The sequence below is a fragment of the Archangium lipolyticum genome, from assembly GCF_024623785.1.
Taxonomy (GTDB): domain Bacteria; phylum Myxococcota; class Myxococcia; order Myxococcales; family Myxococcaceae; genus Archangium; species Archangium lipolyticum.
Window position 1 is genome coordinate 1 of sequence record NZ_JANKBZ010000011.1, and the last position, 115343, is coordinate 115343.

General features: G+C 66.7%; 81 protein-coding genes, 1 tRNA gene and 4 pseudogenes (1 of these 86 running past the window's edge). 30 read left to right on the forward strand and 56 right to left on the reverse strand.

The window, feature by feature from the left end:
* Nucleotides 1–320: 320 nt before the first annotated feature.
* The 4 genes from NR810_RS23420 to NR810_RS23435 form a co-directional block, all read right to left on the reverse strand.
* Nucleotides 321–1220, reverse strand: a complete 900-nt coding sequence (locus tag NR810_RS23420) for an ATP-binding protein (protein WP_257455525.1) — start codon at nt 1218–1220, stop codon at nt 321–323.
* Nucleotides 1220–1711 carry an HORMA-1 domain-containing protein gene (locus NR810_RS23425; RefSeq protein WP_257455527.1) on the reverse strand — a complete coding sequence of 164 codons (492 nt, stop codon included), beginning with the start codon at nt 1709–1711 and terminating at the stop codon, nt 1220–1222. Before NR810_RS23425 ends, NR810_RS23420 begins: the two co-directional genes overlap by 1 nt.
* The gene (locus NR810_RS23430; protein ID WP_257455528.1) at nt 1708–2736 is read right to left on the reverse strand and encodes a CBASS oligonucleotide cyclase; all 1029 of its coding nucleotides are present in this window, start codon (nt 2734–2736) and stop codon (nt 1708–1710) included. The genes NR810_RS23425 and NR810_RS23430 overlap by 4 nt, the downstream gene beginning before the upstream one ends.
* Before the next feature lie 71 nt (nt 2737–2807).
* Nucleotides 2808–4850 (reverse strand): CHAT domain-containing protein, encoded by a 2043-nt coding sequence (locus NR810_RS23435; protein ID WP_257455530.1) that lies wholly within the window; start codon nt 4848–4850, stop codon nt 2808–2810.
* 204 nt (nt 4851–5054) lie between these two features.
* Here NR810_RS23435 and NR810_RS23440 point away from each other — a divergent pair, with 204 nt between their 5' ends.
* The gene (locus tag NR810_RS23440; protein WP_257455532.1) at nt 5055–5936 is read left to right on the forward strand and encodes a hypothetical protein; all 882 of its coding nucleotides are present in this window, start codon (nt 5055–5057) and stop codon (nt 5934–5936) included.
* Between the two features lie 3 nt (nt 5937–5939).
* The gene (locus NR810_RS23445; protein WP_257455534.1) at nt 5940–7067 is read left to right on the forward strand and encodes an oxygenase MpaB family protein; all 1128 of its coding nucleotides are present in this window, start codon (nt 5940–5942) and stop codon (nt 7065–7067) included.
* 10 nt (nt 7068–7077) lie between these two features.
* Here NR810_RS23445 and NR810_RS23450 read toward each other — a convergent pair whose 3' ends face one another.
* From NR810_RS23450 to NR810_RS23465, 4 genes and pseudogenes are all read right to left on the reverse strand, one after another.
* The gene (locus NR810_RS23450) at nt 7078–8094 is read right to left on the reverse strand and encodes a helix-turn-helix transcriptional regulator (RefSeq protein ID WP_257455536.1); all 1017 of its coding nucleotides are present in this window, start codon (nt 8092–8094) and stop codon (nt 7078–7080) included.
* An 87-nt stretch (nt 8095–8181) separates the two neighbouring features.
* A pseudogene (locus NR810_RS52845) lies at nt 8182–10008 on the reverse strand (sensor histidine kinase).
* Nucleotides 10009–10172: 164 nt separating this feature from the next.
* Complete coding sequence (locus NR810_RS23460) at nt 10173–11309, reverse strand: hypothetical protein (protein ID WP_257455538.1); 1137 nt, start codon at nt 11307–11309, stop codon at nt 10173–10175.
* Nucleotides 11310–11393: 84 nt separating this feature from the next.
* Nucleotides 11394–12191 carry a phytanoyl-CoA dioxygenase family protein gene (locus NR810_RS23465; protein ID WP_257455540.1) on the reverse strand — a complete coding sequence of 266 codons (798 nt, stop codon included), beginning with the start codon at nt 12189–12191 and terminating at the stop codon, nt 11394–11396.
* Between the two features lie 171 nt (nt 12192–12362).
* Between NR810_RS23465 and NR810_RS23470 the strand changes: the two genes are divergently transcribed.
* From NR810_RS23470 to NR810_RS23485, 4 genes are all read left to right on the forward strand, one after another.
* Nucleotides 12363–19463, forward strand: a complete 7101-nt coding sequence (locus NR810_RS23470; protein WP_257455542.1) for a CARDB domain-containing protein — start codon at nt 12363–12365, stop codon at nt 19461–19463.
* A gap of 171 nt (nt 19464–19634) precedes the next feature.
* Nucleotides 19635–20150, forward strand: coding sequence for a peptidylprolyl isomerase (locus NR810_RS23475; protein ID WP_257455544.1), 516 nt, complete (start codon nt 19635–19637; stop codon nt 20148–20150).
* Nucleotides 20151–20587: 437 nt separating this feature from the next.
* Entirely contained in the window at nt 20588–21328 is a 741-nt protein-coding gene (locus NR810_RS23480) for a hypothetical protein (RefSeq protein ID WP_257455546.1), read from the forward strand.
* Nucleotides 21329–21415: 87 nt separating this feature from the next.
* Entirely contained in the window at nt 21416–22216 is an 801-nt protein-coding gene (locus NR810_RS23485; RefSeq protein WP_257455548.1) for a hypothetical protein, read from the forward strand.
* 45 nt (nt 22217–22261) lie between these two features.
* On the opposite strand, the gene NR810_RS23490 is transcribed toward NR810_RS23485, so the two are convergent.
* Together NR810_RS23490 and NR810_RS23495 are read right to left on the reverse strand one after the other, a co-directional pair.
* Nucleotides 22262–22702, reverse strand: coding sequence for a GFA family protein (locus NR810_RS23490; protein ID WP_257455550.1), 441 nt, complete (start codon nt 22700–22702; stop codon nt 22262–22264).
* A gap of 35 nt (nt 22703–22737) precedes the next feature.
* Entirely contained in the window at nt 22738–23256 is a 519-nt protein-coding gene (locus NR810_RS23495) for a GNAT family N-acetyltransferase (protein ID WP_257455551.1), read from the reverse strand.
* A gap of 20 nt (nt 23257–23276) precedes the next feature.
* Here NR810_RS23495 and NR810_RS23500 point away from each other — a divergent pair, with 20 nt between their 5' ends.
* Nucleotides 23277–23753, forward strand: coding sequence for an MmcQ/YjbR family DNA-binding protein (locus NR810_RS23500; protein ID WP_257455553.1), 477 nt, complete (start codon nt 23277–23279; stop codon nt 23751–23753).
* Nucleotides 23754–23797: 44 nt separating this feature from the next.
* Here the strand turns inward: NR810_RS23500 and NR810_RS23505 are convergent, their stop codons facing one another.
* Nucleotides 23798–24271, reverse strand: a complete 474-nt coding sequence (locus NR810_RS23505) for a DoxX family protein (protein WP_257455556.1) — start codon at nt 24269–24271, stop codon at nt 23798–23800.
* A 197-nt stretch (nt 24272–24468) separates the two neighbouring features.
* Here NR810_RS23505 and NR810_RS23510 point away from each other — a divergent pair, with 197 nt between their 5' ends.
* Complete coding sequence (locus NR810_RS23510; protein WP_257455557.1) at nt 24469–27336, forward strand: hypothetical protein; 2868 nt, start codon at nt 24469–24471, stop codon at nt 27334–27336.
* Nucleotides 27337–27363: 27 nt separating this feature from the next.
* On the opposite strand, the gene NR810_RS23515 is transcribed toward NR810_RS23510, so the two are convergent.
* Together NR810_RS23515 and NR810_RS23520 are read right to left on the reverse strand one after the other, a co-directional pair.
* On the reverse strand, nt 27364–27876 hold the full coding sequence (locus NR810_RS23515; protein ID WP_257455559.1) for a GNAT family N-acetyltransferase: 513 nt from the start codon (nt 27874–27876) through the stop codon (nt 27364–27366).
* 50 nt (nt 27877–27926) lie between these two features.
* Nucleotides 27927–29774, reverse strand: a complete 1848-nt coding sequence (locus NR810_RS23520; RefSeq protein WP_257455560.1) for an ATP-binding protein — start codon at nt 29772–29774, stop codon at nt 27927–27929.
* A 188-nt stretch (nt 29775–29962) separates the two neighbouring features.
* Between NR810_RS23520 and NR810_RS23525 the strand changes: the two genes are divergently transcribed.
* Nucleotides 29963–30886, forward strand: a complete 924-nt coding sequence (locus NR810_RS23525; RefSeq protein WP_257455561.1) for a hypothetical protein — start codon at nt 29963–29965, stop codon at nt 30884–30886.
* Nucleotides 30887–30918: 32 nt separating this feature from the next.
* Here NR810_RS23525 and NR810_RS23530 read toward each other — a convergent pair whose 3' ends face one another.
* Nucleotides 30919–32340 (reverse strand): GspE/PulE/PilB domain-containing protein, encoded by a 1422-nt coding sequence (locus tag NR810_RS23530; RefSeq protein ID WP_257455562.1) that lies wholly within the window; start codon nt 32338–32340, stop codon nt 30919–30921.
* A 78-nt stretch (nt 32341–32418) separates the two neighbouring features.
* The gene (locus tag NR810_RS23535) at nt 32419–32805 is read right to left on the reverse strand and encodes a VOC family protein (protein WP_257455563.1); all 387 of its coding nucleotides are present in this window, start codon (nt 32803–32805) and stop codon (nt 32419–32421) included.
* 29 nt (nt 32806–32834) lie between these two features.
* Between NR810_RS23535 and NR810_RS23540 the strand changes: the two genes are divergently transcribed.
* A complete protein-coding gene (locus tag NR810_RS23540; protein ID WP_257455564.1) occupies nt 32835–34787 on the forward strand; it encodes a response regulator in 1953 nt (650 codons plus the stop codon).
* A 12-nt stretch (nt 34788–34799) separates the two neighbouring features.
* Here NR810_RS23540 and NR810_RS23545 read toward each other — a convergent pair whose 3' ends face one another.
* From NR810_RS23545 to NR810_RS23575, 9 genes and pseudogenes are all read right to left on the reverse strand, one after another.
* On the reverse strand, nt 34800–37976 hold the full coding sequence (locus NR810_RS23545; RefSeq protein WP_257455565.1) for an MYXO-CTERM sorting domain-containing protein: 3177 nt from the start codon (nt 37974–37976) through the stop codon (nt 34800–34802).
* Nucleotides 37977–37995: 19 nt separating this feature from the next.
* Complete coding sequence (locus tag NR810_RS23550) at nt 37996–41595, reverse strand: flagellar motor protein (protein ID WP_257455566.1); 3600 nt, start codon at nt 41593–41595, stop codon at nt 37996–37998.
* Nucleotides 41592–43496, reverse strand: coding sequence for a hypothetical protein (locus NR810_RS23555; protein WP_407653827.1), 1905 nt, complete (start codon nt 43494–43496; stop codon nt 41592–41594). Before NR810_RS23555 ends, NR810_RS23550 begins: the two co-directional genes overlap by 4 nt.
* 62 nt (nt 43497–43558) lie before the next feature.
* Nucleotides 43559–45295: a TolB-like translocation protein gene (locus NR810_RS23560; protein ID WP_257455568.1), complete on the reverse strand. Its 1737-nt coding sequence runs from the start codon at nt 45293–45295 to the stop codon at nt 43559–43561.
* 168 nt (nt 45296–45463) lie between these two features.
* Entirely contained in the window at nt 45464–46441 is a 978-nt protein-coding gene (locus NR810_RS23565) for a FecR domain-containing protein (protein ID WP_257455569.1), read from the reverse strand.
* Nucleotides 46442–46476: 35 nt separating this feature from the next.
* The gene (locus tag NR810_RS23570; RefSeq protein WP_257455570.1) at nt 46477–48315 is read right to left on the reverse strand and encodes a sensor histidine kinase; all 1839 of its coding nucleotides are present in this window, start codon (nt 48313–48315) and stop codon (nt 46477–46479) included.
* A complete protein-coding gene (locus tag NR810_RS52850; protein ID WP_407653828.1) occupies nt 48312–48830 on the reverse strand; it encodes a diguanylate cyclase domain-containing protein in 519 nt (172 codons plus the stop codon). The genes NR810_RS23570 and NR810_RS52850 overlap by 4 nt, the downstream gene beginning before the upstream one ends.
* Nucleotides 48831–48887: 57 nt before the next feature.
* Nucleotides 48888–49328 (reverse strand): annotated as a pseudogene (locus NR810_RS52855) (response regulator); the annotation flags it as partial.
* A pseudogene (locus NR810_RS23575) lies at nt 49305–51575 on the reverse strand (response regulator); the annotation flags it as partial. The pseudogenes NR810_RS52855 and NR810_RS23575, both read right to left, overlap by 24 nt.
* Nucleotides 51576–51826: 251 nt before the next feature.
* Here NR810_RS23575 and lexA point away from each other — a divergent pair.
* Nucleotides 51827–52489 carry a transcriptional repressor LexA gene (gene lexA, locus NR810_RS23580; protein WP_204227695.1) on the forward strand — a complete coding sequence of 221 codons (663 nt, stop codon included), beginning with the start codon at nt 51827–51829 and terminating at the stop codon, nt 52487–52489.
* A 47-nt stretch (nt 52490–52536) separates the two neighbouring features.
* Here lexA and NR810_RS23585 read toward each other — a convergent pair whose 3' ends face one another.
* The 5 genes from NR810_RS23585 to eno form a co-directional block, all read right to left on the reverse strand.
* Nucleotides 52537–53673 carry a tetratricopeptide repeat protein gene (locus tag NR810_RS23585; RefSeq protein WP_257455576.1) on the reverse strand — a complete coding sequence of 379 codons (1137 nt, stop codon included), beginning with the start codon at nt 53671–53673 and terminating at the stop codon, nt 52537–52539.
* A 17-nt stretch (nt 53674–53690) separates the two neighbouring features.
* Nucleotides 53691–54731, reverse strand: a complete 1041-nt coding sequence (locus NR810_RS23590; RefSeq protein ID WP_257455577.1) for a hypothetical protein — start codon at nt 54729–54731, stop codon at nt 53691–53693.
* A gap of 1074 nt (nt 54732–55805) precedes the next feature.
* Nucleotides 55806–56708, reverse strand: a complete 903-nt coding sequence (locus NR810_RS23595) for a peptidoglycan DD-metalloendopeptidase family protein (protein WP_306818464.1) — start codon at nt 56706–56708, stop codon at nt 55806–55808.
* A 2-nt stretch (nt 56709–56710) separates the two neighbouring features.
* A complete protein-coding gene (surE, locus tag NR810_RS23600; protein WP_257455578.1) occupies nt 56711–57505 on the reverse strand; it encodes a 5'/3'-nucleotidase SurE in 795 nt (264 codons plus the stop codon).
* Nucleotides 57506–57526: 21 nt separating this feature from the next.
* Nucleotides 57527–58822 (reverse strand): phosphopyruvate hydratase, encoded by a 1296-nt coding sequence (eno, locus tag NR810_RS23605; RefSeq protein ID WP_257455580.1) that lies wholly within the window; start codon nt 58820–58822, stop codon nt 57527–57529.
* 97 nt (nt 58823–58919) lie between these two features.
* Here eno and NR810_RS23610 point away from each other — a divergent pair, with 97 nt between their 5' ends.
* Nucleotides 58920–59987, forward strand: coding sequence for an ADP-ribosylglycohydrolase family protein (locus tag NR810_RS23610; protein WP_257455582.1), 1068 nt, complete (start codon nt 58920–58922; stop codon nt 59985–59987).
* A gap of 94 nt (nt 59988–60081) precedes the next feature.
* On the opposite strand, the gene NR810_RS23615 is transcribed toward NR810_RS23610, so the two are convergent.
* The 4 genes from NR810_RS23615 to NR810_RS23630 form a co-directional block, all read right to left on the reverse strand.
* Nucleotides 60082–60261, reverse strand: a complete 180-nt coding sequence (locus NR810_RS23615) for a hypothetical protein (protein ID WP_257455583.1) — start codon at nt 60259–60261, stop codon at nt 60082–60084.
* A 393-nt stretch (nt 60262–60654) separates the two neighbouring features.
* Nucleotides 60655–61080: a type II toxin-antitoxin system RatA family toxin gene (locus NR810_RS23620; protein ID WP_257455584.1), complete on the reverse strand. Its 426-nt coding sequence runs from the start codon at nt 61078–61080 to the stop codon at nt 60655–60657.
* Between the two features lie 27 nt (nt 61081–61107).
* A complete protein-coding gene (gene glpX / locus NR810_RS23625; protein ID WP_257455586.1) occupies nt 61108–62073 on the reverse strand; it encodes a class II fructose-bisphosphatase in 966 nt (321 codons plus the stop codon).
* A 40-nt stretch (nt 62074–62113) separates the two neighbouring features.
* Nucleotides 62114–62515, reverse strand: a complete 402-nt coding sequence (locus tag NR810_RS23630; protein WP_204227686.1) for an acyl-CoA thioesterase — start codon at nt 62513–62515, stop codon at nt 62114–62116.
* A gap of 95 nt (nt 62516–62610) precedes the next feature.
* Here NR810_RS23630 and NR810_RS23635 point away from each other — a divergent pair, with 95 nt between their 5' ends.
* Nucleotides 62611–64230 (forward strand): alkaline phosphatase family protein, encoded by a 1620-nt coding sequence (locus NR810_RS23635; protein WP_257455589.1) that lies wholly within the window; start codon nt 62611–62613, stop codon nt 64228–64230.
* Between the two features lie 13 nt (nt 64231–64243).
* Here NR810_RS23635 and nadC read toward each other — a convergent pair whose 3' ends face one another.
* From nadC to NR810_RS23655, 4 genes are all read right to left on the reverse strand, one after another.
* Nucleotides 64244–65083: a carboxylating nicotinate-nucleotide diphosphorylase gene (nadC, locus tag NR810_RS23640; RefSeq protein ID WP_257455591.1), complete on the reverse strand. Its 840-nt coding sequence runs from the start codon at nt 65081–65083 to the stop codon at nt 64244–64246.
* A 23-nt stretch (nt 65084–65106) separates the two neighbouring features.
* Entirely contained in the window at nt 65107–68562 is a 3456-nt protein-coding gene (locus tag NR810_RS23645; protein WP_257455592.1) for a valine--tRNA ligase, read from the reverse strand.
* Between the two features lie 94 nt (nt 68563–68656).
* Nucleotides 68657–69997: a response regulator gene (locus NR810_RS23650; protein ID WP_257455593.1), complete on the reverse strand. Its 1341-nt coding sequence runs from the start codon at nt 69995–69997 to the stop codon at nt 68657–68659.
* 125 nt (nt 69998–70122) lie between these two features.
* Nucleotides 70123–70935, reverse strand: coding sequence for a chemotaxis protein CheW (locus tag NR810_RS23655; protein ID WP_257455595.1), 813 nt, complete (start codon nt 70933–70935; stop codon nt 70123–70125).
* 46 nt (nt 70936–70981) lie between these two features.
* Between NR810_RS23655 and NR810_RS23660 the strand changes: the two genes are divergently transcribed.
* Nucleotides 70982–72355 carry a GGDEF domain-containing response regulator gene (locus NR810_RS23660; protein WP_257455596.1) on the forward strand — a complete coding sequence of 458 codons (1374 nt, stop codon included), beginning with the start codon at nt 70982–70984 and terminating at the stop codon, nt 72353–72355.
* A gap of 9 nt (nt 72356–72364) precedes the next feature.
* On the opposite strand, the gene NR810_RS23665 is transcribed toward NR810_RS23660, so the two are convergent.
* Entirely contained in the window at nt 72365–72760 is a 396-nt protein-coding gene (locus NR810_RS23665; RefSeq protein WP_257455597.1) for a demethoxyubiquinone hydroxylase family protein, read from the reverse strand.
* A gap of 141 nt (nt 72761–72901) precedes the next feature.
* Here NR810_RS23665 and sinK point away from each other — a divergent pair, with 141 nt between their 5' ends.
* The gene (sinK, locus tag NR810_RS23670) at nt 72902–74482 is read left to right on the forward strand and encodes a hybrid histidine protein kinase/response regulator SinK (protein ID WP_257455598.1); all 1581 of its coding nucleotides are present in this window, start codon (nt 72902–72904) and stop codon (nt 74480–74482) included.
* Nucleotides 74483–74584: 102 nt separating this feature from the next.
* On the opposite strand, the gene groL is transcribed toward sinK, so the two are convergent.
* Nucleotides 74585–76225: a chaperonin GroEL gene (groL, locus tag NR810_RS23675; protein ID WP_257455599.1), complete on the reverse strand. Its 1641-nt coding sequence runs from the start codon at nt 76223–76225 to the stop codon at nt 74585–74587.
* 157 nt (nt 76226–76382) lie between these two features.
* Nucleotides 76383–76739, reverse strand: coding sequence for a response regulator (locus NR810_RS23680; protein WP_204227676.1), 357 nt, complete (start codon nt 76737–76739; stop codon nt 76383–76385).
* Nucleotides 76740–76831: 92 nt separating this feature from the next.
* Here NR810_RS23680 and NR810_RS23685 point away from each other — a divergent pair, with 92 nt between their 5' ends.
* The 4 genes from NR810_RS23685 (at nt 76832) to NR810_RS23700 (ending at nt 80976) form a co-directional block, all read left to right on the forward strand.
* On the forward strand, nt 76832–77908 hold the full coding sequence (locus tag NR810_RS23685) for a metallopeptidase family protein (RefSeq protein WP_257455600.1): 1077 nt from the start codon (nt 76832–76834) through the stop codon (nt 77906–77908).
* 46 nt (nt 77909–77954) lie between these two features.
* Nucleotides 77955–78051 (forward strand) — tRNA-Sec (locus NR810_RS23690).
* Between the two features lie 502 nt (nt 78052–78553).
* On the forward strand, nt 78554–80548 hold the full coding sequence (locus NR810_RS23695) for a hypothetical protein (protein ID WP_257455601.1): 1995 nt from the start codon (nt 78554–78556) through the stop codon (nt 80546–80548).
* 17 nt (nt 80549–80565) lie between these two features.
* Nucleotides 80566–80976, forward strand: a complete 411-nt coding sequence (locus tag NR810_RS23700) for a hypothetical protein (RefSeq protein ID WP_257455602.1) — start codon at nt 80566–80568, stop codon at nt 80974–80976.
* A gap of 234 nt (nt 80977–81210) precedes the next feature.
* On the opposite strand, the gene NR810_RS23705 is transcribed toward NR810_RS23700, so the two are convergent.
* Nucleotides 81211–82101 (reverse strand): hypothetical protein, encoded by an 891-nt coding sequence (locus NR810_RS23705; RefSeq protein ID WP_257455603.1) that lies wholly within the window; start codon nt 82099–82101, stop codon nt 81211–81213.
* Nucleotides 82102–82310: 209 nt separating this feature from the next.
* Here NR810_RS23705 and NR810_RS23710 point away from each other — a divergent pair, with 209 nt between their 5' ends.
* On the forward strand, nt 82311–82865 hold the full coding sequence (locus NR810_RS23710) for a hypothetical protein (RefSeq protein ID WP_257455605.1): 555 nt from the start codon (nt 82311–82313) through the stop codon (nt 82863–82865).
* A gap of 223 nt (nt 82866–83088) precedes the next feature.
* Here the strand turns inward: NR810_RS23710 and NR810_RS23715 are convergent, their stop codons facing one another.
* Both NR810_RS23715 and NR810_RS23720 read right to left on the reverse strand, forming a co-directional pair.
* On the reverse strand, nt 83089–88113 hold the full coding sequence (locus NR810_RS23715; protein WP_257455606.1) for an RHS repeat domain-containing protein: 5025 nt from the start codon (nt 88111–88113) through the stop codon (nt 83089–83091).
* Nucleotides 88114–88251: 138 nt separating this feature from the next.
* Nucleotides 88252–89094, reverse strand: coding sequence for a hypothetical protein (locus NR810_RS23720; protein ID WP_257455607.1), 843 nt, complete (start codon nt 89092–89094; stop codon nt 88252–88254).
* 169 nt (nt 89095–89263) lie between these two features.
* Here NR810_RS23720 and NR810_RS23725 point away from each other — a divergent pair, with 169 nt between their 5' ends.
* Nucleotides 89264–89641 carry a helix-turn-helix transcriptional regulator gene (locus tag NR810_RS23725; RefSeq protein ID WP_257455608.1) on the forward strand — a complete coding sequence of 126 codons (378 nt, stop codon included), beginning with the start codon at nt 89264–89266 and terminating at the stop codon, nt 89639–89641.
* Here the strand turns inward: NR810_RS23725 and NR810_RS23730 are convergent.
* The 4 genes from NR810_RS23730 to NR810_RS23745 form a co-directional block, all read right to left on the reverse strand.
* Nucleotides 89638–90030, reverse strand: a complete 393-nt coding sequence (locus tag NR810_RS23730) for a helix-turn-helix transcriptional regulator (protein ID WP_257455609.1) — start codon at nt 90028–90030, stop codon at nt 89638–89640. The genes NR810_RS23725 and NR810_RS23730 overlap by 4 nt on opposite strands.
* A gap of 5 nt (nt 90031–90035) precedes the next feature.
* On the reverse strand, nt 90036–91211 hold the full coding sequence (locus tag NR810_RS23735) for a serine/threonine protein kinase (protein WP_257455610.1): 1176 nt from the start codon (nt 91209–91211) through the stop codon (nt 90036–90038).
* 140 nt (nt 91212–91351) lie between these two features.
* Entirely contained in the window at nt 91352–92278 is a 927-nt protein-coding gene (locus NR810_RS23740) for a DUF2381 family protein (RefSeq protein ID WP_257455612.1), read from the reverse strand.
* 107 nt (nt 92279–92385) lie between these two features.
* Nucleotides 92386–94350: a serine/threonine protein kinase gene (locus NR810_RS23745; protein ID WP_257455613.1), complete on the reverse strand. Its 1965-nt coding sequence runs from the start codon at nt 94348–94350 to the stop codon at nt 92386–92388.
* Between the two features lie 454 nt (nt 94351–94804).
* Between NR810_RS23745 and NR810_RS23750 the strand changes: the two genes are divergently transcribed.
* Nucleotides 94805–95779 carry a DUF932 domain-containing protein gene (locus NR810_RS23750; protein WP_257455615.1) on the forward strand — a complete coding sequence of 325 codons (975 nt, stop codon included), beginning with the start codon at nt 94805–94807 and terminating at the stop codon, nt 95777–95779.
* Between the two features lie 356 nt (nt 95780–96135).
* On the opposite strand, the gene NR810_RS23755 is transcribed toward NR810_RS23750, so the two are convergent.
* The 6 genes from NR810_RS23755 to NR810_RS23780 form a co-directional block, all read right to left on the reverse strand.
* The gene (locus tag NR810_RS23755) at nt 96136–97056 is read right to left on the reverse strand and encodes a DUF4365 domain-containing protein (RefSeq protein ID WP_257455617.1); all 921 of its coding nucleotides are present in this window, start codon (nt 97054–97056) and stop codon (nt 96136–96138) included.
* A 325-nt stretch (nt 97057–97381) separates the two neighbouring features.
* Complete coding sequence (locus tag NR810_RS23760; protein ID WP_257455619.1) at nt 97382–97771, reverse strand: hypothetical protein; 390 nt, start codon at nt 97769–97771, stop codon at nt 97382–97384.
* Nucleotides 97772–97776: 5 nt separating this feature from the next.
* Nucleotides 97777–98247, reverse strand: coding sequence for a hypothetical protein (locus NR810_RS23765; protein ID WP_257455620.1), 471 nt, complete (start codon nt 98245–98247; stop codon nt 97777–97779).
* 1130 nt (nt 98248–99377) lie between these two features.
* Nucleotides 99378–102485, reverse strand: a complete 3108-nt coding sequence (locus NR810_RS23770) for a hypothetical protein (RefSeq protein WP_257455621.1) — start codon at nt 102483–102485, stop codon at nt 99378–99380.
* 102 nt (nt 102486–102587) lie between these two features.
* Entirely contained in the window at nt 102588–102749 is a 162-nt protein-coding gene (locus NR810_RS23775) for a hypothetical protein (protein WP_257455622.1), read from the reverse strand.
* Between the two features lie 281 nt (nt 102750–103030).
* Entirely contained in the window at nt 103031–105112 is a 2082-nt protein-coding gene (locus tag NR810_RS23780; RefSeq protein WP_257455624.1) for a spore photoproduct lyase family protein, read from the reverse strand.
* A gap of 104 nt (nt 105113–105216) precedes the next feature.
* Between NR810_RS23780 and tnpC the strand changes: the two genes are divergently transcribed.
* A complete protein-coding gene (gene tnpC, locus NR810_RS23785) occupies nt 105217–106698 on the forward strand; it encodes an IS66 family transposase (RefSeq protein ID WP_257455625.1) in 1482 nt (493 codons plus the stop codon).
* On the opposite strand, the gene NR810_RS23790 is transcribed toward tnpC, so the two are convergent.
* Nucleotides 106688–106972, reverse strand: coding sequence for a hypothetical protein (locus NR810_RS23790; protein WP_257455626.1), 285 nt, complete (start codon nt 106970–106972; stop codon nt 106688–106690). The two genes, tnpC and NR810_RS23790, sit on opposite strands and share 11 nt — an antisense overlap.
* A 626-nt stretch (nt 106973–107598) precedes the next feature.
* Here NR810_RS23790 and NR810_RS23795 point away from each other — a divergent pair.
* The 3 genes from NR810_RS23795 (at nt 107599) to NR810_RS23805 (ending at nt 109046) form a co-directional block, all read left to right on the forward strand.
* Complete coding sequence (locus NR810_RS23795; RefSeq protein ID WP_257455628.1) at nt 107599–108030, forward strand: hypothetical protein; 432 nt, start codon at nt 107599–107601, stop codon at nt 108028–108030.
* A gap of 89 nt (nt 108031–108119) precedes the next feature.
* Nucleotides 108120–108296: a hypothetical protein gene (locus NR810_RS23800; RefSeq protein ID WP_257455630.1), complete on the forward strand. Its 177-nt coding sequence runs from the start codon at nt 108120–108122 to the stop codon at nt 108294–108296.
* Nucleotides 108297–108650: 354 nt separating this feature from the next.
* Nucleotides 108651–109046, forward strand: a complete 396-nt coding sequence (locus NR810_RS23805; RefSeq protein WP_257455631.1) for a helix-turn-helix domain-containing protein — start codon at nt 108651–108653, stop codon at nt 109044–109046.
* Here the strand turns inward: NR810_RS23805 and NR810_RS23810 are convergent.
* Nucleotides 109023–110150, reverse strand: a complete 1128-nt coding sequence (locus tag NR810_RS23810; RefSeq protein ID WP_257455632.1) for a tyrosine-type recombinase/integrase — start codon at nt 110148–110150, stop codon at nt 109023–109025. The two genes, NR810_RS23805 and NR810_RS23810, sit on opposite strands and share 24 nt — an antisense overlap.
* 465 nt (nt 110151–110615) lie before the next feature.
* Between NR810_RS23810 and NR810_RS23815 the strand changes: the two genes are divergently transcribed.
* Nucleotides 110616–110999, forward strand: coding sequence for a DUF1837 domain-containing protein (locus NR810_RS23815; protein WP_257455633.1), 384 nt, complete (start codon nt 110616–110618; stop codon nt 110997–110999).
* 133 nt (nt 111000–111132) lie between these two features.
* Here the strand turns inward: NR810_RS23815 and NR810_RS23820 are convergent, their stop codons facing one another.
* Nucleotides 111133–112284 (reverse strand): IS4 family transposase, encoded by a 1152-nt coding sequence (locus NR810_RS23820; RefSeq protein WP_257455875.1) that lies wholly within the window; start codon nt 112282–112284, stop codon nt 111133–111135.
* A 113-nt stretch (nt 112285–112397) separates the two neighbouring features.
* On the opposite strand from NR810_RS23820, the gene NR810_RS23825 reads away from it, so the two are divergent.
* The 3 genes and pseudogenes from NR810_RS23825 to NR810_RS53025 form a co-directional block, all read left to right on the forward strand.
* Nucleotides 112398–113807, forward strand: coding sequence for a TIGR02269 family lipoprotein (locus NR810_RS23825; protein WP_257455634.1), 1410 nt, complete (start codon nt 112398–112400; stop codon nt 113805–113807).
* Nucleotides 113804–114274, forward strand: a complete 471-nt coding sequence (locus tag NR810_RS23830; protein WP_257455635.1) for an NUDIX hydrolase — start codon at nt 113804–113806, stop codon at nt 114272–114274. The genes NR810_RS23825 and NR810_RS23830 overlap by 4 nt, the downstream gene beginning before the upstream one ends.
* A gap of 307 nt (nt 114275–114581) precedes the next feature.
* A pseudogene (locus NR810_RS53025) lies at nt 114582–115343 on the forward strand (DUF2380 domain-containing protein) (it continues 644 nt past the right edge of the window).

Below are 115343 nucleotides of genomic sequence, written 5' to 3' on the forward strand. Positions count from 1 at the left end.
CGTCTCGGGGGTCCACCTCGGCCATGCTTCTGCTACACCACGTCTGCCGTCCCCTTGTCCAGCACCACTTCTCCGGTCACCTCCCCTCTGCCTCCTCATCAACCGAGCCTGGGCGGTGAACGGTTACAACCATTGAAGTACCTCGTCCCCGAAGGGGGACAGTTAGAAGGGATGAAGCGGCTCCGCGTGGCGGGCCATCCAGAGGGGGGCCTGCTACGCTGGCTCACCAACTCAGGCAGCACGCCGAACCTGGTTGTGCTTGATGTTCCAGCGCAGCCGGTCAGAGGGGGGCTGGTACAGCTGGCCCGACCTACCCTCGATTAGTCCCTCCGGCGGGAACCCGCGCCCTCTTCAATGAGAGGCGAGGGTTCCACATCCGCCATCACGGCGGCCAGACTCTCGGGCTTCAACGGTGCGTCCCGCCGCCAGGATTCCAGCAACGCGGCGCGCGCCACCCGCTGGAAGAGATCTGAATACGAATAGGGAACGGGCCGCTCGCTCTGCTTCACCAGCCGGTTGATGTCGGCCACCGTGTGTGGGCACCCCGTGAGGAGTTGCTCGAATATAGCCCGGCGCTCGGTGGCTCCCGGGCGGGAGAACTCGAGTACGAGCGCGGCGCGGCGTCGGACCGCAGGATCCAGCGCACCGATCCGGTTGGTGATCATCACGACCCCGAGCCGATGGTCCTCCCGCTGCAGCAGGTCGAGCTGCTTGATGAGCACGTTGAGGCCCGCCCGATCCTCGTGGTGCGCCTGGAGCTCCGCGCGACTGAGCGCGAGATCGTCAGCCTCGTCAATGACGAGAAGCCCGTAGTCCTTGCGAACCTTCGCCTTCGCCTGGGCGAAGGCGTCGGTGATACGAGCCGAGAGCTCGCCCACCATGCCGGTCCCACGGATGTCGGAGGGCGTTTCGAGCACCACCACCTTCGACTCCAGCTCTTTCGCCACTGGCGTGCCGACCGAGGTGGCGAGCGCGGTCTTCCCACAGCCCACCTCACCGCTCAAGATCACGAGCGGCGTTGAGCGCCGGGCCAACTCCGCCAGGGGCAGTCCGTCCGGATGGTGGCGCTTCAACCACTGCTCGAGCCGCTCCGGTGCGAGCAGGAGCAGTAGCTCGTCCCGCAACTGCTGCTTCTGCATGTCGATGCCGAGGAGTCCATCGAAACGCTCCTGCGCCTGCTTCGAGGGATGCACCGATTCCAACAGGTTCAATGGAGCCATTACCAATCCCCCACGCGATTGCGAATAACGCCATACCCGTCGCACGAATAGGCGCGGTCCCGCGTCTTCTCCCCCTTCAGGTAGGCGGCGGGAGAGGTCCAGTTCCGCGCCTTGATCTCCGCCTCGATCTCGTCCGGCAGCGGGCGCTTGAACAACACGACAAGTGAGGCCCTGGTGCCATCCGGGAACTCATAGAGCTGCATCCCTCCCGACCGTCCCGCCTCCTGGAGTGAGCCGTCATTGCTAACGTCGTAGTGGAACCCGCGGGGGCGCTGGCCCGGCGCCTCAAGCTGGAGCTCGAAACTGGAGGTCACCTCGTTGGACAACATCCAGATGAGATCATCCCGCCACTTCGTGGCGCTCTCGTGGGATGTGAATCCGCGCATCTCGAGCCCCGTGATGTCCGCGAAGATGTGCTTCATCACTTCGCGGACCCGGGCCTCGGTGGCCGTGGAGCTCATCGAAGCCGTCCGCGTTTGCGTGTACGTCATGAATTCTCCTCGCAGTAATGCTTGAAGGGATTGCCAAACAATTCGACGAGCGACTCCAGGCTCTCGCTGTCGTCATCCCGGTGGTCCGCCGCGATGGCACGGTTGATGGCGTCGAAGCCCTCCTCAAGCCAATCTCCGAGCTCCTCAATCTGGAACGAGTTCCACTGCGAGACGATGTTGTTTTCGGCGTTGACGGGGTCGAGCACCGTCCAGAGCGCGTCGGGCGACGCCCGGGGCTTGGGGCCGAAGTCGGTGAAGGCCACCAACTCCCTCCGTCGCACCGTGCCAGCGAGCAGATCAAACCAGCGCGCGAGGGTGCCCGCGTAGGTCTCCTCGACCTCGCAGCGGTTGTACGCATGCGCGCACAGCAGGTCGAGCAGGATGGACGGCACGTACTCGATGACACGGGAGTGGGCCTGACGGAACTCCCGCCACCACTTCAGCAAGCGGACGCACTCGTTGAAGCGGACGCGGCCCGGCAGCTCATTGCTCGTGCGGTTGTGTCGGGTAACGAACTCGATGTGCTTCTGCACGGAGGTTCGGCGCCTCTCGCCGTCGCCGCGCAGCAGGATCTGCGCCTCGTCGTCCCCGGGGATCGCCAGCATGGGGACCAGGTCGTAGCGGAGCTTGCTGGCCGCGAAGTCCAGTTGGATGGAGCTCTTCGTTCGCTTCCGTTTCGTCTGCGGATAACAGGTGGCGACATAACGGTCGAAGCGTCCGAGGAGCTCGTCGATCCGTGCGCCGTCCTCGTCCTCGGGCGAGATGACGAACGGCAGATCCACGTCCTGTCCCTCGACCGCCGAGTCACCCAATAGGTGTCTCCGCAAACCGGTCTTCTTGGCGAACGATCCAGAGTTCGGGGTGGATCGCACGGTCAGTCCGTCCTTCTCAGCTTGGTTGACAATCCGCTCTCGAATGTCACCTGACTGTTTGATGATGAGATCATCCTTGTCACCGCCGCGGATCCAGTCGACAAAGCTGCTCATCCGGCGGTGCAAGGTGCTGCGCGTGCTCAACTGTGTCATGTAACACCTTTCATGAAGGGTGCATCGAGGGTCGCTCCGTGTGCACTCACCCGTGGCTCTTCGCCTCCTCGTTATTTGAAGATCTTGATGGAACGGCGACCCTCGAATGCCGCCTGTAGACTAAGCCGCCACTTGTAGCGGGGCCGCTCCGAGGGAAGGCCGTAGTTGTAGACGAAGCATTCAGGCAACCAACTCGCAGTGAGCGCGTCCCCCAGGTAGAAGGCCAGACTCACGGGGACGGCTGCGAAGAGGTGCACACTCTCTGGACGGCGAGCCGGCTCCCGGTTGGCGGTGATGTGTTTGTCGAGCGTCTCGCGAATCAACTGCACGTAGGCTTTGAGTTGCGCCTCACGCCGCACGCTGCCCCGCCCTGTCTCCGCGAGCGCGAAATGCAAGTCCAACATCACGTCCGAGTCAGGAAACACATGCCGACACTCATCCATGTCGATGCGTGCGGACACCGAAACGCAAATCCGGGCGGCCTTTCCCGCCCCTCGCGTCTGCACGTCCACGTTCAGCGGCGGAGGTGGGGTGTCCGATCCGGGCTCCCACTGGAACCGGCCCGAGATGTATTCGAAGACGTGCACCTGTCGATTCTTCGCCAGATATCCCGCCAGCACCGCCAACGGCACGAAGGGGAAGCCGTAATAACCGATATCGGCATCCCGCTCCGCGAAGGTACGCCGGAGTTCGCCATCCCTCGCCGCCAGCCTTTTCACCTCCGCCTCCAGGTTCCTCCAGTCGCGCTGTTCCAGCCCCACCCTCTGGTCGATAGCCACGATGCGAGGCTCCCGACCAGCGAAGAGCGCAGGCGCATCCTCCGGCCCAGGCTGCTCGGTTGTCGGCATGTAGGCCTCGTGGCGGATGAGGATGAGCGGCCGTTGCGATGGAACCGGTGCGGGTGGCGGTTCACTGGAGGGGGTGAGCCTGTCCTGGGCCCGGCCACCTCCCTCTTCCGTCTGAGTCGATGCGTTCGACGGTGCAGGCTGGAGCAGCACTCCCGCCGCGCCGGCGCGCATGTACAGGGCAGGGGTGCACCATTCGAACGAGTCAGGCACCTTCGACCGCATGGCCAAACGGCCTTCGGTGACCGCGTCATCGATCGGGGCTCGCTCCGCGAGGCGGGTGTAGAACGCCGCAGTGAATGCCATCGCCGCCCGATCGGAGATCGCGAACTGCATGGCGATGACTGCAGCGGCTCCCCCGGAGACCAGCGCTCCAGCAACGCTCCCGTGGCCATGGACCGACAGCGTCCCGCGCGCCGACTGGCACGCGTTGAGGACCACCAACCGCGGAGCAGTGGGGCGGCCACTGAAGAGCTCCGCGATGTCCTGCGCGCGCAGCGGGGCGGGTTCCCCCTGCTCATCCCGCAAGTAGACCCATCCGCTCCCGGTGTCCTCATCCACCTTGCCGTGCCCTATGAAGTGAAGCACGTGAGGGAGGAAGACGCGGAGCTTGTCCCGCAGTTCCTGGCGGGTGGGCATGTCCAGGGACTCGCATTGGACACCGGAGATGCTGGACAGGGCATCGGTGATCCTGTCCTGCTCCGCTTGGTACTGGAGACCGCCATACCCGCGCGCTCCTGCGCGGACCAGCAGCACCCGTAAAGGTGAATCGAACGTCGGTAACCGGGACGGTTGTGTCACATCTAGCGAGCGGACGATCGACAGACGTTGGTCCAACGCCGCATGGCGAGTCGGGGAGACAGGGGGGATCCGCAAGACATCCCAGGGAAACTCGGCGAGCCACGCGAGTTCGGAGTCACAAGGGTCGAAGTGCAGGAAGAGGCGCAGCCGCTGCTGTTGCTCATCGGACGAGAAGAGCACGCTGCCAAGCGAAAGCGTCAGGACCTCGCGTACCCGGCCTGGCGGGCAGATTGCCTCGTACAACTCATCACCGAGCCGCGCGAGCTCAGCGTCGACTTCCGCGTCGCATGATCTCGACTGCAGCAATGCCTCCTGAATCTGGAGCTGCAGTTCCCGTAGACGAGACAGGGGAAGGCGCAGCGTCGTGGGCGCGCTGGCCGTGCCGACGGAAGTGGAGTGCACGGTGACACGGTACGAATCCGACCTGCTCTGCGTGAAGTGTAGGTGAACTTCCTTGTAGCTGTTCATGGAGTACGAGGGAGGAGCCGGTTTCAGGACTTGAGTCGAGTCCTGGCGCAACCTCTTGCGCATTTTTGCCCGAAAATGTTCGCGACGAATCTTGGCACGAGCGCGTCCGCACGCCACCTGAATGATGTTTACGCGGGAGCGTAAACATTTTTCCGGCAATGACTGACGAGACAGCGCTGCTCTCGTTGCTAATTTTGATTCACCATGAACGAGCTGAATCAGAAGATCATCAACGAGACGAACGCGCTCGCCGCGGAGTACAGGCAGAAGTTCATCGGAGATCCGGAGGGCGAGTTGCGCGCCTGGCTCGAGATCGCGGCGCGCCGGGAGGCGCTCGTGTACCAGGTGTATGGCGAAGCGCAGCGCAAGGTGCGCCTGCCCGACCCGCAGAGCGGGGCGGAGCGCGCGGCCTGGGATACGTTGACGGAGATCTGGCAACAGGAGGCGATACACACGGAGTTGACACGTGCGCGCCTCTCCTCCGGGCTGGTGAGCCTCGGGGGCGGGCCGCTGGCGCCCGCGGTGCTTCAGACCATCGGCGCGCTCGAGGGGCGGATGCTGTGCAGCCTCACGCCGGCGCAACCGACCTTGGGCCGGGCCCTCGCTCGGTTCTGCGTCATGGCCGGAAGCGTGCTCGCCCCGGGGGCCGTGCCCGAGTTCACGCGGGAGCTCGGCACGATGAACGCGCGCGAATTCTTCGAGCTCGCGGCGACGTTGGAGCTGACCGCGAGGCAGGCCTACCGGCGGATGCACGACTTGTTGAGCTCGCTGCAGGCGAAGCGGGAGGAACCCTCCGTGCAACTACAAGGGCTCCAGCGCGAGTTGCATCTCGCGTACCTCGACGAGGACTTCCACGAGAGGGCCTTCCTCCGGATGACTCGCTGGATGGACGCCGCCGGACGATTCAAGCGCGGATTGAGCGAGCGGGAGTGCGTCCAGCAGATATGCGATCTGCTGCCACAGGCGCCGGAGCCCATCCGGGGGACCGAGCCTCGCGGGAATTCGACCTACGTGGTGACGGACGGAGGGATTGGCGCTCTCGCCAGGCGGCACGGCATCGAGCTCGTGGTGGTTCCGGAGGAGTAGTCCATGTTCAACGCGAGCAGTGAATGGCTGGACAGAATGAGGAGCGTCGGTGACCCCGGCGTGGACGAGCTGCTCACCGAGCACGTCGCGACCCGGGGCCCGGAATCGCTGGATCACTTGCTGCGGGAGTTGTTTCGCACCCAGCGGATGTCCGAGGCCGATCCATTGGTGCGTAGCTACCTGACGGCGCTGCCCCGGATCGATCTCGTCAATCGGGACGTGATCACCAGAGGGCAGCACCTCTTCGGTCTCTATGGACCGGAGGTGCTCATGATCCTGGGCTCCTATTCCCTTCCATTGGCCTACGCTGCAGGCCACGGCGTCCAAGTGGTTTATCGTTCACGCCGGCTGAAGGATGATCCCATCCGCCGTCTCTGCGACACGGCGCAGATGGTCGTGAATGTCATGCAGCCCGGTGAATTGGACGAGGGAGGAGTGGGTTGGCTCGCGACGCGCAAGGTCCGGCTGATTCATGCGCTCGTGCGACGGCGGGTCCAGTTGGATGAAACCAACCCCTGGCGCGCGGAGTGGGGGCTGCCGATCAATCAGGAGGATCAGGCTGGGACGTTGCTGACCTTCTCCATCGCCACCCTGCACGGGCTCAGGAGAATGGGGGCGAGGGTGACATCGGCGGAAGCGGACGCGTACATCACGGCGTGGTCCGCGGTGGGGCGTCTCCTCGGAGTGGATCCCTCGCTCCTGCCCTCGAGCGAGGAGGAGGCGACCCTCCTGGCGCTGCGGATCGGCGGGCGCCAGGTCCGCCCCACGCCGGAAGGACGTCAACTGACGGCGCAGTTACTGAACTCCGTGCAGACGCTGTTCCCTGTCCCGGGGTATGCCGCGAGCCTTACCCATTTCTTTCTCCAGGATACGGTCTTTGGAAACAACGTGGCCGCGGCGCTGGAACTCCCGAAGGCGAACTGGACGAGGTGGTTGGTGACGGCCAGGGCGGCCCAGAAGCGGACGATCCTGCGCTGGCTGGACTGGGTTCCGGGGGCGCGGCGACGTCGCAGTTGGGTGGCCAGACAGTTCGCCCAGCGCATGATTCTCCACAAGCGCCCGGATGCGGATACTCCCTTCGAGGTGCCGCCGACCTTCAGGAGGAGTTGGGGCCTGCACGCGGACAGGTAGCGCCGTTGCGTCAGTCTGCTTTGGCACGAGCCGCGCCACGGCAGACCTCCAGCAACTCCTTCCGGCTGCGGACGCCCAGCTTCGCCTTCGCCCGTCCCAAGAGCACGCGCACCGTCGAGGGAGCGAGCCCCAATTCGTAGGCGATCAGCTTGTCGTGGTGCCCGAGCTGGGCGTACCCGACGATCTCCTTCTCCCGCTTGCTCAATAGCGCCGGGCCGGGCGCGATGGGCTCGTTCTGGCGGGCGATGATGTAGCGCTCGCCGTTCTGCTCGATCTGGTCAACCAGCGACCAGCGCCCGGCCACGAGCGCCTTCCTGATCGCCAGGGATTTCTCCGGGTCTTTTGTCCGGAGGGGCCCCCGCGACTTCTCGAGCATCAGCACCGCGCGCCGCAAAAGGTCGCGGGCGTGCTCGCTTCGCGCTTCCCCGGTCGCGTCGTGGATCTTGCCGCTGGGGTCGAAGATGGCTTCGGGTTGGGCGTCGGCCCGTCCCGACGGGAGCCCCTTCAGCGCGTGTCGCAAGCGAACGGCGGTGGAGAGGTGAGCGGCGATACGTCCCCATTGCCGCACCTGCGCCGCCGACGCCCGGGTGAGCCGCGACCGGCCCGCGTGAAATCCACAGCCCCGTCCGGAGGGCTCGGCGGCGGTGATCCAGAAGGAGTCGTACATCCCGAACTTCTGGGCGTACTGCTTCATGTGCGGCTCATCCAAGAACCCCCGCCGCATTCCCATCATCTGGCTGCCGGTGATGCAGGGCCCCATGCGGAAGGGCCGTTGGCGGATTTCGGGATCCATGGTCTGGAAGATGGTCGGGTAGAGCGCCGCGAGCTTGTCCGGAATGCCCAGATGGCACCGTTGCACCACCTCCGGCAGGCCATCTCCCGGCCGGTAGAACTCGAAGGCGGCCACTCCGAAGCCGTCGTCGAGATGAGGAAGCACCGCCTCCGCAAGCCCCGCCAACCACGCGGCGTCCTCCAGATCCACGCGGTAGGCGGCCTCCACGATGCTCAGTAGATCAGCTTTGGCCATGCGACTCCCCCTGGGGAGACCTCAATCATACTCCGCGTCGAGGGCTGAGAGGAGGAGGGCAGCCCCGGCAGCACCTGGCGACGGTTCTCACACCAGCTTCTGGGCCGGGTAGGGCAGCTCCAGGGTGAAGGTGGCTCCTCGCCCGGGCCCCTCGCTGTGGACGGACAAGGAACCGCCCAGCTCCTGGGCCGCCAGGGCGCTGGAGTGCAGGCCGAAGCCGTGCCCCTCCTCGCGGGTGGTGAAGCCATACTGGAAGATGCGGGTGAGCATCTCCGGCGCGATGCCCATGCCGTTGTCGTGGACCTGGATGCGGACGCCCTGGGAGGCGGTCCGCTCCAGCTTCACCGTCAGGAGCCGCTCGCCCGGTGTCACCGAATCCATGGCGTATTTGGCATTGCTGACCAGGTTGACGAGGATCATCAGCATCTTGTGCTTGTCCGTCATCACGGGCGGCAGGGACTCCATGTGCCGCTGCACCTTCACCTGGTGACGGGAGAGCCCGGCCGAGTTGATGCGCAAGGCGTCCTCCACCAGCTCCGACAAGGAGACCTGCTCGTGCAGCCGGGGCGTCCGAGCGTAGTTCTGTTGCACCTTGACGATGTCGCCAATGTGCTCGGTGTAGCGGCCCACGTCATCGAGCAACGAGAGGAGCTCCTGGCGCTCCTCAAGCAGGTTCTCCCCCAGCTTGCCCAGGAAGGGCAGGAGGTGCCGCCCGCGCTCGTCCTGGGTGAGGAAGACCGCGAGGTCACCCTGGTGCTCCTCGAGCATGTGGGCCACCCGGCTCACGTGTTCGAGCTTCATGCCCGTCATCCGCTCCTTGGCCACCTGGGCCGAGGTGTAGACGCTGTTGAGCACGTTGCCCACGTTGTGCAGCACGTTGGTGGCGATCTCCGCCATCCCCGCCCGGCGAGCCGTCTGCACCAGATGCATGTGGACGTCCTTGAGCTCGCGGGTGCGCTCGTCGACTCGCTGCTCCAGCCCTTCGTTGGCCTGGCGGAGGGCCTCCTCGCGCCGCTGGACCTCGTGGGCCATGAGCTGGAAGGCATTGGCCAGTTGCCCCAGCTCGTCCCGGCGAGAGGTGTCCAGCGCCACCGCGCCGGTGAAGTCACCGGCCGCCACCTTGTCGGTGGCCTGGGTCAGGTTCTTCAGTGGATGGGAGATCTGCAGCTGGAGCACCTGGTACATGATGGCCAGCTCCAGCAGCAGTGGATGGTGCGCACCATCAACTCGTCGAGCAGGACATCGTGGCCGATCGTCGCGACATGACGGCCGTCCAGGTCCACCGGCGTGGAGACGGAGACCATCCATTTCTTGGAGACGGGCTCCGGATAGATGCCGGTCCAGAGGGTCTGCCGCCGTGGGTTGTTCTGGGGGAGGGAGAGGGCGAAGTCCTCGTAGCCCTCGGTCGAGAAGCCAGCCTTTTGAACTCCTGGCTCCAGGTGGGAGCCCTCGGCAGATAGCCCAGGAGCGCGCCCTCCGGGAGGGTGACATAGGTTGTCCTGAAGCGGATATGGAAGGCAGGCCCATACCGGGTGAGCACGTCGTACGGGCCATGAACCGGGCACGGAACGCGTCATCGAGGGCCACGTGCGGAGCAATGAAGCCCTGAACCATCTTCGTACCATCGAAGTGCTCAAGCCGGTTGCGGATCGTCCCATCGGGCATCCGTACGAACAGGCCATCGAAGCGGTCGCTCACGTCCTCCCGAGGGAGGGCCCGGAGCCTCTCCTCGAGGGCCGCCCTGAGGGCCGCGTGATTGTCCTCCGCCAACACGAAGATGGACTGCTCACGCTCACCGCGCTCCGACACATACTGCTGCAACTGCACGAGGGTCTCGGTGCGCAGGGTGTGGCGCAGGTGAATGTAGCTGAAGAGCGTGGACAGGGCGATGATGACCCCGATGCCCACGCCCATCTTGAGGAGTGTTGAACGGGCCAGCGAGGCTCGGGAACTGGATGCCGGAAGCATGATGACCCAGTCTTCCTATAGTGAGTGCCGAGGCAGCGCATGGAAAGGATGCGAGGCTCGTTGAGGGAGCGGGCTGGTGGAGGCTGTGCAGCCCGCATGGGGCACACACCTCAGGCCGTGCGCACGCGCTCCGCGGCATCGCGCCGTCTGGGGGCGGCAGGCATCTCCGCGGCCGGTACGCCGACGCGAGCGAAGAAGAAGCCCCGGCCCGGTGGCAGACCCAGCTCGGTGATGAGCTTCAGGCGGGGCTCCGGGTGCTGCACCATGACGCTCACCGGGTGCAGTGCCACCTCGCGAGCAGCCAGTGCGAGCCACGTGGCCAACAATCGCCCCCCAGCTGCCACCTGAGCGGCCTCCGAGGGCTCCTCCTCATGGAAGTGAAGGTACAGCAGCATCCCCGAGCGTTCGAGGAGCGTGCCGGACTGCCGCGCCATGGACCGCGCCAACCCGAGCGACCGGAGCACCCGCATGGACGAGGGCGACAGCACGACCCGCAGCAAAGCCTGCAGCCACCCGGAGAGCGGCTTCGCCATGAGGTGCGTGATGGGCAGACCGGTCTCGGCCTGGCGGATGACCTCCGGACCGAAGCGGATGTGGGCATAGGTCTCGTGCCACGCCGCCTCGTGGGTGAACTCCAGGGCGCCGTATCGCCTCACCAGCTCGCCCGCCCGCGCCAGGACACCCCGATCCGTGAGGGTCACGAGCCCGCACACCTCACTCGACTCCGGAAAGGCCCGTGACCTGGCCGCGCATGCCGCCTCCACGATCGAGGAATCGAGCGGTTCGGAGCGGTATGGCGAGCGGTTCGTCCTGCGCGCCGCCAGCAGCGGCATCAGTGCCGCCGCCCCGGCATCCACGGGCGCGGGCGTCAGGTGCAGCACCGCGAGCGGCTCCCATGGGGCCAGCAAGCGCACCATCGCGGGAGGCACACCGCCCATCCGCCAGCGGACGTCGGCCCGGACGCAGCGTGCCGCCAGGGCGATGGAGAGGGCTTCCACGTAGATGCCACCACTCACCAGCATCTCGGTGCGGTGGGCCGGCAGCGCGCACAGGCATCGAGCGGGATCCAGTGCAACCACCGCGTACACGCCCTCGCCAGGCGCGGCACCAGCTCCGGCGAGAGCGCGGTGGGCCTCGTCGCTCGTGAGGAGCGCCAACTCACAGGGCTGCGCGTTGTGGGAGGACGGTGAGAGCGCCGCATCGCGGGCGGCCTCGCGCAGGAGCTTCTCCAGGGTGGGGGTCTCCATCGCGGCGCAGTCTGTCCGCGGCGCGCTCTCTTTTCCAGGGGCTCGCACGCGCTCTCGCAGCGCCATCGCCCTCCCCTGCCGCCGTCAGAGCGAGCCGCGAAAGTCTTGAATCGTCCGCAGGGCTTTACGGATCGCCAGCTCGACTGGCGAATAGGAGCCATCCAGCCGATCGAGCAGCAGCGGCTGCGTTGGAAGCAGCGGCGGCTGAGCGAGGAACCGCGGTCTCGTACCGTGATGGGGCTGAGCCGAATGAACAAGGAAGGGATGGCAGAGATAGACGGTTCCCGCGTCCCCCATCGCCAGCGCTTCCGGCGAATCCGCCGTTTCGGCGAAACCGTTGGCGGCCAGCTCACGGAGGGTCAGACCGGCCTCTCCCGCTGGCGCCAATCTCCGGGCAATCTCCAAATGGGAGCCGACCCGGATCCGAGTGGGCGCATCCTTCTCTCCGACGTCGGAGAACAAGAAGAGCATCAGCAGAGCCCGTCCCTTTGACGTGACGTTCGAGCGCCAGGACATGAAGTCAGGATTCTCGGTGCCAAAGCTAACATCGATGTGCCAGCCGGCATCTCCGGGGTCCTCTGAGGAGGGAAAGCGAATTGGGAAGGTGCCGAGCATACCGCAGGGTGCCCACCGCCCCGGTCCGACCAACTGGTCAAAGGCCTGATGCAGCACTGGCGTATTGGCGGCCTTGACGAAAGGTGCCTGTCCATACTGGTTCAGCCGAATCACCGGCCTGGTCCAGGTGGACGGGTCATCTGGATTGCATCCAGTGTCCCGCCACAAGATGGCACGGGCCTCGTCGGCCAGTTGCCGGGGAAAGGCCTCGTCGAGCCTGACGAACCCATCATCGATGAACTGCTGAATTTGCGCGTCGCTCAGCATAAGTGCCCAGCTTCATACCCGCATTCGCCGCGGACATGAACTCACGGCATGCCGTTGGGAGGTCAGGTCCACGGCGGCAGAGCCGTCCCCTGCTGCCGTCAGAGCGAAGTGCGAGAACCTTGAAAGCGCCCGTCAGGCCGTGTGGTGGTCGCGAACAGAGGGGAGAACCCAGTGAATCGAAGCAACACGCGTGTCACCACGCTCGCCGCCGCGAGCGTGTGGTTCGGCGTCATGGGATGTGGAGGCTCACATTCTCAGGAGCCGGGAGTCGATACACAGAAGTCCGTGGCGCGGGCGTTGAGCGGCAGCCCGGATTTCTTCATCCAGCAGGTGGTGAGCGAGGCCTCCAGCGCGGGGCCAGACTACGGGCCGCTCGTGAGAGTCACGGTGTGCAACCGGGGCACCCAGAGCGGCGCTCCCGATGAGGTGGATTTCGTCCTGTCCCAGGATGCGCTCATCACCCCGGGTCAGGATACGGTCGTCTATGACTTCTGGCTGAGGAGGACGCTGGTGCCGGGGGAGTGCACCACGATCGAGACGCGACTCAGGACCACGTTGGCGGCGGGGACATGGTTCCTGGGTGCGATCGCCGATCCTCATGGCTCGGTAGCGGAGCTCGATGAGAGCAACAACACCTTCTCCGGGGGCCAGGTGACGGTGGGCTCGAAGCCAGACTTCGTCGTCCAGTCGGTGAGCGGACCCGCCAGTGGCCTCACCGGCCAGCCCCTCAAGACGAACGTCACGGTGTGCAACCAGGGCACCGTCGCGGGCATCGCCTCGAGCGTGTGGCTGGTCCTGTCCCCGGACGAGGTCATCACCAGGACGGACCGTGTCTTCGGCTGGACCACGCTCACCTATCCTCTCTATCCGGGGCACTGCATTCCGGTGTCCCTCGAGGGCAGGATGCCCGCGGTCTCCGCGGGGGCCTGGTATCTGGGCGCCTATGTCGATCCGGATGACCGGCAGTTGGAGATCCTCGAGACCAACAACGGGCGCGGCACGCTCGTGGGCGTGGGCTCCCGGCCCGACCTGACCGTCACCGGGCTGAAGGGGGCACCCCAGACGGCGGCACTCGATGCGCCCCTCGGTGTCGACGTCACGGTGTGCAACCAGGGCACCGCCTCCTCCGTGAGCGCTACCCCGGTGGAGGTATTCCTCTCCCAGGACGCGACCCTCTCCAAGGAGCAGGACTTCTTCGTAGGTGGGACCTCCGTGGGCGCGCTGTCACCCGGAGCCTGCACCACCGTGCCGCTCGTGGGGAAGGCCACCGTGCCCGCGGCTTCGCAGGGCGAGCTCCATCTGGCCGCCATCGTCGATTCCTCCAACACCGTGCTGGAGCTCATCGAGAGCAACAACGCCTTCGTGGCCGGCACGCTGGGGGTGGGCAACGCGCCGGACTTCGTCGTCACCCGGGTGAAGGGGCCGACCTTCGCGAGGATGGACACCTCCCTCGCGGCGTCCGTCACGGTGTGCAACCAGGGCACCGTGGAGGGGAGCACGGAGGTGGACCTCGCTCTCTCCAAGGACGCGGTCATCCTCCCGGCGGCGCCGGTTGCGGGCGATGGTGACATCTTCCTGGTCCGAGCGACCACGCAGTCGTTGAAGCCAGGGCAGTGCCAGACGCTTCCAGTGACGGCCCCGGTGTCCCTGCCCTACTCGGAGGGAGATGGGGAGTACCACCTGGGAGCCATCGTCGACCCGCGCAACACCCAGGTCGAGCTCCTCGAGCACAACAACACCCGTGCGGTGGGGGGTGTGGGGATCGGTGAGGGTCCGGACTTCGTCGTCCAGTCGGTGAGCGCGCCGTCGAGCATCAAGAACGGAGAGGTGTTCTCCGCGACCGTCACTGTCTGCAACCAGGGAACCACGAGCTACGGCGCGCTCGTGCAGCTGGGCCTGGAGTCCAGCCTGGATCCCCTCGATCCGTCCTGGGGCCTGTTCATGACCAACGATACGGGGTCGCTGCCCGAGGGCGAGTGCATCCCATTGACGTTCTCCGGCCGCGTCTCCCTGGGCGAGGGCGCCTACCACCTCGTGGCCGTCGTGGACCCGCATGATTTCTCGCGAGAGCTCATCGAGAGCAACAACGAGCACGTCGAGGGGCTCGTCGGAGTCGGCGGCCGGCCGGACTTCGTCGTCTCGAAGGTGTCGGGGCCCTCGGGCGTGAAGCCGGGAGAGTCCTTCTCGACGGCCGTCACCGTGTGCAACCAGGGCACCACGAGCGGAGCGACGGGCGTGTCGCTCCTGCTGTCGTCCGATGCGGACCTCGTCTCACCCTCGCCGAGCGGGTCTCGGCTCATCGTGAAGGAGACGGAGGTGGGCCTCCTGGACCCGGGTGCGTGCACCGAGGTCCAGATGACCGGCAACGCCTCCCTCCCGGAGGGTACGTACTACCTGGGAGCCATCGCCGACCGGGCCAACTCGGTGAAGGAGCTCATCGAGACCAACAACGCCTTCGTGGACGGGCAGATGGGGATCGGCAGCCGGCCGGACTTCACCGTCAAGGCGCTGTCGGGACCGGCCGTCACGCGACCAGGGGAGTCCTTCCGTGTCTCCTTCACCGTGTGCAACCCCGGCAACCTGGAGGCGGGCACGGACGTGTCGCTCCTGCTCTCCCGGGACAAGGTCATCACCGTGCCGGGGACTCCGGATGAGGAGGAGGATGTGCTCGTGGGCGGCGCCCCGGTGGAGCCTCTCGAGCCCGGTGCGTGCCGTCAGTTGACGGTGGAGGCCAGCGTTCCCACGGCCGCGAACCTCCCGGTGGGCGAGTACCACCTGGCGGCCATCGTCGATCCGCGGCAGCTCCAGGCCGAGCTCCTCGAGAGCAACAACGTGTCCGCGAGAATCGTGCTGGGCGTGGGCCATGCGCCGGACTTCGTCGTCACGGCCGTGCAGGGAGTCCCGAGCGCGATGCAGGACACGGTCTTCACGGCCTCCGTCACTGTGTGCAACCAGGGCACGAGCGACGGTGATGCGAACGTCGTACTGGTCCTGTCCTCCGACAAGGTCATCTTCTCCCGGCAGTCCTACGGATACCCGGATTACTCCTCGGGCTGGATTCCCACGGAGATGATTCCCGCGGGGCAGTGCATCACGCGATCGCTGTCGGCCTACGTCAGCAGCTCGCTGACCGATGGACCCTGGTACCTGGGCGCCGTCGTGGATCCATACAACACCCGGGCCGAGCTCTTCGAGCGCAACAACACGCTCGTCGGAGACGTGATGGGCATCGGCTCCAAGCCGGACTTCATCGTCACGAAGGTGGCCGGGCCGTCGAGCGCGAAGCCGGGAGAGCCCTTCACGGCTTCCGCCACCGTCTGCAACCAGGGCACCGTGAGCGGGGACTCCCAGGTGACGTTCTTCCTCTCGGAGGACGAGGCCATCGCCCCATCCGACCTCTCGCTCACGAGCGTGTCCGCGGGCTCGCTGACCCAGGGAACGTGCACCACCGTGTCGGCGCGGACCAGCACCTCCCTGTCCGGAGTGGCCCGGTTCCTGGGCGCCATCGTCACGCCCGTCACCCCTGATGGGGAGTTCATCGAGAACAACAACTCGCGCGTGGGCGAGCGGGTGGGCTTCGGCGACGCGCCGGACTTCATCGTCACGCACGTGACGGGGCCGGCGAACGCGAAGCCGGGAGAGCCCTTCACGGCTTCCGCCACGGTGTGCAACCAGGGCACCGTGAGCGGCTCCACGGACGTACAGGTGTTCCTCTCCTCGGGGGATCAGCTCCAGCCGCTCGGCCTCGTGTCGGTGGGGATGCTGGGCGCGGGGCAGTGCACCACGGTGTCCCTGCAGCTCACGGGCGCTCCCGAGGGGTCATGGCACCTGGGTGCCATCGCGGATCCGCTCCACACCCAGGGCGAGCTCGTCCCGGGCAACAACACGTACGTGGGAGGCGTGCTGGGCGTCGGTGAGAAGCCGGACCTGGTCATCCGAGAGGTGACGGCACCGGCGAGCGTGTGGCAGGGAGACTCCTTCTCCGTGTCCGTCACCGTCTGCAACCAGGGCACTCTGAGGGGAACCTCGGACGTGGAGATCGTGCTGTCACCCGACGGAGCCGTTCCTCCGTACCGGGCGACGAGCGCGGTTCTCGGCACGTTGTTCCCGCCCGAGCTCGCGCCAGGGCAGTGCACCACGGAGGTGCTGACCACCTCCACCTCCTGGACCCAGCACCAGGGCGCGTACCGCCTGGACGCCGTGGTGGATCCGTCCAACCACCTGCCCGAGCTCATCGAGTCCAACAACACGGCCGTGTCCGACCCGATGGGCGTCGGCCACTCGCACGACTTCTTCGTCAAGGAGGTGTCGGGCCCGGCGACTGCTCGTCCGGGAGCGCCGTTCAGCGTGTCCGCCACGGTGTGCAACCAGGGCCTGGGGACGTACCCAGCGGATATCGCGTTCGTGCTGTCGGCCGACGAGAACCTCTCGCTCCCATCGGGGACCTCGTCCCAGCCGGGGAGCAACGTGCTCCTGGGCCGCCGCTCCATCCCGGACTACGTGGAGGAGGGGCAGTGCGTTCCCGTGTCCATGGAGGTCAGCACGTCCCTGGAGGGCGCGTGGTACCTGGGCGCCATCGTCAACCCGGACAAGTCGCAGTTGGAGTTCATCGGGAACAACAACACGCGCGTGGGCCAGCGGATGGGGCTGGGCCTCCTGCCGGACTTCGTCATCAAGGAGGTGTCGGGTCCGGCGAACGCCAGGCCCGGAGGTGCCTTCACGGCCTCCGCCACGGTGTGCAACCAGGGCACCGTGAGCGGCTCCACGGATGTGCGCTTCCTGCTGTCGCGGGACGAGGCGATCGTCCCACCGGGCACCCCGCTCGCCGAGTGGGACGTGCTGCTCGGGAGCACGAGCGGCGGCACGCTGGTTCCGGGGCAGTGCGCCACGGTGCGGGCGCCCGTCCAGACTCCCTCCGTTCCCGAGGGCGGGTATTACCTGGGGGCCGAGGCCGTACCGGTCAACGGCCAGCCGGAGCTGCTCGGACACAACAACACGCGCGCGAGTGGCCTGGTGGAGGTCGGCAGCCTTCCGGACTTCCACATCACGGCGGTGACGGGCCCCGCGAGCCATGATCCGGGTTGGGTCTACATCAAGGCCTCCGCCACGGTGTGCAACCAGGGCACCGTCGTGAGTGGTTCCACGGACGTGTCCTTCTTCCTCTCCGCGGATGCGGTCATCACCGCGCCGGGGCCACAGGGTGGAGGAGACACGCTCCTGAGCAGCGCGTCCGTTGGAGCGCTGGCGGTGGGCCAGTGCACCCAGGTGTCCGTCTCCGCTCAGGTTCCCCCGGTGACCGAGGGGCCGTATCACCTGGGTGCCCTCGTCGATCCCTCCAACGGCACGCGGGAGTTCATCGAGGACAACAACGCCCGAGCGGGCGACCCGATGGGGATCGGCCACGCGCCGGACTTCATCGTCACGGCGGTGACGAGGCCAGAGAGCCAGAGGTCGCCGGAGAGCGCCTTCACCTCGTCCGTCACGGTGTGCAACCAGGGGACCGCGTGGGGCTCCCCGGAGGTGGCACTCTTCCTGTCGCCGGAGGTGAACACCCCGTCGTCCCAGGACGTCTTCCTGGGGTCCTCCTACCTCGGGCACCGTCCGGGGCCGGATCAGTGCGTCACGGTGCCCCTGCGGGCCTCCTTCAACCGGCTGCCCGAGGGGAAGTACACCCTGCGCGCGGTGGTGGATCCATCCCACGCCGTCCAGGAGCTCCTCGAGGGCAACAACACCTACGTGAGCGGCCAGATGACCATGGGTTTCCAGTCGGACCTCACCGTCCAGTCGGTGACGGGGCCTTCGAGCGTGGAGGCGGGGTCGTCCTTCCGGACCCTCGTCACGGTGTGCAACGAGGGCACCGCGGACTCCATCACGAAGGTGCAGCTGCTGCTCTCCGGAGACGAGGTCCTCACGCCCGCGAACCAGCCCGGGGGGGACTGGCTGCTGGGCAGCGCGTCCGTCGGCCAGCTGCCACGAGGGCAGTGCGCCACGGTGCCGGTGTCCGCCCAGACCACGGGCCTCCCCGAGGGGGTGTATCACCTGGGCGCCCTCGTCGATCCGCACGGCGAGGATTGGGAGTTCCGTGAGGACAACAACACGAGGGAGCAGGGCCTGTTCAGCATCGGCTCCGGGTCGGACTTCGTCATCACGAAGGTGACGGGGCCGGAGACCGTGACGCAGTGGACGCTCTTCCCCGCGTCCGTCACGGTGTGCAACCAGGGAACCCGGGACACGTACGGGGAGGTGGAGCTCGTCCTCTCCCAGGACACCACCATCGCCCCGCCAGGCTCGGCCGGGAGCGACGACCTCTCCCTCGCTTCAGCACCCTTGTTCCTGATGTCCGGTGCGTGCGAGAGCACGGCGCTGACGCCTCATGTCCCCGTGTCCGAGGGGGTGTTCCACCTGGGCGCCATCACCCGCTCCGAGAACCTGGTGCCAGAGCTCATCACGAGCAATGACACGTTCCTGGGAGGCCGGCTGGGGGTGGGCGACCAGGCGGACCTCGTCATCCAGAATGTGTCCGTCCCGGCGCGGATGCAGCTCGGTGCCACCGTCACCGCGTCCGTGACCGTCTGCAACCAGGGCGCCACGAGCACCTATTCCGACGTGGAGCTCGTGCTCTCCGAGGACAGGGACATCCGCTCGTCGTTGTCCCCGTTCAGGGACATCCAGCTCGCCAGCGCATACACCTACCTGCCAGCGGGACAGTGCACCCCGGTCCAGCTGTCCGTGAACGGAGTCTTCGCCCCGACGGAGGGAGGCTGGTACGTGGGCGCCATCGTGGATGTGCAGGGCAACACGCCGGAGATCTTCGAGGACAACAACGTGTACGTGGGCCCCGAGGTGAGCGTGGGAACCGGACTGGACTTCGCCGTCACGAAGGTGGTGGCGCCGGGAAGTGTCGTGCCGGGTGAGAACTTCCAGGTGCGCGTGGACGTGTGCAATCAGGGAGACGTGGCGGGCAGCACGCGAGTGGATCTCGTCCTCTCGTCGGACACGACCCTCATCCCCGGGGAGGGTGTTCCAGGGGATGTCTTCCTCGGCAGCGCCCTCACGAACACGCTGAGCCCCGGGCAGTGCGGGATTCTGATGTTCTCGCCCTGGACCTCGATTCCGCCCGCCCTGGCTTCGGGGGGTTGGTATCTGGGCGCCATCGCGGACCCGGACGGCCAGCAGCCAGAGTTGCTCGAGGGCAACAACGCGCTCGCGAGCGACCTGGTGGTCTGGGGCAACAACGCGCGAGCGGGTAACACCGTGCTGGTGGAGCCGTAGCCAGCAGGAGCACCAGGTGGGGCCTAATGTCGCCGGGCGTGAACTTCTTACTCCGAAGAGGTTCCGCCCGGTGACACGGGCGTTCGACAAAGTGGAACGGCCGCCGATTTTCAGCGCATGCTCCACGTGCGCACAGCGATCGATGACCACCGCGCGACAAAGGAAGGAAGAATGGCGAACATCAAGGACCCGGAAAACACCATCATCATGGAGACGACGAAGGGCAAGGTCGTCATCGAGCTTCGCCCCGATCTGGCTCCGGGCCATGTGGCCCGCATCAAGGAGCTGACGCGGGAGGGCGCCTATGACGGCGTCGTCTTCCACCGCGTGATCTCCGGCTTCATGGCGCAGACCGGCGACGTCAAGTTCGGCAAGTCCACGGGCCCCGACTTCAACCCGAACCGCGCGGGCCAGGGCGGCTCCTCCAAGCCGGACCTGAAGGCGGAGTTCAACACCGCCAACCACAAGCGCGGTGCGTGCTCGATGGCGCGCGCGCAGAACCCCAACTCCGCCAACTCCCAGTTCTTCATCGTCTTCGACGACGCGTCCTTCCTGGACCGTCAGTACACGGTCTGGGGACAGGTGATCGAAGGCATGGAGAATGTCGACAAGATCAAGCGCGGCGAGCCCGTCGTGGATCCCGACAAGATCATCTCCATGAAGGTCGCCGCGGACATCAAGGCCTGATCGGCGGCACCGCCAACGCTTCGCCGAGGCAGGTGCAGAGGTTCTCCTGGCACCTGCCTCGGTAGCACCCCGCTGGCCCTGCCGCGCCGGGCCTACGAGGCGCCAGGGTGGAGCGCGCCCTCCCGACGCGCATCACCAGGCGAAGTCCTCCTCGACGAGCCGCAGGTCCTCATCCTCGACGAGCCCCTCACGATGAACTTCGTCCTGGGTGCGCTGCTGGTGCTCGCGGGCATCGGGCTGGTCAGCGGGGAGGCATGGCTGCGCCGCCTGCTGGGACGGGCCCCAAGCGCATGACTCCGACGGGAAAGCCAGGAGGAAACTCCGCCCGTGTCCAAGCTGAGCTCGCTCGTTGCCGGTGGCTGGCATGAGGCGCGCGGCGGGGCTCGATTCCACGCCGCGTCCGCCCAAATCGTGCCATCCATGAAGGAAACCTCGCCTTGTCGGACCAAATCCTGAGGCTGAACGCCAGAGGGCTGGCGGGTTTTCTCCTGGTGCTCATAACGGCCCTCGGTGCCCAGGCTGAGCCGCCCTCTTCCACGCTCCCTGGCCGTAAGCCAGACTCCAGGGAACCCTGGGGCGCTTTTCTTGGCAAGGCCGCACATGAAGTCATTGGCATAGAATACACTTTGCAGCACCCCTCCAGCGTCGTCTTCCTCAACACCGCCAGCCTCTCCATCATCGTAAGAGAGGGGAAGTTGGGGAACCCCGAGCGTCTTTCAGAATTCGTGAGGTTCTTGCGCCCGGACATCACCGATACCCGTCTCCTCGTACTGTTCGAGCTCAAACCGGACGATGAGGAGTCGCGCAGGGAAGGGAGAGAACAGGCGGGGCGATACCTGGCGGCGCTCAATGAGGCCGTCAAGCCCGACAAGAAGCTCGTGGGAGGCATTGGCTTCAAGGGATCCCTCTTTCTCGAATTCGAGAACGGGGGAGCACTCTGGGCCTTGTCCTGGCACACGCCAGAGCCCGGGGTGACTTTGTACCGCTGGAGCTACCGGCGCAAGAAGCCTCATGCTTCATGGAAAGAGCGAACGGCCCAGAAGGAAGAGGAGCTGCCCAGGGAAGAAATAGAACAACGCGGTGAGTTGGTCGAGCAGGCGATCCGGGCTGCGTATGACAAGGGCGAACGCCCCAAGGGCTTCCAGGGCCAGGTCTACCTGCCCGTGGACTGCCGCTGAGTGGGCGGGAGGCGTCTGCCAACCTCGGAGCGAGCGATGTGCCCGGCGCTTGAGGAGCACTTGGACGCCGTGTTAGGGCGAAAGGCCATGACCCCGGAACAGTCCCCGGTGCTCGAGTTTCCAGCATGGCTCTACGGCACCACCGCCTCCATCCGCCGCAAGGTGAGAGCCGAGGGCCAGTGGTGGGCCCGGGAGTACCTCAAGACAGGTGCCTTTCCCCAGCCCCGGCAGATGCTCCAGGTACCGCCTGGTGAGGTCCTGGTGATGCGCCCAGGGGCCGAATTCGACATGAACCGCCCACGCTGGTGGATGCACATGTTCGTCGGCGTCTTCACCAGCTTGGAGGAATGCGTCCAGAAGGAGGAGCGTCAACGCACGGAAGACGCCTTCGAATCCTTCTGTCTGAGCACTCCTTGGGGGGCCCTCTACCATGCCGTGTCTCCACCTCCGCTGCGGAGCGCCAGGCGCATGGCGAACCGGCTCGCCTCGATGCTTCGCTTCTGGGATGCGCTCCAGGACCTTGGCTATGCGTTCTGGTTCGGCAAGAAGTACACGCTGGAAGAACTCATGGAGGACATCTACCGCAAGACACTGGAGGCATGGTGCCCCGGAGGCCCTGCCTCGATCCGCGAGCACATGGCCCTGACGGTGGAGCGCATGTCTCTCGCTACCCAAGCGGATTGCCTGGAGGCGGTGCTCCGGGTGATTCCTGTCTTGGTGAAGGTGGATACCGACTTGAAGCACCGCGAGGTTCTCAGCGACCCGGGCTTCCTGCGCGAGCGCCTCTGCGCGCTGCCCCTGGAGGACTTCGAGGATTTTTCCAGCGCCTACAAATACACGGTAGCCGTGCAGTTGGCTGCCTGGGACAGGGAGTTGGGTCAGCATTAGCGAAGCGTGCACCCATCGCTGACGTATAAGCGCCTCGGCGTCGCCCTACCCCTTTCGCACCGCCGCCGCGAATTCCTCCGGCGACGGGCTTTCGGGCCAGCTCGGCACGCCGTCGGGAATGACCACCCAGGGCTGCTTCCGCTTCACCCAGATGTGCGCGACCGGATCGAGCAGGTGGCTGTCGGCGAGCGTCCCCGCCCGCACCACCACGAGGCCCGGCACAGCCGAGTTGGTGTTGTAGATGCGCGTGTGGCAGACGCCGCACACCCGCTGGCACGATGCCTGGCCGCCGGTCCCCTCGTACTCGTAGAGAACCACGGGGCCTGTCACTGCGATGACACTTTCGGGCAGCAGCGCGTGCTGAGCGAACGCGCTTCCACTCCACGTCTGGCAATCGAGGCAGTGGCAGGCGTAGGTCGCGGGTAACGCGTCGATCGCCAATGTATAGCTCACAGCTCCGCAGCGACATCCACCCATGATCGTCATGCCAACGTCTCCACGAATTCCGTGCTGCATTCAACCTACGCCGCCAGATACACGGCACTGGGGATGCCCTGGTAGTCGATGATCCGGTCGCGCCGCATCCCGAGCCGCTCCGCCACACGGAGGGAGGGCACGTTCTCCAGGTTGATGATGGCCACCACCGGAACGTCGGGGATGTGCTTCCGGGCCAGCTCCAGGGCCCTGCGAGCCATCTCCGTCGCATACCCCGAGCCCCACCCCTGGGGAACGAGCCGGTAGGCGAGGTTGAGCACCCGCTGCCCTTCGAGCTCCTTGTGGCGCACGCCACCGAAGCCCACGACACTCCCGGGCACGTCGCGCCGCTCCACAATCCAGTACCCCACGCCGTGATGCTCCCAGTCTCCCAACCACAGCGTCAGCAGCTCGCGCGCGGCGTCCATGGAGCGCACGGGCCCGGAGGGATTGAACCGGTTCGTCTCCGGGTCCGCATGCAGGGTGAACACCGCGTCCAGATCACCCTCCTGGAGGCGGCGGAGCAGGAGCCGCTCGGTCGTCGTGCGCTCGAAGTCCTGAATCATGGCCGCGCGGATTGCGCCCGATGCTGGACGCGGTGTCAACGAACCCGAAGCCGCTCTCGGGTTGGGATGCGCGAGTCGGAGCGGGTAGGCTCGCCGCCGTGCTCTCACCCAACGATGTCCGGAAGCTGGCGCTGTCACTCCCCGAGACCGAGGAACAGGATCACTTCGGCAAGCCGTCGCTCCGCGTGCGGGGGAAGATCTTCGCGACCCTCTGGGTGAAGGAGAAGCGCGCGGTGCTCAAGCTGTCCCTCGAGGAGCAGGACGCCTTCGTGCGGATGCAGCCCGACATCTTCGCGGTGACACCCTGGGGGCACCAGGGGTGGACGAGTGTCGAGCTCGAGCGCGTGGACCGCGCACTCTTCGAGAAGCTTCTCGTCGAGGCATGGCGGCGCATCGCGCCCAAGCGCGTGGTGGCCGCATGGGACACCGCTCGGGGAGGAGGCGATGCGCGGCCTTCCGCGCCCTCACGTCCTCGCCGGCCCGTACGGGCGAAGTGAACGCCCCCACACGGCACCGGTCTGGGGCCCTCCCGCGATGACGCTCACTTCGAGCCCGGGGTCGCGCGCATGGCGAGCATGGGACGGAAGGCACTCCGGTACGACCAGGCCAGGTAGATCTCCAGGGCCAGGATGAAGAGGGTCATCCCCGTCCCGTCCGGGGCGAGGAAGACGTGGTACGCGACGATGTTGACGATGACTGGCGCGATGAGCGCCAGCGCCAGCGGCACGAAGCGGTTGGCCAGCAACAGCACCCCCACGAGCACCTCGGTGCCCTTGATCAGCGGAAACATGTAGCCCGTCTTCCCGAGCGCGCCGGCGAACGCGAGGGCGCCTTCGGGTATGGGCGTCGTGGGTGGCGGCACGAAGTTCAGGAAGCCGTTCAGCCCGAAGACGAAGAAGAGGAGCCCCATCAGGAGCCGTGCGGCGGTCGGAAGATGGCGGGTGAGCGACTTCGAGGTGCGACCTTCGGCGGCATCCGCCGCGAGCGGCGTGTTCGTTTCCAGGGTGGCCTTCATGTCGTGTCTCCTTCGGGGTCGTAACCCGGGATCTATCGTCACGACGAACGACGAGCCGTGAGATCGACACGCCGGACGATCTTTCCCGTGTCCCCTCCAAGTGCTCGAAAACACTGGGGGAGAGGCGGTTCACGTCACGGGCCCAGGTCCATTATCGTCTCCAGAAAGGCTTTCCGACGGCGCTCGGGGGAACGCACATGGCTACTCCAATCAGGAACAACGATGCGGCACAGGCCTTGGCGGCGGCACGAGCGGCGGAGGCCGAGCGCAAGGCAGCCGAGGCCGCTCGACAGGCCGCCGAGGCGGTCCGGCAGCGGGAGGCGATGCGCCCGGCGCCGGCCTCCACCGCACGCAGTACCTTCGAGGCCGCACCGGAGACCGTGAGCCGCCAGCCCGATCTGTCGGGAGGCACGTCCACGGCGGGAAGCACGCTCCTGACCGAGAACACCCGCGATGCCCGGGTGAACTGCCTGGATCTCGTGGGCGACGAGCTCGCGCGGAACCCGGAGCTCCGCGACACGTGCCAGGTCGTCTTCCTCGACGACACCCGCTCCGGCGCCGAGGGGATCACCGGGCACGTGGTCCTCCAACGTGGCGGGGAGATCTGGGATCCGAACAGCGGCCAGTGGATGAAGGCGGCGAACTGGTTGCAGCAGAATCCCCAGTACCAGCCGGCGGCTCGAGCCCCGGCCGGTGCCATCCACGACATCCTCTCGGCCACGCCCGGCGCGGCCCGCGAGCAGGCCATCGCGCGCTCCGGCGTGGATCCCTCCCTGTTGAACATGCTGGTGGCGGACACCACGGCCACGCAGGCGGCGTCGCCCGCCGGGCAGCTCTCTCCCGCGACACGGGCGGCCATGGACGCCTACATCGCCGACCCGTCGGAGGCCAACCTCGATGCGCTGGTGCGGGCGCTGGCGACCGAGCAGGTCGGTGAGACGCACGAGGCGCTCCAGGCGGCGCTGACCCGGCTCGAAGGCGCCACCTCGCCAACTGCGTTCGCCAACCTGGTGAATGCGGCGGTGGAGTCGCAGGAGCTGTCCAAGCTCATCCTGGGTGCCCCCACCGCGTATGCGCAGATGGAGACCGACTTCCCGGTGCTCCAGTCCTTCGCGGCGGCGCGGGACCCGCGATGGAACGGCACCGACATGCGGCAACTCCTCGCGGATCCGGCGCTGTTCCAGTCCTTCATGCAGGACGCGATGGCCGGCTTCCGTGCCGGGGAGACGAACCCGCTCCTCGCCAACCGTGAGGCGCCTCCCGTGGAATTCCAGCGGTTCCAGTCGGGCCAGGCGCTGCTCGGAGGACTGCCGGCGGATGTCCCCCTCGAGCAGGCCCTCGCGTCCGCGGAGCAGCGCCTGCTGGAGCTCCAGCAGCAGCACCCGGAGCTCGCCGTCCTCAATCCCCAGGAGCTCATCGAGGCCTTCGTCCCGCCGGATGCGGTCCCCGGCCTGCGCTTCGATGCATCCGGTGGCACGCTCCAGGTGCGCGGCAGTCTGATGCTGCCTCCCTCCGGGCAGCTGGACGCGATGGACGGCACCAACGGCACGTACATCCTCGCCCAGCACGTCGCCAGCAATCGGGGCGCGACCGCCCCCTTCCTCGAGACGCTGCGTGACAACGTCTCGCAGCTCGAGACGCTCTCGACACGCCTCGCCACGGACCCTCCCTCCGCGCGCGAGCTGCTGCCCGTGGCCGGCTGGGCGCTGCAGCTCCTCGGACAGGAGCTGATGGCCAACCCCTCGGCCGAGACGCAGCTCGCCTTCGAGACCGCGTTCACCACCGCCCAGGGCTATCTGCAAGATCGCCAGACGCGCGCGGTGGCGGAGGCCGGCGTGGCGATCCTGGGTGTCGTGGCGAGCGTCGCCGGCACGTTCGCCACGGGAGGCGTCGCCGCGGGCTTCATCGCCACGTCCATCCTGGCCAATTCGGTGCAAGCGGGCCTGTCCGTGGACAGCTATCTCAACGCGCAGCGCCTGTCCCAGTACAGCGGCGGCGGTCTGGACCTGTCCGGCGTGCCCGCTCCCAACGGCGGACTGTTCGCGCTGGAGATGGCCCTCAACGCGGTGGGGGTGGTGGGAGACTTCCAGGCGCTCGGCCGCGCACTGGGTTCCACGGCTCGCGCCGGCCAGGCGGCCGCCGAGGTGGGACAGGTGCTGCTCCCCGTGAGCGACAGCATCCGCGTGCTGGCCGGGGCCACGGATGAGATCCTCGCGGAGCTGGCGGTGAACGGGCAGCGCTTCGAGAACCTGAGCGAGGCCGCGCGCGGCTTCCTCTCCCAGTGGGTGCGCAGCCCGGAGCACTATGCGCAGGCCTGGGGCCTCCCCCTGGAGGCCGCGCAGGAGGTCAATGCCCGCATGTTCCGCGTCTTCCAACAAGGGCCCTTGCAGGGCCGGAGCGTGACCGACCTGTACAAGGCGGGCGCCATCTCCGCGAACGACTACGTGCTCTGGAACTCGCGCACCAGCTCGGTCCTGGACGCATCGACCATCGTCATGCTCGACGATCCCAAGCTCAAGGCGCTGCTGGCCGCGCGCAAGAAGGAGCTGATCACACTCGGCAAGACGGTCGCGGTCGAGGCCGACGCGGCGGGAAGACTCACCATGGCAGGCGGTCAGGTGGTCGACGTCTCACGGCTCCAACGGTACGCGCAATCCGAAGGGCTGACCCTGGAGTTCCTCAAGGACCCCACGGGGAAGATGATCGCGTCCCTGACCCGAGAGGGAAAGCTGATCGGCACCCTGAAGTGGAACCTGTCTGAGAAAGGGGTACTCAACGCGCACTTCGATCTGCATGACGTGTCGGCCAGGTTGATGCAGAGCATGTACGAGACCCTCACGGGCATCATCAAAACCACCAACCCCTCGAAGTTGGAGTTCGTGACGAACTCGAAGGTGGGCCGATGGTTGCAGGCGGTGGGCTTCAATGTGATGCCCGAACTGAGCAACCCCGAGGCATCCGTCTACATCCTCGAGCTCGCCCAGAATCCCGATTGGGTCGACCAGTTCGGAACCTGGGCCGATGTCGTGAGGGCCGTGCGCAACATGAGGACTCCCCCTCAGTGAGACCCAAGGCCCGCCCGCACCGGGCCCTCAGGGAGCCAGCGGCTTGTGCAGCAGTTGGATCATGTTCTGCCGCCGCGGCAGCGTCTGAAGCGTCATCCCGGTGACCTCGAAGCCCTGCCGCTGCCAGAAGCGGAGTGCATCCGGGTTCTGCTCCTGCACGACGAGCCGGATGCCCGCCGCACCCTGGCCACGCACCCACCGCTCGAACGCGCCGACGAAGCGGGCTCCCAGCCCGGCACGGCGGTGATCCGGGTCGATCATCAACAGACCGATGATCCACTCGTCCTGCTCGGGAAAGCCCCGGACGGCATCGAGCAGCCCGATCAGCTCCTTCTTCCCGTCCGTGTACAGCCCGAGGGCGAACTTGTCCTCGAGCGTCTTCCCTGGAGGGAGGCTCTCCAGGATTCCCTCCGCGGCATCGGGCTCCAGTTCCCCGTAGACCAGCGTCATGAAGGCGTGGCAGCGCTCGACCAGCTTCCGCAGGGCCTCCACATCTTCCGCTCCGAGCTGCACCACGGCACGTCCGTCGACTTGAAACATCGGGCTCTCCTCTGGTGGCCAGCAGCCTACGGGTAGCACGCGGCGGCCGGCTACTGCGTCCCGCTCCTGAGCGGAAGCTTGAGCGTGAAGATGGCGCCCTGCTCGGGACCTGGGCTGGAGCAGGCCAGCCGCCCCTCCATCTCGGCGGCCGCCAGGGCGCTGATGTGCAGGCCGAAGCCGTGCCCCGTCTTCTTGGTCGTGAACCCCTGGGTGAACATGCGCACCAGGTTCTCCGGCGCGATGCCGATTCCGTTGTCCTCCACATCGATGAGCAGAAGACCTGACTCGGGCTCATGCCGGACATGGATCCCCAGCCGCTTGTCCTGCTTCGCGCTGTCCATCAACGCGTGCCTCGCGTTGCTCAGCAGGTTGATGAGGATCTGCAACAACTTGTGCCGGTCCACGTAGATGGAGGGCACCTGGGCGTAGTCACGGTCGACCCGGATGCCCAGACGCTCGAAGGAGACGGCGTGCAGGCGCAACGCCTCGTCGATGAGCTGAGGCACCATCACGTGCTCCACGGCCCCCGCGGCCCTCGCGTGCTTCTGCTGCATGCTGACGATGGACTTGATGTGCTCCACGCTCTCCCCCAGCGAGCGCATCTCCTGGAGCAGCGAGTCCCGCTCCTCCTGAAGCTGGTCCGACACGGCGATGAGGTAGGCCGGCAGCTTCTGACCCTGGGGATCCCTCGCGAAGAAAGTGGGGATGTCGGAGGCGTGCTCGCGCAGGAGTTGGGTGGCCTTGGCCAGACCCGAGACGCGCGACTGGCGGAGCCGGTCGGTGACGAGGCTGGTGGAGATGTTCACGCTGTTGAGGGTGTTGCCCACGTTGTGGAGCACGCCCGTGGCGACCTCGGCCATGCCCGCCTGGCGCGAGACGTCCACCAGGGTGCGGTGCATCTCCCCCAACCGGGTCTCCGCCTCCCGGCGGGCGGTGACGTCGCGCCCGAAGAGCGTCACTCCCACCACCCGGCCATCCGCGCCGCAAATGGGATGCACGCTGATGTCGATCACGAGCCGGGGGCCCCCTTCCTCATACGTCTGCTCGAGGCGCAGGCGCTGGCCCTGGAGCACCTGGGCGAGCCGTGCCTCCCAGGCCTTGTGCGCCTCGGGGGTGTCATGCAGGAAGAGCAGCTCCCCCGGCTGGAGCACGACGCCCGCACGTTGCAGGTAGACGTTCCTCGCGGCCGAGTTCGCGGTGAGCAGGCGCCCCTCGCGGTCCAGCGAGACCACGAGATCGTCCGTGCTCTCGATGACGCTGTTGAGCTTGCCCTCGCTCTCCTTCAACTCCTTGAGCGTCCGCTCGAGCGAGGCCTGTGCCGCGTCGCGCGCGGTGCTGTGCAGCGAGCCCAGGACCCAGGCTCCCACGAAGGAGACACCCGCGAAGAGGTGGCCGAACCAGAGCTTCCCGGGACCAAGTGCGTCGGGGGCGATGCCCACATGCTCACGGTAGAGCGGGTGGGCCACCCCCAGGGCCATGAACAACAAGAGGGTGATGGACAGCCCCAGGCGCGGCCCCACCAGGTACACCGCCAGGGCGGGCAGAATCATGTTGATGGCGTGCTCGCCACCGGTGGGTTTCTTGCTCAGGAAGGTGGACCACACCAACCCGATGGTCACGGACACCAACAGGACCATGGCCGGCGCGGTGGGAGTGGTGGCCCTGCGCGCCAGCAACAATGCCGTCAAATACCCCAGGCCCGCGGCGAAGGCCCCATAGGGGACTTCGTTCTGTTGAAGGAACCGCAGCAGGACCAGCGCATTGGCCAGCGACAGGAAGCAGGCCGCACCGACCATGAGCCGGTGACGGATGAGGTCCGAGGGCGCGGCATTGCGCAGGGTCTCCGAGAGCAGGGAGTCCAGTCGCTCCAACAGCCAGGGGCGGCTCTTGTGGGACATGGGAGCCTGCTCAAGAGGCTCGGATGGAGCATGGGTGGACGGGTTTGTCTCAAAAGAAGAGAAGTTCGCCATGGCTGCGTGGAGACACTCGCGAGGATGGGCTCGCGGCGCGGCTCGCGGCGATTGTGAGCGGGGGGCGGGATTTTCCCCAAATAAGAGGCCGGGCAGGCGAGATAAGGTCCCGCCGCATGAACGCTCGGCACTCGACCTTCGCTCTCACCGCCGCCGTATGTCTCCTGTCCGCCACCACGTGGGCCAAGCCCTACCGCGCCATGGTGACACGCACCGCCTCGACGACGCGGAGCGGGAACATGGAGCTCGGCCTGCGCTACCAGGGCTTCTTCGCCCTCGACTCCGACAAGTCCCTGCCCTACCACCAGGTCTCCCCCAGCATCCGCTGGGGCATCGTCGACAACCTGGAGGCCAACGTCTACTTCGAGGTCCTCGGGCTCGGGAACCCCGGCGAGAACAACTTCCAGCTGGCCTTCGGTGACATCCCGCTCGGCGTGCAGTGGACGTTCCTGGAGGCCAACCCCTTCTCCCTCGGCGCCTATGGGCGCATCACCTTCCCCACCGGGCCGAGCGACCAGGACGCCATCCACCCCGGGCTGTCCGACGGGACGTGGGACTACGAGGCAACGCTCATCGGTGAGCTGCGGGTGAGCAGGGACCTGCGCTTCATGCTCAACGCGAGCTACCTCCACCACGGCACGCGCGATCGCGGCGCCCTTCCGGACTTCGACGTCCCCGATGCCGTGCAGCTGGGCGTGGCCGGTACGTACAACATCGACAACGCCACCCTGGTGGGCCTGGAGGTCATCGGCCGCCGCTACTTCGATCCCGTCATCACCCCGGCGTGGACGAACAACGCCAACCAGGTGGAGATCATCCCCGTGGTGCGCCGCGAGGTGTTCCCGGGACTGGTGCTGGAGGCGGTGGCCGGCATCGCGGTGACGCCGGACCTCTCGGACATCTACCAGTTCCGCGTCCTGCTCGGCGGGACCTACGAGTTCGACCTGGCCTCGGGTCCGAGCCTCCCCGACGATGACGAGCCGGCGAAGAGGAAGAAGTCCGAGCCGAAGAAGAAGCCCACTCCGGCCCGCAGGCGCTGAGCCGCCGCGGAGCGGGGCTCCCAGGCACCGGCTCAGGCGCTCTTGCGGCGGCGGATCATCGCCTCGTACGAGCGGCCCACGCCCTGGGAGAGGATGAGCAGCTCACCCACGTCCGGCGGGGTGAGCTGTCCGGGCCCGTTGTCCACGTACAGCATGTGCACCAGCTTGCCGCGCACCAGCAGCGGGAGGATGACGGCCGTCGTCGGGTAGTCTCCGCCCAGCAGCTTGTAGAAGAAGGCCGACGCCGCGTCCCGCTTCACCGGCCCCACGTAGTGCGCGCGCGTGTCGCGCACCAGCCGGAAGGTGCTCGGCCCCTGCAGGCCAATGCCGATGCGCTTCACCGCGGCCTCGCGCACTCCCTTCCCCATCCCCCGCCAGCCCGTCACCAGGCTGCCGTGCACGCTCAGCAACAGGCTGCGCTTCCACTTGCCCAACGCGAAGCGCAGCACCGTCGTCGCCACCTGCTCGCGATCCGAGCTGCGCGACAGCTCCGCCTGCGCCTCTGCGAAGGTGAGCGGCGTGGGCAGCGGCTCGCGCACCACCGGGACCTTCGCCCGGGGCCGTGCCGGCGCCACTTTCGGCGCCACCTTGGGTGCCGGCGGCAACGTGACCGGAGGAATGCTCGGCGGCGCCGGGGGCGGCACGACTGGCGCATCCAGCGAGATCGGCATCTCGGGGATGATCGGCTCCGGGATGGACTCTGGGGGCGGCGCCACGGGCTGCTCGAGGACCGGCTCGACGACCTGCTCGAGGAGCAGCTCCGGCTCTTCCTCGTCCTCGGGCACCGGCGCCCCGGCTCCGCCCTCCGCGATGATGGGAGTGGGAAGCTCCTCCTCCTCCGCCTCCTCCACCATCTCGACGAGATCCAGGACCGGCTCCTCCCCGAGAGGCCTGGCCCCCCCCTTGAGCGCCTGGGCGTAGAGCGACTGGAACTCCTCCTCGCTCATCAGGTCCTCGACCTTCGAGGCCGCCTTCTCCGCCTCCTGCTGCTCGCGCGTGGGCCGCACGGCGTTCATGTCGATGGCTCGCATCGCCCGGAACGCCTTCGTGTAGCGCCGCTGCATCTGGTTCATCCGGAACTCGGGGATGACCACCGGCACCACGCGCTTGCCCGTCTTGAACGCCAGCTTGTCCAGCGTCTCGATGTCCTGGGGATTGATGACCGCCACGCTCATCCGCGTGGAGTCCACGCGCATCGGCAGGAAGTCCCGCTCGTCCGCCAGCGTGAGCTCCACCAGCTCCAGCGCACGAGGGTCCGGAATCATCTCCCCCGAGGCGAACGCCACGTTGTGCTGCTTGCCGAGCACCCGCGCCAGGTCCTGCTCGGACACCAGCCCCAGCTCCACCAGGTTCGTCCCGAGCCGCCCTCCATGGACGACCTGCGACTCGAGCGCCTCCTCCAGCGCCTGCGGAGTGATGAGCTTTTCTTGAAGAAGCAATTCGCCCAGTCGCATGACCGCACGGCTTGTAGCCGCCCCCCAGCGTCTTCCGCAAGGCGGGCCTGCGCTCCCGCCCCTCCCCCGGAAGGCCGGTCAATCCTCGGGATGGTGGCTGAGCGCCACCCGGTTTCCCTCGGGATCCCGGACGTACACCGTCCACCTCGTCTCCTTCTCCACTGGCACTCCCGCACGGGCGAAGGTCTCCACCGCTCGTGCCCGCTCGGCCTTGGGGATACGGAACGCCAGCAGGAAGAGGCCCGGCCGCTCGTTCTGGAAGGGACCCGGCTCGGGCTCGCCCGAGACCTCCTCCAGCGCGAGGAAGCCCCCGCCCGGTACCCCGACCCACACGCTGCGTAACGAGCCATCCTCCCGGTGGTGCCGTTTGAGCTCAGAGAAGCCCAGCACATCCCGATAGAAAGCGGTGACCCGCTCTACGTCCCGAACCTGGATGGCCAGATGGTGGAAGCCATGAACGTCCATGGGAGGGAATGGTATGGTGTCCGGCCCCCATGGCGCGACTGCTGATCGTCGAGGACCACCCCGAACTGGCCTCCCTCATGGTTGCCGCGGCCGAAAGCCGCGGACATGAGGCCACGGCCGTTCATACCGGCGAAGCCGCGCTGGCACTCCTGCGCCCAGCCGCCTTCCACGCCGCGGTGGTGGACCTGCTGCTGCCCGACATGCGCGGCAGCGCCGTGCTCTCCGCGCTCAGGGATCACGCCATCCCCGCCGTCGCCGTCAGCGGCGTCTTCAAGGGAGATCGCTTCGCCCGCGAAGCCATCGATGTCCACGGCGCCCGCGCCTTCTTCGAGAAGCCCTTCGAGCTCCTCCAGCTCCTGGAGTCCGTCGAGCAGTTGTGCGGCCTCACCCGCCCGCTGTCTCCGCCTCCGGAAGACGAGGACGAGGTCGTGGTCTTCGAGGATGCCTCGCTCCTGGACGACGAGCCCCTCTTCGACTCCAACGAGGACGAGCCCGGGTTCACCTCCAGCGACTCCAGCGAGGACGAGCCCGTCTTCGCCCCTCCTCCCGAGGCGCCGGCTCCCATGGTGCAGGGAGGGTTCATCGAGGAGGTGCAGGAGCCGGTACGGCGGGCGGCCCCGCCGCCACCGCTCGTGGTGCAGGTGCCCATCGAGACGGCTCCCATCGAGTTCGAGTCCACCCCCGAGGAGCTCGTCCCGCCCGCGCAGGAGCAGGAGCAGGAGCCCACCGCCGCCGAGGCCCCCACGCCCGTCACCCTCAAGACGGAGGATCTCGATGAGATCGGGGCCATGGATGAGCTCGAGCCCGCCGAGGAGGAACCGGCGCCGGCACCAGCCCCCGAGAACGATCCCGAGGAGCTCGCGGCCCTCGACGCGCTCGCACCGGTCGAGGAAGCACCGGCCCCCGAGAACGATCCCGAGGAACTCGCGGCCCTCGACTCCATCAGGCCGGTCGACTCGACGCCGGTCTCGGAGATCTCCGCCGAGGAGCTCCGGGCGCTGGATGCGCTCGCGGCGGCCGAAGAGGCGTCAGCGCCTACCGTCACCGCCGAGGTGGCCCAGGCGCTCGACGCGCTCTCTCCCGTCGAGGAGACCCCCTCACCCGAGGCCACGGTCAGCGAGGCGACTCGCGACGACTCGGAGCCCGAGCCCGGGATCGCCCTGCCCTTCGGCGAGCGCGAAAAGGTGTGGACCAAGCCGTCGTCCACGCCCGGCACCCGCCGCCGTCCCCTGCCCGAGTGGTCGCTCTCGGGAGACCTGAAGGACACCAGCGTTCCCCGGCTGCTCAACGCCTACTACGAGGCGCGCCACAGCGGAGAGCTCAAGCTCCGCCAGGGCTCCCTGCTCAAGGTCATCTACTTCGGAGCCGGCCGCCCGATATACGCGGCATCCAACCTCGCCCATGAGCGCTTCCTGCGCTTCTGCGTGCGCCGGGGTGTGCTTCCAGAGGCGAAAGCCGCGGAGGTGGCCACCCTCGCCCGCGAGCAGAACCTCCGCTCCAACGAGGCGATGATCCGCCTGGGCCTGCTGGACGCGAAGAAGCGCCAGCAGCTCATCGAGGAGCAGGTGAAGGAGATCCTCTGGTCCACCTTCTCCTGGACCGAGGGCGCCTACGGCTTCAGCCCCCTGCATCCTCCGCGCGCGGGGCTGGTGAAGCTGTCGGTGTTCCCCGGGGACCTCATCCTCGAGGGAATCCTCCGCTCGGAGCCCCTGGTGACGCTGCGCCAGCAGATGCATCGCTCGCGCCGGCTCTTTCCCTCCGCGGCCCCGGCCTACGGCCTCCACGAGCTGAAGCTCAAGGGACAGCAGGCCCTGCTGCTGGCCTACGCGGATGGCACCAAGACGGTGGAGGATCTGCTCACCATCACCGAGCTCCCCGAGCGCGATGTGCTCGCCACGCTGCGGGGGCTGGAGTTGATCGGCGTGCTGGAGGAGCGGCGCGAGGAGCCGAGCAACAGCCGCCGCATCACCTTCGGTCTGTAGGGCCTCCGGGGTTCACCGGCGGCGGCGCCGCACGGCGGCCACCAGGGCCCCGAGCGCCAACAGCACCGGGCCGGGGCCCGAGCTGGTGCAGCCACAACCGGAGACGTCCACCCTGGGTCCAGGCTTGTCGCTGATGGAGATGGTCGCGTCGCGCAACCGGGCCACGCCCTCCATGCGGCGCGTGCCCACCAGGTGCGGACGCGCCACGTAGGTGAGCCTCCGGGTGCCCTTTCCCGCCAGCGAGAGGCCCTTCACGGAGAGCACCCCCTCGTTCCAGGCGACCTCCACCCCCGACTCCTGGCCCTGCACCTGCGCGCTCCCCTCCACGTACGTCAGCCCCTCCAGGCGCTCCTCGTAGCTCACGTCGTTCACGTCGCACTCGGTGCTGTTGGTGAGATCGACGGAGACACCAACGAGCCCCGTGTCCGAGGCTGCTGGCACCTCGGCGCGGCGGGACACCTTCACGAAGGGCACCACCGTGATGGGCAGCGTTTGCTGGAGCGTGGACTGGCTCTCCGGGCCCGCGCTCGCCGTCACCTCCACCACCACGGACCTGCCCACCAGCGTGTCCAGCCCGGTCTCCTTCGTGACCAGCGACACCGTGCCATCGGGCATCGTGCTCTGCGTGAGCTCGGGGCCGGACACCTGCCGCCAGGTGACGTCCGGCGACTGGCAGAAGCCCTTGGGGAAGGTGGGGGTCAGCGTGGTGCTCGCGTTATGGCCGCACGCGGCCACCAGCGCCGTGTCCGCTGGCAGGGGCTCCACTCCCGCACGTACCGGAGGGGCCACCAGCTCCGTCACCGTCTCGGGCGAGCGCCTGCCCGCGTCGTCCACCATCGAGGCCTTCAACTGCAAGCGTCCGCCCAGGCACTGCTCCCCCAGGGACACCTCCCACGTGTCCTGGATGGGCACCTGTCCGGACACCGAGCGCCCACCCGTCCCCGGTTGGGAGATCTGGAGATCGGCGCGCAGGCCACGGCGCGCGGGGCAGTTGAGGTTCGAGCCCACGTCCACCCGCAGCTCGCCCGAGGGCTCCGATACGTCGTGGATTCCGAGCTCGAGCTGGCCCGAGTCGAACGGCGTCAGCGAGGTCTCCACCGTCACGTGCTGCACCGAGGTGGGCCCGGCGACGTCATCCGCGGCCCCCTTCAGGTGGTTGACGGCCGTGAACGTGAGGTGGGTCGTCTCGACGCAGTCCGTCGTCTTCGCCTGGAGCCTGGGCGACCGCACCTCGGCCCCCAGCTCCACCGGGTTCCCGCTGGAGTCCAGGAGCGTGATGCCCCCCTCGGAGAGCGCCCTGTCGGACGTCACGCGCCAGGTGGTCTCCACTCCCGGGAAGCCGGCCGTGCCCAGACACTCGTGCACCTTCCCGGAGGGCGACAGCTCCCGCGACTGACCGGCGGTGATGACGCCCCCATCGCTCGTCTCGAAGGCCGCGTTCGGCCTGCCCCAGGGCGCCACGTGCACCTGGAACACCCTGGAATCGGCACTGCGCAGGCCCGAGCCGTCCTCGACCGCGAGCTCGAAGGGAAAGTCCGCGCCCCCCGCCACGCAGAGGGTGGGCGGAGCGGTGAGCGTGGCGGCGCTGCTTCCGTCCGTCGCCAACGACGGACCCACCAGCCCCGTACTCGCCGGCCGCGCGCTCCAATGGAAACGCTCGAGCTCGCAGCCCGCATACGGCTCGCGCACCTGGACGACCAGGGGCTCCTGCTCGCCCGCTCTCAGCTCCCCCTTGGAGAAGCTCACCTCGGGCACGTCCGGGCGCCGCGTGTGCCTCACCCTCACCAGGATGTCCTGATCGACGTCATGCGCCGCCCAGCCATCCGAGGCGCGCAGCTCCAGGACGCCCACCTCCTGAGTCGCGCAGACGTTCCCCGCGGTGACGTTCATCACGACGGGATCTCCCGGCTCCCAGGCGCCACCACCGGCGCCCACGTCCGCCTGCTTCGCGGACCAGCTCGCTCCGCCCTGGCTCGGCGTGGCGGCCAGCGTCAGCACCGGATCTCCATCCGGATCCGTCGCCTCGAAGGAGAACACGCCGCTCGTGCCCTCATCGAGCTCCACGAGGGCACCCGATGGGAACTGAGGGCGTGCGTCGTTGCTGTAGACGAAGACATTGCCCACGTTGGCCTTGGTGGCGGTGACGACGCAGTAGTTCGCTCCCGTACAGGCCACCTGGTTCAAGGGGCTCAGCGTCATGTCGCTCGGAAGGGTCCTGAACTTCCAGCGGGTGCCCGCCCGCGTGGCATCGGGCATGGGCACCGGGCTCGCCACCGCGTATTGGCCGTTCGCCAGCCCCACCACGGCCATCCCGAACCCATGGCCATAGGCGCTCGTGTTCGCCGCATCCACGTTCATGGACACGCCGGTCACGCCCTGGCCCGTCCCCGGGTCGAACCTCCACACCGGCCGGATATCGCTCCTGAGCAGGGGGCTGTCGATGTCCCGGAGCGCGCCCTGCAGGATCGCCGATTGCGTACCGACCACGGCATGGGGAAGCGCCGGGCTGCCAGCGGCGAACAGGTCGATGGTCTGCGCGATCCCCACCGAAGGAACCGCGTCCTGAAGCTGATTCGTGGTGCGCTTGTCGCTGTCGACCCAGTGAACCTGTGCCTTGTTGCTGTTGGTACCCACGAGCGCGTAGGTCCTGCCGCCCACCCGCACCATGCCGAGCGAGCCGATGAGCTCCTCCTGCACTCCGAGCACATGGGTGAACGGCTTGTTGTCGTAGATGCTGGTGTCCGACAGGAAGACGACGCCGCCCTCGTTACCATAGGAGACCGCCGCCGCGCCCCCCTGCATGTGTCTCACGCGGAGGACGAACGGTGCGTTCGGCGCCAGCAGCGCCGTATCACGCCCCAGCGAGCACGCGCTCGTTCCGTCCCAGCCGATGCTTCTCCGCTCCCCTGGCGAATCGCTGAAGAACGTGACGAAGCAGCCCGCGAGCTCCTGGTAGTAGGTGCCCACCGACGGCAGGCTCACGTTCAACGTGAGCTTCCGCGGGGGCGCATCCTCCACGAACAGGTACGCCCCCTGCCCATAACCTACCGAGAACGTTCCGCGCTCCCACACGTCCAAGACGTCGTTGGGCGTCCCGGTCACCGGAGGGCCGGGCCGCCAGCCAGCGTTCGCGCTCGTGGCGGCCAGCACCATCAGGCCGGCCATCCACCCCGCGGCGAGCCGCCGCATGCGCGCGCACCCTCCGCCGCTAGTACGCCAGCTCCACTCGAAGATAGAGCCTGTCGGATCCATCGCGTGCCTCCTCCGTCAAGCCCGTCCCGGTGAACCCCAGCAGCGTATAGCCAGCGGCCACACGCAGGCGTTCGTTCACCCGGTACGCAACCTCGCCCCGTAGAGAACCCAACGCATCCTCGCCCACCGGCGCCACCGAGCGCAGCGCCGCCTCCACCGCCACCTCCACCCCGTCCACCACTCGCACCGAGGGACGCAACGAGCCGGTGACTACCCATATCGCAACATCGCCCCGGTTGCTCCGCCCCACATGCAGCCCCGCCGCCAGCGCGAAGCGCTCCCCCAGACGCACCGCGGGTAGCAGTGAAATGATCTGCTGGGCTCGCTCCCCGAAGGGGGCGCGCTCGCCCGGCAGCAGCTCGCGCGTCAGCCCGTAGCGCGCCACCAGCAGGAACGGCCCCGGTCTCCAGGCGAGTGCCGCATAGCCCTCGAGCAGCCGGGCCTCCGCCTGCCGCGTCTCCCGCCGGTACGTGCGGCTGTAGTTCATCCGCCCGGAGATCGTCAGGTCCTCGCGCAGCACCGCCTCCGCCGCGAGCGCCATCACCGCCTGGATGCGATCCACCGGCTCCGTCGAGCCGCGCACCGGCACGCCCCGTCCGAAGCCCAGCTCCATGCGCCCATCGGCCCGGAAGCGCTCCAGGACGAGCTGCCCGGAGAGGCTCGCCACGTCGCGCCGCAGCGGGGACGGTACGTCCAGGGGAGAGCGCACGCCCCGCTCGTAGCGCGCGCTCACGTTCAGCGCGCCGAAGAGGGTCTGCTGGAAGCCCACCGCTCTCGCCAGACGCACCGCGGTGGCGTCATGCGAGGCGACGTTCTCCACGAAGATGCGCGTCCCGTCCGACAGGTCCGTGTGCACCCCGCTCACCGCGCGGCCGGCGCCGAAGTCCGGCCCATCCACGTCCACCGAGTAGCTGCCGTAGTAGACGTCCTGGCCCCGGCGCCACGTGCCCTGCACCCAGGCCAGCGGCCCCAACTCGGGTCCCCAGCCGCCGCGCACGCCCACCAGGGCCTCGTCACTCACTCTCACGTCCGCGCCCGCCGAGGTGAAGGAGTCATCCACCCGGCCCGGGCCCTCGCCGCGCAGCACCAGCGCCTGCCGGTGGCCGGCCGACAGGCGCAGCCACTCGTTCACCGAATAGTGCCCGTGCAGCCCCGCCGACGTCCTTCCTCCCTCGAGCAGCGGACCCTCGATGGGCTCGTCACGGGCTCGCAGGCTGGCGTCGCGCACCTCCACGCGCACACCCCACCGGTCCCACTCGTAGCCGACCCCCACGCCCAGGGTGCGCGCCCCCAGCGGCACCTCCAGGAAGGGCCACCGCGGATCCGCCGAGAGCCGGTCATCCCCCAGCACCGTCAGGCGCCAGGGGCCCAGCGGCTGCACCACACGCAGGGAGAGCTGATGCGAGGCCCGGGTATCCGCGTGCGTCCCATCGGAGAAGCCCGCCGTGCGCCGGCGGAAGGCCGCATCCACGGAGCCCGTACCGAAGAGGCCCGGCCCGCGCAGGCGCAGCCCCACGGCGTCACCACCGGGCGGTGCCCACTCCTCGTCCGGCCGGAACCACGTGAGGCCTCCGTCGTCCGAGATCCCGAACAGCTCCGGCAGCACCGCCGCGCCACGGCTCCGCGCCACCTCGGCCATCAGCGTGTAGCCGCCCAGCGTGGTGCGCGCGTGCCCGGAGAGGAGCACGTAGGGGCGCCCCTCGCGCTGCTCGCGCACGGCGGACAGGGACACCCGGCTGCGCCCCCACTCCGCCCAGGCCTCACCTCCGGCGGTGTCGGTCGGCGCGTCGTCCAGCCGCAGCACGGCGTACTGCACACAGAGGACGGGCTCCGGCGCCGCCGTCAGCGGATCCGTGCCCAGCAGCGGCTCTCCGAGGATGAGGGACAGCGGGCGCGCGAGCAGGATCCGGCCCGCCGAGTAGTCGATGTCGTAGTCCCTGCCCCGCACCAGATGACGCTCGCCGAGCGGCAGGCCGGTGACGCCGTCGCGCAGCTCCACGCGCAGCAGCTCCGAGCCCTCCGCCACCGACCCGGAGCCCAGGTAGTAGAGGCTGCCGCCCGTGGTGCGCAGCTCCTCGTACGCGGGCACGGCGGAGAGCAGCCGCGTGGGATCCGTCAGCCCTCCGGCGAAGGCATTCACTCCCGCGCGCAGCCGCCCCAGGTGGGTGGCCAGCTCCGCGAAGGGACCGAACAACGGCCGGTGGTAGCGGCCCACCTCCCCCTCCGCCTCCCACGCCCGGTACGTCCCCAGTCCCACCCGGCCGAACCGCTCATGGCGCACCTCCAGCCGCAGGCGGCTCTCGGCGGGGTTCGGCGTGAGGCCCACGGACGTGTCCCCCCACTCGGGAATGGCCAGATCCGGATCCGGCGCCCGATCCAGCCGGGGGAGACGGACACGCAGCCAGTCCGCCAGCGGCCGCTCGCTCAGGGTGTCCACGTCGGTGTCCCGCAGGTCCAGCTCGCCGGCCAGGGAGAAGGGGCCCAGGCGCGCCTCGCCATGGGCCGCGCCCCGCCCTCGCAGCCGGAAGTCCCCGGTGGCGGGCGACAGCGTGGCCTCCACGTCCAGCAGGCCCACCGCGAAGGGCCGCGGCTCCGCCATCAACGTCATCATCACCGTCCGCGCCGGCTCGCCGGGACGCAGCACCACCAGGTCCACCGGGTTGTGGCCCGGCTCGAGCACCAGCGGCACCAGCGCGGATCCCTCCGGCCCCACCGTCACCTCGCCCCGGGGCGAGCGGATGCGCGTCCCCTCGGGGAACTCGGCGATCACCGAGGAGGTGCCGCTGGCCGCGGGCTTTCCCTCCACGCCCGGCAACCGCAACACCCCCACGGGCTCGGGCTCGCGGGGGATGACGAGCAGGCTCCCGTCGCGCGGCACCACGTCGATGCGCTGGCGGAAGAGGCGCAGGGTGTTCCCGGTCCCGAGGGCGGAGATGGGCAGCACGTTCTCCCCGGAATCCAACCGGACGCGCACGCGCCAGGCGCCCTCCGCGTCCACCTCCGCCGGGACGCCCCCCACCTTCACCACGTCCCCCGGCGAGGCCTTCCCGGCCACGAGGAAGTCCACTCCGCCCGGGACCACCGCCGCCGAGGGGGGCGACGCGTCATAGGAGAGCGCCAGGGGTGGGGTGGACGCGGCCTTCGTGCGCACCGCGAAGTCCTGGAGCACCACGGCGGCCCACGGCACCTCCACCGTGACGGCCTCGGGAGCGGCCTCGCTGTCCGGGGGCAGCGTCCGCGCATCCAACCGCAGCCGTTGCCGGCCGGGCCGCAGGTGCACACCGCCCGTCAGGTCGGGACTGCGCGCGTCCACCTCCGCGAAGTGGTAGCGGCCCCGGGCGTCCGTGCGCACCTCGCGGCCAGTGGCCAGCACCAGCCGGACGTCGGGCAGCCCCGGCTCCTCGGGAGCGCAGCGCCCATCCCCGTCCAGGTCGCGGCACACGCGCCCGACGATGGCCGCGCCCAGCTCCGGGGGCTCCGCCCTCGCCAGCTGCGCCCGCGCGAGGCCCGGAAGCAGCAGCAGGAGGAGACACACCGCCCATCCGGCCCGCCTCACGGCCGCACCTCGACGAGCGCGGTGACGCCGGTGGCCACGTCCGCCACGGACACGCTCACCGGCCCCTCGTGCTTCACGACGAAGCTGCCGCGGCCCTCCTTCTCCTGAACCCCACCCCGCTCACCCGCGGACTGCCAGATGTGGACCTTCCGCCCCTCCAGCACCCGGCCCGAGGCGTCCTCCACCCAGTACGTGACGCGCGGGCCTTCCACCTTCAGCCGCACGTTCACCGGCACGGCGGGCGCCAGCCGCACCGACCGCTCCGCCATGGCCGGTGCGAGCGCCCGCCCCAGCGGGAACACCGGCCCGCCCTCGGCCACCACGTAGACCGTCTGCCGCAGGCCGGGCCATTGGCCATGCACCACCTCCACCCGGCCCGGACGCAAGGGGCCGAGCGACACCGTGCCTCCCGGCCCCGTCACCCGCTCCTCGTCGCCCACGCGCAAAGACTGCGCCGGTACCGGCAGGCCCACCAGGTCCGTCACCCCCACGTACAGCTCACTCCGCTGCACCCACACTCTCAGGTGCGCCGGTTCCGTGCCGACCGGGCCATACGTCTCCGCCTTCACCACCGTGTCACCCAACGGGCCCTGGGGCGGCAGCGTCCAGGTACTGGTGAGGACCCCCGGAGCCACCTCGCGCACCGGGCTGAACGTGCCCACCGGCGCCTCCATCACCCCCAGCGCCCCGGGCCTCGGCACGCCCAGGGCGTCCCGCGCGGTGACGGTGACGGCCACCAGCGAGCCCAGGTGCACCATCGGCTCGGGCAGGGACAGCGAGGCGCTCGCCACCGGCCCCTGGACGAGCTGCAGCGACAGCTCCTCGCGCGAGCTGGCCCCGCGCTCCGGCCAGAGGGCCACCAGCCGCTCCGGCTCCGGGGGCAGCGTCCTCGGAGCGGTGTAGATCCACTCGAGCAGCCCCCCCTCGGCGCGCGTGGGGCCGCGCAGGGAGCCATGACGGACCGTGGCCGACACCCGCGCATCCAGCACCGGCTGGCCGAAGGCATCGCTGGTGGCGCACAGCATGCGGGCCCGGGAGACCCCATCCGCCGGGAGCCGCTGCGGGTTGAGGACGCACGCCAACCCGTCGGTGGGAGGCAGCGCCAGATCCATCCGCGAGCGCCGCACGTTGCCCGCCGCGTCCACCGCGCGTGCCTGGCCGAAGCGGTGGCCGGGAGGGACGATGACGGGAACCCGGAAGCGCCCGTCCGGAGCCGCCTTCACCGGCCCGAAGCTCGCGCCGGCGATGGTGATGGAGAGCTGCGCGTTCGGCTCGGTACGGCCCGGCAACTCCACCGAGGCGGCCAGCGGCACCAGCACCTTGCCGTAGGCGCCGTGAATGGACTGCGGGTGGGGCCACGCCGAGAGGGCCACCAGGATGGCCACCTCCGGGTAGCGCGTGTCCGGCAGGACGTAGCGGGCCTGCCAGGTGCCAGGCCCGGTCCGCGCGAGCCCCTCCACCCGGCCCACGTTGGCCCGCAGCACGGGGGGCGCTCCGGAGTCATCCGGCGCACCGTCCGAGCCGATCATCCGCACCGTGAGCCGGGCTTCCTTGTCCCGCCCCTTCACCGGCGCGGGAGGCTCCAACGCGAGCGACACCCGCGTGGCCGGCGGCCCCAGCACGTACCGCGCCTCGGCCCCGAGCCCCTCACCCGCGGCGCTGATCCGCACCTCCCGGGCGCCCGGCTCGGGGACGACCAGGAACGTCCGCAGCGGCGGCTGCTCGGGACCGGGCTGGAGCCGTGCCCCACTCGCGGACACGGAGATCCCCTGTGCCGGCACGGGCGCACCGGTGGCGTCCCGGCGCACCAGGGCGATGGAGAAGCCCTCGGGTGGCACGGCCGCGGACGGCCCCAGCAGGTCGAGCGTGTCCGCCGAGGCCGCCGTGGCGGCCAGCAGCAGCGCTGGCAGTAGGAGGTTCAGAGGGTCGGTAAATTATCAGCGACCATGCCGTGCCCGAAGTTCTATCGACGAGCGGCGGCACGGGCCCGATTCCGGGCGGTCCTGTGACGGAACGACAACGCGGCGAACAGCCACACGCCGAGCACGGACACCGGGCCGCCCGCCGCGCCGCAGCCCGGGAACGGCTTCTGCGGAGCCTCGACACCCGCCACCAGTCCCGAGCCGCCCGTGCCGAAGCCACTGCCCGACGCCTTGGCCAGCCCCTCGTACCCGCTCGGCACGAAGCCGCGGGCCATACGCCCCTTCGTCCCACTGGTGTTCACGGGCACGGAGGGCACGAGCTGGCCATGGTGGATCTCCCCCACCTCCTTGGTCGGCCCCCCGCCCCCCACCTCGACATCGCACGACGGCTCACCGTAGACGCGCACCTGGAAGGCACCGCCGGGCACGCCGTCCGCCTGGGCGGACAGCTTGAAGCTGCCCTGCAGCGGCACCGCCTTGGCCGCGCCCGGCACATCGAGCCCGAAGGACTCGGGGCCCACGTGCAAGCCCGGGCCGAGCCACACCCGGCCCGCCGTGGCTCGCGAGCCCTTGTAGCCGTTGTCCACGCACAGCACGCCGGTGCCCAGGGCATTGAGCTCCAGGGAGGCCACCTCCGAGGTGTCCGAGGAACGGTTCACTTGCAGGGAGCCCAGCAGCGGCCGGGCCCCGGGCAGGGCGCACACGGCGGCCGGATTCTCGATGGTCGGTGTCGGCGCGCAGTCCGTCGGCAGGCGGAACACGTAGGCGTAGACGTTGAGATCGCCCTCCTGCCGCACCGCCCACACCACGCGCACCAGACCATCCGGCTCCACGCTGATGTCGCTGAGCGTCTCGGTCTCCGGCGTGTCGGTGAGGCGGTAGTACGTCTGCGTGCGCAGGTCGTACAGCACGACGTCGACGTTGGAGGACGTGGCGGAAGCCTTCTGCTCGAAGGCGATCAGCGGGCCGCTGATGCTGGGGTTGGCGTCCGCTCCCGGCAGCGGGAGGTACCGGGCCAGACCGCCTCCCACCGGCTGCCAGGCGATGTCCGATTCCAACACGCCGTTGACGGTGCGCGCGGTGACGTACACCGCCACCTCGCCGTTGGTGTCGGGCGCGGAATCCTCGCCCTCCGTCCCCGTGAGCTGAGCGACCTCGTAGCCCCCCTCGACCGTGCGGGCCGACCAGATGTCGCACCCGTCGGTGCTGGTGGCGCACTTCGCCCACACCACCGTCGACCCATCCGCGCTGACGGCGGGCGTCTTGTCCAGGAGCAGATCGTCCGTCAGCAGGGTGAGCGCCTGCGAATCCAGGCGGAAGGCGAAGAGCTCCGCCGGCTTGGAGCCAGCGGTATAGCCCAGCTCCTGCCACGCCACCGTCTGGTTGCCGATGGCGACGGCGCGCCGGTCCGCGCCCGTGCGGGGGGCGAGCTCCTCCGCCATTCCCCCCTTGCGGACATTGAAGCGGTAGACGCGGTTGCCGCTGGTGGTGCGGGTGAAGACCACCGTGTCTCCGCTCACCTCGGAGCTGGAGTCGAAACCGCCCTCGTTGGGGATGACGCGATCCGTTCCCGTGAGCACATCGTGGTAGTGGATCTCACTGCTGCTGATGCTCAGCCGCTGCGTGTAGGACACCACCGGACCGCTCACGTGGGGATCCGTCTGGTCTCCTGGCCCGTTGTTGATGACCAGGGATTTGCCGTGTATCGGCGCCCCGACGGTCTGGCCAAGGGCCAGCGCGGGCAGCAGGCACACAAGCAGGATGGGCGTCCGCAGCATCGTGGCTGACCTCCGGTGGTTCTTCGGGCGGGAAGACCCCTCTTCAAGAGAAAGGGTTCCCGGGCTCAGCCCCCCAGGCGCCAACCCGCGCCACTTCTCAGTGCTCAAGAGCGTGCAAATCGCGGGCCCAACCACCCGTTTTCCGCGCGCTCGTCTGTCAACCTACCATCATTGCCCGTCCGGACGGGGGTCATTCCACATCCCCGGGTCGACGATGACCTGCTTGGGAGGGGTGGTGTCCACGTTGAGATCGCGTTTGAGCTCCTGGCGCAGGCCGCCCACGGAGAGGGCATGGATGCGCACGGTGTTGGAGCCCTCCTGGAGGGGCAGGGTCTTGGAGAAGCGGCCCTGGTCGTCCGTGGGGATGATCTGCCCCTCGATGTCGACGTGACTGCCGGGCTCGGTCTGCCCGGAGACGACCATCTGGCGCCGCGTCAGCGTGGGGCGGGCGGGCCAGTTCACCTTGAGCAGGAGGCTGGTGGGGATGGGAGTGGGATCCGAGGGCCCGCGGCCGGGGCGGATGATGGACTGCTGGCCGGCGCGGACGATGACGACCTTGCCCTGGCCGATGAAGGCGACCTCGCCCTCCTGGGTGCCCACGGCGACGGTGCCCTTGCCGTTGTTGCTCATGGTGAAGCGGCCGCCCTCGGTCCGGGCCACGGCGTCACTGCCCGCGGCTCTCACCTCGAAGGTCTGCCGGGCGCCGGGTTTGACGCGGGTCGTCGTCATACCGTTGGCGAGCATGAGGCGGGAGAGGGTGTCGGTGAGGGCCTCGATGGACACCTCGGTGCCGGCCTCCATGCGGACCTCCACCGTCTCGCCGTTGACGAGCACCGCGTAGGAGCCTTCCAGGGTACGCACCGCGTCCGAGGGGTGCAGGGCCTCGCCGGGGCGGACCGCGTGCCACTCCCCGTTGCCGCGGCGCACCTCCACGGTGCCGTGGATCTCCTCCAGCTTCAGCGAGCTCCGCGCCACGGGGGCCTGCTCGGGAGGCCGGGGAACCTCCGGCACCACGGGCGCGGGCGGAGGAGGAGCCGCCGGGGGCTCGTGGAGGAAGAGGAAATAGCCCAGCGGCAGCGCCGACAGGATGGCGGCGAGCGCGATCAGGAAGCGTACGGTGCGCCGGGGAGAACGGGGGGCGTCCATGGGGCCTTCAAACTACCTCAGACACATGCCGGGACTCACACCTTCGGCAACCACACGGTGAAGCAGGTGCCCTGCCCCACTTCCGTGCGCACCTCGATGGTGCCGCCCGCCTCGCTGATCACCCGCCAGGCCACCGACAGGCCCAGGCCCACGTTGGTCCAGACGTCCTTGGTGGTGAAGAAGGGCTCGAAGATGCGCGAGCGGTGCTCGGGGGCGATGCCCTTGCCCGTGTCCTCCACCTCGAGGAAGCCGCGCCCGTCCCGCTCGCCGGTGCGCAACACGAGCCGCTTCGTCTCGCTCTTCATCATCGCGGTGCGCGCGTTGGACAGCATCGCCAGCACCACCTGGGACAGGTGCCCCGGGTCCCCCTTCACCCGCACCGGTGGGGAGATCAGGTCGGTGAGCAGGGAGATTCCCTCTCCGCGAATCTGATTCTCCGTGAGTGAGAGCGCGTCGCGGACGACGGCGTTGAGATCCACCGAGCGCAGCTCGGGCCGGGCCCGCTGCTGGGAGAAGCGCAGCAGGTTCTGGGTGATCTCCCTGCAGCGCTTGGCGCTCAGCTCGATCTTCCGCAGTGAGTCGAAGTCGGGATCCTTCTCGTCACGTTCGAGCAACATCAGCTGGACGTTGCCGAGGATGCCGGCCAGGGGGTTGTTGATCTCATGGGCCACGCCGGCGCCGAGCTGGCCCACCGCCGCGAGCTTCTGGGCCTCGAGCAGCTGGACCTGGGCGTCGCGCAGCTCGGCGGTGGCCTCGTCCACCCGGGCCTTGAGGTCGTCGTTCCAGCGCATCAGCTTCGCGCGGGCGGCCTCCAGCTCTCCACCCATGCGGTTGAAGGCGTAGGCCAGGTCGGTGAGCTCGTCATCGCCCTCCAGCCGGACCCGGCGGTCCAGCTCGCCCCGGCCGAAGGCGTCGACGCCGGCCACCACCTCGGACAGGCGGCGGTTGACCCGGCGGGTGTAGAGCCCACCCAGGGCGAGCAGCACCCCGAAGGCGGCGAAGATGGACAGCAACACCGTGCGGCGCATGGTGCGCACCGGCGCCAGGGCGACGGCCTCGTCCACCGCCACCACCACGTCGAAGCCGGGGACCCGGGGAACCCGCGCGGTGCTCACCCGCTGAACGGGCTCGCCCATGCGGAAGCCGCGCACCTGCTCGCCGCCCGAGGAGAGCCAGGTGGCCAGCGTGGAGTCCAACGGCCGCAGGCGCCGCTCCGGCAGGGAGCTGGCGAGGATGCGCGAGGAGGAGGCATCCACCAGGTCGATGTAGCCCGGCGAGTCCCCGGCATGCCGCACCAGCATCTCCTCCAGATCCGAGAGGACGATCTCGAGGATGGCGTAGGGCGCCGCCTCCCCATCGCCCAGCTTCACCGCCACCGCCACCGCCGCGCGCCCGCTGGGGGCGTGCGCGTAGACGCGGCCCAGGGCGGCCTGTCCCTTGTTGCCACGGCGCAGCGACTGCACCGGCACCGCCTGGGCGAGCGCCGGAGCACCGGAGAGCTCGAAGCCCGGGTGCTCGCTCTCCCCGGCGGCCCGGAAGATGGGAGGCCCCTGGGGAAAGCCCTCCGAGTCCAGGTGCAGCACCGCGCTGACGGAGGGCGACTGCTCATAGAGGAGCGACAGGGCGCCGCGGAACTCCTCGGGGGTGGCGTGCTCCCAGGGGATGGCCTCCGCCGAGCGGGCGATGACCTCCACCGTCTTCACCAGCTCCGCGGACACGCTCTCGGCGGTGGTGACGGCGATGATGCGCTGCTCGGAGACGATGCGCCCGGCCAGCTCCGACTCCGCGCGAGACAGCAGCAGGAAGCCCATCGCCGCCAGGGGCAACACCGTGGCGGCGAACATGAAGAGGACGAGCTGCTGGTAGAGCTTCATCCAGCGGCCGTCCGGCTCATCGCCAGCTCACGATCGCTGCGCAGGTAGACGGAGCCCTGGATGGCCTTGGCGCGCTTCTTCATGTCCGCGGCCCGCCGGGCCAGCTCGGCATGATCCGGGGTCAGGCCATCGCTCAGCACCGCCACCACGGACACGCTCATGATGGGGAACTTGCGCTTCTCCCCGTAGCGATCATCCGTCTCGATGTAGCCGCGCTCCCGATCCTGCTTGTCGTAGTAGAGCGGGATGATGCCATCGAAGGACTCGATGGCGCGCTGGCAGATGCGATCCACGCTCTCGGGAGAGGTGACGAAGACGAAGTCGTCGCCCGCCACGTGTCCCAGGAAGTCGCCGGGCAGACCCTCCTGGCCGAACACCTCGCGCAGCAGATCTCCCGTCTGGCGGATGACGCCGTCGGCCTTCGCGAAGCCGTAGTAGTCGTTGTAGGCCTTGAGGTTGTCCAGATCGAGGTAGCAGAAGGCGAAGGGCTGGCGGTCGGCGAGCCGGCGCTGCACCTCTCGCTCGATGGCGCCCGAGCCGGGGAGCTGCGTGGTGGGGGAAGCGCCCAGCTCCTGCTCCTTGCGGCGCAGGACGGTCTCCACGCGAGCGCCCAGCTCCAGCGCGTCGAAGGGCTTGGTGAGGTAGTCGTCGGCGCCGAGCTTGAGGGCGCGCACCTTGGCGCCCGTCTCGGTGCGGGCGGAGATGAAGATGACGGAGATGTGGCCGCTGGCGCGCTCGGACTTGAGCTCCTCGAGGAAGTGGTAGCCATCTCCATCGGGGAGCTGCACGTCGAGCAGCAACACGTCCGGGCGGCGCTCGCGCAGGGAGCGGTGCGCCTCCTCGAGGGTGGAGGCCACCTGCACCTCGTAGCCGAGGCTCACCAGCACCTCGCGGCAGATGGCGACCACCTTCTCGTCGTCGTCCACCACCAGCACGCGCCCGTGGTGCTGGCCGGTGCGCCCGCGCACCAGCGAGTCCACCGTGGCCAGCAGCCGATCCCCCTGCAGGGGCATGGACAGGAAGGCATCCGCCCCGGCGCGGAAGGCGCGCTGGCGCTCGTCGAAGGCGGAGAAGAGGAGCAGCGGCGACTGGCGCGTGTCCGGATCATGCCGGAGGATCTCCGCCAGCCGCAGGCCGTCGATGATGGGCATCCGGGCATCCACCAGCAGGGCATCCGGACGGAGGGCGCGCGCCTGGGTGAGCCCCTCCTCGGAGCTGGTGACCAGACGGACCTCGTAGCCGCGGGCGCGCAGCAGGGCCTTGGTGATGTAGCCGATGTCCGGCTCGGACTCGACGAGCAGCAGCCCTCCCCGGCGCTCGGGCTTGCGCTTCTGGTTGAAGTCCAGCCCATCCGGCCGCAGGTACTCGGCGGGAGGCTCCACGGGGAGCACCACCACGAAGCGCACCCCGTCCTGGCAGGGCTCGCACCAGATGTGGCCGGCGTGGGCCTCCACGATGTTGCGGCAGATGGCCAGGCCCAGCCCCGTGCCCCGCACGGTGCGGTTGGCCTTGGTGCGCGCCTGCTCGAAGCGGTCGAAGATGCGCTCCAGGTTCTCCTCGGAGATGGGCTCGCCGCTGTTCCAGCACGTGAGCGCCACGTAGCCGGGCACCGCCGAGGTGGCCCTGAGCTCCAGCCGCACCTCGCCATGCTCGGGGGTGAACTTGGCGGCGTTGGTGAGCAGGTTGTTGAGCACCTGGGTGAGGCGGTTGGGGTCCGCCAGCATCCTCAGCCCGTGCTGCGGCAGGCCGGCGGACACCTTGACGCGCCTCTCCATGAAGGCGGGGCCATACTTCTCCACCGCGCGGCGCACCAGGTCGTCCACGTAGGCCCACTCGAAGTTCATCCGCAGCCGGCCCTTGGCGAATTTGGCCAGGTCCAGCAGGTCGTCCACGATGGCGTTGAGCTTCTCCGTCGAGTCGCGCGCCAGCATGAGGTAGCGGCGCTGCTTCTCGTTCATGTCGCTGGACAGGAAGTTGAGCACCAGGTCCAACGAGCCGGAGATGGAGGTGAGGGGCGTGCGCAGCTCGTGGCTCACCATGTGGACGAACTCGTCCTTGCGCTCCTCGAGCTGCTTCTGCTCGGTGACGTCGCGCAGCACCACGCACACGCCGCGCAGCACCCCGCGCGCGTCGTTCACCGGAGTGACGGTGGTGTGGATGGTGCGCTCGTCGAGCTTGAGCTCCTCGCGCAACACCTGGGCGCCGCCGTACTCCCAGCCGCGCACCAGCTCGAAGGGATCGAACCCGAGCATCTCGCTCAGCCGCTTGCCGGCATCCGGAGCGGGGCCCTCGCCGAGCGCCAGCAGGCGGCGCGCGACGGGGTTGAGCACGACGATCTCGTTCTTCTCGTCGGTGAGGATGACGCCGTCGGCCATGGACTCGACCATGCGCTCCATGCGCTGGCGCGAGGCCTCCTCGGAGGTGCGCAGGGACTGGATGGCGTCCGCGGTCTGGTTGGCGAGCGTGTCGAGCAGCGCGCCGTCCTCCTCGGAGTAGACGTGGGGGCGCTGGGAGAAGAGGGACAACACGCCCACGGGGCGGCCCCCGGCGGTGAGGGCGACGGTGAGCTGACTGGCCCAGGTGGCCGGGGCGGAGGCGTCCTGGGTGGTGGTACCGGTGACGTGGGTGATGACCCGGTCCTCGGGCAGCACCAGCCCCGAGCGCTGGCCCCACGAGGCCAGCATGGACTCCTTCACGCCCAGCAGCGCCTTTTCCCCAACGACGGTGCCCTGGCAGCGCAGGCGCAGGGTGGCGGTGCGATCCCACCCCACGGCGATGAGGGCCGCGCCACAGTCATAGGGCAGCACGCGCGACACGGCGGTGAGGACGCGATCGATGATGGCGTCATAGCCGAGCGGCTCGCCGGCGCTGGCCCGGCTCACCTCGTAGAGGACGCCGAGCGCTTCCACGCGCTGGTGCAGCTGGCGCAACAGCCGCTCCTTGTCCCGGCGCAGCTGCGTGTACTCCACCGCGTTCTTCACGGTGATGAGCAGGTCGTTCAGGTCCCACGGCTTGGTGATGTAGCGGTACACCTGGCCGCGGTTGATGGCGGCGATGATGTCCTCGGGGTCCGTGTACCCGGTGAGCAGCAGCGCGGTGACGTCGATCCCCTCGGCACGAGCGGCGGTGACCAGCTCGATGCCCGTCATCTCTGGCATGCGTTGATCAGTGATCAGCACATCCACCGGGTGTTGCCGCAGCAGCGCCAGTGCCTCCGGGCCGGAGCCGGCCGAGAGCACGTGGTAGCGCCGCTGGAACATGCGGACGAGGAGGTCGATGACGTCGGGTTCGTCGTCGACCAACAAGAGGGTGTGTCGGTGCTCGGACAAGATGTCCGGAATTCTACGCGCAGACGGGGGGAGACCCCAGGGTCTGTTGGACAACGGTGGACCCACACGGATTGTGCGTGCTCATCCTTGAACGAATTGACTCTATACGTATGTTCAGGGAGCATGACGGTACTGAAAGCCTGTTGCGCCGGTGGGTTGCCCACCAGACGAGGGAGCGAGGCATGGAAGAGCTGACGGAACGCCAGCGGGAAATCCTGGCCTTCATCGTCAAGGAGACGGAGTCGCGGGGCTTCCCTCCGACGATCCGGGAGATTGGCGAGGAGATGGATATCCGCTCGACCAACGGGGTGAACGATCACCTCAAGGCACTCGAGCGCAAGGGGTACCTGAACCGGGGCGAGCAGCAGAGCCGTTCGCTGGTACCGACCAAGCGGGCGAGGCTGCTGCTGGGACTGGGGGTGAGGAAGGAATCGGGGATGGTGGAGGTGCCGCTGCTGGGCAAGGTAGCGGCGGGCGCTCCCCTGCTTGCTCAGGAGAACGTGGAGGACTCGGTCCGCATCGACAGCTTCCTGCTGGGAGGCCAGGGGCGCGAGGTGTTCGCCCTCCGGGTCAAGGGCAACTCGATGATCGACGACGGCATCTTCGACGGGGACTACCTCTTCGTGCGCAAGACGCCGCAGGCGCAGGCCGGAGACATCGTGGTGGCGCTGATCGAGGACGAGGCGACGGTGAAACGCTACTACCCGGAGGGAGAGCGCATCCGGTTCCAGCCGGCGAACGCCACGATGCAGCCCATCTACGTGAGCAAGGCGGAGTTCCGCTCGACGATGATCCTGGGCCAGGTGGTGGGGGTGTACCGCAAGCTCCCCGGCGGGAAGATCTGAGGAGACAAAACCCCCTCTCCCTCTGGGAGAGGGGTGGCCCCTACCTCTCAAGGGCACTTCTTGAGCTTCACCCCGCTGTTCGCGATGCGGTCACACACCGTGCGAACGGTGCCCTCATCCTTGAGCTCGCGAGCAAGACTCGCGGTGCGAAGCTGCAGCTCCAAATCCTTGGAGTGATCCGGCTCGGCGCTGAGGTTGACGAGGATGCGCAGCGCGTCCTCCTTCCGGCCGAACGTGGAGAGCAGGCCGGACAGCTCGGTGAGCTCACGTACATCGGAGCCGGAGACGGCCTCGAGAGCCTTGCCCAGCTCCTCCTCGGCGGCCTGGCGCTCGTTGCGAGCCAGGTGAAGACGCGCGATGGCCACGTGGACGATGGCGCGGTCCTTCACGCGGAGGGACTCGCGGTAGGCGGCGAGGGCATCGGCGGGCTTGTCGAGCTTCGTGTAGATCTCCCCGACGAGCTCCCACAAGGTGGGATCCTTGGGCGAGTTGCTGGCGGCCTCGCGGTAGGAGGCCGCGGCGGGGACGAGCTGGCCGGCGCGGACCTGCTCATCGCCGAGCGCGGAGAGCAGCTCGGGAGAGCGCACGCCCTTGCCGACCCAGTCCCCGAGGACCGCGAGGGCCTCGGCGTGACGCCCATCCTGGGTGAGCACCTCGACGGCGCGCAGCACGAGGGAGGACTTGCTGCCCTCGGGGCAGTGCTCGGCGGCGAGGGCGAAGTGCCTCACGGCGGCATCCTTGTCACCGCGCTTGAGGTGGATCTCCGCGAGCTGCTCCAGGGCGTTGAAGTCGCGAGGGTAGAGAGCGAGGGCCTTGCGCAGGGCACTCTCGGCCTCGTCGAGCCGGCCGAGCTGGGCGTGGATGAAGCCCATGCGGCTCCAGTTGGTGGAGCGCTTGGGGTCGCGCTTCAGGGCGAGCTCGAACTGGGCGGCGGCGTCGTTGAAGCGGCCCATGGAGAGGTAGACCTCGCCGTAGGCGGCGGGCAGGCGGGGATCCTCCGGGGAGAGCTCCTTCATGGTGTTGAAGGAGAGGATGGCCGCGTCGAACTGACCCTGGAGGTACTCGGAGGTGCCCTTGATGTAATAGCCCTCGGCCTGTTCCTTGGGGCCGGGGGGAGAGGGACGGTCCTCACAACCGGCGGCGAGGAGGGCGAGGAGGGGCAGGACGCGCCAGCGCGGGTTCATATGCGGAGACTCCGGGCTCAGAAGTGCCAGGCGATGCCGGCGTTGATGTCGAGGTTGAGACCACTGCCGAGACCGCCATCGGTGAGACCGAGGGCGGCCTGGGCGACGTTGGTGGACGCCTCGAGCTGGAAGCCGAGGTGGCCGGCGATGAGGTACTCGAAGCCAGCGAAGCCGATGACGGTGGGGAGCGGCCCGGTCTGTTTGAAGATGCCGTACTCACCGAAGGAGAGCTGGATGCCGAGGCCGAAGCCCCAGTACGGGCGGAAGGAGCTCTCGACGTTGTGGTAGTGGCGCAGGCCCAGCACGCTGGGGAGGACGTTGAGGCCGCCCTTGAGGCCCTCCTGCTCGGAACGCACGTAGGAGAAGCCCACCTGGCCGAAGACGATCCACTCGGGATGGAACTGGAAGCCGATCTCCACGTCGCCGCCGGGGTTGAAGGTGGAGAAGTCGGAGATGAGGCTGTTGTTGAACCGCAGGCCGACGAGGAACGAGCCCATCCCGGGGACCTGCGAGACGGACTCGGCCATCGAGCCGGGCCACTCCGAGGAATCAGGAACGAGCGTGGCGAGGAGCTGATCCGCGACAGACACGGCGGCGCGGGGCAAGGCATCCCTGGCGGACACCTCGATGCGAGGCCGGCTCAGCGCGCGCCCGCTCTCCGAGTCCACGAGGCTGGTGGTGAGGAGGAAGCGGGAACCGAAACCATCAATCCGGCCGGTGATGACGTAGCGTGCCTTGCTGGAGCCGGGAGTGCCGGGAGTGGCTTCCGGACACGGGCTCGTCGCGCAGGTGCCAACGGCGCGCACGGCCTCCCGATCCGACGCGGAGGACACCGCGAGGCGGGGAGACTCGGAGAGCCGGCTCACGAGGAGCGCGGTGAGGCCGGGGGCCTCGTCGCGGGCGTCCTCATTGGCCTGCAGGGGGAGGATGGCGACGACGATCAGCGGAGCGGGTGCCTCCGCCGCGGGCGTTACACCCGCCGGGGCCTCGGAAGACGACTGCGCCCGGGCGGCCGGGGCGAGCGAGAGGGCGAGGAGGAGCGGCAGGAAGCGACTCACGGGGCCGACACTCTAGTACCAGACGGCCAGCCATGGATCGGAGATAGCCGTCGCGAGGGACGGGAAAGCCGCTCGCCCGGTCCGCGGCCGGGCTCACGAATTACTGAAACCTCAGTTGGCAGAACCCGGCTCTTCGCACCGGATCGAAGGAACACCGCTCGCGAGGGCCACACACGTCCGCCGCATCGGGCTCACACGGCCGACGGCATTCATCGCGATGGCAGAAGAATCCATCAGGGCAGGAAGGATTCTCCCCGCCACAAGGGGTGACGCACTCCATGGAGACCCAGTCCTTGTGGTTGGGAGAGTAGCTCTTGTTGCATCGCTGGCCTCGAGGACACAGCGCGTCCTGGCAGTTCTCGCCGCGAATGTGGGCGCATACGGACATGCCCGAGTCATAGCGAACACACTGCTTTCCTTCCGGACACGCCCTCCCCTCGCAGGTGGGGAGGCAGGATGTCCCGTTCTTGCCCCTGGCGCAGAAGAAACCTTCCGGGCAGCTCTCGGGTTCGTCCATCTGGCACGGGCGACCGCAGTAACCGTTGCAGATCAGTCCTCGCGCACAGACCACCGACTTCTCTCGAGAACTGGCCATGCAGGGCTCGCCCTCCTCGAGAGAACCTGCCGGGGTGCAGCGGCGAACCAGAGCGCCTCCTCCTAGTGGCTTCAGGGCCCGACAGGTGAAGCCCTCCTTGCATTGCCGGTCCGTCAGACAGTCACTGTCGAGGCAGTAGCTCTCGAAGCCCGTGAAGAAGGCCAGGCATTCCAGGGGGGGCTCGCAGTCCTCGCGCTTCCCGCAGCGCCGCTCGAAGGTACTCAACCCGACGCGTTCTTCCGGAGAGAGCACCGGACTGAACTCCACCCCATCAGCCGCTCGGGTCCAGCCTTGCGAGTACAGGCGGATACTCGAGAGGAGTGCCAGCGGAAGCAGCAGGAGCAGACCAGCGACGGCGCCGATCAACACCCGCGACTTCAAGGACATCTCCAACCGCAATCCTCCTCGGACTCCTCGGAGGATTCATCACATGTCCACTCAGCCCGACTGCCGTCCTCACACAAGGGGGGCCCCGCATTCTACGACGACGGCAGTGGCCCCAGGTAATCGAGCGGATCCACGGGTTTGCCGTCGACGCGTACCTCGAAGTGCAACTGTGGACCACTCGTCTTGCCGGACTCGCCGACGGTGGCGACGACCTGACCGCGCCGCACCTTCTGGCCGCTCTTCACGCGCAGGTCGCGGTTGTGCGCGTAGAGCGTGATGAGGCGATCCGAGTGCTGGATGATGACGATGAGCCCGTAGCCGCGCTGCTCACCCGCGTACAGCACCTCGCCCTCCTGGGCCGTCTTCACCGGCGTGCCCGCGGGCACCGCGAGATCGATCCCATCGTGCGGCTCGCGCCCCTTCTTCCCGAAACGGGCGTACAGCACCCCTCTCAGGGGCCAGTCCAGCATCCCCTTCGTCTCCGGCACCGGGCGGGCTGGCGCGGGCCGGGACACGGGCCGGGGATCCGCACGCGACGCCGGAGCCGTCACGACCACGGGAGGCTTCTTCCCCGGCACCGGGCGCTCGCTCCCCCCGCGCGGCTCCGGAGTGGGAGAGGACTCGGTGGCCACCGGCACCAGCTTCTCGATACCGGGAATGACCAGCTCCTGACCCGCGGACAAGGTGCGAGGGTCCTTGATCCCGTTGGCCGCGGACAGCTGCTCCACGGTGATGCCGTAGTTCCTGGCGATCCGGTACATCGTCTCGCCGGGGGCCACCGTGTGCCGGACGGGGACGGAGACGGAGGTGTAGACGAGCTCCGGCTCCGGGTGGGGCTCGCGCAGCTCTCCGAGGATCAACGGGGACCGCTCGGAGACGGGGGCGGGAGGTGGAGGGGTGACGGACCTCGGCCCCAGCGAGCAGCCGGTGGTGCCGAGGAGCACGAGCAGCGCCAACAGCGCTGGCCGCGCCCACGTGGCGCCCGCCACCGCCAACCTCAGTCGCCTCCCCTGCCCACGTCGGAGCGTGGGAAGCCCTCGAGGTTCCAACCCGCCAGCTCCGTCATGGCTCGCGTGTCGGTGAGCTCGAAGTTGAGCGGCGTCACCGAGATGCGTCGCTCCAGGTGCACCGCGTTGCAGTCACTGCCGGGCACGTCCTCGTGCTCGTAGGCGTTGCCACCGATCCAGTAGTACTTGCGGCCGCGCGGATCCTCCTTCTCCACGACGTCGTACCCGTACGAGTGCCGGCCCAGCCGCGTGATGGCGTACCCCGTGGGCTCGCCCCGGGGAACGTTGACGCTGAGCAGCATCCTGGGCGGGAGCTGAGGCTGGGCGAGCGCCGCGGCCACCAGCGACCGGGCGAACCGCGCCGCGTGCTGGAAGTCGAACGGCGCGCGAGACACCAGGCTGAAGGCAATGGACGGAATGCCCAGCAAAGCGGCCTCGCGGGCGGCGGCGACCGTGCCCGAGTAGTTGACGTCGTCGGCCAGGTTGGCCCCGTGGTTGATGCCGGACACCATGATCCGCGGGCGATCATCCTTCATGAGGTGATTGATCGCCAGATAAGCGCTGTCCGCCGGGGTACCGTCCACGGAGAACCAGCGCTCACGCACCTCGGTGATGCGCAGGGGGCGGTGCAGGGAGATGGCGTGCGAGGCCGCGCTCTGCTCGCGGTCCGGCGCCACCACCCACACCTCCCCCAGCGGGGTCACCGCTTCCACCAGGTTGCGCAGGCCCTCGGAGAAGTAGCCGTCGTCGTTGGATACCAGGATGCGGGGTTTCTTGTCGGCCACGGCTCTCTCCGTTTCCCTTTCCTACTTCGCCTGCAGACCCTTGATGGAGCGCATGCCCGCGTAGCGCGCGCCCGCGCCCAGCTCCTGCTCGATGCGCAGCAGCTGGTTGTACTTGGCGATGCGATCCGAGCGCGACGCCGAGCCCGTCTTGATCTGTCCGCAATCGAGCGCCACGGCCAGGTCCGCGATGGTGGTGTCCTCGGTCTCGCCCGAGCGGTGGCTCATCACCGAGGTGTAGCCGGCCTTGTGGGCCATGCGCACCGCGTCGAAGGTCTCCGTGAGGCTGCCGATCTGGTTCACCTTCACCAGGATGGAGTTGGCCACGCCGCCCTGGATGCCGCGGCCCAGGCGCTCCACGTTGGTGACGAAGAGATCGTCACCCACCAGCTGGATCTTGTTGCCCAGCACGTCCGTGAGGCGCTTCCAGCCCTCCCAGTCGTCCTCGGCCATGCCGTCCTCGATGGAGACGATGGGGTAGCGAGACACGAGCTGCTGGTAGTAGTCCAGCATGCCGGCCGCGTCGAACTCCTTGCCCTCGCCCTTGAGGCGGTACTTCTTGCTCGCCTTGTCGAAGAACTCGCTGGCGGCCACGTCCATGGCCAGGAACATCTGCTCGCCGGCCTTGAAGCCCGCCGCGGAGATGGCCTCCATGATGAGCTTGAGCGCCTCCTCGTTGGCCGGCAGGTCCGGGGCATAGCCGCCCTCGTCGCCCACGCCGGTGGCCAGCTTGCGGCCCTTGAGGATCTTCTTCAGCGCGTGGAACACCTCGGCGCCCCAGCGCAGGCCCTCGGAGAACGAGGGGGCGCCCGCGGGCACCACCATGAACTCCTGCACGTCCACGCGGGTGTCGGCATGGGCGCCACCGTTGAGGATGTTCATCAGCGGCACCGGCAGGGTGCGCGCCTGCGCGCCGCCCACGTAGCGGTAGAAGGGAATGCCGAAGGCATCCGCCGCCGCGCGCGCCGTGGCCATGGACACCGCCAGGATGGCGTTGGCGCCCAGCTTGCTCTTGGTCGGCGTGCCGTCCATCTCCAGCATCTGCATGTCCACCGCGTACTGGTCCGCGGCATCCATGCCCACCAGCTCGGGGGCGATCGTCTCCATGATGTTGGAGACGGCCTTGCGCACACCCTTGCCCAGGTAGCGGTTCTTCTCCCCGTCCCGCAGCTCCAGGGCCTCGTGCTCGCCGGTGGAGGCCCCGGACGGCACCGCCGCACGGCCCTTCGCCCCGCCCGCCAGGAACACCTCGGCCTCCACGGTGGGGTTACCGCGGGAGTCGAGCACTTCACGCGCCACGATTTGAGCGATCTCGGTCATGGCGCGGGGTTCTAGAAGACACCCCCGCCCCTAGCAAGCTTGCTCGACAGGAGGACTGCTACACTGTCGGCCCCTCGAAGCCCCTCCCCTTCGTCCCATGCCTCCGCGCCGACCCGCCGCCCCCGTCTCCGACCCGTACCCGCGCCTGCGCGGCCGAGGCGCGCTCCTGGGCCTCGCCGTCGGAGATGCGCTCGGCGTCACATTGAAGACACGGCGCCTCTCCGCCCCACTCTTCCCCCAGCTCACGGACGGACCCTTCCGCGAGCTCAAGGGGGGCGGCCCCTTCGAGCTGCGGCGAGGCCAGGTGGGCGAGAGCGGGCAGCAGGCCAGCTGTCTGGGCGCCGGTCTGCGGGAGCTCAAGGCCTACGACGCGGATGACATGCTGCGCCGTTACCTCGCCTGGCAGGGGCATGCCGCCGGGATGAGCGAGTCCACGCGCGAGGTGATGACCGAAATCCTCGAGTCGGGCCTGCCCAAGAGCACGGCCGCGCGGCGCGTGTGGCTGCGCGGCTTCCGGCGCGTGGCGGGCAACGGCAGCCTCGCGCGCACCGCGCCCATCGGTGTCTTCTTCCACAAGGACACCCAGGCGAGGGTGCAGGCCTCGCTCGCGGACTCCGCGCTCACGCACTTCGACCCGTGCTGCCAGCTGGCCTGCGCCGCGCTCAACGGCTCCATCGCGCACGCCCTCGGCGCGGGCGAGAGGCTGAAGGCGGAGGATCTCATCACGGCCGCCATCAGCGGGCTGTCCGTGGCCAGCGCATCCCTGGGCCGCTCGGCGGCCGACTACGTCCAGGAGGTGTCGCGCGCCACGGCCGCGCTCAGGGAGGACCTGGCCGCGGCGCAGCGGGACGATCCCCAACTCTACGGGCCGGACCTGCACCTGTACCTGAAGCCGGACCAGGTGCGGGTGGCCTTCCGGCTGGCCTACTGGGAGTTGCTGCATGCGCCCAACTTCGAGGCCGGTGTGGTGGACGTCATCAACCGGGGCGGGGACGCGGATGTGAACGGGGCCGTCGCCGGAGCGCTCCTGGGCGCCTTCCACGGCGAGGAGGCCATTCCGTCCCAGTGGCGGCAGGGTGTGCTGGAGGCGCTGGGCCCGTGGGGCTCCGGGCCCCTGTGGACCCTCTACCACCCCCGGCACCTGCTGCTGCTCGCGCCGGAGTGAGGGCTCGCCGGAACAGCGGACATGGCAAGGCCCGCGTGGCACCGTCCCGCGTCACCGGGACGTCCACCGCGGGCCTCGGAGGCGATGCGGCCACTCAGCCTTGGAGATCGATGATGATGACTCCCCGCTGGGGCTTCTCGTCGTCGTCCGCGTCCGTCCGGCGCCGGGGGCGCTCCTCTGGCACCGGAAGCGGGATCTCGAGCGCGGGGCGCTCCCGCTCCTCCCGGTTCCTTTCCCGGCGCTTGATTTCCTCGATGATGAAGGCGTCGAGCATGGGTTCGGTTTCTCCGTCAGCCTACGTACCCCGATGTACGCCCGCCATCCCGCTCCTGGTTTCCCGCGGCCCCGTCTGCATCTGAGTACCCAAGATGCAAAGTAAGGGCCTCGGTTACTGATGAGTACGTGCCAGCACCCCCGCATGCTTGCCCGTCCGCCACCCGACAGCTGGACCTGGCGGAAATGTCCAGTAAATCAAATGGCCTCGAACCACCAGACGCCGAGAACGTTGACTGGATTGTAATCGAGCCACAGTTCCCCGCAAGCGGTCCAACTGGATGGAGCCTCCGGCACATCCACAGTGACGGGTAGGACAGACTCTGGCTCGGTCTCCCGCCTGCCCCCCGGTCCGCCGGGGGGCGCGGCATGACGACGCGGTGCGCCGTGGAGCTCAGGCCCCTTCGGCCCGGCGCTTGAAGGCGTCCAGCATCTTGGGCAGCGACTGATCCACCAGGCCGTTGATGATGGCCTTGGGCACCAGGGGCCCCAGGGCCATCTCCACCGTGTAGGTGGCTTTGGTGCGGCCCTCGCCGTCGGGCTCGAGCACCCAGCTGCCCTTGTTGTCCTTCATCACCTCACCTTCGACGAAGGTCCAGGACACCCGGGTGGGCCGCTCCTCCTTGAAGAGCAGGGTGTAGCGGATCGTCTTCACCACGTTGACCTCGTAGTGGACCTTCACCTCGGTGCCCTTGCGCTCCGAGGTCCAGACCTTCTTCACCTCGGGAAGGAACTCCCCGTAGCGATCGAAGCCGGAGATGACGTCGAAGACCTTCTCCGGAGGGGCGTTGATGACGATGGTGCGGGTGGCGCCAGCCATGGTGCGAGTCTCCTGGGTGGGTGTTGGCTAGAAGTTATAGCCGGGCTTCTTGTCGAACTTGTGCCGGGATTGGATGAAACGCACCGTGCCGGTCTTGCTGCGCATGACCACCGAGTGCGTCTCGCAGCCGTTGCCGAAGAAGCGCACGCCGCGCAGGAAGTCGCCGCTGGTGACGCCGGAGGCGGCGAACATCACCTCGCCGCCGGCCAGCTCCTCGGCCGTGTAGATCTTCGAGATGTCGGAGATGCCCATGCGCCTGGCGCGCTCGATCTCCTCGTTGTTGCGCGGCACCAGGCGGCCCTGCATGTCGCCGCCCACCGAGCGGATGGCCGCGGCGGAGATGACGCCCTCGGGGGCGCCGCCGATGCCCATCAGCACGTCCACGCCGGTGTCCTCGAAGCAGGTGGCAATGCCGCCGGCCACGTCCCCGTCATCGATGAGGCGGATGCGCGCGCCCGCGGCCCGCACCTCCTTGATGAGGTCCGCGTGCCGCTCGCGGTCGAGGATGATGACCGTGAGATCCGACACGTAGACCTTCATCTTCTCCGCGACGGCGTGGAGGTTCTCGGTGGGAGAGCGACGCAGGTCGATGGCGCCCCGGGCGCGGGGGCCCACGGCGATCTTCTCCATGTAGGTGTCCGGAGCGTTGAGCAGCTTGCCCTTCTCGGCCATGGCGACCACGGCGATGCTGCCCGGGCGGCCGTAGGCGCACAGGTTGGTGCCCTCGAGGGGATCCAACGCGATGTCCACCTCGGGGTCCTCGGGGTTGCGCCGGCCCACCTTCTCGCCGATGTAGAGCATGGGGGCTTCGTCACGCTCGCCCTCGCCGATGACCACCGTGCCGTTGATCTGCAGCGCGTCGAAGGCCTTGCGCATGGCATCCACGGCGGCCTGATCCGACTCGTTCTTGTTGCCGCGGCCCATGAGCCGGGCGGAGGCGATGGCCGCCATCTCGGTGACGCGCACGGCCTCCATTGCCAGGTTGCGATCCATTGTCGGGTATCTCCTTGGAACGAAGTGAAGAAGTGGGAACTCAGGGCGCTTCGTGCAACAGGCGGACGACCGCTTCTGGCAGACGGGTGGGCCGGCCTTCGCGGCTCACGCAGGCATGCACGGTGCGCCCCGTGCACAGGGGGGTGTCCGAGCCTCCCTCGCGGAAGATCTCGTAGGAAAAAGTAAGCGACACCCGTTTGAGCTCGCTCACGCGGGTGCGCACGAGCAGCACGTCCTCGTAGCGGGCGGGCGACTTGTAGGAAGCGGTCGCCTCCACCACGGGCAGCATCAGTCCCTCGCGCTCCAGCTCGCGGTAGCTGCCCCCGCGCGAACGGAAGTACTCGCTCCGGGCGAACTCGAAGTAGCGGAAATAATTGGCGTAATACACGACACCCATCTGGTCCGTGTCGCCGTAGATCACTCGAAGTCGTGCCTCGACCATGGGTCGCGCGGACCGTAACAGGGGAGTGTCCGACCGGAAAGCATGGCGCGAGGGAGTTGGTTGCTTCTGAGCACGAGGCGTAGAGGATCGCGCCCATGCTCCGCGCCTTGACCCTGCTGCTGCTGCTCACCGCCCTCCCCGCCCTGGCGAAGCCGCCCCGGCTGACGCTCTTCATCACCGTGGACGCGATGGGCTCGGACCTGTTGCTGCGCACGAAGCCGCGCCTCAAGGGCGGACTGCGGCAGCTCATCGACTCGGGCGCCTTCTATCCGTATGCGCGCTACCAGTACGCCAAGCCGCGTACCGCGCCGGGCCACGCCACGCTGGCCACCGGCGCCAACCCCTGGCGCCACGGAATCGTGGACAACCGGATCATCGACCGGGCCACGGGCAAGCCCGAGCGCGTCTTCCCGGACGCCGCGCATCCGGTGCTGGAGGCGCCCCTCTCCGTGGAAGACGTGAGCCCGGCCAACCTCATGGCGGAGACGCTCGCGGACAGGCTGCGGCTGAACACCCAGGAGCAGGGCAAGGCCCTCGCGTTCGCGGGCAAGGCGCGCTCGGCGATCCCCCTGGCCGGCAGGCTCGGACAAGCCTACTGGTACGACGAGACGGTGGGGAAGTTCGTCACGGGCACCTGGTACACCAAGGAGCTGCCCGGCTGGCTCAAGGCCTTCAACGCGGCCAACCCGCCCGAAGCCACCTTCGGCAAGGCCTGGGAGCCGCTGCTGCCGCGCACCGAGTACGTGGGTGAGGATGATCGGCCCTACGAGGGCGAGTACTACGGGCTGGGGCGCGCCTTCCCCCACCCGCTCAACGGGGGCCTCCCCTCGCCCGGACCCCAGTCGTACACCGCCTTCGCCATCTCTCCCCTGTCGTTGGACCTGGTGGTGAAGGCCGCCCGGGCCGCCATCGAGGGCGAGGGGCTGGGCAAGGACGAGGTGCCGGACCTGCTCGCGGTGAGCTTCAGCGCCACGGATCGCGTCTTCCACCAGTACGGCCCCCACTCGTGGGAGATGCAGGACACGATGTACCGGCTGGACAAGGCGGTGGGTGACCTGGTGGCCCTGGCCGAGAAGGCGGCGGGAGGCCGGGCCAATCTCCTCGTGGTGCTCTCGGCCGACCACGGTGGCGCGGCGGTGCCCGAGCACTGGGCGGCCCAGGGAGTGGGAGCGGAACGGGTGGACCCGAAGGCCCTCTCCAAGGGGCTGACCGAGGCGCTGCGGGCGCAGTTCGGCGGGGACGTCACCGCCACCATCGAGGAGCTGGACGCGTACCTGGGGGGCAAGACGCTGGAAGGAGGCAAGGTGGACGGGGCGGCGGTGCGCCGGGCCGCGGCGGCCTGGCTGGCGAAGCAGCCGTCCATCTCCCTGGCGGTGGCGAGGGACGACCTGTACACGGCGCCGGACGTGGCGGGGCTGATGGAGCCCCTGCGGCGTGGCTACTACGCGGGGCGCAGCGGCGACGTGCTCTTCGTGGTGAAGCCCTTCCACGTCATCAGCGCGGACACCGTGGGCACCAACCACGGGACGCCGTACGCGTACGACCAGCTGGTGCCCCTCATCCTGGCGGGCAGGGGGGTGAAGCCGGGCACGTACCCGCGGGAGATCAGCACCACGGACGTGGCGCCCACCGTGGCGGCGTTGCTGGAGATGAACATCCCGGCTTCCGCCGAGGGCGAACCCCGTTACGAGGCCCTCGGCGCCCCCAGCCGCTGAGCGGCCGGGCGACTCACGCCTGGACGATCTCCAGGGACAGGTCCATGGCACGCGCCGAGTGCGTGAGCGCGCCCATGGACACGAAGTCCACGCCGAGCTTCGCCAGACGCGGCAGGCGCTCCAGGGTGATGCCGCCGGAGACCTCGAGGGGGATGCGGCCGGCGGTCAGCTCCACGGCGCGGCGGATCTGCTCGTCGTCCATGTTGTCGAGCATCACCACGTCCGCGCCCTCCTCGAGCGCCGCGGCGAGCTGGTCGAGGTTGGTGACCTCGATCTCGATCTTCACGAGCTGGGGCGCGTTGGTGCGGGCGCGGCGGAGCGCCTCGCGGACGGAGCCCCCCACGGCGGCGATGTGGTTGTCCTTGATGAGGACGCCGTCGAAGAGGCCGAAGCGGTGGTTGAAGGCGCCACCGGCCTTCACGGCCTGCTTGGAGAGGGAGCGCATGCCGGGCGCGGTCTTGCGCGTGTCGAGGATGCGCAGCTTGGTGCCGCGCACCGCGGACATGACCTGATGGGCCAGGGTGGCCATGCCCGAGGTGCGCTGGATGATGTTGAGGGCGGTGCGCTCGGCGGTGAGGAGCGCGCGCATGCGCCCGCGCACCCGGGCCACCACCGTCTTGGGCTGGAGCTCCTGCCCATCGCGAGCGAGGAGCTCCACGTGGACGTCCGGATCCACGCGCTGGAAGACGCGGACGAAGGCGTCCAACCCGGCGAGGACGAGCCGCTCCTTGACGAGCAGCTCGGCGGTGCCCTGGGCATCCACGGGGACGAGGGATTCGGTGGTGATGTCGCCCGCTGCCCCGAGGTCTTCCTCCAGGGCGAGCGAGATGAGGCGATCCAGGAAGGCGTCCATGTGAGTCGCGTCTCCGAGTGAGGTCAGCGCCGGGTCTTGGCTACACGAGAGGCCGCCGACTTCTTCCGTGCGGAGACCTCGCGAGCCGCGGGTTTGCCCTTGGCCTTGGCCGAGCCCCGGGCAGGCACCTTGGCCTTGGCCAGGGTCTTCCTGGCCGGAGCCTTCTTGGCCGCCGCCTTCTTCGCGGGAGCCTTCTTGGCCGCCGCCTTCTTCGCGGGGGCCTTCTTGGCCGCCGCCTTCTTCACGGGAGCCTTCTTGGCCGCTGCCTTCTTCACCGAAGCCGCCTTCTTGGCCGCTGCCTTCTTCACCGGAGCCGCCTTCTTCGCGGGGGCCTTCCTGGCAGGAGCCGCCTTCGTGGCCGCAGCCGCCTTCTTCGCGGGGGCCTCGCGGGTGGTGGCCTTGGCCTCGGGCGCCGCCTGGGCCTTCACCGCGCCATTGGCGATGCCGCCCTTGCGCTCGGGCTTCGCCGGAGCCGGCGCTTCCTCGATCTCGACGGACCCGACATCGTGGACGTCCTCATCGGCATCCTCGTCCTCGTCGGCATCCTCGATCTCGCTGGACCCGACATCATGGACGTCCTCGTCGGCTTCGTCCTCGTCGTCCGCCTCGATCTGGACGACGTTGGACTCGACGATCTCGCCGTCGGTGGTATTCGACGCGGCTGCCTTGCCGTCCCCGGGCTCAGCTACCGGGGCAGGCTCGGGCGAGGCGGCCTCCGGAGCGAGCCGGTTGAGGCTGTCCTGCAACTTGGAGATGCGCGCCTCCAGCTCCTCGACGCGGGCCCGATCCTTCTCCACCACGTCCGGGGGCGCCTTGGCCACGAAGTTGGGGTTGTCCAGCTTGCGCTTGATGCCGCCCACTTCCTGCTCGGAGCGGGTGATCTCCTTGCGCAGGCGCTCGCGCTCGGCGTCCACGTCGATGAGGCCCGCCAGCGGGACGAAGACCTCCATCTGCGGACCCACGAAGGCCGCGGACTGGGCCGGCTTGGGACCGGGGGCCGTGACGCGCAGCTCGCCCAGGCCGGCCAGCGGCATCAGGTAGCCGCGCCACCGCTCGAGCAGCTCGCGGGTGCGCTCATCGGGGCTCTGCACGTACGCGGTGATGCGGGCCGAGGGCGGCAGGTTGCTCTCGCCGCGGATGTTGCGCAGGCCCTCGATGGCCGCGATGACCGGCCCCATCTCCGCCTCGGCGGCGGCGTCCTCGAGCGCCGCATCCGGCTCGGGGAACGGGGAGATCATGATGGACTCGACCGGCCGGGACATGGGCAGCTTCTGCCAGATCTCCTCGGTGATGAACGGCATGAACGGGTGGAGCAGCCGCAGGATGCGGTCCAGGCAGAAGACGAGCACCGCGCGGGTGTTGTCCTTGGCCTTCGGGTCCTCGCCGTAGAGCGCGCTCTTGGCCAGCTCGATGTACCAGTCGCAGAACTCGGCCCAGAGGAACTGGTAGAGCGTGGAGGCGGCCTCGCCGAAGTTGTACTCCTCGAGCGACTTGCGGGTCTCCACGGTGGCGCGCTGCAGCCGCGAGAGGATCCACCGGTCGGCCAGGGTGAGCTCGCGGTCCTTGATGGAGCCGGTGCCGAGCTGGAAGTCGCCCATGTTCATCAGGGCGAAGCGGCTGGCGTTCCACAGCTTGTTGGCGAAGGCCTTGTAGCCGGCCACGCGGTCCAGCGAGAGCTTGATGTCACGGCCCTGCTGGGTGAGGGCGGCCAGGGTGAAGCGCAGCGCGTCCGCGCCGTGGGCGGGCATGCCCTGGGGGAACTTGTTGCGCAGGTTCTTGGCGAGTTGCTCGGCCGGGGCGCCCTGGATGATGTCGAGGGGATCGATCACGTTCCCCTTCGTCTTGGACATCTTCTCGCCCTTCTCGTCGCGCACCATGGCGTGCAGGTAGACGGTGCGGAAGGGCACGTCCTTCATGAAGTGCAGGCCCATCATCATCATCCGGGCGACCCAGAAGAAGAGGATGTCGTGGCCCGTCTCCATGACGGAGTTCGGGTAGAAGGTCTTCAGCTCGCCCGTCTGCTCGGGGAAGCCCAGGGTGCTGAAGGGCCACAGACCCGAGGAGAACCACGTGTCGAGCACGTCCGGATCCTGCTCCAGGCGCGAGCCCTGGCACTTGGGGCACTGGGCCGGCGCGGCGCGAGCGACGATGGGCTCGGCGCGCGAGTAGTCGATGCCGCCGGTGGCCTCCAGGCGCGGGCTGCAGTCGGCGCAGTACCAGGCGGGAATCTGGTGGCCCCACCACAGCTGGCGGCTGATGGTCCAGTCGTGGATGTTGCGCATCCAGTGGAAGTACGTGTTCGTCCAGCTCTCCGGGACGAACTTCGTGCGGCCCTGCTCCACCGCCTCGATGGCGGGACGGGCCAGGGGCTCGATCTTCACGAACCACTGCGGAGACAGGCGCGGCTCCACCACGGTGCCGCAGCGCTGGCAGCCGCCGACGGACAGCTTGTGCGGCTCCTCCTTCTCCAGCAGCCCCTGGGCCGTGAGGTCCTCGAGGATCTTCTTGCGCGCGGCGTACCGGTCCATGCCCGCGTACGCCCCACCCTCCTTGTTCACGCGCGCGGCCTCGTCCAGGACGCTGAGCATGGGCAGCTGGTGGCGCAGACCCGTCTGGTAGTCGTTGAAGTCATGGGCCGGCGTCACCTTCACCACGCCGGTGCCGAAGGCCGGGTCCACCAGCTCCGCGTCGGCGATGATGGGGATTTCGCGGCCGGTGAGCGGCAGCACCACGCTCTGGCCGGCGAGCCCCGTGTAGCGCTCGTCCTCGGGGTGGATGGCCACGGCGGTGTCGCCGAGCATCGTCTCCGGACGGGTGGTGGCGACGGTGAGCTTCCGGTCGCTGCCCTTCACCGGGTAGTGGATGTGCCAGAGCGAGCCCTGCTTCTCCTCGTGCTCGACCTCCAGATCGCTGAGGGCGGTGTGGCACGAGGGGCACCAGTTGATGAGCTTCTGGGCCCGGTAGATGAGGCCCTCCTCGTGCAGACGCACGAAGACCTCGCGCACGGCGGAGGAGACGCCCGGATCCATGGTGAAGCGCTCGCGGCTCCAGTCCAGGCTGGCGCCGAGCACCTTGTGCTGCTCGCGGATGCGGTTGCCGTACTTGTTCTTCCACTCCCAGACGCGCTCGAGGAACTTCTCGCGGCCCAGGTCGTGGCGCGTCTTCTTCTCCTTCTCCTTGAGCTCGCGCTCCACCACCATCTGCGTGGCGATGCCGGCGTGATCCGTGCCCGGTACCCAGAGGGCATTGAAGCCGCTCATGCGCTTCCACCGGATGAGGATGTCCTGGATGGTGGCGGTGAGCGCGTGGCCCAGGTGCAGGCTGCCCGTCACGTTGGGCGGCGGCAGCACGATGCAGAAGGCCGGCTTGTCGGAGGTGGCCTCGGCACGGAAGTAATCACGCTCCAGCCAGTGGGAGTACCAGCGGGCCTCGACCTCTTTGGGGTCATAGGCCTTCGGAAGTTCGGTCGTATCGCTCATTGGAAATGAGAACCGGCCCACGCGGGCCGGCGGCGGAGGACCGGCCCGACGAGGGCCGGTCGGGGTGAAGAAGACGGATGATGACGCTTCGCGCTCAGTGCTTCGTCTCGCGGTCCTTGATCAACCGCTCCAGCTCCTCGCGGATGATCGTCTCGGCCAGCTGGGGCACGACTTCCCAGGCGATCTTCTCGATGACCTCGCGGGAGGCCTTCGAGAGGGCCTCGCGCAACTGCGCCTCTCCCCCATCGGCGGAGGGAGCGGGACGGCGGGCCTCCACGGCGACGGGGGCCGGAGTATGAGCCGGAACCGGCGCGGCCTCCTCCACGGAGTCATCGAGCGAGAGATCCTCGAGGCCACCCGCCTCGGGGGTCAGCTCCTCGACGGGAGCAGCGGGCTGGGCCGCGGGAGCACCGAGGCCGAACGGATCCTTGCCCCGAGCCGAGACAGGAGGGGCGGACCCGGGCAGCGGCGTGGCACCCGGCGGACGAGGCAGGCCACCCGGCCCACCCGGAGCGGGAGCGCCCGGCCCCGGCATGCCCGGACGCGCCATGCCCGGAGCCCCAGGCCCCGGCGGCATTCCCGGCCCCGGCATGCCCGGACGCGCCATGCCCGGAGCCCCAGGCCCCGGCGGCATTCCCGGCCCCGGCATGCCCGGACGCGCCATGCCCGGAGCCCCCGGCCCCGGCGGCATTCCCGGCCCCGGCGGACGCATGCCCGGAGCACCCGGCCCCGGCGGCATTCCCGGCCCCGGCATCCCGGGACGAGCCATTCCTGGAGGAGCGCCCGGTCCCGGCGGCATTCCCGGCCCTGGCGGACGCATGCCCGGAGCGCCCGGTCCCGGCGGCATTCCCGGCCCTGGCGGACGCATGCCCGGAGCGCCCGGTCCCGGCGGCATTCCCGGCCCTGGCGGACGCGCCATGCCCGGAGCACCCGGTCCCGGCGGTACACCCGGCCCCGGCGGACGGGGCGCGCCGGGCCCCGGAGGACCCGCTGGACGCTGCGGCTGGACGGGAGCGGCGGCGGAGGGCGTCACCTGGGTGGCGGCGGAGGCGGGCATGGTGTTGGACTTCTGCCCCACCAGCGCCTTCACCTTGTCCAGGAGTACCTGGCTCTCGAAGGGCTTGGTGATGTGGTCGTCCGCCCTGGACGCACGCGCCCGAGCCTCGTCGAAGGCCTCGAAGGTGCCGGCGAGCAGCAACACGGGGATGCCCTGCGTGGCCGGATCATTCTTGATCGCCTCGCAGACCTCGTAGCCGTTCTTGCCCGGCATCATCACATCCGCGAGCACCACATCCGGGCGCAGCTCGCGGGAGCGCGTGATGGCGTCCAGCCCGTTGTCGACCGCGGTGACCTGAAAGTCCTCGGTCGCGAAGATCATCCCGATCACCTTGCGGATGGTGAGCGAGTCATCGGCGACCAGCAGATTCTTGGGCATCGGTTTCGGGCCTCGGGGGCTGCAAACCCCCTGGAATTCGTTGAGAAATCGGGACCCTGGGTCCCAGTGTCAGGCCGGGCAGCTTACGGTTCGACACCCGGGCCTTCAAGAAAACAAGCGGAAGCTCAAGAAAACATGTGCTTCAAGTCCAGAAAGAGCACGGGAGTTGGCAATCCCGGGGCCAGGAACTCCCCCGGTTCCCCAGCGGGCTCGAAGCGGGGATGGAAGCCCAGCACGCGCGAGGCGCACAGCCCCAGGTTCCGGCCCCCCAGGTCGACGAGGACGAGGAAGCCCTCCGGGGTAGCCGGAGCGCCCAGGAGCGCCGGAGCGGAGTAGATGGGCCAGAGCGACTGGGCATGGGGGTAGACGCCCGCGACCGCGCCCCCCTTGCCCGGCAGGGCACTGAAGGACGGCCCGCGCGCCACCACCTGGGACACCAGGGTCAGCGGGAGGCCGAACAACCGCCCCTGCGATTCGAAGACGAGCGAGCGCTCGGGCGAGCCCTGGAAGAAATGCACCGGGTGCTCGGGTGGGGGGTGCACGGTGCCCGGCCCGTGGGGCAGCGCCTCGGCGGTGAGCTCCAGGTAGAGCCGCTCCTTGTGCAGCACGGCGCTGCGGCTGAGCGCGGCCAGCGTGTCCCCCAACCCCGAGGGCAGCAGGAAGTGGGGGGACTGGGCCGCGTCCACCACCTCGACGATGGAGCGCACGCGCACCGCCAGTGTGGGGCTCACGTCGAACACCACGACCATGCCCGGACCCGGCTCCGGATCTCCGCCGAGCAGCACGGACAGATCCTTCACCTCCAGCACTCCACGCAGGCTGGTCTCATCGGGGCCCGGCGCGGCGACCTCCATGATGGAGGTGGCCTCGACGGAGAAGCGCGTCTCGCCCGCTTCCATCAGCAGACAGAGCCGGCGTCCGCTTTCGTAGGGAGGCACGGGGGTAGGCTAGCAGCCCCTGGGGCTTGGTGCTAAGCCCTTCGTGATGGCGCGCATCCTCCTTTTGGATGACGAGAAGCTGGCCCAGACCCTCTACGGCGACTACCTGCGCGCCGTGGGGCACGAGGTTACGGCGGTCTCCAGCATCCAGGAGGCCAAGGCGGCACTGGCCGACGGCCGCTACGACACCGTGGTGACGGATCTCATCCTCCCCAGCGGTGACGGAATGGAGGTGCTGCGCCACACGAAGGAGCACCACCCGGGCATCGAGGTGGTGGTCATCACCGGCCTGGACAAGGTGGACCCGGCGGTGCGCGCCATCAAGAGCGGGGCCGCCGAGTACCTCGTCAAGCCGGTGGCGCCGGAGGTGCTCCAGCACGCGGTGCAGCGGGCGCTCGCCACGCGCGAGCTGCTGCGGGAGAACGCCGCGCTGCGCCGGTACGTCTCCTTGTTGGAGACAGGACAGCGCATCTCCACCACGCTCGACCGGAGCCGGTTGGCGGAAGCCGCCTGTGCCTCCTTCCTGGCCATGGGCTCGGCCGACGCGGTGATGCTGTTCGAGCACGACAGCACGGGCCGTCCGCGGCAGTTGGGCGATCAGGGCGTGGCTGGCGCGCTCCGGACCTCCCTGGTCCCCGTCCTCACGCCGCACCTCGGGACGTCCCGGGAGACGCGCGTGGTGGAGGAGGTGCCGGGCCCCTGGCCGCGAGCCCTCGTGGTGCCCGCGCTGGACGGAGAGGCGCTGCTCGGCCACGCCGTGCTGTTCTACCCCGGCTCGCCGCCCGAGGGCATCGCCGAGGCCACCAGCTTCCTCGCCCGCTGCCTGGCGCTCGCCCTGCGCAACCTGGGCCGCATCGCCGAGGTGGAGGACCTGGCCTACCTGGACGATCTCACCCACCTCTTCAACACCCGCTACCTGCACCTGGTGTTGGATCGCGAGCTGAAGAGCGCCCAGCAGACGCAGGGGGTCTTCAGCCTCCTCTTCCTGGACCTGGACTACTTCAAGACCATCAACGACACGCACGGGCACATGGTGGGCTCGCAGGTGCTGGTGGAGATGGCACGCGTGCTCAAGGGCTGTGTGCGGGACCACGACGTGGCGGTGCGCTACGGCGGGGACGAGTACGTGGTGCTGCTGCGAGGCACGGACTCGGGCGGCGCGTTGAAGGTGGCCGAGCGCATCCGGCGCACCGTGGAGAACCACCGCTTCCTGGCGCGTGAGGGACAGTCGATGTCGCTCTCGACGTGCATCGGCGTGGCCAGCTTCCCCGAGCACACGCGGGACAAGGCCACGCTGTTGGACCTGGCGGACCGGGCCATGTACCGGGGCAAGAAGGGCACCCGGAACGTCGTCTACATGGCGGCGAGGGATCTGGAGGCCACCCCCGAGGCGCGCCACAGCCAGCCCACCGGGAGCTGAGCGCCGGGCTCAGCGCCGCAGCGAACCCACCGTCATCCGCTTGTCCAGGCCGGAGGAGTCCGCCCGCGAGCGGCTCTCCCCCCCCTCGCCCGCCGACTCGACGGCCTCGTGCGGGGCGCCGGAGACGATGAGCCGGAACTTCTCGGACATGACCTTGATGTGCTCGGCCTGGGCGGGATCCAACGTGGCGATGAGCTGCCAGAAGAGCGCGGCGTGCTCACGCTCCTCGTCCATGACATGCCGGAGGATGGCCTTGGCCGCCTCGTTGTCCGTGGCCTCGATATGGGCGGCGTAGAGATTGATGGCGTCCAGCTCCGCCTCCATGTCCAGACGGATGGCACGGGCCAGCTCCGAGTCCGTCAACTTCCTGGGCACCATCGAGTGGAACGGATTGGTCTGCGGCATGGAAGACTCTCCGAGGACATACGGCCAGTATGAGCGGACCGTGTAGGCGCCCGGGAGCATCCGTGTCCCGGGGGCCTCGGTCAACGGAATCCAGCGCCTCGCGTTGCGGCCGGGCGGGTGGCTCGGCCATGCTGATGAACCATGGACATCCCGGCCCCGCTCGCGCTCCTGCTCCAGTCGTTGGAAGCGGGAGACCTGCCGGCGGCGAAGGCTGCCGCCGCGGAGCTGCAACGGACCAGTGCCATCACCACCCAGCTCGCGGCCGAGGTCCTCCACGAGCTGCGTCAGCCGCTGTTGGGCGTGAAGGCCTATACCCAGCTGCTCACGGAGGAGATCGGCACGCGAGGCCCGCTGCGGCAGATGCTGGCCCAGGTGGAGCGGATGGAGCAGATCATCTCCGACTTCACCCGGCTGGCCAGCGAGCGCCCCGCGCCGCAGCAGCGGGTGCCGCTGGTGACGCACGTGCAGGCGGCGGCACGCGCCTTCGCGCTCAACCCGGACTCGTCGCGCATCTCGCTGCAGCTGGAGGCGCCCGATGCACCGCTCGAGGTGCAGGGCAACGGCCGGCTGTTGGAGCAGCTCACGCTCAACCTGCTCAACAACGCGCGCGACGCGGCGACGGGGCGGGGGCTGGTGAAGGTGGTGCTGGGGCGCGAGGGGCGGTCGCCGGTGATGTACGTGGCGGACTGGGGCCCGGGGATTCCCGAGGCCGTGCGCCACCGCCTCTTCGAGCCCTACGTGACGGGCAGCAAGCGCGGCACCGGGCTGGGGCTCGCGGTGTGCAAGCGCATCGCGCAGGAGCACCACGCACAGCTGGAGCTCGTGCCGGCCTCGGTGCTGCCGGACCAGCCGCCGCCCACCACGGTCTTCCGCATCCTCTTCCCCGCTCCGGACGCCGTCCCGGTCGCCGCAGCCCGCGCCCCACTCTCCCCCTCCCCTGCCCCCTCGCGCCGCCGCCTGCTGGTGGTGGACGACGAGGAGATCATCCGCAGCGTCTTCAAGGACCTGATGAGCCGGGAGTGCGAGGTGCTCGAGGCGGCCAACGCCGAGGAGGCGCTGGCGCACCTGAAGCGCGAGCCGGTGGACCTCATCGTCACGGACAAGAACCTGCCGGGCCTGTCGGGACTGGAGCTGGCGCAGCAGGCACGCCGGTTGGATCCCAACTCGCGCGTCATCCTGATGACGGGCTATCCCTCGCTGGTGACGGCGCAGCAGGCGCTGGAGCTGGGACTGCTGGACTACCTGCTCAAACCCTTCGACGACATCCGCGAGGTGCGCGCGAAGCTGCGCGAGGCCCTCTCCCACGCGCCCCCGGCCCGTCCAGGGCTGCGCCCGGGGAGCAGCCGGGTGGACGTGCTCGATGACAGCCCCGCCTCGGCGCGGAGGGCCACCGAGGCGCTCGCCCAGCTGGGACTGGAGGCGCGGGTGCTGACCACGGCCTCCGAGGAACCCACCACGGACCCCCCAGCGGCGGTGGTGGTGAGCTGGGACCTGAGCACCGCCTACGGACGGCAGGCACTGGAGCTGGCCCGGAAACAATCCCGGGGAGCCCCCTTCGTGGTGCTGGCCGAGTACCTCTCCCAAGAGACGGTACTGGAGGCCCTGCGAGCGGGAGCCGCGGGGTGCCTGGCGCGAGAACTGGAGGCACACGAGCTCAGCCACGAGCTCTCGCGAATCCTGGGCCACGCCTCCCCCTCTCCCTCTGGGAGAGGGCCGGGGTGAGGGTATCCACCCCTCGGGTTCCACCCCTGAAAACACCGCGGCCCCGAGCGCCTCCGTGAGGAAGTCACCCGGGGCCGAAGCATCAACCCGACTCAGACCGTCTCAGTACTCCAGGTCGTCGCCGCCGTAGTCCGGGGCGCCGCCGGCGGCCGCGCCCTTGGCCTTCTTCTTCGGGCGCTCGGCCACCATGGCCTCGGTGGTCAGGAGCAGGGAGGCGACGGAGGCCGCGTTCTGCAGGGCGGTGCGCTCGACCTTGGTGGGGTCGATGACGCCGGCCTTCTCGAGGTCCTCGAAGACCTCGGTGCGGGCGTTGAAGCCGTAGGCGCCCTGGCCCTCACGGACCTTGTTGATGATGACGGGGCCCTCGAGGCCGGCGTTGGAGGCGATCTTGCGCAGCGGCTCCTGCAGGGCCTTGCGGATGATCTCCACGCCGAAGTCCAGCTCACCGCCCAGCTTGAGCGTCTCCAGGGCGCCCAGGCAGCGCAGGTAGGCGACGCCGCCGCCGGGGACGATGCCCTCCTCGACGGCCGCGCGGGTGGCGTGCAGGGCGTCCTCGACGCGAGCCTTCTTCTCCTTCATCTCGGTCTCGGTCGCGGCGCCCACGTGGATGACGGCGACGCCACCGGCGAGCTTGGCCAGACGCTCCTGGAGCTTCTCGCGGTCGTAGTCGCTGGTGGTGGTCTCCATCTGGCCGCGGATGAGCTTGATGCGGCCCTCGATGTCCTCGCGCTTGCCGGCGCCATCGACGACGGTGGTGTTGTCCTTGTCGATGGTGATGCGCTTGGCGCGGCCGAGGTCATTGAGCGTGAGGGCCTCGTACTTGTGGCCCAGCTCCTCGCTCACCACGGTGCCGCCGGTGAGGGTGGCGATGTCCTTGAGCATCTCCTTGCGGCGGTCACCGAAGCCCGGGGCCTTCACGGCGGCCACGTTCAGCACGCCGCGGATCTTGTTGACCACCAGGGTGGCCAGGGCCTCGCCCTCGATGTCCTCGGCGATGATCAGCAGGGGCTTACCGGAGCGCGCCACCTGCTCGAGGATGGGGATCATGTCCTGCATCGCGGAGACCTTCTTCTCGCTGATGAGGATGTAGGGGTCGTCGAGGACGACCTCCATGCGCTCGCGGTTGGTGACGAAGTACGGGGACACGTAGCCGCGGTCGAACTGCATGCCCTCGACCACGTCCAGCGTCGTCTCGAGGCCCTTGGCCTCCTCGACGGTGATGACACCCTCCTTGCCCACCTTCTCCATGGCGTCGGCGATGATGTTGCCGATCGTCTCGTCGCCGTTGGCGGAGATGGTGCCCACCTGGGCGATGGCCTTCTTGTCGGAGGTGGGCTTGGAGAGCTTCTTCAGCTCGGCCACCACGGTCTCCACGGCCTTGTCGATGCCGCGCTTGAGATCCATGGGGCTGTGGCCGGCGGCCACCAGCTTGAGACCCTCCTCATAGATGGCGCGGGCGAGCACGGTGGCGGTGGTGGTGCCGTCGCCGGCCTTGTCGGAGGTCTTGGAGGCAACCTCCTTGACCATCTGGGCGCCCATGTTCTCGAACTTGTTCTCGAGATCGATCTCCTTGGCGACCGTCACACCGTCCTTGGTCACCGTGGGCGAGCCGAACGACTTCTCGATGACCACGTTGCGGCCCTTGGGGCCCAGGGTCACCGCCACCGCGTCCGAGAGGATGCGAACACCGCGCAGAATGGCCTCTCGGGCCGACTGGTGGAAGAAGATCTCCTTCGCTGCCATCGTAACCTCCTGAAAAGATTGAAGAATGGACTACGCAGGCCGGACGTACCGGGGTTAGCACTCGGCCCAGGCGAGCGCCAAAATAAGAGCCGGGCCGGGCTTGTCAACACGGAACGCAGGGGCTGTGGGGGACAGGACGGCCCGGACGCCGGGTGGGCTACTCGGCGAAGCGCACCAGGTTGAGAAGCTGATTGAAGTCCAGGGGCTTCTCCAGGGTCATGGCCACGCCCTTGCGCAGACCCTTGTCCTGGACGTTTCCGTCGGCATTGCCCGTCATGAGGATGACGGAGGTGTTCTGGTGACGGGGGTCGGCCTTGAGCATGGCGGTGAACTGGATGCCGTCCATGTGGGGCATCCGGTAGTCGCTGATGACGAGGCCGACCTCGTGGCGCTCGAGGATGTCGAGGGCCTGCAAGGCGTCTGCCGCGGAATAGACGGTGTACCCGTGCTTCTCGAGGAACCGAGAGAGCAGCGTGCACAGCTCGACGTCATCGTCCACGACCAGAATGTTCACGGACCCTTACGAGCGGGAGACAGGGGGGCGCGGAACGTAACAGCCGCTCCGCACGTTGACAACGCGCGGAAGGGGTTCGTATGTGGCCGCGCATGGGGAAGCGTACGTCGAAACAGGCGGCGCCGTCGGACGTGGAGGTACGGCTCGACGGGGTGGCGGAGGCATTCGAGGAAGGAGCCTTCGAGGAGGCCCTGGCCGGGGTGGAGCGACTGCTGGCCGAGGCGCCCGAGCTCCCGGAGGCCCTGCACTGGCGTGCGGCGGCCCTGGTGGAGCTGGGGCACCTGGAGGAAGCCGTGGAGGCGTACGGGCGGGCCCTGAAGGTGTCGCCGGACGACCTGGAGCTGCTGTTCGGGGCCGCCGAGTGCCTGGTGGGCCGGGCGGGAGACGAGCGCGAGGCGGTGGAGGAGGGCCTCGCCCTGTGCGCGAGGGGCCGGAAGATGGCCCAGCGGGCGGGCGACGTGGAGCTGCTCTTCGAGTTCCTCCTGCTGGAGGGCACGGGGCTGAACCAGGTGGGCGAGTGTGTGCAGGCGCTGGCGAGCCTGGAGGCGGCGCTGGGGCACATGCCGAGGTCGGTGGAGGCGAGGCTGGAGCGGGCCATCGCCTTGTTCGAGCTGTGCCGGTTCCCGGAGGCGCAGGCGGCGTTCGAGGAGGTGCTGAGGGACGCGGCGGACGAACCGTGGGCGCATCACTACTTGGGGCTGCTGGCGGAGCGGCGGGGAGACGGGAAGGAGGCGCGCAAGCGGTTCGGGAAGGCGCAGACGCTGGCGCCGGAGGAGTTCCCCCCGCCGGTGGAGCTGGGCGAGGAGGCGTTCGACAAGGCGGTGGAGGACGCGGTGAAGGCGCTGCCCGGGCACGTGAAGGAGTACCTGGACAACGTGACGATCGCGGTGGAGGAGATTCCGAAGGACGAGGACTTGCTGGGGGAGTCGCCGCCGCTGTCGCCGTGCATCCTGGGGGTGTTCCGGGGCTCGCCGGTGGGAGAGCGGAACAGCATCCTGGGGGGATTCGATCCGTACCCGGCGTCGATCGTGCTGTACCAGAAGAACCTGGAGCGCTTCGCGAAGACGCGGGAGGAGCTCATCGAGCAGATCGGCATCACGGTGATGCACGAGGTGGGTCACCTGATGGGGCTCGACGAGGACGATCTGTGGGAGCGCGGGCTGGACTGAAGGGCGGCGTTGACGCGGGAGGCGGGGCCCGGCAGTAATCGCGAGTGGTAGGACCTCCGGACCTGGTGGCCGGCCCGGTCTTCAAAACCGGTGGGGGGCATGGAGACATGTCCCTGGGAGGTTCGATTCCTCTGTCCTACCGATCCTTTTCTCCGCTGAATTCAAGGGCTTGTGGCTGTTGGACCGCTGGGTCCAAGTGTTCGGACGGGTACGCAGGCGTTCAGTCGATTACGTACAGCTTGCGTACAAGATGGCGCGGACCTCCGCCTCGCGCGATTGCCGGTGGGTGACCATCAACCCCGGTGATGTTCAGCCGGTTCGCGACCGCCCCCCGCTTGTGCCCACCAGCAGAGACCACTATGGTCGCTCCGCGCTCTTCGGTCTCCCTCGAGATGGGAGGGAGAAGCACCGACCCAATCGGGCCCGTGCTTCTCTTGCGGCACACGCCAGAACGTAGTTCCCAGGCTGTAGTGGGGCTCTTTCTGGATCTGCCAATCCCTCGCTCCTCGGTCCGAAGCCGCCGCGGCTACGTCGGCATCGGTGCCGTCCGCTGCGGGGGGCCGTGTGCGACATAGGGCTTGGCCCCCATCATGAATTGAGCGCCTCTCTGGGAGAGGAGCGCTCTCGTTGATGAGGGATGAGCAGATGTCCACGGAAACCCCAACCCAGTACGAGACCGAGCGACCTCTCACTCAGGTCACCCTGCCTAAAGAGCCATCGCGCGCCCACCTCACGGAGCGGCTCGTCCGCGAGTACGAGATGCGGCCTGAGCACGCGGCCGCCATTGGTCGCGCTCTCGTCGACCCCACCGCCGTACGACGACAGCTCGATTCTCCCCTGATCAAGCGGTTCCCCGGCGGCGTCGCGAAGTTCCTCATCGCCGACGTGTTCACGCCGATGATCTCGGTGAACCCGGTGAACCCCCGTGAGAGAGAACGCCGTGCCTACCCCGTGTCGGGAATGGGAGGAGGCGCGAAGAACAAGACCCTGACGGTGGAGGCGGACAGCACTAACACCGCTCTCATCCTCACTGGTGATAGCCCCGAACACGTCGAGGAGATCCTACGAGACTCGGCTGCCCACCTGCGTCACCAGAATGCGTCCCTCGGGGAGGACATCGGGGTTGATGGCGCCCTTGAACCCCTGACGGTAGCACTTACCGAGATCCGCCATCGGGACGGCGCCGACAAGGTCGTCGCGCTCACCGCGATGGACGGAGCAACCCGCGTGTCCTGGTGCCACCAGTTCACGTCCTTCGACTCGGCTGACGTGGTGTACCGACTGACCAGCGCGGACCCCCGCACCTGGCGTGCTGAACTCGGACGCATCACCGCCATTCAGAACCGGCCCCTCGGAGAAACAACGTTCGAGGAGCGGCGAGCGCACCGTGCGCTGGTCGCGCAAGCGAGGATCCTGCTCTCAATCGAGCCCGTGCGGCCAGGCGCGGTGGTGCCGAGCATCGTCGAGGCGATAAGGGCGATCCTGGCCGAGATCCACGTCGCGCCCCCGAAGGGTTGGCCCGAGGGGTCGCAAATCGACGAGATCGCAGACAAGGTTCTCGACCTTCTGCTGGACGCAGGGCGAATCACCGAGACCGAGCGTAACTACCTCATGGGGATGATCCCGCCCGACCAGCTCAAGCGCCATGGGTTCTCGGTGTACCCCGATGTGCGGGCGGCCAAGCTTCTGCGCGTCTTCCATGACGAACGCAATAGCGCGGTGATTTCGGCGGCGGTCCGCGGACTCGGCGAGAAGAAGCGGCTGGCAAAGGACGACAAGATCAAGCTCGCCGCTGAGTTGATCATGCGCCCCTACCGCCACATCTATCGTCGGCCGGGGAATGACCTGCTCGTCCATGCCGTGCGCTCGGCCGTGCAGCGCACCTTCACGCTGCCGGGCGTCCGCAAGAATACCTCGTGGGAAATCAGTCCCCGCGCGCTGGAAGAGGCGCGCCTCGCGGAACTGAGGGACGCAGCTCTCGCTGAGCTGCGCGCGAATCCGAGCAGCGAGGAATTGGGAGCGGCTCGCCTGGAGCTGGGCATCCTCGCCTCCTACTGGCTGACCGCCACCCGAGCGTTGCAGCGCGATACGCCCCAGGACACGCGGGGTCCGTCGGCCATCATCGTGCGGATGCTGCGAGATGAGCGCGGCATCCACCAGATCTACCAAGTGATCGTGGACGGACGTCACGAGCCCTCGAACATCAGCCGGGCCGCTCGCCGAATCCAACTCGTGGAGAAGAACGGCGACAAGCAGGTGGACTTCATAGAGCTCGCTGGCGGTGACTACGAGCGTGTAAACGACGACTGGATCCGTCACTCGTTCCACGAGGCCCAGAGCGCTCCGGTGCCCCAGAAGAATCTGCCGCCCATCGACCAGATGATGGAACTCGTGCGGCAGGCCACCAAGCACGGGCGTGAGCTGAAAGAGCTGATGGACAAGATCGTAAAGGTCAAGGACGAGCACGGAGACATCATCGCGGAGAGGTATGGGGTTCCCCGTCCCCAGGAAATCGACATTGAAGATGTCCTCAGGGACGCGGCCGACAACTTCCGGAGCTGGATCCGCCAGCACGAAAGATCGAGCCGCGTCATCGCGTCCTCCGACGAGCATCTGCGCAGCGACGAGCAGGTCGGCTAGGTGGGGCGGAGGCGAGCATGAACCAACAGCTCTATCTCCAGTCGTTTCAGCTTACGCGCGGATGGGGCCGGGAGGCGCTCAGTGAGGCAATTCCCGGCTGGATGGTGGCCGAGCTGCCCGTGTCCACCGGTATCTACATCACGTGTGGCTTCGACCAACTCGTGCGTTACGTGGGTTCCGCCCACCGCCCGGGTGTTACTCACGGCGTGTACCGGCGGATTACTGAGCACCCAGTGCCCTGGCAGCTCCAGTGGGAGTGGTTCTGGATTATCCCGCTCAGGAACGAGACCCCGCTCGACGTTGTGCGCGCCATCGAGGGTCAAGTGATCGACCTGCTCAATCCCCCGATGAACCGCAAGCGCCATCCGCTGAAATTCGTACCGATGTACCGAGAACTCAAACGCCACGCGGACTCGCAGGCCGCATGACCGGGAGGTTGGCGGCGTCGCTCACCTTGGTCGCCACCATCCAGTAGGCCCGTGCGCTCCGCAGTTCAACGACGGCGGCCCTCTTCCCAGGGTCGCCGTTTATTCTTTCAACCCCTCCAGCCAACCGCCTCTACTAATACACTCAATGGACCTCCACGCCCGTGGCTGTCCGACCGCTTCATCCCCTTCATACGTCTTGCTTCTACGGCACCGAGCAAGGGCAGCAGCCGAGTCTCAGCCTTCCTTAGCGGTCTGTTGTAGTTTCTTGAACTCGTGGTCGAAGTAACTCTTGACGTCGGGGAGTTCGCGCAGATCCATCACAATGGTCGGCGCCCCGACCCGAAGCACACGCTGGTGATCGTAAACCGACAGAATCGCCCACCGCTGGTCAATCAAGTACAAGGCATAGTTCGGCCTCTGCTTGAGCCAGAAGACCTTGATGCGATTTTTGTTGGCGCCAGCGTGTTCGGCGAAGCCACGCAGGCGCGTGGCAGTGTTCCGTACCTTTCTCCTCAGCTCTTCCTCGTCGACCGGTTCGGTAGGGTCATCATACATAGTGTGAAGCTGCTTGATCGTCGCATCATCGTCGGGGTCGGGAAGGTAGATCGTCAGAGAGCTGCTCGGCTTTTTGAGGAAGTTGATTAGTAGGTGCTCGTAGTTGCCGAGCCATGTGTGAGCGTAGTTGACCACGATCGTCTGCTCGCGCTCCGCTTTCGACAGCCACTCGTTCCAGTCCACCTGCCGGAACATTTGGTAAAATCTGACAATCCCTATGGCATTGTTCTCGCCGAGCTTCGTTTCAATACGATCAAGCCGTTCGGAAAGCTCCGGCGGCATAGCAGGCGGAGGCGGCATGTGAGCCACCTTGTCAGCGGCGTCTGGCGCAATTCCGACCCATTTTGCAAAGGCGTAGACGGTGCAAAATGCTAGTAGCGCGGCGGCCAAGTTGGGCAGCAGGTCTAGGAGGAAGGACACGAACTTATCGCCGCCCGAGATATCCGCATTCGGCTCCGGATGTTTGGACGGGGCAAGGAAGTAGTAGATTGCCAACAGCAACCCGGTCAGAAGGAGCCCGACCACAAAGTAAAACCGCCGCGCAACATCATGCTTGGAGTCGTCGTTCATTGTGGGCACCTAGTGTACCCATCTATTGTCGACTTGGCGTCACTCTTATGAACCGTTCTCGCCGAGCCCACTGTTGTTGGCAGGGGCGGAGCCGAAGAAGGTGCAGACGCCAGTCGCCCTATCCGCTCCATCTTCCGAAATCCGCGGGTGCCGATGGGTATCAGCTCCTGAGCCCGGGAATTCCTCCCGGCCACAGCCAGGAGCCCCTCATGGTCTTCCTCCCCATCATCGCCAACAACCTGGGCAAAGTCGCCGTCGCGGCCGCCACCACCCTGGGCCTCGTGGGCTACGTCAATCGCGAGCGGATCGGCCGCTGGCTTGCGGACGAGTCCGACGAGCGGAACCAGGAGCGCCCCCAGGACTCGACGCGAGTGCTCGAGACGGCCGATAAGAAGCACGCGGAGCTGCTGGACAAGCTCGCCCTGAATACCGCCGCAGTGACCGAATTCAAAGGGCTCATCAAGGATGTCCACGAGGAGCTCGGCTCCATGGCCGAGAACTTCCAGGGCGATCTGGACGCGCAACGGAGCGAGACGCGGGCGCTCGGCGAGGAGTTGCGTGCGGCCGTGGCGGACCTGGCGCGCCGTCAGGACGCGGTGGAGCAGTTCCTCCACGGCAAGGACCGGGGAGAGGTCTTCGCCGTGCCCGGGCGCCAACGCACCGTCGAGACTCCGCCCAGGCAGGAGGAGACGGCCAAGAGGCCGGCCACCACCGGCAGGCGGAAGGGGAATGGGAGCACCGCACCCGAGACGCGCGCGCCCTGACGCACTCCCTCGCCCTCTCGCGGCTGCATGCCGGTGGTAGCCCACGAGCGCCCCGGCTTCTTTTGCTCCGAGGGGAACTCACGCTGCAAGCAGAGACAGGCGAAATAGGCGCTGCCTGTCCCAGTACGTTGAGCGGGATTCGACAGATACCTGACTCCCGCCGGTCCCGTCCACAATCCCCCCCTGGCCCCTGCCGTGCCTTCATTTCAGCTCACTGATTGAGTCAGCTTCTCGCGACATCCCCAATCATATTGCCTGTACTCATTAAATGAATCCAATTCGCCACAGCCCAGGCAACGCCTAAAAAGGTAAGAACGTAGGCCCCAATGTCCGCCGTATCCCCCCCTAAAGCTTCTGGGGGTGCTGTCAGCAGCCAACCAACAACTCCAGGCACTGTACGTGCAATACCACCCACGATTGCCTGGGGCCAATTAATGACACCTCCTTGCTGATTATGAACATAAAGATCAAACAAAACAAGCAAAACAGAGTGCACACCACCACTAATCATCGCAGCAATCGACACCGTCAAAGCCAAATTATCACCAAGCTGCGCCCTAAATAATCTTCTCAACAAAACTGTCGTGATGGCAGCGAAGGCAAAAAAAGAACTCGTCATATTAGCATTAAAATTTTGCCGCAGACGCTTCAATTTGTCTTTTTTTGAAGAATTACTGGAATCAGCCCCAAATCCATTGGGATTCCCCCAAGGACCCTTGTTAGGGTCATCACCAGGAGCATCACCTCCAGACATCACCGACTCCTCGTCGCCTGCCGGATAAGCAATGACAATGGCACGCTTCATTTGGGCCTCCGCGGAGTTTACATTCGCCTTGGGATTGAAGCGCTTGAACAAATCTCCCGCTTGGGCTCTCACCAGCGACGTCCCTCCATCCCCGCTTTCCGATGAAGGGTTTTTCTTTGGGGCATTATCGGCGCGAGCACTCTGAGACAGATTTATCGCATAAATCGTGAGTCCTGCCACCAAGGCAATCGCAAGACCCACAAAGGAAATCGCAAGACCCACAGGACCCATCAACGCTGATATAGCCACTACCGCCGGAAGCCCGCGCCCAGAAGGATCTGCGAACATAACCGGATTGCTATCTACATAATTGTATCGATTGAAAAGCTGATTTTTATCCCTGCTGATGAACCTTTTTATCGCCGGATCGTAATAGCGGGTGCGCAAGTAGATCAGACCCGTTTCGCCATCCGTGTATTCACTGGTGTATTCAAATGGATTACTCCTAATACTCAATGCGCCTACGGATTCGTCGCGCGGCTGCGGCTCCCGTTGCTGCCCGTAAGCCTCATAGAAATAGGTCTTCTCCAGTTGCGATTCCTGGTTGGCGATCGCAACGATATCCTTGTGGTCCTGCATATAATTTTGGACTTCGGTTCCCTCCCTTGCCCGAACTAGCCGGACATATCGCTTCGCGCCAATCATCAAATAGGAACTGCTCGCGTCACCTTGAATCTCATTGACAATATTGGCTAAACCATCCGCATCGTAATAAAAGCAGATGGGCTTACTTCCCGATACCGTCTTGCTCTGGCGCATTCCGTTGGGATAATACATGTACTCCGCATCAACCTGGTCTTTCGTGCTCTTGTATGCCACCAACCGGTTCTTCTCGTCATAGAAGAAGCAGCGTCCCATTCCATCATCGATCAGATTGCCATTGTCATCGTAAATCAACATGCGATCGCCACTCGGCGACGCTATTTTGATCAACTTGTTGTCGGCGTCATAGAAATACGACGTCGTGATTACCTTCCCATCTAACCCATCAACGATCTGCTCAATGGGATTGTTTGCTGCGTCATATCGATAGCGGACAGCATGCATTGAATTTCCAGCTTTATCCACCACCTTTTCCCTAACGACCTGATTCAGACTATTATATTCGTACTCCACCGAGCGATTGACATCAGCATTATTGGGGGCGATTGTTGAGCTATAGCGAATCATGACGATATTCTGCGTCACGTCGTCATATTCATTCTCGACTTTCAGCAGAACATTGCCATTTTTATCGGTCGTGGTCAGGCACACCACCTGCCCGTAGCCGGTATAGCGATAGCTGTATTCGACTCCATTGCTCATTCGCACTGATTTGATTTGCGCGGATTGGCTCGGGTCTTCTGCAAGCGTGTAGTAACTGATAGAGATCGCATGCGCGGTGCCTTCCATCCGTGCGCCCTCCAACCTCCCGTAATCATCATAATCGTACTGGGTTGTCTGTCCTAGCACGTCCGTAAACTGGCTCAACAGGCCGGCCCGATTGTATGAGTACGAAACCTTCTTGCTGTCAGGGTAAGTGACCGACTCGATTTTGTCGTCCAGGGTATAGGTGTATTGCATTTTTCCTGTCGATTTCCCGTCACGGAATGCTTCGACAGAATGCAAGGCATGAGTCAACGGATAATAATCGAATCGTGTCTCGTGTCTCACGCCGTCCTTCCCGACATAGACTTCCGAAGCGACTTGGCCATCCATGTAATAGGAGAACTGGAAGACGGTACTCGTATAGTCCTTGCAGGCGATGAGCCTTCCTGCCGCATCATAGGTATATTCATACTTTTGGCCTAGATTGTTTCGCTCCTGAACAAGCCGATTCAGGTTATTGAATACAAACACATCGGACCTGGCAGAGTCCAACAAGCCCTGGCCTTGCACAACGGCAATCTCTTGGGACGCCGTATTACCAAACAGGTCTCTTGTAATAGAGCACCTGCCAACAATCTTGTCCGAGCCCTCCTGACGGAAGCTCGATACATGCAGATCAATGTCATACCCGATCCACGCCTTACGCCAAGCTTGCTCTGCTTTATCGCCTAGCGTCGTTGATATAACGCGTTGATATGCATTAAAACGAGACGTTTCGTAAATCTTTTTCCCAGGCCTTGATGAGGATAGGCTCAAGCCATTGACCGCACGCTTATCATTGAGCCAAACGGCATTGGCTCTTTGATTGTTCAAGAAAATTCTTTCGTCTTGAGCGACAACATCGGCCTCATGTCGAATGACATCCCCCAACGCATTGGTTTCCGAAACAAGCAAGCCGCGGTCATCGTACTCAAACGAGATTCGCGATTTTTCGCCGAGCACACCTTCTATATACGCGCGTTGCCCTTTGTCGTTGTATCCCGCACACCAAAATGTCCGCTCGCCCCCATTTTCACCCAAATTATCGGCATGCCTGAGCATGTTGCCAAATCCATCGTAATACTTATAAATCTCGAACCCGTTAGCGTACTTGGTTGTTACTTTATTGAGTTTATCGTCATAAACCCAATTCGTACTCACACCTAGCGGATCGACTTCCGACAACATGCGCCCAAGATCATCGTATGTATAGGAAACAGTGGCACCTAACGGGTTTGTGGTATTCAAAAGCCAACCCGTGACAGCATCCCTTCTGATGATGGATTTGCAATCTTGCGCATCCGTATGAGTAACCATCAGAACCGCGCCATTTAAGACATATTCGGCCGAGCTTTTTGTGCTTTCCAGCTCATGTGATTGGCCATCCATCCATTTCAGTTCTTGGAAAATGACGCGTCCCTGATCGTCATAATCATACAAGACCATCTTACTGGCCTTGAAGGTCTCGCTATTTCCGTCCATGACAACAAAACCATTGATGGACGACTGTATATTCTTTCCACTAGCAGTCAGGGTGTTCGCCAAGCGCCTGATCACTGGTTGAACTGATGGAGCGCCATCCCCGGACGTATAGTCGAACACATCCTGCCGCAGAATCAAACCGTAATTGTCATAATCATAGACAGTGACCACCCTGCTTCTGATCGTGAACTCTCCTTCATTACTGTTGCTTTGGTATTCCTTGATTTCGACCAAGTTCCCATAATCGTCCAAATCCGTTTCATTTTTGTACGTCCGCTTTTCACCCTGATTGTTGTACACATGAACCAGGGAGCATTTCGGCTCCTGATAATTCAGTGGCAGCCTATCATAGGGCGGAAAGTATCCTTTTTCATCCTGTCCACAGTAGGTATTGATTGCATGATTGAGCAACTTACCCGGGCTTGCCTTCGAGTAAATCTTCTTTTCAAGCTCAAGATGCAAAAAGTTGTAGTAGTATTCCGTTACAAATATGCCGTCATCGACCTGGGTAACATAACGAAATTCGTTGTCGCCGCTTTGTAGCAGGGGATCCTGACCGTTCGAATCAAGAGAATACTTGGGGTAGCCAGTGTAATTGCCGATGACGCCATGGTGCGTCCGCTGCGGATCATAATATTTATATTTAACTATCCGGGCTTCGCCGCCATACTGCGTGCTTGTCGACAAAACGGCATCGATGTTGATTGAGCTTTGCCCGCGAACCTTGGCTTTCACTGCCGTATAGTCATACGAGATTGCCACGCCGTTGGGGTACTCGATCTTGGAAATCAAATCGCGCCGTTCGTTTCCGCCATTATTTGTAACAATGGTTACCCTTCCAAGAGGATCCTTGTAGCCTGTTAGCAAAAAGGAAGTTGGGTCTACCAGGTAGGTGAACTTGATGGCATTCCCAGCGCCAGCCGGGTAGGCTACTTCAAGACCACTTGACACAGGAGTTATGGTGATTTCCTGACCATGGGAGTTGACGATTTTTGCCAACCTGCTGTTATAGACGCCGGCATTGGTATGATAATAGAACTTGACGTGATTGCCAAACCGATCGTCCATTCCAATCAGCCGGCCATAAACGTCGAAATACTGTGTCGTTCCGTCATTGAACTCTAAAACATCGGTGTATTGCTGCGATTCATCATACGGAAACTTCTTGTTTCTGTGGTGGAGCTTGGCGTTTTCTAGCTTGTAATATTGCATCCCAGATGAAGTGCCTACATCCAATGCATAAGATTGCTCGCCATTGATATAGATGCGGCCGTCCGCGATGTAACTAAACAAGTAACTCCATCCTATTGGCAGTCCAAGCAGCTGCCTTCCAGACCCGACGTTACTCTGGGCATAAAATATCGATGGCGTAATGTTCCCGCCAAAGAAGCCAGAAAGAGAGGGGGGAGCAATGCAAATTTGCAAAGTGCCGGTTCTGGGGTTGACCTCGAAATCCAGCGCGCCTTGGAAGTTTGCAGCATTGGACGTCACACTGGGATTGGCAGTGGTGGCGTTCGCGTCATTGATTCCCTTGACCTGTTCCAAGGTGTCGATTGCCGCTTTTTCTGCATCCGGTGTTTTTTTTCCAGCGCCTTGATCGTCGGATGATTGCATGACTCTCTTCCCTTGAGTGAATAACAACCAGCGTGCTCGATTAACTGCGAATGCCCCAACACGTATTTTCAAGGAGCCCCCCATCCCTATGAAGAGAGGCTCCAACTCTTACTTTTGTTAGGCGCTTTTGCTGTTGACCTACCGCCAGTCCAAATGGAACTTCAGAGCGGTCACGCGATCGCCGATCTTGTAATATATTCCAGCTAAATTTACCGGCATGCCGCCATTGCCAGACGACAAGTTCAAAACAGTTGCTTTCAAAACTTTTGCGTCTGGGACAGGCGTGCCTGCTTGAAGGTGTTCGAGACCAAAGTTCGCGTCGAAGAAGGTTAGTGGCGCAGTTCCTGGGTCATGGTCAGGACGCTGATGGGCTTGTAAACTATTGAGGTAGATGGTTCCATTAGCCGGAATCTCTACAGGCGGATTCGCGCGTCCGCCCGATCCACCATACACAGCGTTACCTACCTGAATGGAATCAATTTCCAAGCCAGATCTAACAATCATGGTTTTTTGCGTATTGGTATCCAACTCGGCATATAATGCCTCGACAGACCCAAACAAAAGCTGGTTACCCCTTTCGTATTTGCTATCAAATATGATTTCAAAATTTATTCCATCGACATAGGCACCACTGTGTATATCAATGAATTTCACCGGCAGGTAAGCATCCAGCATCGGCAATTTGCCATCATACACTCCTACAGAAATAGGTTGACCATTGATGTCGGCTTCGAGCCATTGAAGAACCGCTGACTTGCCGTTGAGTTCTCTTGTTTGGATTTTTTTGATATAAAATACGCCATCATCAGGTAGAATCGCCGATGCAACGCGCCCTCCTCCAGGGCCCCCGTACTTCTTGCCATCAATTTGGATTGCGTCGATCCGTGTGCCGGTCCAAAAGACAACTTCTTTACCTGCACCATTATCTGGTACAGCCTGCGAGTTCCCGCCGGTACCACCAAAATACATTGTGCTAGTCATGCCACCTCCCGAGATTTTAAAAAGAATAAGACCATAAGGCTTGGCGCCTTACAAGTCGCCGCGCAGCTACTATCGGGCGCGGCACAGGTGCTCCTCGTCGTTCTCCGCGAATCACTGATCCACCAGGTTGGATATCGCGCGCCCCTCCTCTTTCCGGTAGACGAACACCATGGACGAAAAGCAGCGACACGCGATGGGGGAATCTGCTCGAGCTGCTCGCCTGCGGCTGGGCCTCACGCAGGCGGAAGTAGCCAAGAAGATTCGCCTGAAGTCCGGTGTCTATGGCCGGGTCGAGCGCGGGATGATGGTCCCCAGCGTGCCGACACTTCGGCGGATCTGCGAGACCCTGGGCATCTCATCGGACGTGCTCCTGTCCCTGAGTACCCAGGCGCCCGAGGCGATGGCTCCAGCGCCTCCGCCCGCGGCCGGCGAACACCCGGAGTTGAGCCGCGCCATCCATATCCTACAAGGGTGGCCACCGGACAGGTTGGCGCTCTTGCGCAAGCTGCTGGAGACGGCCGACACACATCTCTCGGACGAGAGCTAACGGGCTTCGGGCTGAGCAAGGGTGCGCGCCATGTAGCCGATAGCGGCGAGTTGCCTGTTGTCCAATTGGCGCAGGGTACGTATCAGGCGGCGCATCTGCGGCGATTCCTCCGAAGTGGGCTCGGACTCCATCAACCAGGTCACTGCCTCGCCCGCCGCGAGCCCCAGGGCTGCACTGGCATCCACCCGCAGCACCATGCAGAGCTTGCGCAGGTTCGGGACGCTCGGTGTCAGGTGGCCTCTCTCCATCCGCCCATACACCTCGGTGGCCACGCCCACGCGGTCGGCCACGTCCGCCTGGGTCAGCTCGGCCTTGAGCCGGGCCTCTCGCAGGGCCACGCCCAGGTGAAAGGTCAACTTCTTCTTCGTCAGGTGGTCGCTCTTCTTCATGGTGGTCACTCGCTCCGGTCCGTCTTCTCTTCCTCCGTGACTTCCTCCTCGGCCGTGGCCTCCTCCTCGGGGGTGGGCAGCACGCCCCTCTCGATGGGGAAGGCTCGCGTCTCCTGGGGCGTGGGCTTCTCGCGGTCGAGGGCTCGCAGCTCCGCCGCCGCCCTGGCGCGTCCGAACCTCTTGCCCTGGGTGCTCAGCCACGCGCACAGCTCGTCCCGCATCTCGCCGCCGGTCTGGTAGCGGTCGTCCGGATTGCCGCGCAGCGCCTTGTGGAGGATGCGCTTGAGCGGCTCGGGCACCTTCTGGGCCACGCGCTCCACGTCCTCCGGACCGAAGCGCAGGACACGGTCGGCCAGCTCCCCTACGCTCGTCCAGGAGGGACGCTCGGCGCGCACGCGGGCGTTGTACCGGATTGCTTCTGGGGACTCGCGGAACGGCAGCTTCTCGTCCGGTGAGTCCAGCGGATACTGGCCCGATAGCAGCTCCAAAAAAAGCATGCCGAGGGAGTAGAGATCCGCCCGCCCATCGGGCTTCTGGCGGCGCATCACCTCTGGGGCGGCATAGGCCAGTTCCGCACGCAGCACCTTGGAGGGCGTGTCCAACCGCCCAGCCATCCTCGAGTACACCACGCCGAAGTCGGTGAGCTTCACCCGGCCGCTGGACTCCAGCCGGATGCTCATGGGGCTCACCGCCCGGTGGACAACGTGCAGCGGTCGGCCCTCCTCGTCCTGGCTGTTCCAGGCGTAGTGGAGCGCGTCGGCCACCTGGGCGGCGATGTAGACGGCATGGGCCGGTGCGAGCGTCTTGCCCAACAGCAGCGCCGTCTCCATGGCCGTCGCCAGGAAGAGGCCCGGGGAGTGCTCCATCACCACGTAGGGCTCGCCCTGGTGCTCCGCCAGTTCGTACACCTGGGCGATACCGGGGTGCTGCAACCGGGTAGCAAGCCGAACCTCCTCTACGGCCCGCTGGCGGCGCTCCTCCTCGGGCGGCATCTGCACCCGCTTGAGGATGACGAGGCACGGAACACTTTCGTCCCGCGGGGAGGTGCGCCGGGCGATGACCATGGGCTCAGGTGCGTCCGCCAGCGGGGCGACGAAGGTGTAGCGGTATGTGGGTCCCTCGAAGAGAAGACCGTCGGGACCCGCAGGGTGGATGGGGAAGCTGTTGGATGGATCTTTCACGAGGGAACCTCCAGAACCTCTTAGGTACTCAATTCGAGAACTGGTTTCCCATCAAGTAACATGGGGAGGCCGTCGAAAGAAAGCACCAGCCAACCAAGCAGGTCAGCGCCCAAGTGCAACCTGTTGGAGCGGGGCGGCTTCTACGGAAACGTCACGCCATCAAGGTTCACGCCCCCAACTCCGGCTTCTCCCGCCCACAGCTTGAGCGTAAAGGCGCCCCGGGCCTCGCTCTCCGTCGCGTCCAGCTCCACCACGATGCGCCCCGACCTCCCCGGCGGGATGGACTCCAGGAGCGACACTTTCAGCCCCGTCAGATCCTCGCGCTTGGCGCCCACCAGGGCCGCCCCCGTGGGTGTCCAGGCCACCGTCCCCAGATTGCGCAGTTCCACCACCACGGCCACCCGTCCTCGTCCATCAGGACCAACGGCCCGGTAGCTGATGACCTTCCATGCGACGAGCGAGCTTCCTGGGCGTTGGATGACGTCCTTGAGCCACCGGGCGACAACCCCCTTTTCGCCCATCCACTCGTTGACGATGAGACCCGTGAGCCCACCCTGGCCGCTGCACTCGGCCTGGAGACGCGCCTTCTCCTCCCGGCACTGTTGGGCCTCGGCTCGCGCCTGCTGCTCACCCAGCCGGAGGGAGGCCACGGTACGCTCATGGCGCGACACCTCCACCTGGCGCTCCGCCTGGAACGGGTGGACCACCAGCACGAAGGTGGCACTCGCCGGGGCCGCACCGTCCTCGAAGTAGACCGTCACAGGCACGCGCTCCCCATCGTGCAGCGCCTCCGAGGCCACGAGCGTCACCATGTCGTCCACCATCGTCACCCGGCGGAACCGTTCCCGTCCCTCCACTTCCACGCGCGCCAGCTTCGCGTCGAAGAACAGGGTGAGGGACAGCTCCGGCCGGATGCACACCTCCGGCGGCTTCCTGGGGGTGTCCGTCGTCAGCTCGATGTAGCGCGTCCCCGCCTCGCAGGTGGGGAGTGGTGCCCGCTCGGTGGCCTCGATGGGGGCGGTGAGCAGAGCCAGGCCGAGCAGGGCGGAGGAGGACAAGGCGAGCACGGAGCGGGAACCTCCACGAAGAGACCAGGGACGTGGGCTCTAACACACCTTCCTCCCCGGTCGTGCGAGCCGCCTGGGCTTCCGGCCCGCCAAGCCCCTGGATGACGCTACTCGAACCGCTCCACAGTCTTCACGTCTACGCGGGGGAAGACCTTGATAACTCCACCGTCAGGCTCGATCTCAAGGCCGCGATCTCCGATCTGGTCGTACAGCTCCATGCAGACGGTGAACGTGTCCCCGGTGGGCGTAACGGCTTGGGTGATGCGTCCGTAGACGCGCTTCTCCCCTATGCAGAGCTGCCCAGAGAGGCGGGTGCCGTCCGGCAGCACGACTCGCCCCCCCCGGCCCATGGCATCAACTCCCGCCGCCCAGGCGCCCGCCAGCTCCAGTGAAACGGGGCCATCCCTCACGGGGACACGCTCGGGACTGGCGTACTTCGGCGCACCGGGCATGGCGGCGCTGTGTCTCTCTCCGAGGCGGAGGCCAAGCTGGCGGGTCATGGTCTCGACGGCACCTGCCGGGCACGCCTGGGGCGCGGGTTCCTTGCGAACCTGGGCACCGGGACAGGCCATGTTGGCGGCGGCGGCCACGGCGAGCAGCACGTTGGCCCCGGTGGAGCCGTTGCCCTTCTTCTCCTTCTCCGCCTGTGAACCGGGGGCCTTCTTCTTCATGCGCGTTGTTCCCGAGCTGAGCGTCACGGTGGTGACGGGCGCAGGGGTGTCCGCCCTCGGAGGCGTTGCGCCTGTATCAGCTTCGGGCGGCTTCCATGGGGGCGCCACTTCGTGGACTTGCGTGCCCCATGGCGTCGGGTCACCGAGGAAGAATTCTTTAGGTAAGGGAAGCGTCAACACCGGCTGGCCTGGAGCTAGCGGCGGAGTTGAGGCGGGAGGTGTCGTCCGGAGCTGGCCGAGGAAGAAACCCACTCCCACCACGAGTCCCACCACGGTCACGGCCACCAGGACCGGAGCGGCTCGCCTCACTCGGGTGGGAAGCGTAGGGACGGTTGACGCGGTGGGCGGCTCGGGTGGGGCCGGGGGCTCTGCAACAGGAGCAGGAGGCGCGGGCGGCCTGCCTCGCTTGGGCTTCTGCCGAATCCATCGGCGCAGCCACGCCTGGGGATCCTTGCCCACCAGCTCCGGCGCGTCCTCGGTGGTGCGTCCGTCCACCGTCCAGCCGTAGCACAGGGACACCTCCCACCGGGGGTCCGCCTTCGCCACCTCCAGCAGCTCCTCCAGCGCCTTGCACAACGCCTCGGCGGTCTGCACGCGGGCGCGGGGCTCCCTGGCCAGCAGGCGCAGGCACAGCTCACTCAATGCCTGGGGCACGCGGGAGTTGCGCGCGTGCGGGGGCTTGGGATTGCCCTCGAGGATCTCTCCCATCAATTCGTCGTCCGGTCCGTCGAAGGGGTACACGTCGGTGGCGAGCACGTAGAGGATGACGCCCAGCGCGTACAGCTCATCCGTCACCGCGTAGTCGTAGATTTCCCCCCGCTTGCGGTCCTCGCGCAGAAAGAAGGCCACGGCCTCGGGGCTACGGTAGCGGAGGTTGGCGGGGGCCAGAGCGCCAGTGACGCGAGGAGCGCCCGGCATGGAGCCAGCGCCGAAGTCCACCAGCACCGGCACTCCGTCCGTTTTGCGCACGAGCACGTTGTCGCCCTTCAAGTCGCGGTGCAGCACCTGCTTGGCGTGGACCTCCTTCAACGCCCGAGCGAGTGGCAGCAGCTTCTCCACCAGCTCGCGGGCGCACGGGTTGTTGTCCCGGGCCCACTGGTAGAGCGTCACACCCGGCACGTACTCCATGACGAGCACCAGGTACTCGGGTTTGTCCTCGGGCCACTTGAAGTGACTCAGCAGCTTCACCACGTTGGGGAACTGGTGGCGGAGCATGATGAACAGCTCCCGCCAGCCCCACTCCCCCACGCCCTCCAGGTGGATGAACTTGAGCGCGCACGGGCTGCCGTCGCGCCACGCGAGGAACACCTTGCCGAAGCCCCCGGCCCCCAGCCGCTTCTCGACGCGGTAGCCACTCACCACCATGCCCGGCTGCACCACGTCCTCCAGCGTGGGCTTCATGGTGCCTCTCCAGCGGCGGCACCGGCCAGTAACGGCGGAAGTTCGGTCATGCGCGCAACCTCGGAAGTGGGAAGCTATCAGAACCAGGGGGCCCTCGTGCCTGGGGACATGCCCGGCCCTGGCCTCATGTGCCTGGCTGGCCGGGGTGGTGGCGGAGCTGCTCTCGCCGCGTGGCCTTACTGGGAACGAGCGCGGTCACGGCCCTTCACCTCGGACCGAGAGCTCAGCCTCCGGCCTGAACGAGGCGTAGCGCCGCGGTTCCGCATCCGCCGAATCGGAAGTCCACGCCTCGGTATAAGCCCCTGGCAGGGGCATCCCTGCTGGCGTCGGCCAACCGACCGCCGCAGTCCTCCAACCCATTCAGAGGAAGCGCACCGCGAACGAGTGGACCCGGGCCCATCCAGCTCGCGTTCCGAGAGCTCGAGGCGCCCCTCACTCATCAACGAGGAGCACCATGCACGACATCAACCAGATGGCCTACGTGGGTCAGGTGCCCTGGCACGGGCTGGGCACGCCGCTGCCAGACAACGCCGACTACGACTCCATCGTGGAGGCCGCCGGCTTCTACACGGCTGAGGAGCGCCCACTCTTCGCGCCGGGCAGGGATGAGCCCATTCCGGACAAGAAGGCCCTCTTCCGGACCGACACCGGCGGGTACCTGTCCACCGTCTCCAAGGGCTATGAGGTGGTGCAGTTCGAAGAGGTTGCCCGCACCCTCGTGGAGGCCGCGGGCGGCGTGCGTTGCATCTTCCACACCGCCGGAACGCTGGGCCGCCACGGGGAGCGCGGATGGCTATTGGGCGAGCTCCCCGAGCCGATGCGCGTCCGGGGAGACAAGAGCATCATCAAACGGTACGTTCTCGGCTACACCGGGCATGACGGCACCACGGCGATCACCCTCAAGAACGTGGCCACGAGGGTGGTCTGTCAGAACACCATCGGCGTCGCACTCGGAGAACGGGACGGGGCCGAGTGGAACATAATCCACACCACGAGCGCGAAGGTGCGGCTGGAGGAGGCGGCTCGGGCCTTCCGGCGCATGGTGCAGGGCTACGAGCGCTTTGCCGCCCTGAGTGACCATCTGGCCATGACCCGCTTTTCTGAGCACCAGCTCCGGAACGTCATCGACCTGGTGATGCCCTTACCCCAGGACGAGGCCGAGCACCCGCGCCTGATGAAGGGGCGCAACAAGGTCATCGAGCTGTTCCACGCCGGCCGGGGCCTTGAGGGCTCCATCCGCGGCACCGCGTGGGGCGCGCTCCAAGCGTTCAGCGAGTACGCCGATCACCACCGCCACACCCGAGTCCCCAAAGGCAAGAACGTGGACACCTTGCGCCTCGAGTCCATCTGGATGGGCAAGGCGGCCAGCATGAAGCGCCAAGCGCTGGCTGCCATCGCGGACACGGCTCGCATCCGGCTCACGACGTGAAGGGCCACCACGAACTCAGCCCGCCCAGGAGCTGTCGGTGTCTTCAGGGCGGCCTGACTCAAGAAGGTGTGCTGCGTGCCAGCGCGCAGCACGCGCGGTAGTCGAGGGCGGGCGTCACCACATGGCGCCCGTTTTCTTTACGTTCTCCACGGACGTGCGGGGCTGACAGGCCTCTCAATCACAGACGCACAGACAAGACATCTCGCACAAATCGCTCCAGCCGCACAGCGTCTAGCCATATGGCTCCCAACGATTTTGATTCGATGCCTTGCCCATCCTACGCTCAATGTTCATGAATATTTCCACTCCCGGGGCGACCGGCCGGTGGATGGAACTAGACGTACCACCCCAACAAATCAGAAGTCATGATCCCCCTCTGTCTTCCATAAAGTATGGCGGAGTCGGTCGTCGAAGTAGACCGCAACCATATTCAGCAACAGTTGCGCACAATGTTGAGCGGCGTATGCAAGAAATTTCCAGCGATCTTGCCAAGTCAGATCTTCGGCCTTCGGTGGACCTCCCGGAACAACTATCTTTTTATCAGACAAGACCCAGCCGATCTCACGTAACTCGTCGTCCGTCGGGTCAATTCCCCGAAGAGCGATCTGGCATGCTCGCAACCCCTTCTCTACAACTCCCCGCTGATCTTTGGCCCAACGCCACTCAGTATCGCCAAAGATCGCATCGAGCCGCAGGCATTCCTCGAAAAAAGGCCCGAGTTTCGCCGGGTCCTCCCAAATAAAAGGAGCCTCATGGGTAAGGCGCGCAAGTTGACCGAACTGTTCCACCCTAGTTGGATGGCCAGCAATGTGCCGGAGGCGCCGCAGATTGTGGCCATTGGCATCGGGAATAACGTTCTCGACCGGGATGTGCAGACGTACGGTCTCCTGGTTGCGCCACCCGGGGTTCTCGTAATTGAGCACGACTCGAATGTAGGATTGCAGCCACAGGAACCAGAAGCGCTGTGGAACGGCCTGAACCGGGCACCAGACCAGAAGGACCGGCGTTGCGAAACGTTCCACCCGTTTCAGGGAATTCACCTTCATATCGAATGCAATGGACTTCGCATCTGCGGGAGGGCTCGGGTCATCCGTGCCCTTAAGCTGAAAGAACAGGTACGCGCCCGATGGCTCGCCAGCGTCAAAACACTCCACTGAGAGATCAATTCCGTAGTCCCGCTCGGTCTGATCGCGCTCTACGAACCGCTCCGCTGGCAGAAGCGATGCCACAATGCGGCGCGATTCTGTTTCAATAACGTGTTGGCGAGTTCTTGCCATGGAATACGCCTCCCACATACCACCAATTCATATCGTAGCCGACTGCCCACTTGGACACTGCCCCCTGTCATGAAGCCTAATCTGGGCGGCTGAAGACTGAGCGTGGCACCAGCAGAGCCCATTTAGCAAGGTGTAGTTGGAGATGATGCCGCGACGTCCACACACCAAGAGCCGATTTCGCAGGGACTGCGGCAGCAGTCTCGCCCGAAGAGCAGCTCGCCAGAGATGGGGCACTGCGCAATAGGCTCCAACTCCCGGAAGTAAAACCTCCAAGAGACGCGCCCGAGAGCTCAGTAGCCAAATGCTCCGGGAGGAGTCGTCCACCTCAGCGGGAGACAGGATCGCCCACCACCTCACCGCCCTCCGGGCCGGGTAGCTTCCGCCGCGTCCTCCCCTTCCACCCACCTACGCACCTCGGCGCAGGACACGCCCAGCCGAGCTCGGGGTGGCACCCGACCGTCTGCGACCGACCACCGCACCGCGGGCAGAGCAGCCATCGCCGGGTGCCACCGTGCGCGGTAGGACAGGGCTGCTGGACGATGCGCACGTCCACCATGTGCCCTGCGTGCGCGAGCTGCACCGTGGAGAGCCCCCGGAAGCGCAGGGGGGTGAAGCGGGCGCGCAGCTGGGCGATGGAAACCCGCGCCAGGTCGTCGCGGTACCACACCTGCCGACGAGACCTGCGCGGGCGAGGGGCAGAGCCGGTCAGGTCCATGGCCATCACTCCCCTGCCCCCACGTGGATGTGCTGCGCGGCCCCCACCACCAGCACGCTGCGCCGGCCTCCCTGGCGCTCCGCACGCAGTTCGTCCATGAGGAGCGTGAAGCGCTTGGTTGCACTCGTGAGCAGCCTGTCCAGCAGCTTCGCGCCAGGCTCATCCCGCTGGGCCAGGGCCGCGGAAAGCAGTGCGGACATCTGCCCCATCTGGACTTCCACGAGCGCTGCGGATCGAGCCAAAGAGCGCAGACGCACCCCGTCGCCGTCTGCCGAGGCGAAGGCCCCTGCCCGGGCCCGGACGTGGTCGAGCATCACCTCCTCGCCACCGGCCAGCAGCTGCGTCACGGACGCGGTCTCGACAGGCGAGAGCGCCAGCCGAGGCGTCGTTTCCTCAACGCGCGCAGGTGGACGGACAACCGGCAGCTCGTGGACGTTGGAGATGGCTGGGATGGACTCCACGGTCTTCAGTTTCATCCCGGAAATTTAGGACAAAGTGCGTGGAAGCCCTGAGAGCGGGGGGCGCTGGTTCGGTGATCATTTCTTCGGAAACCGCCGCCCTGCCGCCCGCTCAGGCCGGAAAGTCCCACGCGCGCACGAGGGGGCGCGTCGTGCGGGGAGGACATGTGTCTCGGCCAGAGGCAACCCGGCTATTCCCTACGAATACAGGGGGCCCGTAGGAATGCCTCGCGCGGCTCGCCGTAACGGGCTGCCCCCCTATTCCTCCCCGAGGTCCTCAAGCGTGAGGAGGCCCCTCTGGAAGCCGTCGCGCACGGCCTCGAGTTCGGTTTGAAGGCGGTCGAGCTGGGCGCGGTAGTGACGAAGGCGTTCGGAGGCTCGGGGGCGGCGGAGGAGGACGAGGAGGTGATGAAGGAGCATGCTCCAGCATAGGTCATCGGCGGTCGCCGCCCGTGGCCGCAGTGCTGACGGCCCGGAGCTCCCCTGGGAAGGCCCTGGCCGGGCCGCAGACGCGTCCGAAGCCAGGGGGGTGCTGCGCCCCCTGGGAGGTTCCAGAAGGGGCCAGGAAGGCGGTCCATCCGATGGCCTCAAGTTGACCAGAGCCCCGCCCGTGCTTGGCTGCCGAAGACCCCCAGGTAAGGACCTAGCCACAGGGTCGAGCTCCTCGCCCGAATGGCGGCATACCTGCGGAGGGGTGCGGAGGGATTGCGGAGGGTGCTGCGCAACCCCCCGCATCGTCCTGGCCCCAAAACACCTAGTGAACTCAACCACTTATTCCGGATCCACTTTCTCCTGCGGAGGGTGCGGAGGGTTGGTGTTGCTTCCTCGCATGAAGAAGGGAAAAGGGATTCTTCCATAGGGGACGTGCGAGATGCGCATGCGCGCACATGGACCAGGGGCAGCAGCAAACCCTCCGCACTCCCCGCAGGAGGACCGTCCCTACTTCCAACCCCTTGAAATAAGGCCAGTATTACTGCGCATAGCCCTGCGGAGGGTGCGCGTCATCCCTCCGCCAACTCCCCGCGCACCCTCCGCACCCATTGGGGTTCGCACCGCCATCTACACTGATCCAAGGATATGCCGCCGGCTGGATGATGGCGGCTCCAGGTGGAGCCACGCTCGTCCATAGCGTGCGGACAGCGGACGCCTCACATCAGGGTGAAGTCGCCGTCGTCCACGATCTCTTGGGGCTGCTGGGCCGTACCGTTGGACACCACCGGAGCCGTGTCCAGCGAGCCCGTGGCCCCCACCACATCTCCCTTCACCCTCGCCAGGATGAAGCGATTCACCTTCTGACGCGGGTCCCGGGGCCCCTCCTCGATCCGGTAGTCGCCCACCACCTTGCTGCGGTTCTCGTTCAGCCACAGGCCCAGCTTCACGCTACGCCCGGCCACCGAGCCCTGGGCCAGCACTGAAGCGAGGTACTCAAGCTCCTTCGGCGGCACTCGCTCCCCGTACCCATTGTCCACGGGCGGGGCACAAATCGCATCCAGCAACTGCCGGGCGCTCACCGGCTGCTCTCCGAACTGCTCGGCCCACTGCTCCACGAACGCACGCCGCTCGTCCCCCTTCACATCCGCGTTGGCCAGGGTGGCGGCGGGGTCGAGGAAGCCTTCCACCCCCGCAGCCTCCAGGATGCCGCCTAGCACCCGGCTCCAGCTCTCGAACGAGCCACGGGACTTGGCCGTACCCGCCGGCCGACCGTGCGCCACCCAGTTCTGCACCATCGTGAGCGCCGCATGGACGAGCTGCCCGCGATTCTCCTTCACCCACCGCTTCAAATCCGGGTGGCGGAAGCTCGCGCGCTCCTCGGGATTCTCCATCTTCGCATCCAGACGAATGCGCACGGAGCGGCGCACCAAGTCGCGGCTGAGGCGGACGTTGTTGGCGGCCACCAGCCACACCGCACGGTTGCGCGCCGTCCCCTCGGTGTTGCCGCCCAGCAGGCGGCTCTTCACCGTGTCACTGGTGAGGGCGCTCTCCAGGGCGGGGCTGTCGAGCCCGCCCTTCACGTTGTCGAAGGCCATGAAGGGCCCGCCGGCACGTAGTGCCGTGAAGATGGTCTTCTCCTGCTCCTCCTCGCGCACCGGAAAGGGACGGTAGTGCATCAACGCGCCCGTGGCGATGAGGCTCGCTACATCACCCACCAGACTCTTGCCGCTGCCTGCCTCCGGGGCCTCGATGATGTGCAGCGGCGTGTTGCCGTCCACCATGTCGCGCACGAAGGGCAGAAGGACGAGAGCCAGCGCGTGGGCCTTGTCCGCGGGCAAGTCGAAGGGGAAGTCGCCCAGGAGCTCCACTGCGAGCAGGTGGAGGGCGACCTTCACCTCCTCCTCCGTGGGCTGCGACGAGATGACGGGCACCACCAAGCCCCCGTATTCCACGAGGAAGGACCGCTGAAGAGCGTAGTAGCCAGGCGAGGTGATGAGCTGCCCGTCCGCCCCGAAGAAGGGGGTGGTACGCACGCTCTCCAGCACCGGCAGCTCCGGCGGAGGTGTGCTCAACACGCTGGTCACCACCAAGGTGGGGGGATAGACAGCGTTCTCCTTATCGTTCTCCTCCGTCTTCCCCTCCTTTACCTCCAGCCAGTTGGCCACCTCGCTCAGCCGCAGCGGCAGCGACTTCTCGGTGAACTCCTCCAGAGAGGGACTCGCCCCGCTCATGTTGAGGCGAACCATGTTCCCATCGCGCAGGAAGACGACGGGCGGTATGTTGGCATTGACCAGCGCATCACACGCATTCGCCACCACCTCCCGCAGTTGCCGGTCATTCACCTGGATAGAAGGCAGGCGGCTGACACTCACCGTCTTGGGCATGGACTTGGCCGCGGTGCGTTGCATGGCCTGGGCAACCTTGAAGAGGCCGGTGATGTCTTTCGCCGGAACATTGGCGCCACGCAGCTGCATCTTGAGGCGCTCGCACCCGACAGCGTCCCGCTTCCCCAGGCGGGCCAAAGCGAGGAGCAACTCGTCGTTCTCCATGGCAGCCTGAACTGCCTCGATCGCGTTCTTCTCGATGTCAGCCCGGAAGAGCGCGAGTGGATCAGCCTTCTCGTTCTCGTATTCCTCTTCCCTCTCCTGTGCATAGCGCTTGAGCACCCAGGCCGCAGGAGCGCGCGCTACCTTTCGGCCCTCCTCGCAGAACTCGGCGGGCACACCGTGGAGCTCCAGCTTCTCGTAGCTGACGAAGAGATGAGCCTCCTCCTCACCGCCAACTGCCAGCGCGCGCCGGGCTGAGTCCTGCCACTGAGCATGGCAACTGCGCGGGTCGTAGCCGTGGCCCGACCGGTTGTCCGTTCGGCTCATCTCGTGGAAGAGGTCGAGGCCCCGTTCGAAGCCCGCCTCGCGGTACTCGTAGAGTACGACCGCGAGGTTGTCGGCCATGAAGCGCCAGGCGTCCCGGGTGAGGGGCAACTTGCCCTCCAGCATGGCGCGCGTCACCGGCTCCTCGCGGAAGAGTTCAAGTTTGCGCTCCAGTTCCCGCACGGGGGGCGGCGCCCGATGTGCCCCCTGCCTCTTCTCCACCGACCAGAGATGGTTGCCCCGCCCCGAGGTCATGCTCGTACCCAACAATGGTGCAGGTGCAGTGAAGTCCGCAGGCACGTCAGCGAGGCTCAGCAACGGCCCGTCGAGGCGTTTCATCACCGGCCAGCCCTTGTCCTTCGCATCCTGGGTGCAGCGCGGCAGGTAGTACATGCGCGAGGGGTTCTTGCACTTCGCATCCGCCTTGCGGCCAGTCTTCTCGAAGAAGTAGGCCCACAGGCGCGCGAAGTCGGCCGGGACGAGGCCCTCCTTCAGCGGGAGAATGACGCGGAACGCGGGCACCTCGGGCGTGTGGCTGCGACTGGTGTGAATGAGGCCGGCGTACGGCAGTTGAGCCTTGATGTCTTCGATGTTGACGCGCTCCTCCTCCGGCAGCGGCTCCTGCGTCGTCGGGTCCTTGTTGTCGAAGTCCAAGACCAGAACCTGAACCTCGTGAACGAATCGGTCCTCCAGCCGACCGCCAGGAGCCACCGTGGCGGGCACCCACCCGCTCATGGGGAAATGGTCGCCGTCCACCTTCTTGAAATTCCGCGCGGCGGTCTCCTTCTCCCCAACTGGGTGGCCGTGCATCTCGAAGAAGTTGAAGAGTTGGTCGGCGGTGACGTGCAGCCGGTAGAAGTTCTCCTTGTCCGTCTTGGCGCGAGTGAGCGCCACCTCGAAGGTGCGCGGCGAAGCCGACGAATCAGTGCTGTTCGAGTTAGAATGGGAGTGCATTTTGTGAATTCCTCATGGGCCCTAGTGGGTGGGAACCGCTGGGGCCCGTTTCTTTTTTCGGTTGTAGGTGTTGTCGGAATGCTGTCCGCCACTGGTCCGGCATCATCGCTTCACATCATCCAGTTCACGCGCCAGGAGTCCCTCCAGCCCTTCCAGGATGAGGGAGCGCAGGGGCGGCGGTGCACCACCGTCGCGTTGGGCTCGGGCCAGTCGCAGGTCATCCAGTCGCGAGCGCATGTCGCGGGGCAGCGCGAAACTCGTCACGTAAGATTCAATGGCTCCAGGTGTCCGCATCAGAAATGCCCCCGAAATTGGGTGCCTAATTACATAAACAATGTAGACAATCTGACCTAAAACGCCCCAATGACATAACTACTTTCATGTTTGATCTCCGCGGGAACATCCTCGCCTGCCCGGCTATGGCTATTGGCTCGCGGGGCACCTGCCCGCCCTCTGGTCCGTCCGGAGAGGACGACCAGCGAGACCTTGAGTTTCGCCTCGTAGATCTCGCTGGCCCGGTTCTCAGCGGGTGATGCTGCCGAGTCCTACTGTACGGGGTGGCCGCTCGGCTGGCAGTACCGGTACGGCTCGTTCTTACGACCCGTGCCCGACTGCGACAGCTTGCCCTCCTTCACCAGCCGGGCCAGCGCCTCGCGCACGGTCGTCTTCTTCAGGTCCGTCTCCGCCATCAACTCGTCGGCCGTCTTCGCGTCCGTTTCGGTGTCGGGCACCGCGAGGAGGAGGGCGCGCTCGACCTCCTGGACTCCCACGTCGAATCCCTCGCGCACGACGTAGCCCTCGTCCCGGAGCTCGATGGTCAAGGTGGACGGCGTCTCCTCATAACGGGAAAGGGCGTGGATGATGCGAACCTGCCCCGTGTGATTGGGTGGCCGCTGGAGGGCCACGATGATGTCCACCGCCCCGGTGAGTGCCGAGCTACCGCGGCCGGAGTCCCCCACGCCCCCGCCGCTCTTGCGCTCGTGGCGGACGGCTACGACGCCTAACCCCTGCTCCGCGGCGGCCTGAAGAGGCCGGACGGCTTCCAGGGCGTTGCGGCTCGAGCTCTCCGAGATGCCGCTGAACTGGGCCAGCGTGTCGATGATGAGCAGCCGCGCTCCCACCGCCCGGCACTTGTCGACCGTGTGCTTTACCAACGCATCCCAGGGGAGGCGTCGCACGTCCTGGTAGAAGTAGAGATGCAGGTCGGTGGAATGATCGAGCCCTACGCGCTCCAGCATGCGCCGGAAGGAAATGGGGCGCTCTTCGGTGAGGAGCATTACGGGCGTGTGCGTGGTGGGCTCGTCGAGGAACTCCGTGCCCGCGAGCACGTGCTTGATCATATGCGCTAGCCAGGTGGACTTGCCGGCCACCTTCGGCTTGCCGTCAACGAGAGTGAGCGATCCCTCGGCCACCCACGGACGCGCGATCCACGGCACGTCGGCGGGCGTCGTACGGGTCACCTCCGCAGCCGTCCAGGACCTGAGCCCTCCCCGTGCGCCCCCACCCCTCCTGGGCTCCCGGAGGTCCCGGTGCCCAACCGAGCCCTCCAGCTGACCGCCGCCATCGGGAGGGGGCCTCTCGTGCGGATTTGGTTCCGCCGCCGCATCAACCGCGAACTCCGACCCCTGAGTGAGGTGCTGCCCACTCTCGTAAGCCCCCGAATTTTCAATGGAAACTGAGGGTATTTCCTTCGGCACGGACGAGCCCATGGCGTCGGAAGCAACCGCGGCGGAACCATCCTCGGACGGCCCCGGCGGCAGCTGCGCATGCGCACAGGCCGCCCCCTCAGCGGGAGGGCAGCGCACCCCCTCCCCTTCCTGGCTGGCGCTACCGGGCACGGCGGGAGCATCCGCGAGCGGCTCCTCGCTCGACCCAGGGGCTGTACCGGGGCTGGGCATGCCCGGTGACAACCGGCGCACCACCTGCTTGGCTGCCCCCTCCACCAGCGCATCCTGACCGCCCAGCAGGCAGTGACAGCCCTGGAACTTGAGGCCCAGCCGACGCCACAGCCCCACGTCCTCCTTGCAGAGGGCCGGCACCACCCGGGGCGCGAGGCGCTCGAGCGCGAAGCGGAACATCTCCACCTGCGTCTCGAAGGGCACGCGGTACTTGAAGCCCGAGGCGTCGCGCTCCTCACCGAGGTAGTCGAAGATGCTGGCGTCCCGGCCGTTCTTCTTGGCGGCGCTGCGCAGGGACTTGGGCAATGTGGCCCGCAGCGCCCCCAGCGTCACCATATCCGGCTCCAGCGCGTTGATGCGCTCGATGGCCTCCGCGTACCCCTCCTGCCAGCCCGGGTACGGCACCATCGGGTCCAACCGGAAGCGGATAGGCCAGCCCGCCTCCTTCATCCGGCGTGCGGCCTCGAAGCGCTCCGACGGCGGCGGGGCCCCATGCTCAAAGGTAGTCCCGATGTACTCGGCGTTCACCGACCAGGAGAACACCACCTGGGGTGTGGGCGACAGCTCGAGGGCGTGCTCAATCGTGGTGGCCTTGGTGAGGAAGATGAGCCGGTGGCGCGTCTGCGCAGCGAAGCGTGGAACAAGCAGGTGCGTCAGCGGCGTGCCATTCACCTTCTTGTAGGCCGGGTCGAAGACGAGCCCGTCCTGGAGCTCACCCACGATGAGCATCTGTAACCGTTCACCGAATGGGCTTGGTTGAAGAGGAGACGGGCACGACGTAACCGCAGAAGTGGCGCTGGACAAGATGACGTCTGGCGTGGTGTAGCCAGGGCATGGTGCAGGTGGATGCCCGAGACGTGCAGATAGCGCAGTTGGAGAAGCGGCTGGAAGCAGCGCTGGCGCGTCTCGCGCAGTTGGAGGCGGAGAACGAGAGCTTGCGCGAGGAGAATCGACAGCTGCGCGAGAAGAATCGACAGCTCGAGGAGCGGTTGGGGCTCAACTCGAGCAACTCTTCCAAGCCGCCCTCCTCGGACGCACCCGGCACGCCGCGCCAGGCCAAGAAGCCCACGGGACGACGTGCCGGTGGACAGCCCGGCCACAAGAAGCATGAGCGCGCGCTGCTGCCGCCCGAGCAAGTGCAGCACGTGGTGGAGTTGGTGCCCCAGCAGTGCCGGGGTTGCAAGCGACGGTTGCAGGGGCGCGACAGCGCGCCGCGGCGGCACCAGGTGGTGGAGGTGCCGCCCCTGTCAGCCCTTGTCACCGAGTACCGCTGCCATGCAGTGCAGTGTCCGGAGTGCGGGGTGGTGACGCGCGGGGAGGTGCCCGCGCACGCGCGCAGCGCGTTTGGTGACAGGCTCGCGGCGCTCGCCTCGCTGCTGGTGGGCAAGTACCGCCTGTCCAAGCGGCTGGTGAAGGACGCCTTGTCCGACATGGTGGGGGTGGAGTTGTCGCTGGGCAGTGTCAGTAACCTGGAGGCAGAGATGTCGGACGCGCTCGCGCCAGCGGCGACCGAAGCCCTCGCCTCCGTGCGAGCCGCGGAGGCGGTCAACGCCGACGAGACAAGTTTCGCACAGGGACGAGAGGGGGGCCGGGCCGCGCGTGCCTGGCTGTGGGTGGTGGCCACGGCGCTGGTGGTGGTGTTCCACATCGCCCCCATCCGCGGCGGCAAGGTGGCCCGCCATCTGCTCGGCGAGGATTTCGCGGGCTTTCTCACCAGCGACAGGTGGAGCGGCTACGAGTGGGTGGATGCAGGGCTGCGGCAGCTGTGCTGGGCACACCTCACACGTGACTTCCAGGGCTTTATCGACAGGGGCGGCCGTGGCGGAGAGATAGGCCAGAAACTCATGCACGAGCGCAACCGATTCTTCGATTGGTACCATCGCGTGCGCGACGGCACCCTGGCACGCGAGGAATTCGAAAAGCGCATGCGCGAGGTGGAAAGCAAAGTCGGCCAATTGCTGCGCGAGGCGGCACAGCGGGCGGAGAAGAAGACGGCCGGCATGGCCCGGGAAATGCTGCGCTTGGAGAAGTGTCTGTGGACGTTTGTCGATGTGCCGGGCCTGGAGCCCACCAACAACTTCGGTGAGCGCTGCATCCGGCACGCCGTCATGTACAGGAAGACGTCCTTCGGAACGCAGAGCGTGGAGGGCAGCCGCTTTGTGGAGCGAATCTTCACCGCCACTGTCACCCTCAAGTTGCAGGGCCGCGACGTGCTCGCCTTCCTGACCGACTCCCTCGCCGCTCACCGCCGGGGCCAACACGGGCCTTCTCTCCTACCCTCCGCGCCCGGGCCTCAGATCGCTCTCACCACCTGAGCTGGTGAACGGTTACGAGCATCTTAGGGATGGGGTCCTTGAGCCACTTGTCCACCTCGCCCACCATGTCCGTGACGTTGGTGTAGACGAGGCCGTACAGCGTCTCCGGCTTGAAGCGGAAGGGCGGCAGGCCCTGGAGGAAGCAGTAGCTGCACCGGAAGGGGCAGCCCATCGCCGGGACGAGCTCCCAGAACTTGAAGCAGACAATGCCAGAGCCGTCACCCGGACCCTGGAAGCGGCGGATGAAGTTCGATTTTCGCACTGCGGTTTTCATTCAGAAGTCCTCGAAAATTTTTGAAAGTGCGATTTGCGGTCATGTGCTTGCCCTAGACATCAGGGCCTCCTTGTGCGTGCCTCACGTACCTCGACTGTCCGCGTACTGCGCGGGCGCATCATCTTGGCTGTGAGGCAATGGGCGGCCAGGGCGCGAACGGACGAGTGCAACGGCTCGTCGGCGCAACAAGCAGGGCGGCGGTGAAGCTCGCGGCCCCTATGTCCAAGCCCCCTCAAGGCGAGCCCGTGCGGCGCACGGGACGCGGGCTTGCACTGGCAACTACTGGGCGTACTGCACCGCTCACGTTGAGCAGCCCTCGTACCGGAGGCAAGTCGTGACGATTGGCCGCCTGCTCTAGAAGCTGGAGTCCGGCAGCACGAACCCCTGACGCTTTGGACCGGACGCGTCCATCCTCGAAGGGGCTTGCGCTCCGAAGAGGAGCGCGCAGCAGCGGTATAAGGGTCAGAGGCACTCAGCTCCGCGACGGTGCGCCGCCCGGAGCGAGCCGCCTTCCCGCCGTCATCCCTCTCACCGTCGTCCCCCCCGTTGGCGCGCTGCCCTGCCGCACGCGCGCACGCGGGGCTCTTGCTGCCCTCCGTACACCTGCGGAGGCGGAGGACCAACCCATGACCGAATTGACCGTCATCGACTGCGCTCAGCCCCCGCCTCCGAACGGCGAAGGCACTCTGCTGCTGTCGCTTTCCGGAGAACTTTCATTGATCGAAGAGGCCCTGACTGGAGCGGCAAATCTCGCCGAGCTCTTGGCCATGAAGTCCCTGGGCAGCGAAGAAACGGCTGCGCAAACGCCGCTAGCAATCAACGCCTTTTTGTTACTCATAAACGCTCGCCTCGAGAACATTCGCCGGGTGCTCAGATGCGAGGCGGATCCAGGCGAGCTCCTTGCTCCGCATAACAGCGTGCCCGAGAACGAACTCGGCGATCCCGACGTCCGCCTGCGCCCGTGGACGGCGGGTCAACGCGCTACCCACCTCACCCGCCTACTGGCGAAGGCCGAGGCGGATGCCAAGCGCGAGGGACCGACGCCCCCAAGCCCATAGAACCACGGTCTTCCTCGAACTGCTTCTCCCCTTTCGCAGATGAACAACCCGAAGCCTTGCCAGCGCTGGCAGGCGAAAGGAGAGAGCCCATGGTATTGCGAATGATCCTTCGCAAGCTCATCCAGTCGCGCGTCGCATGTCGGATCCTGGCGGCCGTGCTGTCCATTCTTGCCGCGGAGCTGAACGATGTCGGCTCGTACAGCCGCAACTCGTATGGCAGCGGTAGTAGGCCGTACGACGTCGGGGCCCATAGCGATTGGAATTAGCTCCGCAGCTCGAGGAGGGGAGGCACCGGTTAGCATTTTCGGCGCCTCTTTTTTGGCTGGCACGCCCTTCGTGACCTGGTTAATCCCACGGAACGACGTGCCTCCCGTGAAACGCGGGCAGGCCGTCAACCGAGGGCCTGCGATGCAGGCTGCGGCACTCCGGCGGCACGGCCGGACCCGCTAACTCTCAGCGCGAGGAAGGCACCGCCGACCTCGGCACATGGCAGCAGTGGACGAAACGAAGGGAGTGCCACGCTCCGGTAGCAAGGCCGGGGCGCCCTTCGAACCCGATGGCTGACCTCGCGGCGCAACGCCGCACCTGATGGGTCAGCGCTTCGCAGCGAAGGCGCCGGCGTGCCCCGGCGCATCGGTGAAGTCTTGTCTCAGCAGAAAGCCGAGGAGATTGCCCTTCTCCTCGAACTCCGTGAGGAGGTCCGCCACCTCCGCGCCGCAGTCGCAGAACTCAAACGCCAGCTCGCAGTCCCCGATCCCATCGCGCTCTCCGTGGAGGAGGCGGCCACTCGATTGGGTTGCGGTCGCACCCAGGTCTTCAAGTACCTCAAGGAAGGACAGCTACGACGAGCCAGTAAGCTCGGCCGCCGGGTGATGGTCACCGTGGAGAGCATCGAAGCTCTCAGCATTCATCAGCCGACACAGGAGCAGAAGCGCCCGATGAGAAACCGGAGTCAGCGCAAAGCCACCGGCCTCCGTACCGCCATCCTCGCCCTACCCCTGACCGGCGGAGCCTGACCTCGGCTGCATCGCTACCGGGTCCTGCGGGTGGTACAGCTTGAGGGGGATGGCAATCAGCGGCGGGACCTCGGTTCCGTCGTAGAACTTCGAGGTCGTCCGGGAAGACTGATGGCCAAGTACGGAAGCGACAACGTCCAACGGCACGCCACCCCGAGTCGCCTTCACTACCGTGCCCTCGTTTTTTGCCCACGTCGCGAAGCTGTGTCGGAGTTCGCCGGGGTTGAGCGGCGACTGGCCTGCGCGCACCGACGCGTACCCGATGGACTCCCGGACGGTATTCCTGCCCGGTGCCGCCCCCCTCGCCTGGAGCCGCTGTGCCGCGGCCAACCCCTGGGCATCCAGGCTGATGATGTGGACGCGGCCGTTCTTGTGCAGGAAGCGCGCGGTACCCGCGATACCCGAAGGGTCGTTGATGACACGCAGTTCCCCCTTCCCGGACGCCAAGCGCTCAATCTCCGAGTTGTGCATGCCGGTCTTGGCTCTCAGGCACAGTACGTCCCTGACCACCTGGGAGTTCACGGCCGCATACAGCTTTTCCACCTGCGCCATGGTGTAGCCCTTGGTCCGCACGCCCTTCTCCGCGACCGCAGGAGGGACCTTCAGCGCCAGCGTGGGGTCCTCGCTGGCCTTGATGCGATCCTCCTCCCGGAGCCACGAGAAGAAGCTCTTGAGCGTGATGATCCGCATCTTCCTGGCCGTGGACCATTGACTGAGCGCGCGGCGCAGCTCCAGCAGGGTGACTGTCCTCAAGTCCCTGCGAGCCAGTACCTCAGCCCACTGAGACAGGTAGGTTCGCGCATCACGCCGGTAGCCCCCACTCCGCTCCTTGCTCGCCAGGTGCAGCAGGAAGCCCTGAACGGTCTCGGCGTCCAGGAACACGGCACTCCCCTGTGGAGCACCTGCGGACTGGACCTGGGCTCGATAACCAACGGGGTCCCGATCAAAGAGGGCCAGTTCCGCCAGAGCGGCACGTTCACTCCCGACCTCGAGCTTGATGCTGTACCTCACGCCCGACACCGAGCGCTCCAGCTGGTAGACCGTCTCCCCCTCCTTGTTCTGGTACGTCCGGCCACCGGCCCAGCTTCCCGTCCACTTCGGCATTGCAACGACCCCCGGCTACGTACAACCTGCACCTACGTACAACTTACGTACAAGGCACATATTCCATGGGGTTTTCAGAGGGAGCAGGACCAAGCTTCAAAACCGGTGGGGGGCATGGAGACATGTCCCTGGGAGGTTCGATTCCTCTGTCCTACCGACCCGTTTCTCCTCTGGAAACGAGCGTTTGCGGCTCGTGCCCATCGGACCCAAGTGTTCGCCTGCGTTCGGGGGCGTCCGTTTGATTACGTCCCTGGTGTTTGCGTCCCCTGCCTTTACGTCCCTGACTGGGGCGCGTCTCGGGACGGAACGTTGCCGAGAGTGCCCGCTCTACCTTCCGAGAAACAAGCCCGCGCACATCTCAGAAGGAAGTACAAAGAGCCGCTCTCCCTCAATGACCGGGAGCACAGGTTCTCCGCAGCCTAGCGGACCCTCCTCTGTGGATGCGCTCGGATCCAAGACACAGGCATGCAGGAGCGAGAGATCCAGATCGCCCGTGACCACAGGGGATTGGGCGATGAGCACGCAATGCTCAAGGATGCATTGCTTCGCTACCTGGATCCATACGAACAGCAGCAAGTTCAGAGACGGGACGTCTTTGCCTGCTTCGTGGGATTTGATTTCACGAAGTACAAGGAGTTGCAAAAACTCCCGCCTGAACAGGTCGAGGCGAAATTCAAGAAACTGTTCGACGCCCGCGTGCAGGAGGTGATGGATCTTCTGAAGGATCGCCTAGGCGGTGCGGGGATGGACGTGATCAACTTCGAGTTTTTCCTGATCCCGTTTCCATCAGTGGCCAATTTCCGCACCGCGTTCTTCGACGCCACAGGACTGCCCTGCGATGCTGATTGAACTTGCTGAGCGGATTTGGGCAAACCCGAAGTTCCAAGCCGAGTTGACGGCACTGGTGAGTGCGGAGTCCGACACGCGACGCTTGGATTGATGCCAGTATCCAGGGGAAGTGTCGCGGAGCTGAGCCATCCCCTCATATTGGACCGAAAACTTCCCGGAAAACGGATTGTTCGGCCAGCAATTCAACGAATCGAGCCATCAAGGGCAGAAGCGTGTCTTCGGGCATCATGGGAATGGCCTGGTAGTATTCGCAGCCTTGCCTGAAGAGAGAGTAGGTCCGCGTCTTCACCGTATTGGCCTTGAGGTAGCGCTCCATTCCCAGGCTCTCTCCCGCCGCGCCCAACAGGGTCAGTAGCGCACAGGCCAGCGCGCTCACCAGGAGCAACCGGTCCCGTCTCTCCGTCGAGCGCACCTTCACCCAGGACAGGCCCATTCCGAAGCACAAGTCCTTCATGTCCCGGAACGTCTCCTCCGTCCGGAAGCGCTTGGAATACAGCCCCACCACGAAGGCCGCCGTAGCCTCCTTGAGACTCGTCGCCAGACACCAGGCTTCCTTCATTCCCTTCTTCCTCACGCACACCACCGCGGCCACGGGGGCCTCGTCCTGCGTGACTCGCGCCCCCTCCAATCGCAGCGCACGGCCCGACTCCGGCACCCACTCGCCCGCGCTCTTCTTCTCTCCTTTCTCATCCGTGACTTGAATGCACTGGCGGAAGCGCACCACATAGTCAAATCTCAACTGCTCGAGCAAGGCGTAGAACTTCTGGTCTCCAAAACCCCAGTCAGCCAGCACCGTGAGCCGCACCCCCTCGGGCACCACCTCCCGCAGTCGGTTGAGCACGAAGTCTTCCGTGTCGTTGCGCATCCCCTCCAGCGCGGATTTCTCCACGGTGTGCCACACCAGCGGCGTCGTGCGTCCATGGCTCGCCACCAGCGAGGCCACCAACGTCGCGTGCCCATCGGCGTCGAAGTCCGTCCAGTCCAGGGCGACGACGGCCTCGCTGCGCTGCCCCAGCACATACGGCACCCACAGGGCGAAGAGCTCCCAGACGTCAATGCCCTGATTGGACAAGAGCCGGTCCACCTGTTTCACGCCATGCTTGCTGCGTGTGCCCCGGGCCCAGGCCAGGGCTTTTCCAATGATGTGCACCCCCAAGCCGGCCGCGTGGATGACGCCCAGGACCGCATAGGACAAAGAGAGAATGCGCTTGGCGTGCAGATCCTCCTCGAAGAGCGACTCCAGGAAATCGTGGACCTGTTGTTCATTGAGGCGAGGCTTGCGCATGACCGCAGAAGTAATCACGCCGGTCCTACTTCTCGCACCACTCAGCCTACACATCGCCCCCTTGCTCCCCTGCTAAAATGAGGGGATGGCTCAGGCGGCTGGGAGGAATCCCCATGAAGCTGTGCTGCACGACTGTGATGATGGTTCTCCTCTTCGGGTGTGGCACTGCCTCCTGGGTCGAGCGCCTGGACACAGGCCAGACCGACCCTCTCGTCTTCACCCCTCGTTCGGGCGCCAGGCCAGAGGACTGGCACGAGGCCTCTCGAGAGAGAGTCGCGCGGCAGAGCTCCCTCACGGCCCAGCTGGTATTTCGCAGTGCCGTTCTCGACGTATCGGGCTCCACCCGCCGCATCTCCGCAGAACTCTCCAAGCTCAAGGCCAGTGGGCGTGGCCTCGCCAGCGGCAACGGCGTCTTCCTCCGCTACGTCGATTACGGCGCCCAGCAACTGCGGTGGATGGACGCCCAGCTCGCCGCCGCCACCCGGCTCGCCAACACCGCCTCGGAGGTGGAGGACCCGGACATGCAACTCGCCCTGCTGCGCCTCGCCGGCCCACGGCTTGAAGCCTCCATGATGGGCTCGCTCCTGCTCGCCGTCTGGCTCGACTTCCTCACCCTCGCCGACGTCGCGCTCAGACAGCACCTCTACCCCGTGGAGACGCTCTTCGTGGACATGTGGCGCAGGCAGAAGATGCTCGGGCCCGCCATGACGGCGCTCTCCTCTCGGGAACACGGGCTGGTGGAGGCCGCGGCGCAAGACGTGCCCCCGCTGGTAGGCCACCTCACGGACGAGTTCGCAGCCACCGTGGAGAGAATGCGCGTGGCAGCGGAGAACCTCCAGAAGTTGCTGCTGCTCAAGGAGGCCATCGAGTCCATCACCATGCTCTCGACGATGAGGTTTTCGCTGCCCTCGGTGCCTCCGTCCGCTCCCGCCCTGGTCGGCATCGGCCTGGCGGTTGGCAGCGACGGCGTGATGATGGGCACGCGCCTTGTCGTCTCCGCCGAGTGGGTGGAACTGGTGCGCCATCTGGTGCGCGCGGGCGTCCTCTCCCTGCCCGTCGTCAGCGCCGCCGTGCGGATTCAGGCCGGACAGGCGATGCAGGCGCAGGCACACGGTGAGCTGCCCAGGGGCGTGCGCGAAGCACTGGGAGATGGGCCCGAGGTGCGGGGCATGCACGTGACGAGCAGTGCGGGGGCCGGCATGAACGAGCCGCCGCGGCACCACGTCATGCCGAAGGAGTTCCGCGAATGGTTCGAGAAGCGCGGCTTCACCGACGAGATGGACATCGATCAGTTCTGCGTCAAACTGGAGCAGGCACACCACCAGGCAATACATGGCGGTGGCGACTGGAAGCTGGGGCGCACATGGCCGGGTGAATGGAACCGGATGATCATGGATAGGCTGAGTAAAGCCGAGAGTGAGGCAGGCCGCATGTTGACGCGGAATGAAGTCCTGCGCATCGTCGCAAAGAACATGAGGGACTATAAAATCCCGATGAACTTCGTTTCCGGGAGAGGGCGATGAGTGACGGAGGTGCTTGGCGGGGGAACATCAGGGCTCGCCTGTATGAGCGGGTCCGCGAGCGCGGTTACGATTCGCTCACCGCCTTCGCCGAGGCACGCCCTGCCGTCCCGCTGTACGTGCTGGCCGATGAGCTTGGCAAGGACGACGTCGCTGCGGTGCAGGTGTTCAGTGGATTGCTCGCCGAGGCAGAGCGGCGCAAGCAGGTCACGCATTTGGTGCGCGATGTGCTCGTACGAGAACTCGCCGAGAGCCTCCCCGAAGGCTGGCCGGCTGTGATGGACAACGCCAACCGTTTCAAGGTCGCTGAGGCGCTCGGCTCTTGGTTTGCCTATACCCCAGAAACCCACCGAGAGCGTGCCGATCAGGTCATGGCAGCGCTCCGTGCCACGCCACCGCCGCCCGGCTGGCGTCCGCTCGGGCCCGACGACGAGTTGCTGCTCACGCTCCTTCCTGACGAGGAAGCCTGAGTTTCACCTCTTGGTCGAGCCATACCGCTGCGGTGGCGGCACCTGCCGGCGCCGGTATCAGCCGGGCACACCAGGCAGGACGGCGGCGTGAGCCCTACTCTCCTGCCGCTGCTGAGCATCTTCGTCCGAGCTCTGGGCGCAGGAGGCGCGGGGCACCTTCACCCTCAAGTTGTGGGACGAGAACGGAGGCCGGCTTGTCACCCTCGGCAACGTGACCTTCCCGTGAACCCTGTCCCGGGGATTGCTTTACCCAATCGGTATTCTTCCGGACTGGCTACCCATGGAGGGATGGCCGGGAGGAATCCCCATGAAGCTGTGCTGCACGGCTGTGATGATGGTTCTCCTCTTCGGGTGTGGCACTGCCTCCCGGGTCGAGCGCCTGGACACAGGCCAGACCGACCCTCTCGTCTTCACCCCTCGTTCGGGCGCCAGGTCAGAGGACTGGCACGAGGCCTCTCGAGAGAGAGTCGCGCGGCAGAGCTCCCTCGCGGCCCAGCTGGTATTTCGCAGTGCCGTTCTCGACGTATCTGGCTCCACCCGCCGTATCTCCGCAGAACTCTCCAAGCTCAAGGCCAGTGGGCGTGGCCTCGCCAGCGGCAACGGCGTCTTCCTCCGCTACGTCGATTACGGCGTCCAGCAACTGCGGTGGATGGACGCCCAGCTCGCCGCCGCCACCCGGCTCGCCAACACCGCCTCGGAGGTGGAGGACCCGGACATGCAACTCGCCCTGCTGCGCCTCGCCGGCCCACGGCTTGAAGCCTCCATGATGGGCTCGCTCCTGCTCGCCGTCTGGCTCGACTTCCTCACCCTCGCCGACGTCGCGCTCAGACAGCACCTCTACCCGTGGAGACGCTCTTCGCGGACATGTGGCGCAGGCAGGAGATGCTCCAGCCCGCCATGACGGCGCTCTCCTCCCGGGAGCACGAGCTGGTGGAGGCCGCGGCGCAAGACGTGCCGCCGCTGGTAGGCCATCTCACGGACGAATTCACGGCCACCGTGGGGAGAATGCACGTGGCGGCGGAAAGCCTCCAGAAGGTGCTGCTGCTCAAGGAGGCCATCGAGACCGTCA

Excerpts from the sequence above, each read along its gene's own strand:
- NR810_RS23420 (WP_257455525.1), bottom strand. The coding sequence starts at position 1,220 with ATGGCTCCATTGAACCTGTTGGAATCGGTGCATCCCTCGAAGCAGGCG.
- NR810_RS23425 (WP_257455527.1), bottom strand. The coding sequence starts at position 1,711 with ATGACGTACACGCAAACGCGGACGGCTTCGATGAGCTCCACGGCCACC.
- NR810_RS23430 (WP_257455528.1), bottom strand. The coding sequence starts at position 2,736 with ATGACACAGTTGAGCACGCGCAGCACCTTGCACCGCCGGATGAGCAGC.
- NR810_RS23435 (WP_257455530.1), bottom strand. The coding sequence starts at position 4,850 with ATGAACAGCTACAAGGAAGTTCACCTACACTTCACGCAGAGCAGGTCG.
- NR810_RS23440 (WP_257455532.1), top strand. The coding sequence starts at position 5,055 with ATGAACGAGCTGAATCAGAAGATCATCAACGAGACGAACGCGCTCGCC.
- NR810_RS23445 (WP_257455534.1), top strand. The coding sequence starts at position 5,940 with ATGTTCAACGCGAGCAGTGAATGGCTGGACAGAATGAGGAGCGTCGGT.
- NR810_RS23450 (WP_257455536.1), bottom strand. The coding sequence starts at position 8,094 with ATGGCCAAAGCTGATCTACTGAGCATCGTGGAGGCCGCCTACCGCGTG.
- NR810_RS23460 (WP_257455538.1), bottom strand. The coding sequence starts at position 11,309 with ATGGAGACCCCCACCCTGGAGAAGCTCCTGCGCGAGGCCGCCCGCGAT.
- NR810_RS23465 (WP_257455540.1), bottom strand. The coding sequence starts at position 12,191 with ATGCTGAGCGACGCGCAAATTCAGCAGTTCATCGATGATGGGTTCGTC.
- NR810_RS23475 (WP_257455544.1), top strand. The coding sequence starts at position 19,635 with ATGGCGAACATCAAGGACCCGGAAAACACCATCATCATGGAGACGACG.
- NR810_RS23485 (WP_257455548.1), top strand. The coding sequence starts at position 21,416 with ATGACCCCGGAACAGTCCCCGGTGCTCGAGTTTCCAGCATGGCTCTAC.
- NR810_RS23490 (WP_257455550.1), bottom strand. The coding sequence starts at position 22,702 with ATGACGATCATGGGTGGATGTCGCTGCGGAGCTGTGAGCTATACATTG.
- NR810_RS23495 (WP_257455551.1), bottom strand. The coding sequence starts at position 23,256 with ATGATTCAGGACTTCGAGCGCACGACGACCGAGCGGCTCCTGCTCCGC.
- NR810_RS23500 (WP_257455553.1), top strand. The coding sequence starts at position 23,277 with ATGCTGGACGCGGTGTCAACGAACCCGAAGCCGCTCTCGGGTTGGGAT.
- NR810_RS23505 (WP_257455556.1), bottom strand. The coding sequence starts at position 24,271 with ATGAAGGCCACCCTGGAAACGAACACGCCGCTCGCGGCGGATGCCGCC.
- NR810_RS23510 (WP_257455557.1), top strand. The coding sequence starts at position 24,469 with ATGGCTACTCCAATCAGGAACAACGATGCGGCACAGGCCTTGGCGGCG.
- NR810_RS23515 (WP_257455559.1), bottom strand. The coding sequence starts at position 27,876 with ATGTTTCAAGTCGACGGACGTGCCGTGGTGCAGCTCGGAGCGGAAGAT.
- NR810_RS23520 (WP_257455560.1), bottom strand. The coding sequence starts at position 29,774 with ATGTCCCACAAGAGCCGCCCCTGGCTGTTGGAGCGACTGGACTCCCTG.
- NR810_RS23525 (WP_257455561.1), top strand. The coding sequence starts at position 29,963 with ATGAACGCTCGGCACTCGACCTTCGCTCTCACCGCCGCCGTATGTCTC.
- NR810_RS23530 (WP_257455562.1), bottom strand. The coding sequence starts at position 32,340 with ATGCGACTGGGCGAATTGCTTCTTCAAGAAAAGCTCATCACTCCGCAG.
- NR810_RS23535 (WP_257455563.1), bottom strand. The coding sequence starts at position 32,805 with ATGGACGTTCATGGCTTCCACCATCTGGCCATCCAGGTTCGGGACGTA.
- NR810_RS23540 (WP_257455564.1), top strand. The coding sequence starts at position 32,835 with ATGGCGCGACTGCTGATCGTCGAGGACCACCCCGAACTGGCCTCCCTC.
- NR810_RS23545 (WP_257455565.1), bottom strand. The coding sequence starts at position 37,976 with ATGCGGCGGCTCGCCGCGGGGTGGATGGCCGGCCTGATGGTGCTGGCC.
- NR810_RS23560 (WP_257455568.1), bottom strand. The coding sequence starts at position 45,295 with ATGCTGCGGACGCCCATCCTGCTTGTGTGCCTGCTGCCCGCGCTGGCC.
- NR810_RS23565 (WP_257455569.1), bottom strand. The coding sequence starts at position 46,441 with ATGGACGCCCCCCGTTCTCCCCGGCGCACCGTACGCTTCCTGATCGCG.
- NR810_RS23570 (WP_257455570.1), bottom strand. The coding sequence starts at position 48,315 with ATGAAGCTCTACCAGCAGCTCGTCCTCTTCATGTTCGCCGCCACGGTG.
- lexA (WP_204227695.1), top strand. The coding sequence starts at position 51,827 with ATGGAAGAGCTGACGGAACGCCAGCGGGAAATCCTGGCCTTCATCGTC.
- NR810_RS23585 (WP_257455576.1), bottom strand. The coding sequence starts at position 53,673 with ATGAACCCGCGCTGGCGCGTCCTGCCCCTCCTCGCCCTCCTCGCCGCC.
- eno (WP_257455580.1), bottom strand. The coding sequence starts at position 58,822 with ATGACCGAGATCGCTCAAATCGTGGCGCGTGAAGTGCTCGACTCCCGC.
- NR810_RS23610 (WP_257455582.1), top strand. The coding sequence starts at position 58,920 with ATGCCTCCGCGCCGACCCGCCGCCCCCGTCTCCGACCCGTACCCGCGC.
- NR810_RS23615 (WP_257455583.1), bottom strand. The coding sequence starts at position 60,261 with ATGCTCGACGCCTTCATCATCGAGGAAATCAAGCGCCGGGAAAGGAAC.
- NR810_RS23620 (WP_257455584.1), bottom strand. The coding sequence starts at position 61,080 with ATGGCTGGCGCCACCCGCACCATCGTCATCAACGCCCCTCCGGAGAAG.
- glpX (WP_257455586.1), bottom strand. The coding sequence starts at position 62,073 with ATGGATCGCAACCTGGCAATGGAGGCCGTGCGCGTCACCGAGATGGCG.
- NR810_RS23630 (WP_204227686.1), bottom strand. The coding sequence starts at position 62,515 with ATGGTCGAGGCACGACTTCGAGTGATCTACGGCGACACGGACCAGATG.
- NR810_RS23635 (WP_257455589.1), top strand. The coding sequence starts at position 62,611 with ATGCTCCGCGCCTTGACCCTGCTGCTGCTGCTCACCGCCCTCCCCGCC.
- nadC (WP_257455591.1), bottom strand. The coding sequence starts at position 65,083 with ATGGACGCCTTCCTGGATCGCCTCATCTCGCTCGCCCTGGAGGAAGAC.
- NR810_RS23645 (WP_257455592.1), bottom strand. The coding sequence starts at position 68,562 with ATGAGCGATACGACCGAACTTCCGAAGGCCTATGACCCCAAAGAGGTC.
- NR810_RS23650 (WP_257455593.1), bottom strand. The coding sequence starts at position 69,997 with ATGCCCAAGAATCTGCTGGTCGCCGATGACTCGCTCACCATCCGCAAG.
- NR810_RS23660 (WP_257455596.1), top strand. The coding sequence starts at position 70,982 with ATGGCGCGCATCCTCCTTTTGGATGACGAGAAGCTGGCCCAGACCCTC.
- NR810_RS23665 (WP_257455597.1), bottom strand. The coding sequence starts at position 72,760 with ATGCCGCAGACCAATCCGTTCCACTCGATGGTGCCCAGGAAGTTGACG.
- sinK (WP_257455598.1), top strand. The coding sequence starts at position 72,902 with ATGGACATCCCGGCCCCGCTCGCGCTCCTGCTCCAGTCGTTGGAAGCG.
- groL (WP_257455599.1), bottom strand. The coding sequence starts at position 76,225 with ATGGCAGCGAAGGAGATCTTCTTCCACCAGTCGGCCCGAGAGGCCATT.
- NR810_RS23685 (WP_257455600.1), top strand. The coding sequence starts at position 76,832 with ATGGGGAAGCGTACGTCGAAACAGGCGGCGCCGTCGGACGTGGAGGTA.
- NR810_RS23695 (WP_257455601.1), top strand. The coding sequence starts at position 78,554 with ATGTCCACGGAAACCCCAACCCAGTACGAGACCGAGCGACCTCTCACT.
- NR810_RS23700 (WP_257455602.1), top strand. The coding sequence starts at position 80,566 with ATGAACCAACAGCTCTATCTCCAGTCGTTTCAGCTTACGCGCGGATGG.
- NR810_RS23705 (WP_257455603.1), bottom strand. The coding sequence starts at position 82,101 with ATGAACGACGACTCCAAGCATGATGTTGCGCGGCGGTTTTACTTTGTG.
- NR810_RS23710 (WP_257455605.1), top strand. The coding sequence starts at position 82,311 with ATGGTCTTCCTCCCCATCATCGCCAACAACCTGGGCAAAGTCGCCGTC.
- NR810_RS23715 (WP_257455606.1), bottom strand. The coding sequence starts at position 88,113 with ATGCAATCATCCGACGATCAAGGCGCTGGAAAAAAAACACCGGATGCA.
- NR810_RS23720 (WP_257455607.1), bottom strand. The coding sequence starts at position 89,094 with ATGACTAGCACAATGTATTTTGGTGGTACCGGCGGGAACTCGCAGGCT.
- NR810_RS23725 (WP_257455608.1), top strand. The coding sequence starts at position 89,264 with ATGGACGAAAAGCAGCGACACGCGATGGGGGAATCTGCTCGAGCTGCT.
- NR810_RS23730 (WP_257455609.1), bottom strand. The coding sequence starts at position 90,030 with ATGAAGAAGAGCGACCACCTGACGAAGAAGAAGTTGACCTTTCACCTG.
- NR810_RS23745 (WP_257455613.1), bottom strand. The coding sequence starts at position 94,350 with ATGAAGCCCACGCTGGAGGACGTGGTGCAGCCGGGCATGGTGGTGAGT.
- NR810_RS23750 (WP_257455615.1), top strand. The coding sequence starts at position 94,805 with ATGCACGACATCAACCAGATGGCCTACGTGGGTCAGGTGCCCTGGCAC.
- NR810_RS23755 (WP_257455617.1), bottom strand. The coding sequence starts at position 97,056 with ATGGCAAGAACTCGCCAACACGTTATTGAAACAGAATCGCGCCGCATT.
- NR810_RS23760 (WP_257455619.1), bottom strand. The coding sequence starts at position 97,771 with ATGGACCTGACCGGCTCTGCCCCTCGCCCGCGCAGGTCTCGTCGGCAG.
- NR810_RS23765 (WP_257455620.1), bottom strand. The coding sequence starts at position 98,247 with ATGAAACTGAAGACCGTGGAGTCCATCCCAGCCATCTCCAACGTCCAC.
- NR810_RS23770 (WP_257455621.1), bottom strand. The coding sequence starts at position 102,485 with ATGCACTCCCATTCTAACTCGAACAGCACTGATTCGTCGGCTTCGCCG.
- NR810_RS23780 (WP_257455624.1), bottom strand. The coding sequence starts at position 105,112 with ATGCTCATCGTGGGTGAGCTCCAGGACGGGCTCGTCTTCGACCCGGCC.
- tnpC (WP_257455625.1), top strand. The coding sequence starts at position 105,217 with ATGGTGCAGGTGGATGCCCGAGACGTGCAGATAGCGCAGTTGGAGAAG.
- NR810_RS23790 (WP_257455626.1), bottom strand. The coding sequence starts at position 106,972 with ATGAAAACCGCAGTGCGAAAATCGAACTTCATCCGCCGCTTCCAGGGT.
- NR810_RS23795 (WP_257455628.1), top strand. The coding sequence starts at position 107,599 with ATGACCGAATTGACCGTCATCGACTGCGCTCAGCCCCCGCCTCCGAAC.
- NR810_RS23800 (WP_257455630.1), top strand. The coding sequence starts at position 108,120 with ATGGTATTGCGAATGATCCTTCGCAAGCTCATCCAGTCGCGCGTCGCA.
- NR810_RS23810 (WP_257455632.1), bottom strand. The coding sequence starts at position 110,150 with ATGCCGAAGTGGACGGGAAGCTGGGCCGGTGGCCGGACGTACCAGAAC.
- NR810_RS23815 (WP_257455633.1), top strand. The coding sequence starts at position 110,616 with ATGCAGGAGCGAGAGATCCAGATCGCCCGTGACCACAGGGGATTGGGC.
- NR810_RS23820 (WP_257455875.1), bottom strand. The coding sequence starts at position 112,284 with ATGCGCAAGCCTCGCCTCAATGAACAACAGGTCCACGATTTCCTGGAG.
- NR810_RS23825 (WP_257455634.1), top strand. The coding sequence starts at position 112,398 with ATGAAGCTGTGCTGCACGACTGTGATGATGGTTCTCCTCTTCGGGTGT.
- NR810_RS23830 (WP_257455635.1), top strand. The coding sequence starts at position 113,804 with ATGAGTGACGGAGGTGCTTGGCGGGGGAACATCAGGGCTCGCCTGTAT.